A 114,167-nucleotide genomic window follows, 5' to 3' on the forward strand; every position below is an offset into this window, starting at 1 on the left:
CCATCGCCGAGGCGATGGTCGCCCTGGTGCTGATGGACCAGGCGCTGCGGCATCGCGCGCAATGCGGCGATGTGGGCGAGGTCGCGCCGCGCGTGCCCGGGCAGGTCGATGGCTGAGTCGCGGCCCCGCGTCTGGGTGAGCCAGCCGCTGTTCGACGACCTCGTCGACCAGCTGCGGGCGCATTGCGACGTGGAGACCACCCAGGCCGTGACGACCTACACCGCCGAGCAGCTGGCGCAGAAGCTGGCGCCGCTGGACGGTGCGCTGATCACGCTCAACGAGCGCATCGGCGCCACCGAGATCGCCCAGGCGCCGCGACTGCGCGCGCTGGCCAATGTCGCGGTCGGCTACAACAATCTGGACATCGCCGCGCTCAGCGCCGCCGGCGTCGCGGTCACCAACACGCCCGACGTGCTGACCGAGACCACGGCCGACCTGGGCTTCGCCCTGCTGATGGCCACCGCGCGCCGCATCACCGAGGCCGAGGCCTTCCTGCGCGAGGGCAGGTGGGGTAAGTGGTCCTTCACCACGCTGCTCGGCGCGGACCTGCACGGCAGCACGCTGGGCATCCTCGGCATGGGCCGCATCGGCCAGGCCATCGCCCGGCGTGCGCGCGGCTTCGGCATGCGCGTGCTGTACCACAATCGTTCGCGCCTGGCGGCCGAGGTCGAGACCGATGTCGGCGCGTCCTATGTGCCCTTCGACGACCTGCTGCGCAGCAGCGATCACCTGGTGCTGGTGCTGCCGTACACGCCGGCCTCGCACCACCTGATCGACGCCGCCGCGCTGGCGAAGATGAAATCGACCGCCACCCTGGTCAACATCGCCCGCGGCGGCATCGTCGACGAGCTCGCGCTGGCCGACGCGCTGGCCCACGGCCGCCTGGCCGGTGCCGGGCTGGACGTCTTCGAAGGCGAGCCGACCGTGCGCCCGGAACTGCTGGCGCTGAAGAACGTCGTGCTGACCCCGCATATCGGCAGCGCCAGCCTGGCCACGCGCCGGGCGATGGTGCAGCTGGCGGTGCACAACCTGCTCGCCGCGCTGGGCTTCGGGCCCGATGCCGGCAATCCGCCCAGCCTGATCAACGCCGACGCGCGCAAAGCCGCCAAAACCGGCGGCGCGACCGTGGGCGCGACCACCATCACCGCGACCAAACGATAGGGAACCTTCCGCGCATGCACCGCCGGTGAGGTTCCCCGAACCCAAGGCTCTTCGTCTGTCGCGTTCGTCCTTCCCCTATCCATCCTCTTCAAGAAGACACCCCATGAGCAATGCAACCCGCAGCTTCACCGTCGCCGTCGTGGGCGCCACCGGCGCCGTCGGCGAGACCATGCTGTCCATCCTGGCCGAGCGCGACTTCCCGGTCGGCAAGCTGATCGCGCTTGCCTCCGAGCGTTCGGCCGGCGGCCAGATCGACTATCGCGGCGGCAAGGTCACCGTGCAGGACCTGGCCACCTTCGACCCGACCGGCGTGGACATCGCGCTGTTCTCGGCCGGCGGCAGCATCTCCAAAGAATACGCGCCCAAGTTCGCCGCGGCCGGTGCGGTGGTGATCGACAACTCCTCGGCCTTCCGCTACGACGACGACGTGCCGCTGGTGGTGTCCGAGGTGAACCCGGAAGCCGCCAAGGACCGTCCGCGCGGCATCATCGCCAACCCCAACTGCTCGACCATGCAGCTGATGCCGGTGCTGGCGCCGATCCACAAGGAATACGGCATCGAGCGCGTCAACATCGCCACCTACCAGTCGGTGTCCGGCGGCGGCCGCTCGGCGCTGGAGGAACTGGGCAAGCAGACCGCGCAGCTGCTGGCGTTCCAGGAGATCGATCCGCAGCGCTTCCCGGTGCAGATCGCCTTCAACCTGATCCCGCACATCGACGACTTCCAGCCCAACGGCTACACCAAGGAAGAGATGAAGCTGGTCTGGGAGACGCAGAAGATCCTGGGTGACAAGTCCATCCAGGTGAACCCGACTGCGGTGCGCGTGCCGGTGTTCTACGGCCACTCCGAGGCGGTCAACATCGAGACCAGGAAGAAGATCACCCCGGAGGCCGCGCGCGAACTGCTGGCCAGCGCGCCGGGCGTGGAAGTGGTCGACAGGCACGAGGCCGGCGGCTATCCGACCCCGGTGACCCATGCCTCGGGCAAGGACCCGGTGTTCGTCGGCCGCATCCGCGAGGACTTCTCGCATCCGCGTGGCCTCAACCTGTGGGTCGTCGCCGACAACATCCGCAAGGGCGCGGCGCTGAACGCCGTGCAGCTGGCCGAGCTGGTCGCGGCCGGCGGCTGAGAGGCCGGCAGTGGGAGAGAAACGAGATGGCCCGTTGCGGGCCTTCTCGCTCTTGGTTGTCGCTTGCTCCTCTGCGCTTGGCCGACCCCGGCAGGGGCAAGCGCGGGCCAAACGCTCTATAGTCGCGGCGGTGTTCCACAGGGGATGTCCTTGAAACAGGCCTTCTTCAAACCCGCCGCACGCAGTGCGCTGGCGCTGGCCCTGCTGGCCGCCAGCCATGCGGCCTGCGCATTGGGCCTGGGCGAGATCCGGGTCATGTCGCAACCCGGCCAGCCGCTGCTGGCCGAGATTCCGGTCATTTCCAGCGAGCCCGGCGAGCTGGAGCAGCTGCGCGCGCGTCTGGCCTCGCCGGTCATCTTCGAACGCGTCGGGTTGGCGCGCCCGAGCGGGCTGGTCAGCCAGCTCGACTTCGCCGTGGCGATGTCCAGCGATGGCAAGCCGGTCATCCGCGTCACCAGCGCCGAGCCGGTCGACATGCCGGCGGTGAACTTCCTGATCGAGGTGGACTGGGGCCAGGGCCGCCTGGTGCGCGAGTACTCGGCGCTGGTCGGCGCCCCCGGCGCGGTCGCCGCCGCTGGACAGCCGCAGATCCAGGCGCCGGCCCCGGTGCCGTCGGACCGGATCGCGCCGCCCCCGTCGCGGGCCGAGCAGCTGCCGGCCGAGGTCGCCCAGGCCCCGGCCGTGCCCGAGCCGCAGGCCGAAGCCGCGCCATCGCCTGCCGTGGCCGCGACGCCCGCTCCGCCGCCGCCGGAGCCCGCGCCGCAGCCGGTCGCGGTGCCGCGCGCCGCGCCGATGATCGCCGCGCCGCAGGCCTCCGCGTCCGGCACGGTCACCGTCGCCCGCGGGCAGACCCTGTCGCAGATCGCGCGCGAGCTGCAGCAGTCCGGCACGCTGGACCAGACCATGATCGCGCTGCTGCAGGCCAATCCCGAGGCCTTCATCGGCAACAACATCAACCGCCTGCGCGCCGGCGCCACGCTGCGCATGCCCAGCGCCGAGGAGACCGCCGCGCTGGCCGCCGCGGAGGCCTCGGCGATGGTGCGCCGGCAGATCTCGGACTGGCGCCAGGTGCGCGCGCCGGTGCCGCAGCCGGCCGGCAACGCGCCCGCCGCGCCGCTGGCCGCCGGCGCCGCCAAGCCCGCTCGCGCGGCCGACGCACGACTGGAAATCGCCCCGCCCGTGGCCAACGCCACGCGGCGCGCGGGCACCACATCCGGCACCCAGGCCGGAGGCGAGGGAGACATGCTGGCAGAACAACAGCTTCGGCAGACCCGCGAGGACCTGGCCGCGCGCAGCGCCGAGGTCGATGAACTCAAGACCCGCGTGGCCGACCTGGAGAAGCTCAAGGACCAGCAGGCCAAGCTGATCGCGATGAAGGACAGCGATCTGGCCGCGACGCAGAAGCGCCTGGCCGACAGCCAGGGCGCGGCCGCCGCCGGCGCGCCGGCCTGGTGGTGGATCGGCCTGGCGCTGGTCGTGGGCGGGCTGCTGGCCTGGGTCGGCCTGCGCAGTCGCCGCGCGCCGCGTCCGGCGCTGGCCTACCGCGGTCCGCTCGACGCCCCGGCGCCGGATCCGGTGCCGGCCGAGCCGGCGGCTGAAGTAGACGTCGCACCGCAGGCGCCGCCGGTCCAGGCGCCGGCCCCCGAGCCCGAATCCGAACCCGCCGCGCCCCGCTACACGCCTGTCTATGTCGGTGGCGAATCCCGCCCTGGTCCCGTGGACACGCCCCAGGCGGCGCCGTCCTCGCCGGCCTGGCTGAGCGCCACCGCCAAGCCGACCTGGCACACCGTCGACGGCCCGCATCCGACCGCCACGCGCGTGCCGTCCACCGTGGTGCCGATCTCCACCGCCACCCAGCCGCGCCCGGTGGCCCGGCCGACGCCGGTGCCCGCACCGGCACCGGCGCCATCCGAGCCGGTCGTGCCGATCGCGCCGCCGGCCGCCAGCGGGCGCGAGCGCCTGGAGCTGGCCATCGCCTATCTGGACCTGGGCGACACCGAGGCGGCGCGTGCGCTGCTGCAGCAGGTCAGCGCCAGCGACGATCCGCACGCCCGCGAGGAAGCCGGCCGCCTGCTGCGCGCGCTGGGCTGATCGACGCGCAAGGCGGACTGCAGGCGATGCGCTACGCGCTTGGCGTCGAATACGACGGCGGCGACTTCCAGGGCTGGCAACGGCTGGAGAAGCCCGGCGCGCCCGTGCACACGCCCAGCGTGCAGTCCACCCTGGAGGCGGCGCTGGCGGCCGTGGCCAACGCGCCCATCGACACGGTCTGCGCCGGCCGTACCGACGCCGGCGTGCACGGCCAGTGCCAGGTGGTGCACTTCGACACCGAGGTGGTGCGCACGCCGCGCGGCTGGACGCTGGGCGCCACGGCCAACCTGCCGCCATCGATCTGCGTGCGCTGGTGCGTGCGGGTGGCCGAGGACTTCCACGCCCGCTTCTCGGCGCGCGCGCGCCGCTATCGCTATGTGCTGTTGAACCGCGCGGTGCGCCCGGCGCTGGGCCGCCAGCTGCTGTCCTGGGAGCGCCTGCCGCTGGACGCGGCGGCCATGCATCGCGCCGCGCAGGCGTTGCTGGGCGAGAACGACTTCTCCGCCTTCCGCACCGTGCACTGCCAGGCCCGCCATCCGATGCGCGAGCTGCAGTCCATCGCGGTCAACCGCCAGGGCGAGCAGGTGATCGTGGAGGTGCAGGCCAACGCGTTCCTGCATCACATGGTGCGCAATATCGTTGGCTCGCTGCTGCTGGTCGGCCGCGGCGAACAGCCCGAGGGCTGGATCGCCGAGCTGCTGGCCGGCCGCGACCGCACCCTGGCCGGCCCGACCGCGCCGCCGCAGGGCCTGGTGTTCGTCGGCCCGCTGTATCCGGCCGGCTGGGGCCTGCCGGATGAAGTGACCTTGCGCGAGGCGTGAGCAATGAGCGGCCGCCCCGGGCGTGCCGTATCCTGCCGAGCCACGCTCACTCCTCACTTCGCTCCGCTCACTCTTCGCCCATGCGTACCCGCATCAAGCTCTGCGGCATGACCCGCCCCCAGGACGTGCGCCTGGCGGTGGAGCTGGGCGTGGACTACATCGGCTTCATCTACGGCGGCGGTCCGCGCCAGCTGACGCTCGAACAAGGCGCCGCGCTGCGCGCGCTGGTGCCGGCCGAAGTGGCCGCGGTGGTCCTGGTGCGCGATGCGCCGCGCGCGCAGGTCGAGGCGATCATCGACGCGGTGGCGCCGGACGTGCTGCAGTTCCATGGCGGCGAGGACGACGCCTTCTGTGCGTCCTTCGGGCTTCCGTTTCTCAAGGCCGTGGCGATGACCGGCGTGACCGATGCCCGGCAGGCGCGCGCCGCGCTGCAGGCCTGGCCGTCCGCGGCGGGCTTCGTGCTCGACAGCCATGCGCCAGGGCAGGGCGGCGGCACCGGCAAGTCCTTCGACTGGACGCTGTGGCCGGGCGATGTGGGCACGCCGTGTCTGTTGGCCGGCGGCCTCAACGCCGACAACGTCGCCGAGGCGGTGCGTCGCGTGCGGCCCTGGGGCGTGGACGTGTCCAGCGGGATCGAGTCGGCGCCGGGCATCAAGGATGCCGAGGCGATGCGGCGTTTCGTCGCGCAAGTGCGCGGCGCCAGCGCAGCGGTGTAGCCAGGGCTTCGAACCGTTTGCCTCGCGCGCCTTGAGCGCGCGATCGCGACAGCATTGATGGACCCTGCACGCGGGCCGCCCCTACACTGGCCGTGAGACCGACAGGAGAACTGCGCATGTCGTTGTGGCGTGTCTATCTGCGCGTGCTGCAGTTGCTCGCGCCCGAGAAGCGGCTCGCCGTGACCCTGGTCCTGGCCAATCTGGCCCTGTCCGGCGTGGCCTTCCTGGAGCCGGTGCTGTTCGGCAAGGTCATCGATGCGCTGGCCGCGCAGGGCAAGGGGCGCAGCGCCTGGCACTACATCGCCATGTGGGCCGGCGTAGGCTTCGGCGGCATCGCCGCCGGCGTGTTCGTCTCGCTGTTCGCCGACCGCCTGGCGCACCGTCGTCGGCTGGCGGTGATCGCCCAGTACTTCGAGCACGCCATCGCGCTGCCGCTGTCGTATCACGGCCAGCACCACACCGGCCGGCTGCTGCGCATCATGCATACCGGCAGCAACAACCTGTTCGGCCTGTGGCTGGGGTTCTTCCGCGACCACCTGACCACGCTGCTGTCGATCCTGCTGATGATCCCCTGGTCGCTCTACGTCAACTGGAAGCTCGGCCTGCTGATGGTCGGGCTGATGGTGACCTTCGCCACCTTCAACGCCATCGCCATGCGTCGCACGCATCGCGCGCAGGGCCAGATCGAGCAGCTGCACAGCGCCATCTCCGAACGCGCCGGCGACGTGCTGGGCAACGTGCCGGTGGTGCAGGTCTATACGCGCCTGCAGGCCGAGGTCGAGGCCATCCGTGAAATGTCCCGGCGCGCGCTGGACGCGCAGTACCCGGTGCTGCGCGGCTGGGCCTGGCTGTCGGTGGCCAACCGCGCGGCCTCCACGCTGACCATCGTGGCGATCTTCGCGCTCGGCGCACAGCTCAACGCCAAGGGCGAGGTCACCGTCGGCGGCATCGTCACCTTCGTCAACTTCGCGCTGCTGCAGATCGGGCGGCTGGAGGCCTTCGCCGGCTTCATCTCCAACCTGTTCTTCCAGACGCCGTCGCTGAGCGACTTCTTCGCCGTGCTCGATACCGATGCCACGGTCAAGGAGGATCCCAAGGCGCCGCCGCTGCCGGACAAGGTGCGCGGCGAGGTGCGCTTCGAGGACGTGTCCTTCGGCTACGACGCCTCGCACCCGGCGCTGCGCGCGCTGAACTTCACCGCCGCCGCCGGCAGCACCGTGGCCCTGGTCGGGCCGACCGGGGCGGGCAAGTCGACCGCGCTGAGCCTGCTCTATCGCGCCTACGACCCGGACCGTGGGCGCATCACCATCGACGGCATCGACATCCGCACGGTCAAGCTGACCTCGCTGCGCGAGCACATCGCCGTGGTGTTCCAGGACCCGGGCCTGCTGTACCGCTCGGTGGCCGACAACCTGCGCGTGGGCAAGCCGGACGCCAGCGCGCTGGAGATGGAGGAAGCCGCGCGCGCGGCCGAGGCGCACAACTTCGTGGTGGTCAAACCGGAGGGCTATTCGACTCTGGTCGCCGAGCGCGGCGTGTCGCTGTCCGGTGGCGAGCGCCAGCGCCTGTCCATCGCCCGGGCGATGCTGAAGAACGCGCCGATCCTGATCCTGGACGAGGCCACCAGCGCGCTGGACAACGCCACCGAGGCGCGCATCCAGCGCGCCCTCAACCGCCTCACGCGCGATCGCACCACCTTCGTCATCGCCCACCGCCTGAGCACGGTGCGCAATGCCGACCTGATCCTGGTGATGAAGGACGGGGAGATCGTCGAGCAGGGCCGCTTCGACGCGCTGGTCGCCCAGGGCGGCCTGTTCGCCCAGTTGGAGGCGGGCGGGCAGTTCGTGGCCGATGCCGAAGAGGAAGTGGTGGCGGTGGCCGAGTAACGCCGGCGGCTCAGGCCGGCTCGGCAGCGCCGAGTTCCGCGCGCAGCCAGCCCGCCAGCCGCGTCAGGCGCGGATCGCTGCGGCCGCCCGCCGAGCACAGCGCCCAGCGCCCGGGCGTGGGCGCGAACCCCCACGGCGCCAGCAGCCGGCCGCTGGCCAGGTCCGCGTCCACCAGCGGCCGCGGCGCGATCGCCACGCCCAGCCCCGAGGCGGCCGCCTCGAGCAGGTAGTACAGATGCGGAAAGCCTTCGCCGTACTGCAGCGCCTGCGGATCCAGCCCGTGCGCGGCGGCCCACTGCGGCCAGGCCTGCGGGCGCGAGGCGGTGTGCAGCAGGCGCTCGCCCAGCAGCGCCGTCGGCGGCTGGGCCTGCAGCGCCGGCAGGCCGGGATAGCGCGCGCCCACGACCGGCCCGATCGTCTCGCCGGCCAGTTCGGCCACCTGCCAGCCGGCCGGCCAGGGTGCCTGGCCGAGCAGCAGCAGGGCGTCGACCTCGCCCAGGGCGCGATCCGGCGATTCCTGCGCGGAGAAGTGCAGCGACACGCCGGGCAGCGCCTGCTGCATGCGTTCCAGCCGGGGAATCACCCAGCGCGCCAGGACGCTGGCCGAACAGCCCAGCACCAGCGTGTCGCCCGCCGGCCCGCGCCGCAGTTCGCGCCAGGCCTGGCCCAGCTGGGTGAAGGCCTGGCCGCAGGCGTCGCGCAGCCGGCGGCCGGCGGGGGTCAGCACCAGGCCGCGCCCGACGCGGTCGAACAGCGGCTGGCCCAGCGCGTCCTCCAGCGCCCGGATCTGCCGGCTGACCGCACCGTGGGTCACATGCAGCTCGTCGGCGGCGCGGCTGACGCTTTCCAGCCGGGCCGCGGCCTCGAAGGCGCGAAGCGCGCCCAGCGGGGGCAGGGCAGGGGAGGTCATGTGTGAGATTTCCTGACAGGTCGTGGCGATCTTATCGCTATTGCCGCCCGCCGCGCTGGGCTAGGATGGCGGCCTTCGTTCAATGCCGGTGCCCCATGTCCGCTCCCGCCATCCGTGACTTCCACGCCTATCCCGACGCCGCCGGACACTTCGGCCGCCACGGCGGGCGCTTCGTCGCCGAGACCCTGATCGGGCCGCTGCAGGAACTGGCCGCCGCCTACGACACGGCCCGCGCCGATCCGGCCTTCACCGATGCGTTCTACGACGACCTCAAGCACTACGTGGGCCGCCCCAGCCCGATCTACCACGCCCGGCGCCTGAGCCGCGAGGTGGGCGGCGCGCAGATCCTGCTCAAGCGCGAGGACCTCAACCACACCGGCGCGCACAAGATCAACAACGCCATCGGCCAGGCCCTGCTGGCCAGCCGCATGGGCAAGACCCGGATCATCGCCGAGACCGGCGCCGGCCAGCACGGCGTGGCCAGCGCCACCGTGGCCGCGCGCCTGGGGCTGGAATGCGTGGTCTACATGGGCTCCACCGACATCGAGCGGCAGAAGGCCAACGTCTATCGCATGCGCCTGCTCGGCGCCACCGTGGTGCCGGTCACCAGCGGCTCGGCCACGCTCAAGGACGCGCTCAACGAGGCCATGCGCGACTGGGTGACCAACGTGGCCGACACCTTCTACATCATCGGCACCGTGGCCGGCCCCGACCCGTATCCGCGCATGGTGCGCGACTTCAACGCCATCGTAGGCCGCGAGGCGCGCGCGCAGATGCTCGAGCAGTTCGGCCGCCTGCCCGATGCGATCACCGCCTGCGTCGGCGGCGGCAGCAACGCCATCGGCATCTTCCACGCCTTCCTCAACGATGCGAACGTGCGCCTCTACGGCGCCGAGCCGGCCGGCGATGGCCTGGAGACCGGCCGCCACGCGGCCTCCATCGCCGGCGGGCGGGTCGGCGTGCTGCACGGCAACCGCACCTACGTGCTGTGCGACGACGATGGCCAGATCATCGAGACCCACTCGATCTCCGCCGGCCTGGACTACCCGGGCGTGGGCCCGGAGCACGCCTTCCTGGCCGACTCGGGCCGCGCCACGTACCTGGGCATCACCGACGAGGAGGCGCTGGCGGCGTTCCACACCCTGGCGCGCACCGAGGGCATCCTGGCGGCGCTGGAATCCAGCCACGCCGTGGCTCAGGCGATCAAGCTGGCGCGCGATCTGCCCTCCGACCAACTGGTGCTGTGCAACCTCTCCGGCCGCGGCGACAAGGATGTGCACACCATCGCCGCGCGCGAGAACATCCAGATCTGACGGCGCCCGCGCCGCGCTTTCCCTCTACGCAATCGCTAAGGAATCCTCATGGCCGACGACACCCAGGCGCCGCCGAGCATCGACGCTCCGCTGGACCCGCAGTTCTTCGATGTGGTCAACAAGTTCGTGCAGCTGGCCAACCGCCAGGGCGGCATCCACGGCAGCAAGCGCACCAGCTTCGCCGCGCTCTACGGCGTGGCCCGCTACAACGCGCACGTCTACCTGACGGTGGAGCCGAGCCCGGCCGAGTCGCGCGAGGGCTTCCTGGACTACATGACCGGCCTGTACCGGCGCATGCTCAACGAGCATTTGGACATCCTCGGCGCCGAGCGCGGCGTGGACGTGGGCGCCTCCGAGCTGGCCGCCGCCTACGCCGCCGCCCAGCAGGCCGAGCAGGCCTCGCGCGACAGCCAGCCCGAATGAACCGCCTGGACACCGCGCTGGCCGCGCGCAAGGCCGAGGGGCGCAAGGCGCTGGTCCCGTTCATCACCGCCGGCGATCCCTCGCTGGAGGCGACCGTGCCGGTCATGCACGCGCTGGTCGCCGCCGGCGCCGACGTGATCGAGCTGGGCGTACCGTTTTCCGATCCGATGGCCGATGGTCCGACCATCCAGCGCAGCTCCGAGCGCGCGCTGGGTCGCGGGGCCGGCCTGCGCTTCGTGCTCGAGGTGGTGCGCGCGTTCCGCCAGACCGATGCGACCACGCCGGTGGTGCTGATGGGCTACCTCAACCCGGTCGAGATCCACGGCGCCGAGCGCTTCGCGCGCGAGGCTACCGAGGCCGGCGTGGACGGCGCGCTGCTGGTCGACCTGCCGCCGGAAGAGGCGGCCCAGACCCGCGCCACCTTCAATGCCTACGGCCTGCAGTTGATCGCCCTGGCGGCGCCGACCACCAGCCCCGAGCGCATGGCGCTGCTGTGCGAGCAAGGCCAGGGCTATCTGTACTACGTCAGCTTCGCCGGCGTGACCGGCGCCTCGGACCGGCTGGACACCCAGGCCGCCGGCGAGCGCCTGCGCACCCTGCGTGCGGCCGCCAGCGTGCCGGTGGTGGTGGGTTTCGGCATCAAGGACGCGGCCAGCGCGGCGGCCATGGCGCCGGCGGCCGACGGGGTCGTGGTCGGCAGCGCCCTGGTCGAGGCCATTGCTGCGGCGCAAAACCCGGCGCAGGCAGCTGAACTGGCCGGAACCTTCCTGCGGCCGCTGCGTGAGGCGCTGGATCAGGCGCTGGGCTAAACTGCCGCGCTTGATCCCGCGCCCCCGGGGCGCGCCGTACCAGGTTTCCAAACACGCATGAGCTGGCTGAGCAAACTGATGCCCTCGGGCATCCGCACCGACGCGGCGACCCGCAAACCCAAGCGCAGCGTCCCCGAGGGGCTCTGGGAGAAGTGCGACAACTGCGGCGCGGTGCTGTACCGGCCCGAGCTCGAGGAGAACCTCGAGGTCTGTCCCAAGTGCGGCCACCACATGGCCATCCGCGCCCGCGCGCGGTTGGCGGCGCTGTTCGACGCCGGCAGCACCACCGAGCTGGGCGCCGCGCTGGGCCCGACCGACGTGCTCAAGTTCCGCGACCAGAAGAAGTACTCCGACCGGATCAAGGCCGCGCAGAAGGCCACCGGCGAGCGCGACGCGCTGATCACCCTGCAGGGCCAGGTCAAGGGCCGCGCGCTGGTCGCCAGCGCCTTCGATTTCGCCTACATGGGCGGTTCGATGGGTTCGGTGGTGGGCGAGCGCTTCACCCTGGGCGCGGAGAAGGCGCTGGAGCTGGGCTGCCCGTTCGTGTGCTTCTCGGCCTCGGGCGGCGCGCGCATGCAGGAGAGCCTGTTCTCGCTGCTGCAGATGGCCAAGACTTCGGCCGCGCTGGGGCGCCTGCGCGCGGCCGGCCTGCCGTACATCTCGGTGCTGACCCATCCCACCACCGGCGGCGTGTCGGCCAGCTTCGCCATGCTGGGCGACATCAACATCGCCGAGCCCAAGGCGCTGATCGGCTTCGCCGGCCCGCGCGTGATCGAGCAGACCGTGCGTGAGACGCTGCCGGAGGGCTTCCAGCGCTCCGAGTTCCTGCTCGACCACGGCGCCATCGACCAGATCTGCGACCGCCGCGAACTGCGCGACCGCCTGGCCGATCTGTGCGCGCTGATGATGAAGCAGACCCGGCCGGTCGAACCCGAGGTCGCCTGATGGTCGCCAGCCGGAAGTACTTCGGCACCGACGGGATCCGCGGGCGCGTCGGCCAGGGACCGATCTCGGCCGACTTCATGCTGCGCCTGGGCAATGCCTATGGCCACGCCCTGGCCGCGCGCGTGCGCCGCCGCGCCGGCGCGGGCAAGCCGGTGGTGATCATCGGCAAGGACACGCGCATCTCCAACTACATGTTCGAGGCCGCGCTCGAGGCCGGGCTGGTCGCCGCCGGCGTGGACGTGCAGCTGATGGGGCCGATGCCCACGCCGGCCGTCTCGCACCTGACCCGTGCGCTGCGCGCCTCCGGCGGCATCGTCATCTCCGCCTCGCACAACCCGCATTACGACAACGGCATCAAGTTCTTCTCTGCCGAGGGCGAGAAGCTCGACGACGCCACCGAGCTTGCGATCGAGGCCGCGCTGGACCAGCCGTTCCGCACCGTGGCCTCCGAGGCCCTGGGCAAGGCCGTGCGCACCCGCGACGCGGTCGGCCGCTACGTGGAAAGCTGCAAGAACTCGGTCCCGCGCGAGTTCGACCTGACCGGCATGAAGATCGTGGTCGACTGCGCCAACGGTGCCACCTACCAGGTCGCGCCGATCGTGCTGCGCGAACTCGGCGCGCGCGTGGAGGTCATCGGCGATGCGCCCAACGGCCTGAACATCAACGACGGCGTCGGCTCGACCCATCCCGAGGGCCTGGCCCGGCGCGTGGTGCTGTCTGGCGCCGACTTGGGCATCGCCTTCGACGGCGACGGCGATCGCGTGCTGTTCGTCGATGGCCATGGCCGCGTGATCGACGGCGACGGCCTGCTGTACGTGCTGGCCACCGACTGGAAGCGGTCCGGGCGCCTGCATGGCGCGGTGGTCGGCACGCTGATGACCAACTACGGGCTGGAGCAGGCGCTGGGCGAGCAGGGCATCGCCTTCACCCGCGCCAAGGTCGGCGACCGCTACGTGCACCAGGCCCTGGTCGATGGCGGCGGCGTGCTCGGCGGCGAGGCCTCCGGCCACATCCTGTGCCTGGACCGGGCCAACACCGGCGACGGCATCGTCAGCGCGCTGCAGGTGCTGGAAGTCCTGCACCGCACCGGCCGCCGCCTGGACCAGGCCCTGGCCGGCCTGACCATGCTGCCGCAGCGCACCACCAACGTGCGCCTGGACGGCGTGGCCGCCAGGGCCGTGGTCGAGGCGCAGACCGTCCAGACCGCGCTCCAGCAGGCCCAGGCCGCCGTGGCCGGGCGCGGGCGCGCGTTCCTGCGGCCGTCCGGCACCGAGCCGGTGGTGCGCGTGACGGTGGAAGCCGACGACGATGTGCTGATGCAGGCCACGCTGGACACCCTGGCCGGGGCGGTGCGTGCCGCGGCATGAGAAAGTGCTGATCGCCCTGGGCGTGGCCGTCGTCAAGGCGCTCACGCTCTGGGCCCTGTACCTGCTGCTGCGTTAGGCCCCGAGGCGATAAACTGGAAGGCCACGTTCCCCTTCCGGTTTGCCCATGAGCAGCGCCATTCCCACCCTCGACATCGCCCGCTTCATCTCGCCCGTCAGCGCCGCCGACCGCGAGGCGTTCGTGGCCGAACTGGGCGCCGCGTATTGCGAGTGGGGCTTCGCCGGCATCCGCAACCACGGCATCCCACAGGCCGATATCGACGCGGCCTACGAGGTGTTCAAGAACTTCTTCGCGCTGCCGGACGAGGCCAAGCTGAAGTACCGCGTGCCCGGCATCGGTGGCGCGCGCGGCTACACCGCCTTCGGCGTGGAGACGGCGAAGGATTCCAAGCACTTCGACCTGAAGGAGTTCTGGCACGTCGGCCGCGAACTCCCCGCCGACTCCAAGTACGCCGGCGTCATGCCCGCCAACCTGTGGCCGGACGAGGTGCCCAACTTCCGCGAGCACGCCTACGGCCTGTACCGGCAGCTCGATGCGCTGGGCAGCCACGTGCTGGCCGCGCTGGCGCTGCACATCGGCCTGCCGGAGGACTACTTCGCCGACAAGACCGATGCGGGCAACTCGATCCTGCGCCCGATCCACTATCCGCCGATCACCAGCGACGACATCCCGAACGTGCGCGCCGGCGCGCACGAGGACATCAACCTGATCACGCTGCTGGTCGGCGCCAGCGCCGCCGGCCTGGAAGTGAAGTCGCGCGAGGGCCAGTGGGTGCCCTTCACCAGCGACGCGGACACCATCGTGGTCAACATCGGCGACATGCTGCAGCGCCTGACCAACCATGTGTATCCCTCGACCACGCACCGGGTCACCAACCCGCCGGGCGAGGAGGCGCGCAAGCCGCGCTATTCGGTGCCGTTCTTCCTGCACCCCAATCCGGACTTCCTGATCGACGTGCTGCCTTCGACGATCACCCAGGACAACCCCAAGCGCTATCCCCAGGCCATCACCGCCCAGGACTACCTGGACGAGCGCCTGCGCGAGATCAAGCTGAAGTAAGCCGCGTCGCCGACGCGCGCGGCTTCTGGGCGCGTCAGCCCTAACCGGTTGACGCTCAGTTGGGACAGCGCGTCACGCTTCTGTGGGAGCGACTCTCTCCCCGCCACGTCGCGGCCTTTTTGTAGAGCGGAGCTTGTGGCAGTCCCCTTTTGGGGACTCCGCTGCGTTTGGGCCGGATCATGGGGAAAGCCCCAGCGGAGCAAGCTCCGCTCTACAGGTGGAGGCCTTCGGACGCTAAGCGCGAGGCAGCGGGCCGGCGGGCGGTGGTCGCGACGAGCGAGGCAGGAAGCCGAGCGCCTCAAGGCAGGGCAGGATGCCGTGACCGAGGGAAAAGCGGATACCGCCCGCCGGACCGCCGCCCCTCCGAAGCCGGAGCGCTCCCGCTCGAGCGCCGGAACGCATGAGCCGCTGTGAGAAGCGCTTGGAGTGAGGCCGGGTGTGCGAAGGTCTCAAACCTGCGCACGCACCTTGCGCGAGCTGCGCGCCATCAGCGCCAGCAGCCAGGATTGCGGCAGGTGGCGCACCACGTGGTACAGCAGCCGCCAGCGCCAGCCCGGGATCACCAGCACCTGGCCGCGCTCCACCCCCGCGATGCCCTCGCGCACGACCTCCTCGGCGCTCAGCCAGATCCACTTGGGCAGGCGCGACATCTGCTCGCGCGTGCCCGTGACATCGTGGAACTCCGACCAGGTAAAGCCCGGGCATAGCGCACAGACCCGCACGCCGCGGTCGGCATATTCCAGCGACAGCGACTGACTCATCGCCACCAGCCAGGCCTTGGCCGGCGCATACAAGGTCTGCCCGTCGGCCCCGGGCACCAGCGCGGCGAACGAGGCCACATTGATGATCCGCCCCGAGCCACTGGCGGCGATCTGCGGTAACAAACGCCAGGTCAGCTCGCACAGCGCGGTCACCATCAACTGGATGAAACGCGCATGCACGCTCCAGTCGCGCGTGAGGTAGCGGCCCGGCACCCCGTAGCCCGCGTTGTTGACCAGCACCCGGACCCGCAGCCCGCGCCGCGCGATCTCCTCGGCGATCCGGGCCGGCGCGGCCGGATCCTCCAGGTCGGCGGCGATCACCTGCACGTCCACCTGCGTCCCCAATTCGGCGGCCAACGCCTGCAGCCGTTCCGCGCGGCGCGCGGTCAGGATCAGCGGCACGCCGCGCGCGGCGTACTGACGGGCGAATTCGGCCCCGATGCCGGCCGAAGCGCCCGTGATCAGTGCATAGCCGGGGTGTTGCGCAGGGGCGGCGGTCGAGGACATGGCGGGCGCGAGACGGGATGAGGGCGCCAGTGTGCATCCCCGGGCAGCGCCCGCGCACAGGCGCCGCAAGGGCAGGGCGGCCGCCCGCGGGTGTGTGGGGCGGCTTCGTCAGCGAGCCACCACGGACGAGGCGGTATGCTGCCCCGCCTGATGTTCATAGGAGTTGTCATGCGCCGCAGGATCGTCGCCGGAAACTGGAAGCTGCACGGCAGCCGCGATTTCGCCACGGCTCTGGTCGGAGACCTGGCAGAAGCCCTGCCCGTGCCGGGTGTCGAAGTGGTGGTGCTGCCGCCGCTGCCTTACCTGGGCGATCTGATCGAGGACTTCGAGGGCCGGCCCATCGCCTTCGGCGCGCAGGACGTCAGCGCCAACGAGAAGGGCGCCTACACCGGCGAAGTCTCCGCCGCGATGCTGGTCGACGTCGGCGCCACCTACGGCCTGGTCGGGCATTCCGAGCGCCGCCAGTACCACCACGAGAGCAGCCAGCTGGTCGCGCGCAAGTTCATGGCCGCGCGCAATGCCGGCCTGGTGCCGGTGCTGTGCGTGGGCGAGACCCTGGAGCAGCGCGAGGCCGGCCAGACCGAGCAGGTCATCGCCGCCCAGCTCGAGCCCGTGCTGGCGCTGGCCGGCAGCGCCGGCTTCGACGGTGCGGTGGTGGCCTACGAGCCGGTCTGGGCGATCGGCACCGGCCGCACCGCGACCCCGCAGCAGGCCCAGGACGTCCACGCCTTCATCCGTGGCGTGGTGGCGCGCGTGGATGCTAGAATCGCCGATTCGTTGCCCCTGCTGTACGGCGGCAGCGTCAAGCCCGACAACGCCGCCGAGCTGTTCGCCCAGCCCGATGTCGACGGCGGGCTGGTCGGAGGCGCCTCGCTGGTGGCCGCCGACTTCCTGGCCATCGCCCGCGCGGCGGCCGGGTAGACACAGACTTCATGGCGCCGTCGCTGCCAAGCGGCGGGGTCTTTCAACGAGAAACACGATCCATGTCGATGTTGATGCTGATCCTCAATGTGGTCTACGTGCTGGTGGCGGTGGCCATCATCGGCCTGGTGCTGATGCAGCGCGGGACCGGCGCCCAGGCCGGGTCCGGCTTCGGTGCGGGCGCTTCGGGCACCGTGTTCGGTGCGCGCGGCGCGTCCAACTTCCTGTCCAAGAGCACCAAGTGGCTGGCCGTGGCGTTCTTCGCCATCAGCCTGTTCATGGCCTGGAGCGCCTCGCGCACCGCGCACACCGGCAGCGCGCAGCAGGATCTGGGCATCATGTCGCAGCAGCCGGTCGCCCCGGCGCCGGCCGACACGGTCGCGCCCGCCGCTTCCGCGCCGGCTGCCCAGCCCGCGCCTTCGGCCCCGGCGCAGCCCGAGGCCACCAAGCCGGCTCCCACTCCGGCCCAGTGACACGTACAATGCCGGCCCGCGTGATGCGAGCCGGCAGGCAAGCTTTGCCCAGGTGGCGGAATTGGTAGACGCACTACCTTGAGGTGGTAGCGGCGAAAGTCGTAGGGGTTCGAGTCCCCTCTTGGGCACCACACAACGCGGTAAACGAAAAGGGCCTTGTCGGGCCCTTTTTCGTTGGTTGCCTTGCGATCAAGAACGGCGTTGCTTTCGCGCTCTGGCTTCGACAGGGGCAGCAGTCCGGCGGGCAGTGGCCGCTTTTCCCTCGGTCGGGGCATCCTGCCCTGGTTCGGGCGCTCGGCATCCTGCCTTGCTAGGCGCGGCCACCGCCCGCCGGCCGCTGCTTCGCGCGTCAGGTCACAGGGCTTCGGTTTGCGAGGGTGCTCGAACCCCTGCCTCGCGCGCATCGCGATCAGTGGCAGGAAACTATCGACTTGAGGCCCCCTCCCTTTCGCCATAGGCGAAGGGGAGGGCTGGGGAGGGGTCGAGGCTTTACCGGGCAAGCCATCGAAGCACAGCAACAGTAGAAGCACCCCACCCCAGCCCTCCCCTGCGCTGCGCGCAAGGGAGGGGGCAGGGCGCTTGCTCGATGCCTTCGAGTTGGAAGACGTCCTGAGCTATTCGCCGCGGAGCCTCGACCCGGCAGGGGGCGCGGAGAGCGGGCCAGGGGTGGCCTGCGGTGGCGAGTTCGCCGTAGATGGCGGACCGAGCCGAGGAGTCGCGCCCGGCGGGGTCGAGGCTGGGCGGCGAAGTGCGCTTTTCGCCGTCGAAGCGCGCCATGAGCCGCTTCGCGTCCCCGTGCTCTGATGAAGAGCCCTTCCGTCGCCGTCGCCGCGGGAGCCCCGGCCAGGCGCTGCGGGCCTGTCGCGGCGCCGGCAAGGATGGCGAATTCGCGGCACGATCCAAAACCGCGAAATCGTTTACTCGGCAGTTCAGTGACCGCTACAATTGTCAGGTTCGCAGCAGTGTCCGGTACGAGAAGCGGAAGGACACGCGGCGAAGCGCCCGGCCATGCCGGGCCGGATCGGGATGGCAGGGCACTGCCGAGGTCCCGCGCCCGGCCCGTCAACACGGTGGATCCGCAAGGCTGGACCCGTCAGCGACCTCTGCACGCTTCTGCCGCACTGCGGCAGTAGACTGTGCCCCGGTCGCGGGAATTAAAAGAGAGAACTGCGAGTGCTGGCCAATTACCTGCCGAACCTGCTTTTCCTGATCGTCGCCACCGGCATCGGCATCGCGCTGATGATCATCGGTCGCCTCATCGGCCCGCGTCGCCCCGACGCCGAGAAACTCTCCCCCTACGAATGCGGCTTCGAGGCATTCGAGGACGCGCGCATGAAGTTCGATGTGCGCTACTACCTGATCGCCATCCAGTTCATCGTCTTCGACCTGGAAATCATCTTCATCGTGCCGTGGACCCAGGTGTTCATGGACATCGGTGCGCGCTCCCTGGTCACCATGGGCCTGTTCGTGGGCATGCTGTTCCTGGGCTTCATTTACGTCTGGAAGAAGGGAGCGCTCGAATGGGAGTGATCCAAACCATCGACAAGCTGATGACCAACCCGATCCCGGAAGGGCGGGTGGACGACATCCTGCGGCCGGAAGGCGACAACCCGCTGCTGGAAAAAGGCTATGTCACCACCAGCGTCGATGCGCTGATGAACTGGGCCCGCACCGGCTCGATGTGGCCGATGACCTTCGGCCTGGCCTGCTGCGCGGTGGAGATGATGCACGCCGGCGCCGCGCGCCTGGACCTGGACCGCTACGGGGTCGTGTTCCGCCCCAGCCCGCGCCAGTCCGACGTGATGATCGTGGCCGGCACCCTGGTCAACAAGATGGCCCCGGCGCTGCGCAAGGTCTACGACCAGATGCCGGACCCGAAGTGGGTCATCTCGATGGGCAGCTGCGCCAACGGCGGCGGCTACTACCACTATTCCTACTCGGTGGTGCGCGGCTGCGATCGCATCGTGCCGGTCGACGTCTATGTGCCGGGCTGCCCGCCCACGGCCGAGGCGCTGGTCTACGGCATCCTGCAGCTGCAGAAGAAGATCTGGCGCACCCAGACCATCGCCCGCTGATCCACTCCTTTCAGAGCACGCAAAGCCCCCATGGCAGAGCAAGCCCTTTATACCGACACGCTACGCGCCCGTTTCCCGGACGCGGCCGTGACCGTTTCGCCCTCGGGCGAGACCACCATCGAGGTTCCGCACGCGCTGTGGCACGAGCTGTGCCTGGCGCTGCGCGACGACTTCGGCTTCGAGCAGCTCACCGACCTGTGCGGCGTGGACTACCTCGGCTACGGCAGCGATGAGTGGGATACCTCGGACGTCTCCTCGCAGGGCTTCTCGCGCGGCGTGGAAGGCAAGGCCGTCGGCCGCTTCGCCTGGGGCGAGTTCCCCACCCGCGAGAACGGCAACGCCGGCGGCATCGGTGAGGTGCCGGTGCCGACCAACCGCTTCGCCGCGGTGGCGCACCTGATCTCCTACCAGCACAACCGCCGCGTGCGCCTGCGCTGCTTCGCGCCCAACGACGACGTGCCGGTGGTGGCCTCGGTCACCGACATCTGGCCGGGCGCCAACTGGTTCGAGCGCGAGGCCTTCGACCTGTTCGGCATCGTTTTCTCCGGCCATCCGGACCTGCGCCGCATCCTCACCGACTACGGCTTCGTGGGCCATCCGTTCCGCAAGGATTTCCCGCTGATCGGCAATGTCGAGGTGCGCTACGACGAAGAGCGCAAGCGCGTGGTCTACGAGCCGGTGACCTCGGTCGAGCCGCGCGTGGGCGTGCCGCGCGTGATCCGTGAGGACGCGCGCTACCAGACCGCCGCCGGCGAAGCCGCGGCGCGGGAGTCGAAGTCATGAGCGCACAGATCCAGCCATCGCACGTCAACCAGGCCCATGCGCCTTTCGCGAGCAATCCCGCCGAGGCCCGGCAGGAGATCCGCAACTACACGATGAACTTCGGCCCGCAGCACCCTGCGGCCCACGGCGTGCTGCGCCTGATCCTGGAAATGGACGGCGAGACGGTGGTGCGTGCCGATCCGCATATCGGCCTGCTGCACCGGGGCACCGAGAAGCTGGCCGAGTCCAAGCCGTTCAACCAGTCGATCGGCTACATGGATCGCCTGGACTACGTGTCGATGATGTGCAACGAGCACGCCTACGTGCGCGCCATCGAGACCCTGATGGGCATCGAGGCGCCGGTGCGTGCGCAGTACATCCGCACGATGTTCGACGAGATCACGCGCGTCCTGAACCACCTGATGTGGGTGGGTTCCAACGCGCTGGACCTCGGCGCGATGGCGGTGATGCTGTACGCCTTCCGCGAGCGCGAGGAGCTGATGGACTGCTACGAGGCGGTCTCCGGCGCGCGCATGCACGCGACCTACTACCGTCCGGGCGGCGTCTACCGCGACCTGCCGGGGCAGATGCCCAAGTACAAGGAGTCGCCCTGGCACAAGGGCCAGGCGCTCAAGCACCTCAACGCCGCGCGCGAGGGTTCGCTGCTGGACTTCCTGGAGGAGTTCACCAAGACCTTCCCCTCGCGCGTGGACGAATACGAGACCCTGCTGACCGACAACCGCATCTGGAAGCAGCGCACCGTCGGCATCGGCGTGATCTCGCCCGAGCAGGCGCGCGCCTGGGGCATGACCGGCGTGATGCTGCGCGGCTCGGGCATCGAGTGGGACCTGCGCAAGAAGCAGCCCTACGCCAAGTACGACGCGGTGGATTTCGATATCCCGATCGGCCTCAACGGCGACTGCTACGACCGTTACCTGGTGCGCATCGCCGAGATGCGCGAGTCCAACCGCATCATCGCCCAGTGCGTGAAGTGGCTGAAGGCCAACCCGGGCCCGGTGATGATCGAGAACTTCAAGGTCGCGCCGCCCAGCCGCGAGTCCATGAAGGACGACATGGAAGCGCTGATCCACCACTTCAAGCTGTTCTCCGAAGGCTATTGCGTGCCCGCCGGCGAGACCTACAGCGCGGTGGAAGCGCCCAAGGGCGAATTCGGCTGCTACCTGGTCTCCGACGGCGCCAACAAGCCCTTCCGCGTGCACCTGCGCGCGCCGGGCTTCGTGCACCTTTCTTCGATGGACGCGATCGTGGTCGGGCACATGCTGCCCGACGTGGTGGCGATGATCGGTACCTATGATCTTGTCTTTGGTGAGGTGGACCGATGAGGGCCACGGGTAATTTCGAGAACGCGCGCCACGTCGACCCGATGGTCGTGCTGAGCGACGCCACGCGCGCCCATATCGACCACTGGTTGACCAAGTTCCCGCCGGATCGCAAGCGCTCGGCCGTGCTGCAGGGCCTGCACGCCGCGCAGGAGCAGAACGGCGGCTGGCTGACCGACGAGCTGATCGCCGGCGTGGCCAAGTACCTGGAGCTGCCGCCGGTGTGGGCCTACGAGGTCGCCAGCTTCTATTCGATGTTCGAGCTGGAGAAGGTCGGCCGCCACAACGTCGCCTTCTGCACCAACATCAGCTGCTGGCTCAACGGGGGCGAGGAACTGGCGCAGTACGCCGAGAAGAAGCTCGGCTGCAAGCGTGGCCAGTCCACCGCCGACGGCCGCATCTTCCTCAAGCGCGAGGAGGAGTGCCTGGCCGCATGTTCGGCCGCGCCGATGATGGTGATCAACGGCCACTACCACGAGCACCTCACGCCCGAAAAGGTCGATGAGCTGCTGGACGGCCTGGAGTAAGCGCATGGCACATTCCCACCCAGCTTCCACTGGCCCGGTCGGTCCCGCCCCGCAGCCGCATCAGGTGTGCCTGACCACGCTGCACTACGACACCCCGTGGTCGTACGAGAACTACCTCAAGACCGGCGGCTACGCCGCGCTGCGCAAGATCCTCGAAGAGAAGATCAGCCCGGCCGACGTGGTCGAGATGGTCAAGGCCTCCAACCTGCGCGGCCGCGGCGGCGCCGGCTTCCCGACCGGCCTGAAGTGGTCCTTCATGCCCAAGGGCGACATGCAGAAGTACATCCTCTGCAACTCGGACGAGTCCGAGCCGGGCACCTGCAAGGATCGCGACATCCTGCGTTACAACCCGCACTCGGTGGTGGAGGGCATGGCCATCGCCTGCTACGCCACCGGTTCGACCGTGGGCTACAACTATCTGCGCGGCGAGTTCCACCACGAGCCCTTCGAGCATTTCGAGCAGGCCCTGGCCGATGCCTACAAGCACGGCTGGCTGGGCAAGAACGTGCTCGGCTCGGGCGTGGACATCGACATCTACGCCGCGCTGGGCGCCGGCGCCTACATCTGCGGTGAGGAAACCGCGCTGATGGAGTCGCTGGAAGGCAAGAAGGGCCAGCCGCGCTACAAGCCGCCGTTCCCGGCCAACTTCGGCCTGTACGGCAAGCCCTCGACGATCAACAACACCGAGACCTACGCCTCGGTGCCGGCGATCATCCGCAACGGTCCGGAATGGTTCCTGGGCCTGTCCAAGACCAAGAACGGCGGTCCGAAGATCTTCTCGGTGTCCGGCTGCGTGGCCAAGGGCGGCAACTTCGAGGTGCCGCTGGGCACCACGTTCGATGAGCTGCTGGAAATGGCCGGCGGTCTCAAGCCGGGCCGCAAGCTCAAGGCCGCCGTCCCCGGCGGCGTGTCGATGCCGGTGCTCAAGGCCGACCAGCTCAAGGGCCTGCAGATGGACTACGACACGCTGCGCGCGCTGGGCACCGGCCTGGGCTCGGGCGCCATCGTGGTGCTGGACGACAGCGTCTGCTGCGTGCGCTTCGCCTGCCGCATCAGCCAGTTCTTCCACAAGGAATCCTGCGGCCAGTGCACGCCGTGCCGCGAAGGCACCGGCTGGATGCACCGGGTGCTGGAGCGCATCGTCGCCGGCAAGGGCACGATGGAAGACCTGCACCAGCTCAAGGCCGTGGCCGGCCAGATCGAAGGCCACACCATCTGCGCGTTCGGCGAGGCGGCTGCGTGGCCCATCCAGGGCTTCCTGCGCCAGTTCTGGGACGAGTTCGAGTACTACATCGTCAACGGTCGCTCGATCGTCGACGTCCAGCTGGAGGCCGCCGCATGAGCGCCCAACCGGTCGATCCCAACGTCCCGCCCGATCACGTCACCATCGAGATCGATGGCCGCGTCCTGTACGCGCCCAAGGGCTCGATGATCATCCAGGCCGCCGACAAGGCCGGCATCCCGATCCCGCGCTTCTGCTATCACGACAAGCTGTCCATCGCGGCCAACTGCCGCATGTGCCTGGTCGATACCGAAGTCGGCGGCCGCCCCGCGCCCAAGCCTTCGCCGGCCTGCGCCACGCCGGTCGGCGACGGGCTCAAGGTGTTCACGCGCAACGAGAAGGCGCTCAAGTACCAGCGCAGCGTGATGGAGTTCCTGCTGATCAACCATCCGCTGGACTGCCCGATCTGCGATCAGGGCGGCGAGTGCGAACTGCAGGACGTCTCGCTGGGCTATGGCCGCTCGGTCAGCCGCTTCAACGAGCGCAAGCGCGTGGTGCCCGACGAGGACATCGGTCCGCTGGTCGCCACCGAGATGACCCGCTGCATCCAGTGCACGCGCTGCGTGCGCTTCACCGCGGAAGTGGCCGGCACCTACGAGCTGGGCGGCATGTACCGCGGCGAGAACCTGCAGATCGGCACCTATGACGGCAAGCCGCTGACCACCGAGCTGTCGGGCAACGTGGTCGACGTGTGCCCGGTCGGCGCGCTGACCAACAAGGTGTTCCAGTTCCGCGCCCGTCCATGGGAGCTGCAGGCGCGCGAGTCGCTGGGCTTCCACGACGCGATGGGCTCCAACCTGTACGTGCACGTGCGTCGCGGCGAAGTGCTGCGCACCGTGCCGCGCGACAACGAGGCGGTCAACGAGTGCTGGCTGTCCGACCGCGACCGCTACTCACACCAGGGCCTGTACGCCGCCGACCGCGCGGTCAAGCCGCTGCAGAAGGTCGATGGTGAGTGGAAGGAAGTGAGCTGGGCCGAGGGCCTGGCCGCCGCCGCCGAGATCCTCAAGGCCCACGCCGGCGATGAGCTCGGCGTGCTGGTCCACCCGGCCACCTCGAACGAGGAGGGCGGCCTGGTGGCGCGCCTGGCCGCGGGCCTGGGCAGTGGCAACCTCGACCATCGCATCTTGGCCAACGACCTGTCCGACGCCGCCGTTGCGCAGCCGTTCGGGCTGCCGCTGGCGCAGATCGAGAAGGCCGGGGCGATCGTGGTGTTCGGCAGCAACGTGCGCCACGAACTGCCGCTGCTGCACCAGCGCATCCGCAAGGCGGTGCGCAACGGCGCCAAGGTGCACCTGGTCAATCCGGTGGACTTCGACTTCACCTTCAGCGCGGCCAGCAAGACCATCGTGCCGCCGTCGCAGCTGGCCGATGCGCTGGGCGCTTCGGCGCTGCGCGAGGCGGTGCAGGGCGCCAGCTCGGCGGTGGTGATCGTCGGTGCGCTGGCCGAGAACCATCCGCAGGCCGCCGCGCTGCGCAAGGCCGCCGCCGACTTCGCCGCGGCGACCGGCGCGGCGCTGTGCCGCATCCCGCAGGGCGCCAACGCCGTGGGCCTGGCCCGCGCCGGCGTGCTGCCGAGCACGCGCGACGCGGCCGACATGGTCGCCCAGCCGCGCGCCGCCTATGTGATCTACGGCATCGAGCCGGGCCTGGACTTCGCCCATGGCTTCGCCACGCAGAAGGCGCTGACCGCGGCCAAGGTCGTGGCGTTCAGCCACTTCGCCTGCGCCTCCACCCGGCGCATGGCCGATGTGATCCTCCCCATCGGCGCGCTGCCGGAAATCGAGGCGACGCTGACCAATCTCGATGGCGTCGAGCAGCGCACCCAGGCCGGCGGCAAGCTGCCGGGCGAGGCGCGCGAGGGCTGGAAGGTGCTGCGCGCCCTGGGCGGCGTGCTGGGTCTGCCGGGCTTCGACTTCACCGATCTGGCCGGCGCGCGCGCCAGCCTGGCCAACCCGGCCGCGGTGACGCCCAAGGCCTCGGCCGCGCCGTCGCTGGCCGGCGAGGGGCTGGAAGTGGTCGCCACCTGCGGCATCTACCGCGCCGATGGCTTCGTGCGCCGCGCGCAAGCGCTGCAGGCCCATCCGCTCAACACCGCGCCCGGCATCAGCCTGCATCCGCAGGACGCGCAGGCGCTGGGTCTGGGCGAAGGGCAGGTGGCCAAGGTGCAGGCCGCCGATGGAACGGCCACCTTGCCGGTGGCGATCAATGACCGTGTCGCGCCGGGGTCGGCGTGGATCGAGTCGGGCCACGGCGCCACCGCGCCGATCGGCGCCGGCCGGGTGAAGGTGGTGGCTGCATGAACGAGCTGTTGATCAATGGCGTCAGCCCCCTGCGCGACTGGCTGCTCAGCCTGGGCGCGGGCGGCCTGATCGTGTGGATCGTGCTGAAGATCCTGGTGATCACCATGCCGGTGATCATCACGGTGGCCTTCTACGTGGTCTGGGAGCGCAAGCTGATCGGCTGGATGCACGTGCGCCACGGGCCGATGTACGTGGGCATGGGCATCCTCCAGGCCTTCGCCGACGTGTTCAAGCTGCTGTTCAAGGAGATCATCCAGCCGGCCAGCGCGCAGAAGACGATCTACGTCCTGGCGCCGCTGATCACGCTGGCGCCGGCCTTCGCGGCCTGGGCGGTGATCCCCTTCGACGCGCAGCTGGTGCTGTCCAACGCCAACGCCGGCCTGCTGTACCTGCTGGCGATGACCTCGCTAGGTGTGTACGGCATCATCCTGGCCGGCTGGGCGTCCAACTCCAAGTACGCCTTCCTGGGCGCGCTGCGTTCGGCCGCGCAGGTGGTCAGCTACGAGATCGCGATGGGCTTCGCCCTGGTCGGCGTGATGATCGCCGCCGGCAGTCTCAACCTGTCCAGCATCGTCGAGGCCCAGCGCGGTAACGCCGGCTTGTTCGAGTGGTACTGGCTGCCGCTGTTCCCGCTGTTCATCGTGTACTGGGTGTCCGGCGTGGCCGAGACCAACCGCGCGCCGTTCGACGTGGTGGAAGGCGAATCGGAAATCGTCGCCGGCCACATGGTGGAGTACTCCGGCTCGGCGTTCGCGCTGTTCTTCCTGGCCGAATACGCCAACATGATCCTGGTCAGCTTCCTGGTCTCGATCTTCTTCATGGGCGGCTGGCTGAGCCCGATCCAGGGCTGGGTCACCGCTGATGTCTCGCCGTGGATCGACTGGGTCTGGAAGGGCGGCTGGCCGTGGCTGTTCGCCAAGGTCGTGTTCTTCATGAGCGCCTACATCTGGTTCCGCGCCAGCTTCCCGCGCTACCGCTATGACCAGATCATGCGGCTGGGCTGGAAGATCTTCATTCCCCTGACCATCGTGTGGATCGCCGTGACCGCGCTGATGGTGTTCTACGGCGTCATCCAGCGAGGCGCCTGACCGACATGAACAAGATCACCCATTACTTCAAGAGCCTGCTGCTGCTCGAACTGCTGCAGGGCCTGTGGCTGACGTTCAAGTACACGTTCAAGCCCAAGTACACGATGATGTACCCGATGGAGAAGTTCCCGCAGTCGCCGCGGTTCCGCGGGCTGCACGCGCTGCGCCGCTATCCCAACGGGGAAGAGCGCTGCATCGCCTGCAAGTTGTGCGAGGCGGTCTGCCCGGCGCTGGCCATCACCATCGACTCGACCAAGCGCGAGGACGGCACTCGCCGCACCACGCGCTACGACATCGACCTGTTCAAGTGCATCTACTGCGGCTTCTGCGAGGAAAGCTGCCCGGTGGACTCCATCGTGGAAACCCACGTGCTGGAGTACCACTTCGAGAACCGTGGCGAGAACGTCGTCACCAAGCCGCAGCTGCTGGCCATCGGCGACCGACTCGAGTCGGAAATCGCCGAACGCCGCGCCGCCGACGCCGCTTTCCGCTGAGGACGAGATGGACTGGATCAACATCAGCTTCTGGATCTTTGCCGCCGTCGCCGCTGTCTCGGGTGCCGCGGTGATCAGCGTGCGCAACCCCGTGCACGCGGTCCTGTTCCTCATCCTGACCTTCTTCAGCGTCGCCTGCGTCTGGCTGCTGGTCGGCGCCGAGTTCCTCGGCGTGGCCCTGATCCTGGTGTACGTCGGTGCGGTGATGGTGCTGTTCCTGTTCGTGGTGATGATGCTGGACATCGACGTGGCCCAGCTGCGCCAGGGCTGGGTCAGGTTCCTGCCGGTCGGCCTGCTGGTGGCCGTGGTCATGCTGGTGCAGATGCTGGTGCTGATCGGGGTCAAGGCCAAGGCCGGCGCCGCGCTGCCGGACAACGCCGCCGCCGCGGCCGCCGAGACCTCCAACATCACCTGGCTGGCGCGTTCGCTGTTCACCGAATTCCTGCTGCCGTTCGAGTTCGCCGCGGTGATCCTGACCGTGGCGGTGATCGCCGCGGTGATGCTGACCCTGCGCAAGCGCGAGGGCGTCAAGACCCAGGACCCGTCCGAACAGACCCGGGTCAAGGCGCGCGACCGCTTCCGCATGGTGCGCATGGAACCCGTGCGCCCGGCGGCGCCGGTCGTCGAAACCCCGGCCCAAGACGGTGCCCAGGAGGCCAAGTCGTGATCACCCTCGGACACTTGCTTGCGCTCGGCGCGGTGCTGTTCTGCATCTCGCTGGCCGGCATCTTCCTCAACCGCAAGAACGTGATCGTGCTGCTGATGTCGATCGAGCTGATGCTGCTGTCGGTCAACATCAACTTCGTGGCCTTCTCGCGCCAGCTGGGCGACACGGCCGGCCAGCTGTTCGTGTTCTTCATCCTCACCGTGGCCGCGGCCGAGGCCGCGATCGGCCTGGCGATCCTGGTCGCGCTGTTCCGCAGCCGGCGCACGATCAACGTGGCCGAAGTCGACTCCCTCAAGGGCTGATGTACTGATGACGGGCCAACTTCTCCTTTCCAAGTCCGTGCTGCTGGCCGTGGTGCTCGCGCCATTGCTGGGCAGCATCATCGCCGGCCTGTTCGGGCGGCAGGTCGGCCGTGCCGGCGCGCATACCGTCACCATCCTGGGCGTGGCCGTCAGCTGCGCGCTGTCGTGCTGGACGCTGTACCAGCTGGTGTGGGGCGGGGCGTCGCCGTTCAACGAGAACCTGTACACCTTCTTCGACGTCGGCAGCTTCCAGGGCCATGTCGGCTTCATGGTCGACCGCCTGACCGCGATGATGATGGTGGTGGTGACCTTCGTCTCGCTGCTGGTGCACGTCTACACCATCGGCTACATGGCCGACGATCCGGGCTACCAGCGCTTCTTCAGCTACATCTCGCTGTTCACCTTCTCGATGTTGATGCTCGTGATGAGCAACAACTTCCTGCAGCTGTTCTTCGGCTGGGAAGCGGTGGGCCTGGTGTCCTACCTGCTGATCGGCTTCTGGTTCAAGCGCCCGACGGCCGTGTTCGCCAACCTCAAGGCCTTCCTGGTCAACCGCGTGGGCGACTTCGGCTTCCTGCTCGGCATCGCCGCGGTGCTGATGGCCTTCCGCACGCTGGACTACGCGACCGTGTTCTCCTACGCGCCGCTGGCCGCCAACGCCAAGCTGGCCCAGGTCTGGCCGCAGGTCGAAGGCCTGCAGCAGGCGTTCGAGTGGATCGGCGGCTGGTCGCTGATGACGGTGATCTGCATCGGGCTGTTCATCGGCGCGATGGGCAAGTCGGCCCAGGTGCCGCTGCACGTGTGGCTGCCCGACTCGATGGAAGGCCCGACCCCGATCTCGGCGCTGATCCACGCCGCCACGATGGTCACCGCGGGCATCTTCATGGTGGCGCGCATGTCGCCGCTGTTCGAGCTGTCGCAGACCGCGCTGAACTTCATCCTGTTCATCGGTGCGACCACGGCCTTCTTCACCGGTCTGATCGGCATCGTGCAGAACGACATCAAGCGCGTGGTCGCGTATTCCACGCTGTCCCAGCTGGGTTACATGACGGTGGCCCTGGGCGTGTCGGCCTACAGCGCCGGCGTGTTCCACCTGATGACCCACGCCTTCTTCAAGGCGCTGCTGTTCCTGGGCGCCGGCTCGGTCATCATCGGCATGCACCACGAGCAGGACATGCGCAAGATGGGCGGCCTGCGCAAGTACATGCCGATCACCTACGTGACCATGATCATCGGCACGCTGGCCCTGGTCGGGACGCCGTTCTTCTCCGGCTTCTATTCCAAGGACACCATCATCGAGGCCGCCGCGCACCACGCGCACGTCTCGCACAACTGGATCGCCACCTACGGCTACTGGGCGGTGCTGGGCGGCGTGCTGATCACCAGCTTCTACAGCTTCCGTCTGCTGTTCCTGACCTTCCACGGCGCCGAGCGCTTCCGCGATGTGGCGCACGGCGATCACGGCCATGGCCATGACCACGCGCATCACGACGCGCACGGCGATGCCGAGCACACCGATGCCGAGGCCCAGGTCCATGGTCATGACGATCACGGCCACCACGGTCCGCACATCCCGCACGAGTCGCCCTGGGTGGTGACCCTGCCGCTGATCCTGCTGGCCATCCCCTCGGTGCTGATCGGCTTCTTCACCATCGGTCCGATGCTGTTCGGCACCGACTGGGCCGGCCACCACGCCGAAGGCGGCGTGCCGGGCCAGGCCGTGAAGTTCTTCACCGGCATCATCGATTTCTACGATCCCGCGCGCGACACCGTCGGCGCGCTGGCCGAGGAGTTCCATGGTCCGGTGGCCTTCGCGCTGCACGGCTTCCTGGGCGTGCCGTTCTGGCTGACCCTGGCCGGCTTCGCCCTGGCCGCGGTGCTGTACCTGGTGCTCTCGCCGGAATGGCCGGCCAAGCTGCGCCAGCGCTTCTCCGGTCTGGTCAAGATCCTGGAGGCCAAGTACGGCTTTGACATCCTGTGGATCGACGGCTTCGCCGGCGGCGGTCTGCAGCTGGGCAGGATCTCGCGCTGGATCGACACCCGCATCATCGATGGCGTCTTCGTCAACGGCAGCGCTCGCGTGGTCGAGCTGGCCTCGCAGCTGCTGCGCCGCACCCAATCCGGTTTCCTCTACCACTATGCGTTCGCCATGATCATCGGCCTGGTTGCACTGCTGGCCGTCGTGTCTTGGGCCTGGCGCTGATCTGTACGGATACGAACACGTGTCGAACTTGCTGAGCATTCTGATCTGGCTGCCGATCCTCGGCGGTGCCCTGGCACTGGCGATGGGCACCGGCCGCGCCCAGGCCGCCCGCTGGCTGGCGCTGGTCGTGGCCCTGCTGACCTTCCTGGCGAGCCTGCCGCTGCTGATCCACTTCCAGTGGGGCAGTGCGGACATGCAGTTCGTCGAGAAGCACGCCTGGGTGCCGGCCTTCGACATCTGGTACGCCCTGGGCGCCGACGGCATCTCGGTCTCGCTGATCGTGCTGACCACGCTGACCACGGTGCTGGCGCTGATCGGCGCCTGGACGGCGGTGGACAAGCGCGTCAACCAGTACGTGGCCGCCTTCCTGATGCTCGAGGGCATGATGGTCGGCGTGTTCTGCGCCACCGACGCGATGCTGTTCTACGTGTTCTTCGAGGCGATGCTGATCCCGATGTTCCTGATCATCGGTGTCTGGGGCGGCCCGCGCCGCATCTACGCCTCGGTCAAGTTCTTCCTGTACACCTTCCTCGGCTCGGTGCTGATGCTGGTCGGCCTGGTCTACCTGTACATCAAGGGTGGCCAGCTGGGTCATGCCAGCTTCCAGTTCGCCGACCTGTACGTGCTGCCGCTGACCGCCAAGGAGCAGACCTGGCTGTTCTTCGCCTTCCTGATCGCCTTCGCGGTCAAGGTGCCGATGTTCCCGGTCCACACCTGGCTGCCGGACGCGCACGTGGAGGCGCCGACCGCCGGTTCGGTGATCCTGGCGGCGATCATGCTGAAGATCGGTGGCTACGGCTTCCTGCGCTTCTCGCTGCCCATCACGCCCGATGCGGCGCACGAGTGGGGCACGCTGGTCATCGTGCTGTCGCTGATCGGCGTGGTCTACGTCGGCCTGGTGGCGCTGGTCCAGGAGGACATGAAGAAGCTGATCGCCTATTCGTCGGTCTCGCACATGGGCTTCGTGACCCTGGGCACCTTCATCGCCTCGGGCCTGCTGCGCGACTACGACAACGTCGATGCGGCGCGCCTGGGCCTGCAGGGCGCGATGGTGCAGATGATCTCGCACGGCTTCGTCTCCGGCGCGATGTTCTCCTGCGTAGGCGTGGTCTACGACCGCATGCACACGCGCATGATCAAGGACTACGGCGGCGTGGCCAATGTGATGCCGTGGTTCGCGGTGTTCTTCGTGTTCTTCGGCATGGCCAACTCCGGCCTGCCGGGCACCAGCGGCTTCGTCGGCGAGTTCATGGTCATCCTGGCCAGCTTCCAGAAGCATCCCTACATCGCCTTCATCGCCGCGCTGACCCTGATCATCGGCGCCGGCTACACGCTGTGGCTGGTCAAGCGCGTGCTGTACGGCGAGGTCGCCAACAGCCACGTGGCCGAGCTGACCGACATCAACTGGCGCGAGGCGCTGGTGCTGGGGGTGTTCGCGGCCGGCACGCTGGCGCTGGGTGTCTATCCCAAGCCGCTGACCGACCTGCTGGAACCTTCGATCGCGCAACTGGCGATGCAGCTCGCCACCAGCAAGCTGTAAGGACTTCACGCCATGGCCGCTCCAATGCTTCCTTCCGCCCCCGTCACCGACCTGTTGCCGATCATCCCGGAACTGGTCGTCGTCGCCGGCGCCTTCGCGCTGCTGATCCTGGACGTGTTCCTGGACGCGCGCCGCCGCGCCATCACCCATGGCCTGACCCTGCTGGTGCTGGCGGTGACCTTCGTCCTGCTGGTCAGCCACAGCGGTGTGGACCTCTCGCAGGGCCCGGCCCACGTCTTCCACGGCATGTTCGTGCGCGATGCCCTGGCCGATGTGACCAAGGCCGCGATCGTGCTGGTCTCGGGCCTGTCGCTGATCTACGGCTGGCCTTACCTGCGCGAGCGCAATCTCTATCCGGGCGAGCTGCCGGTGCTGGTGCTGTTCGCCACCGCCGGCATGATGATGCTGGTCTCGGCCGGCAGCCTGGTCATGGTCTACCTGGGCCTGGAGCTGCTGTCGCTGTGCTCGTACGCGATGGTCGGCATGAACCGCGACAACGGCCTGTCCACCGAAGCGGCGATGAAGTACATCGTGCTCGGCTCGATCGCCTCGGGTCTGCTGCTGTACGGCATGTCGTTGGTGTACGGCGCCACCGGTTCGCTGGACCTGGCCCAGATCAACGGCGCGATCGCCGGCATCACCGATCGCCCGATGCTGCTGACCGGCATGGTGTTCATGGTCTGCGGCATCGCCTTCAAGCTGGGCGCCGCGCCGTTCCACATGTGGCTGCCTGACGTCTACCAGGGCGCGCCGACTCCGATCACGCTATTCATCAGCTCCGGCCCCAAGCTGGCGGCCTTCGCCATGGCCTATCGCGTGCTGGAGCAGGGCGTGGGCCCGACCCAGCCGCAGTGGCATCTGCTGATGGCCGCCCTGGCGACGCTGTCGCTGGTGATCGGCAACGTGGTGGCCATCGCCCAGACCAACCTCAAGCGCATGCTGGCGTATTCGACCGTGTCGCACGTGGGCTTCCTGATCCTAGGCCTGGCCGGCGGCGGCGCGGAAGGCTATGCGGCGGCACTGTTCTACGGCATCGCTTATGCGCTGATGTCGGCGGCCTCGTTCGGCGCGATCCTGGTGCTCTCGCGCGCCGGCTTCGAGGCCGACACGATCGATGACTTCAAGGGCCTGAGCGCGCGCAGTCCGTGGATGGCCGGCATGGTGCTGTGCGTGATGGCCTCGCTGGCCGGCGTGCCGCCGTTCCTGGGCTTCTGGGCCAAGCTAGTGGTGCTGCGCGCCGCGGTCAACGGCGACCTGATGTGGCTGGCGCTGGTAGGCGTGGTGTGCGCGGTGATCGGCGCGTTCTACTACCTGCGCGTGATCAAGGTGATGTATTTCGATGAGCCGGTGGGTTCCCTTCCGATGCCGCGTTCAGGTAAACTGGTCCCCGTGGTGTTTGGTGTCAATGCACTGGGTCTGCTGGTGCTGGGAATCGCCTGGAATCCGGTGATGACCTGGTGCAAAGCCGCTTTCGGCATTTGATACAAAAGAAGTTTCAGGGCTTGCATAAATCCCGCTGATTCTTCATAATTCCGCTTCTGCTGCGGGGTGGAGCAGTCTGGCAGCTCGTCGGGCTCATAACCCGAAGGTCGCAGGTTCAAATCCTGCCCCCGCTACCAAGTTTCCGGCATCGAAGTCCGCTTCGATCGCCAGGAGCCTGGGCTCGTAGAAACGCTTGTTCCCGTTTCTACATCCAGCGTCATCGGAAAAGGGCCCATTGGGCCCTTTTCCGTTTCTGAAAAACGCATTACGACGAGACTTCCGCCACGTGAGCGACAAGGCCACCGAGATCGCACAGCTGCTGCAGCCCACCGTTCAGGCCTTGGGCCTCGAGCTGCTGGGCGTGGAATACCTGCCGGCCACCGGCAACGCCACGCTGCGCCTGTACATCGACGTGCTCGAGGCCGAGCGCGAGACGCGCGTGGTCAACATCGACGACTGCGAGGCGGTCAGCCGCGAGGTCTCGGCCCAGTTGGACGTGGAGGACCCGATCAGCGGCAACTACACGCTCGAAGTGTCCTCGCCCGGCGTGGACCGTCCGCTGTTCACCGCGGCGCAGTTCGCGCGCTTCATCGGCGAGGAGGCCAAGGTCGTGCTGAAGCTGCCGCAGGACGGACGCCGCCGGCTGCAGGGCCGCATCGTGGCGGTCGAGGGCGAGGCGATCACGCTGGCCTTCGACAACCAGCAGATGACCATCGCCGGCGACAACCTGGACAAGGCCCGGCTGATGCCCGACTGGGTCGCGCTGGGCCTGGCGCCGCAGCCGAAGAAGAAAGACGTGGGTGCCGGCAAGGGCAAGAAGAAGCCTGCCGCGCCCAAGCAAGTGCATTGATACCAACCCAACCCAACGACGGCCCGCGTGGTCGCGCTCGGAGTGATAGATGAGTAAGGAATTGTTGCTGGTGGTGGATGCGGTCGCCAACGAAAAAGGCGTGCCGCGTGAGGTGATCTTCGAGGCCATTGAGGCCGCGTTGGCGTCCGCCGCCAAGAAGCGCTATCCCGACCAGGACGTGCTGGTACGCGTGTCCATCGACCAGAAGGACGGCACCTACGAGACCTTCCGCCGCTGGGAAGTGGTGGCCGACGATGTGGTCATGGAGTCGCCCGATCGCCAGATCCGCCTGATGGACGCGGTCGACGAGGCCGAAGGCGTCGAGGTGGGCGACTACATCGAGGAGCAGATCGAGAACCCCGATTTCGGCCGCATCGCCGCCCAGGCCGCCAAGCAGGTCATCGTGCAGCGCGTGCGCGAGGCCGAGCGCGCGCAGGTGGTCGATGCGTGGAAGGATCGCGTCGGCGAGCTGGTCACCGGCATCGTCAAGCGCGCCGAGCGCGGCAACATCTACGTGGACCTGGGCGGCAACGCCGAGGCCTTCATCGCCAAGGACAAGGGCATCCCGCGCGACGTGCTGCGCGCCGGCGACCGTGTGCGCGGCTACCTGTTCGACGTGCGTTCCGAGCCGCGTGGCCCGCAGCTGTTCATCAGCCGCGCCGCGCCGGAATTCATGATGGAGCTGTTCAAGCTGGAAGTGCCGGAAGTGGGCCAGGGCCTGGTCGAGATCAAGGCCTGCGCGCGCGATCCGGGCGACCGCGCCAAGATCGCCGTGCTGGCCCACGACACCCGCACCGATCCGATCGGCGCGTGCATCGGCATGCGCGGTTCGCGCGTGCAGGCGGTGAGCAACGAGCTCAACGGCGAGCGCGTGGACATCGTGCTGTGGAACGACAACCCGGCCAACTTCGTCATCAACGCGATGGCGCCGGCCGAGGTCCAGTCGATCATCGTCGACGAGGACCGCCATTCGATGGATCTGGCCGTGGCCGAGGACCGCCTGGCCCAGGCCATCGGCAAGGGCGGCCAGAACGTGCGCCTGGCCAGCCGCCTGACCGGCTGGCAGCTCAACGTGATGACCCAGGACCAGGTCGCGGCCAAGTCCGAGGCCGAGCAGGGCGTGGCCCGCCAGCTGTTCATGGACAAGCTGGAAGTGGACGAGGAGATCGCGCAGATCCTGGTCGCCGAAGGGTTCAGCACGGTCGAGGAAATCGCCTACGTGCCGGTCGGCGAGCTGCTGGCGGTGGAGGGCTTCGACGAGGACATCGTCGAGGAACTGCGCGCCCGCGCCCGCGACGCGCTGCTCAACGAGGCGCTGGCCGCCGAGGAGAGCGCCGAGGGCGACGGCCCGTCGGCCGACCTGCTGGCCCTGGACGGCATGGACGAGGCCACCGCCTACGCCCTGGCCTCGCACGGAGTGCGGACCAGCGAGGACCTGTCGGACCTGGCGGCCGATGAGGTGATGGAGTTCGGCATCGAGGGCATGGACGAGGCCCACGCCGCCGCGCTGATCCTGGCCGCCCGCGCCGAGGAGATCGCCCGCCTGGAGCGTGGCGAATGAGCCGGCCATGAACATCGCCCTGAATCCTTCAGGGTTTAGAATTCGCGTTTCCCTTGCTCTGGGCGAGGGGGCGCCAACCAGATCATAGGATCCGAATGTCGCAGCAAACCACCATCCGCAAGCTCGCCGAACTGGTCAACACGCCGGTCGAAAAACTGATCGAACAGCTGGCCGAGGCCGGCATGAAGTTCAGTGGCCCCGACCAGGAAGTGTCCAGCACCGAAAAGATGAAGCTGCTCGGCTTCCTGCGTCGCACCCACGGCAAGGCCGACGGTGAGACCGAGGAGGCCGCGGCCTCGCGGAAGATCACCCTGGCACGCCGCAAGGTGCAGGAAGTGACGGTCAAGTCCGGCCGCAGCAACTCCACCGTGGCCGTGGAGGTGCGCCAGAAGCGCACCTACGTCAAGCCGACCGAGGCCCAGGCCAGCGAGGCGCGCCGCGCCGGCAGCGCCGCGGCCGCCAACGGCGGCGACGAGCGCGCCGAGATCCTGCGCAAGCTGGAAGAATCGCGCCAGCGCAACCTGGCCGAACAGCAGCGTCTGGCCGAGGTCGACCGCGCGCGCGCCGAGGAAATCGAGCGCAAGCGCCAGGAAGAGCTCGCCGCGCGCGCCGCCGCAGAGGCCGAGGCCCGCGCCGAGGCGCAGTCCGAGGACGAGGAGGCGGTCGCCGAGGAACCGGCGGCGCCGTCGGCCCCGCCGGCGCGCACGCCTATCGACGAGCGTAACGGCCCGATCGCCGGCATGTCCTCGATCCGCGTCCCGGCCAAGCCTGCCGCCCCGCGCAGCACGCCGGCCCCGGCGCGCAAGGAGCCCGAGCGTGGCGCCGGCGCGGCCGCGGCCAAGCACAAGACCCGCGGCTCGCACGCGATGGTCGCCGGCGTTGAGGACGACGACAGCACCCAGCGCTTCGCCGGGCAGCTGCACCTGTCGGCCGCCGACCGCGCCCGTCGTGGCGCCGCGCGCGGCAAGCCCAAGGCGCGTCGCCAGCTCGAGCAGAGCCGCGGCGGTTCGGGCAGCCACCAGTTCGAGCGTCCGACCGCGCCGGTCGTGCGCGAAGTGGCCATCGGCGATGCGATCAGCGTCGGCGACCTGGCTTCGAGGCTCGCGCTCAAGGGCGGCGATGTGGTCAAGGCGCTGTTCAAGATGGGCGTGATGGCCACCATCACCCAGACCATCGACCACGACACCGCCGCGCTGGTCACCGAGGAACTGGGCCACAAGGTGGTCAAGGCCAATACCGATTCGGCCGAGGACGCGCTGCTGGCCCACACCGAGGAAGTGCAGGGCGATCAGGCCCCGCGTCCGCCGGTGGTCACCATCATGGGCCACGTCGACCACGGCAAGACCTCGCTGCTGGACTACATCCGCCGCACCAAGGTCGCCACCGGCGAGGCCGGCGGCATCACCCAGCATATCGGCGCCTACCACGTCGAGACCGCCAACGGCGTCATCAGCTTCCTGGATACCCCGGGCCATGCGGCGTTCACCGCCATGCGTGCGCGCGGCGCCAAGCTGACCGACATCGTGGTCCTGGTCGTGGCCGCCGACGATGGCGTGATGCCGCAGACGATCGAGTCGGTGCAGCAGGCCAAGGCGGCCGGCGTGCCGCTGATCGTGGCGATCAACAAGATGGACAAGTCCGACGCCGACCCGCTGCGCGTGAAGAACGAGCTGCTGGCCCACGACGTGGTCGCCGAGGAATTCGGCGGCGACACCCAGTTCATCGAGCTGTCGGCCAAGACCGGCCAGGGCGTGGATGCGCTGCTGGATGCGATCAGCCTGCAGGCCGAGGTGCTGGAACTGCGCGCCGTGCCCGAGGGCCGCGCCACCGGTACGGTCATCGAGTCCTCGCTGGACAAGGGCCGTGGCCCGGTCGCCACCGTGCTGGTCCAGCAGGGCCTGCTCAAGAAGGGCGACTACCTGGTCTGCGGCATCCAGTACGGCCGCGTGCGCGCGCTGTTCGACGAGACCGGCGGCCAGCCGGCCTCGGCCGGCCCGTCGATCCCGGTGCAGGTCCTGGGCCTGTCCGGCGTGCCCGATGCGGGCGACGACTTCGTGGTCGTCGACGACGAGCGCCTGGCCAAGGACGTGGCCCAGCAGCGCGATGCCAAGCGCCGCGAGTCGCGCCTGGTGGCCTCGGCCGGCAGCCGCATGGAAGACATCATGGCCCAGCTGGGCAAGGGCGAGGGCCAGCTGAGCCTCAACCTGATCGTCAAGGCCGACGTGCAGGGTTCGGTGGAAGCGCTGCGCCATTCGCTGGTGGCGCTGTCCAACGAAGACATCCGCATCAACATCATCAGCTCCGGCGTGGGCGGCATCACCGAGTCGGACGCCAACTCGGCGGTCGCCTCCAAGGCCACGATCATCGGCTTCAACGTGCGTGCCGACGCCTCGGCCCGCCGCATCGTCGAAGCCAATGGCGTGGACATGCGCTACTTCTCGATCATCTATGACGTGATCGACCAGGTGAAGCAGGTGGCGTCCGGTCTGCTGGGCGTGGAGATCCGCGAGGAGATCATCGGTATCGCCCAAGTGCGCGACGTGTTCCGCAGCTCCAAGTTCGGCGCGGTGGCCGGCTGTATGGTCATCGAGGGCGTGGTCAAGCGCTCCAAGCCGATCCGCGTGCTGCGCGACAACACGGTCATCTTCGAGGGCGAGCTGGAATCGCTGCGCCGCTTCAAGGAGAACGTGGACGAAGTGCGCAACGGCACCGAGTGCGGCATCGGCGTGAAGGCCTACAACGACGTCAAGGCCGGCGACCAGATCGAGTGCTTCGAGCGCATCGAGGTGCAGCGCACGCTGTGATCGCGCCCGTCTGCGCCGCGGCGGTTCCTTCCAGGAATCGCCGCCGGCGCAGGCGCCGTGATCGCCGCATCGCTCGATTGCCATGCCGACCAAATCCTTCCATCGCACCGACCGCGTCTCCGCCCAGCTCCGCCGCGAGCTGGGCACGCTGGTGCACGAAGCCGTGCGCGAGCACGGCCTGCCGTCGGTCAGCGTGTCCGACGTCGAAGTCACCCGCGACCTGGCTCACGCCAAGGTGTTCGTCACCGCCCTGATGCCCGAGCGCTCCACCGAGGCGGTCAAGGGCCTGAAGGAACTGGCGCCGCAGATCCGCTACGCCCTGGCGCGTGCGGTGAAGATGCGCCACGTGCCTGAACTGCATTTCCACTACGACGATTCGGTCGACCGCGGCGAGCGCATCGAGACGCTGCTGCGCGAGAATCCGCTGCCGCCCGAATCCGGATCCGACCAGGACTGATGACCGCCACCGACGCCGCCGCGATGCCGGACGCCGACGGTGCCGGACGCGGCGGTTCGGCGCGCGCCGACCAGCCGCGCGGCAAGCGCCCGCAGCGCCCGCGCACCAAGTTCCGCCGCGTCGACGGCATCCTGCTGCTGGACAAGCCCGGCGGCATGAGCTCCAACCAGGCCCTGCAGCGGGCCCGGCACCTGTTCGGCGCGGAGAAGGGCGGCCATACCGGCGCGCTCGATCCGCTGGCCACCGGCCTGATGCCGCTGTGCTTCGGCGAGGCGACCAAGATCGCCGGCAGCCTGCTGGGTTCCGCCAAGGCCTACGACACCGTGGCCCGGCTGGGCCAGGTCACCGACACCGACGATGCCGAAGGCCAGGTGCTGCGCGAGCGGCCGGTCCAGGCCTATCCGATCGACCGCCTCGATGCGGCCCTGCGCGCGCTGACCGGGCACCTGCAGCAGCGCCCGCCGATCTATTCGGCGCTCAAGCGCGGCGGTGAGCCGCTGTACGCCAAGGCCCGGCGCGGCGAGGTGGTGGAGGTCGAGACTCGCCCGGTCTACGTGCGCGCCTTCGAACTGCAGTCGGCCGCCGACCTGCTCGACGCCGGCCAGCCGCTGCTGCGGCTGCATGTCGAATGCGGCTCGGGCACCTATGTGCGCAGCCTGGTGCGCGACCTCGGCGAGGCGCTGGGCTGCGGCGCGCACGTGGCCCAGCTGCGCCGGCTGTGGGTCGACCCGTTCCGCGAGCCGCGCATGTGGACCCTGGAGCAGCTCGAGGCCCTGGCCGAGCGCGATCCGCGCAGCCTGCAGGCCTGCCTGCTGCCCGTCGAGGCCGGCATGGTCGGCCTGCCGCGCATCGACCTGACCGACGAGGCCGCCGCGCGCCTGCGGCAGGGCCAGCGCCTGACCGGCGTGCCCGGCCCGGCCGGGACCGTGGCCGTGTTCGCCGAGTCCGGCCAGGTGCTGGGAATGGGACAGCTGTCCAAGGATGGGCTGCTTTCGCCCCAGCGACTGTTCAACTGGCCGACCGACGGCGCGGTGTCACCGGCCTGAAACCTTGTGCCACCGGGTGCTGGCCCCTACAATACCGCGGCCTTTTCAGGCCCTTGGCCGATCCCGGCCTTCACTCACCATTGCAAGCGGCGGACCAGGCGGTGCGCGCGGAGGACAGCCCGCGTTCCTGCAGGTCGCGCATCAACCAAGAGAAATCGACATGTCCATCGACACCCAGAAAGTCATTGAAGACAACAAGCGCGGCGCCAACGACACCGGCTCGCCGGAAGTCCAGGTCGCCCTGCTGACCGCCCGCATCGAGATGCTGACCGAGCACTTCAAGACCCACAAGAAGGATCACCACAGCCGTCGCGGCCTGCTGCAACTGGTCAACCGCCGCCGCAGCCTGCTCGACTACCTGCACCGCAAGGATGCCCCGCGTTACAAGGCCCTGATCGAGAAGCTGGGCCTGCGTCGCTAAAACCAGATGACCGACCGCGGCGCAGTGATGCGCCGCGGTTCGTTTTTTCCGGCGTCGGAAAAAGATGCACTGCAACATGGCCGCATACGGTGGCCGCCCGGGCACGGCAGGGGCCGTCGACCGGGACAACCAGATTCGAGACTCTTAGGAAACCCACGTGGCAAAAATCACCAAGACCTTCCAGTACGGCAAACACACCGTCACCCTCGAGACCGGCGAGATCGCCCGTCAGGCCAGCGGTGCCGTCATCGTCAAGATGGACGACACCGTACTGCTGGTCAGCGCCGTCGCCGCCAAGAGCGCGCGCGAGGGCCAGGACTTCTTCCCGCTGACGGTGGACTACCAGGAGAAGTTCTACGCCGGCGGCCGCATCCCCGGTGGCTTCTTCAAGCGCGAAGGCCGCGCCACGGAGAAGGAGACGCTGATCTCGCGCCTGATCGACCGGCCGATCCGTCCGCTGTTCCCCGAGGACTACAAGAACGAAGTCCAGATCATCGCCACGGTGATGTCGCTGAACCCGGAGATCGACGGCGACATCGCCGCCCTGATCGGCGCCTCGGCCGCGCTGTCGCTGGCCGGCACCCCGTTCAAGGGTCCGATCGGCGCCGCCAAGGTCGGCTACAAGAATGGTGAGTACATCCTCAACCCGACCGTATCGGAGCTGAAGGACTCGCAGCTGGAGCTGGTCGTGGCCGGTACCGCCAACGCGGTGCTGATGGTCGAGTCCGAGGCCGCGCTGCTGTCCGAGGAAGTGATGCTGGGCGCGGTGACCTTCGGCCATCGCGAGATGCAGAAGGTGATCAACGCGATCAACGAGCTGACCGTCGAAGCCGGCACCAAGCCTTCCAGCTGGGTCGCCCCGGCCAAGAACGAGGCGCTGATCTCGGCGCTGAAGGAAGCCGTGGGCAGCAAGCTGGCCGAGGCCTTCCAGGTGCGCGACAAGCTGCAGCGCCGCGACGCCATCGCCGCGATCAAGAAGGACGTCATCGAAGCCCTGGCCGGCCGTGTCGAGGCCGAAGGCTGGGACAAGGCCGAGCTGTCCAAGGAGTTCGGCGAGCTCGAGTACCGCACCATGCGCGACTCGGTGCTGGACACCAAGATCCGCATCGACGGCCGCGCGCTGGATACGGTGCGCCCGATCTCCGTGCAGGCCGGCGTGCTGCCGCGCACCCACGGCTCGGCGCTGTTCACCCGCGGCGAGACCCAGGCGATCGTGGTCACCACGCTGGGCACCGCCCGCGATGGCCAGGTGATCGACGCGGTCAGCGGCGAGTACAAGGACAACTTCCTGTTCCATTACAACTTCCCGCCGTACTCGGTGGGCGAGTGCGGCCGCTTCGGCGCGCCGAAGCGTCGCGAGATCGGCCACGGCCGTCTGGCCAAGCGCGGCGTGCTGGCCGTGATGCCGACCCTGGAAGAGTTCCCGTACACCATCCGCGTGGTCTCGGAGATCACCGAGTCCAACGGCTCCTCGTCGATGGCCTCGGTGTGCGGCTCGTCGCTGGCGCTGATGGACGCCGGCGTGCCGGTCAAGGCGCCGGTGGCCGGTATCGCGATGGGCCTGGTGAAGGAGGACGACCGCTTCGTGGTGCTGTCCGACATCCTGGGCGACGAGGATCACCTGGGCGACATGGACTTCAAGGTCGCCGGTACCTCCGAGGGCGTGTCCGCGCTGCAGATGGACATCAAGATCGAGGGCATCACCGAAGAGATCATGAAGCAGGCGCTGGAGCAGGCCAAGGCCGGCCGTCTGCACATCCTCGGCGAGATGTCCAAGGCCCTGACCAGCCCGCGCGCCGAGCTGTCGGACTACGCGCCGCGCCTGATCACCATCAAGATCCACCCCGACAAGATCCGCGAAGTGATCGGCAAGGGCGGTTCGGTCATCCAGGCGATCACCAAGGAGACCGGCACGCAGATCGACATCCAGGACGACGGCACGATCACCATCGCCTCGGTCAACGGCGCTGCCGGCCAGGCCGCCAAGTCGCGCATCGAGCAGATCACCTCGGACATCGAGCCGGGCCGCATCTACGAGGGCAAGGTCGCCAAGCTGATGGACTTCGGCGCGTTCGTGACCATCGCCCCGGGCAAGGATGGTCTGGTGCACGTCTCGCAGATTTCCTCCGAGCGCGTGGAGAAGGTCTCCGACAAGCTCAAGGAAGGCGACGTGGTCAAGGTCAAGGTGCTGGAAGTGGACAAGCAGGGCCGCATCCGCCTGTCCATGAAGGCCGTGGAAGAAGGCGAGGGCGTGACCGAGTAATCGGTTGGCTAATCGCTTGACTAGAGAAAGGCGGGCTTTGGCCCGCCTTTTTCTTTGGAGGTGTTTCCCGCTTGATCGAGGGATTGTGGCGCGTGGGCCGTCGTGGGCTTCGGAGGGGCAGCGTTCCGGCGGGCTGGGGCCGCTTTTCCCTCAATCAGGGCATCCTGCCCTGATTTAAGGCGCTCGGCTTCCTGCCTCGCGAGGCGCGGCCCCCGCCCGCCGGAACGCTGCCTCACGCGTCAGGTCACAGGACTTCGGTTTGAGCCCCCTCCCTTGCGCGCAGCGCAGGGGAGGGATGGGGAGGGGTGCTCTTGCTTCGGTGACTTGACCGGGAAAGCCCCGACCCCACCCCGGCCCTCCCCTTCGCCTGCGGCGAAAGGGAGGGGGAAGGGCGCTTGCTCGCCGCTTTCGAGTTGGAAGAAGTCCTGATCTATTCGCCGCAGCGCCTAGATCTGGGCGGGCGTGCGGAGAGCGGGCCAGGGATGGCCCGCGGCGGCGAGTCCGCCGTAGATGGCGGACCGAGCCGAGGAGCCACGCCTGGCCGGGTCGAGGCTGGTTGGCGAAGTCAGCGCACCGCCGCCGCACGCATGTCTCAACTGGTTCACGCCCCCCACACCCACACCCAAGCGAAGCGCTTTTTTGTGTGCGCAGGACGCCCTGCTAGAGTGCGGCGACATTCGCGCAGGGAAGGAAGGAGCGTCGTGGGCACATCGACCGATCTGGATCGCTTCGTGCGCGATGCGCTACTGGCGGGGCAATCGCGGCAGGCCATCCGCGCGGTGCTGCTGCAGGCGGGCTGGTCGCCCGAGCAACTGGCCAATGTGCTGGACGACTATGCCGAGGTCGATTTCCCCGTGCCGGTGCCGCGCCCGCGGGCGTCGCTGTCGGCGCGCGACGCCTTCATGTATCTGGTGCTGTTCTCGCTGCTGTATTTCCTCTGCTATCACCTGGGCAGCCTGCTGTTCGACATGATCAATGCCGCGTTGCCGGATCCGGCCGACAACGGGGCGCGCCTGGATTTCTTCGCGTGCACGCGCTTTTCGACCGCTGCGCTGCTGATCGCCTTCCCGGCCTTCGCCTGGCTGGCCGGGCGGCTGCACCGCGAGATCCGCCAGGCGCCGATCAAGCGGCTCTCGCCGGTGCGGCGCTGGCTGACCTATCTGACCTTGTTCGTCAGCACGCTGACCCTGATCGGCGACATGACGGCCCTGGTCTACAACCTGCTGTCGGGCGAGATCACCTGGCGCTTCCTGCTGAAGGTGCTGGTGGTGGCGGCGATCGCGGGAAGCGTGTTCGGCTACTACCTGCGCGATCTGCGCAGCGACGAGGCCAGCGCCGCATCGGCGCTGCCGCTGGGGCGTCGCCTGCTGCTGATCGGCGGCCTGCTGGCGATCGGCGCGGTGGTCGGGGGCTTCGTCCTGACCGGCGGTCCGGTGCATCAGCGCGCTCTACGCATGGATCAGCGCCGGGTGAGCGATCTGCAGGACATCGTCACCGCCGTCCAGGCCTATGCGACGGAACACCGCCGCCTGCCGGCCAGCCTGGCTGAGATGGCGGCGCAGCCTGGCGTTGGGCTCGCCACGCAGGATCCAGTGAGTGCCGCGCCCTACAGCTATACCGCGCTGGGGCCGAAGCGCGTGCGCCTCTGCGCGGCGTTCGAGACCGATACCACCGACAAGCGCCCGCGTCGGCCCTGGATGATCGAGGCGCAGTGGGCGCACGGCGTGGGCCGCACCTGCTTCGAGCGCGACATCGAACTGCCCAAGCCCGAGGACGCGCAAGGCCAGACCACGGCGCAGCCGTAGCGCCCGATGGTGGCGACGGACGCGACGTCGTGTCCGGGCCTCAGCGCAGCGGCAGGCTGAGCGTGGCGCGCAATCCGTGCGGCGTGCGGTTGGCCAGGAGCAACCGGCCGCCGTGGGCTTCGGCGATGCGCTCGGCGATCGCCAGGCCCAGGCCGGCGCCGCCGGTCGCGCGGCTGCGCGAGCTTTCCAGGCGCTTGAACGGGGTGGTGATGCCGGCCAGCTGGTCTTCCGGGATGCCGGGGCCTGCGTCGTCGATGTGCAGGTCGATCCGATCCGCGTGGGCTTCGATGCCCAGGCGCGCGCTGCCGGCGAAGCGCAGCGCATTGTCGAGCAGGTTGTCGATGGCGCGGTGCAGTGTGGTGGGGTCGGCCTGGAGGCGCGTATCCCGGTTCGCCGGGACGAGGGCGACGTCCTGACCCAGCGAGACCCGGTCCGCCGCGATGCCCGCGACCAGGGCGTCGAGATCGACCGGCTGCAGCCGCGCCGGCTGTGCCTGGGCATGCGCGTAGGCGAGCATCTGCTCGATCATGGCGGCCATGCGGTCCAGGTCGCCGATCATGCGCTGGCGGTCGGCGCCGGGGACGAGCTCGGCGCGGATGCGCAGGCCGGTCAGCGGCGTGCGCAGGTCGTGGGCGATGGCGGCGAAGGCCTGCAGGCGTTCGCCGGCATGCCGGGCCAGGCGGGCGTGCATGGCGTTCATGGCCTCGCCGACCGCGCGCAGCTCCGGGGGGCCGTCGAGTGGGAAGCCCGCTCCACTCTCCAGGTCGCTGATCGCCGCCGCCCGCGCCAGGCGCTGGATCGGCCGGGAGAGCCGCCTCGCGGCAAACCACACCGGCAGCGCCAGCAGCGCCATCGCCACGCCGAACGCCGCCGTCATCCGCAGCCGCCAGCCCGCCAGCCGCTGGTCGATCGGCGTCAGCGTGCGCCAGCGTCCGTCGTTGCCCTGGATCGCCGCGGTGAAGGCGGGCAGCGAGGTGTCCATGCCGACCCGCGCGTCGGCGTCGTAGCGCATCTGGAAGCCGCGCGCGTCGCTGTCCACCAGCAGGGTGCGGTCGCCGACCAGGACCACGCTCTGCCCGTTGCCGCTGGCCTTGCCCGCGCCCGCCGCGTCCAGCCAGCACGCCCGTACGCGCCCCGGCTGGGTGCCCGTGGCCTGCGCCAGCGTCGCCTCCACCGGCGCGACGCGGGGACAGCCGGGCGGCGCAGCACGCGGCTCGATTCTGAAGCGGCCGCCGTGCTGCCCGTCGAGGGCGGCCGCGGCCTCGCGCACGCTCATGCGGATGGGTGCGGGCGTGGGCGTGGCCAGGACGATGCCGAAGCACAGGGCGAAGGCCAGCAGCAGGGTGACCAGCGCCAGCGCCGCCACCTGCACCAGGATGGGCGGCGGCCTCATCCCCGCGTCACCGGCGCGCGGAAGCGATAGCCGAGGCTGCGCACGGTCTCGATCAGCGCAGCGCCCCCGGCCGCGGCCAGGCGCCGGCGCAGGCGGCTGACGGCTAGGTCGATCGCGCGTTCGAACGGCCCTTCCGCCGCCTCGTGGGTCAGGTCCAGCAGCCGGTCGCGGCTGAGCACGCGGCTGGGATGACGGACGAAGGCCAGCAGCATCCGGGATTCCCCGGCGGTCAGTGCGAGCGTCGCGCCGTCGGGCGTGGTCAGGCGATGGGCATCGGCCTCGAACACCCATCCGGAGAACAGATAGGGACTGGTCGGCGGAGCGGCGCGCGGCGCCTGCCGGCGCAGGATGGCGCGCACCCGGGCCAGCAGTTCGCGCGGGTCGAAGGGCTTGCCGAGGTAGTCGAACGCGCCGACCTCCAGGCCGACGACGCGGTCGGTCACCTCGACCAGCGCGCTGAGCAGCAGGACCGGCGGGCCGTCCTGGCTCAGGCGCCGGCAGATCGACAGCCCGTCCTCGCCCGGCAGCATGATGTCCAGGATCACCAGGTCGGCCGGCTGGCGCTGGAGCAGCGCGTCCAGGCCGGCGGCATCGTCGGTGCCGCGCACCTCGAAGCCGTGCCGGCCCAGGTAGGCGACGATGGCCTCGCGCACGCTGTCGTCGTCCTCGACCACAACGATCCGGTTGTCCTTGCCTGCCATGCGCCTTTCATAAAGCGGAGACGTATCGGGATTGTGTCGCCATCGGCGCTGGCGATACAGGCCGGGCATCGAGGCGATACGGCGCGGCGCTGGGATGGCGGCCTCGTCCACTTCCCTGGAGTCACCGATGCATCTGCGTGCGATGTTCCGTTCCCTTTGCTGGCTGGGCGTTGGCGGCGTTGGCGCCATCTATCTTCCCCGTACAGGCGTTGCCGATCGCCGCTGACGGTCATGACGACCCGGCAGCGACCGCCGCGGCGGCCATCGCCGAATACCGGGTGCTGTGCCAGCGCGACCATGCGCGTCTGTGGGGCCAGAGCCTGTGCGGCCCGATCATGCTGGTCGAGCGCGACACGCGCACGCTATTCGTGGACCGCGACGTGCCCGGGCAGGGCCTGCAGCGACGGCGCGGCGTGTTCGTGGGCCAGTTGCCGGCGGACATCGGCATCGCCAACACCGCGACCGAATGGGCCGGGCAGCGCTGGACGATGCTGCAGCTGCCGCTCCCGCAGGGCCGGCAGGCCCGCGCCGAACTGCTGATGCACGAGGCGTTCCATCGCATCCAGCCCGCGCGCCTGCCACCGCCCGTCGCGCCGCTGCCCGAGCATTTGGACCAGTTCGACGGGCGCGTCGGCCTGCGGCTGGAATGGCGCGCGCTGGCGCAAGCGCTGCGCAGCAGCGGCGCGCAGCGGCAGGCGGCCATCGCCGATGCGCTGGCGTTCCGCGCCGGGCGGCGGCAGCGTTTCGAGGACGCGGCCGTGCGCGAGAACGCGCTGGAGATCAACGAGGGGCTGGCCGAATACACCGGCCGCCGCCTCGGCGACGCGGGCGATCCCGCCGTGTCGGCCATCGCCACGCTGGAGGACTACGACCACAGGCGCGGCTATGTGCGCAGCTTCGCCTATGCGTCCGGGCCGGCCTATGGCCTGCTGCTGGACGCGCTGGCGCCGGGCTGGCGCCAGGGCCTGCGGCCCGACAGCGACCTGGGAACCCTGCTGCAGCACGCCGCCGGCGACCCGCCGCTGCCCGATCCCGCCGTGGCCGGCCAGCGCTACGGCGAGGAGGCGATCCGCCGCGAGGAAACCACGATCCGCGAGGCGCACGACCAGCAGGCCGCGCAGTGGCGCGCGCAGCTGGTGGACGGCCCGCTGCTGCGGCTGCCGCTGGTGCACATGAGCATCGAGTTCGACCCGCGCACCGTGTTCCCCCTGCCGCCGCAGGGCACGGTCTATCCGCACGCGATCATCCGCGACGACTGGGGCACGCTGACGGTCGAGCGCGGCGTGCTGCTCGCCGGCGACTGGAAGTCCGCGACGGTGGCCGGACCGGCCAGCGCGGTGGACGGCCGCAACCAGGGGCCGGGCTGGACGCTGGAGCTGGCGGCGGACTGGGTGCTGACCGACGGCGCGGTGCGTCGTCGATCCGAGGCGCAGCCGCCGGCGCCGGCTACACCCAGCCGGTGAGGTAATACGCGGCGATCACCACGAACACCGCCAGCGTCTTGACCAGGGTGATGGCGAACACGTCCTTGTAGGACTGGCGGTGGCTCAGGCCGGTGACCGCCAGCAGGGTGATCACCGCGCCGTTGTGCGGCAGGGTGTCCATGCCGCCGGAGGCCATCGCGGCCACGCGGTGCAGCACCTCCATCGGGATGCCGGCCGCCTGCGCGTTGGCGATGAAGCTGTCGGCCATTGCCGCCAGGGCGATGCTCATGCCGCCGCTGGCCGAGCCGGTGATGCCGGCCAGCGCGGTGACCGAGACGGCCTCGTTGACCAGCGGGTTGGGGATCGCGCCCAGCCCGTGGGCCACCACCAGGAAGCCCGGCAGCGCCGCGATCACCGCGCCGAAGCCGTATTCGGATGCGGTGTTCATCGAGGCCAGCAGCGCGCCGCCGATCGCCGAGCGGGTGCCCTCGGCGAAGCTGGCCAGCACCGGCCTCCAGGCGAAGGCGATCACGCAGGCGATGCCGCACAGCAGCGCGGCCTGCACGGCCCAGATCGCGGCGACCTTGGAGACCTCCTGCACCACCGGCGCCGGGTTGCCGATCACCGCCGGCACGAACGAGGCGCTGCTGCCGTACCACTGCGGGATCCAGCGGGTGAAGGCGAAGTTGGCCACGCCCACCACCAGCAGCGGCAGGATCGCCAGCAGGGGGTGGGCTAGGCGATCGCCCCTGAAGGGTTCTGGTTCGTTGCGCAGCTCGCCGCCGTAACCCTCGCCGGCGCGTGCGGCGGCGCGGCGGCGCCATTCCAGATAGCTCATGCCCAGCACCAGGATGAACACCGCGCCGAGGGTGCCCAGCACCGGCGCGGCCCAGGCCGTGGTGCCGAAGAACGCGGTGGGGATGATGTTCTGGATCTGCGGCGTGCCGGGCAGCGCGTCCATGGTGAAGGTGAAGGCGCCCAGCGCGATGGTGCCGGGGATCAGCCGCTTGGGGATGTCGCTCTGGCGGAACAGCTCGGCGGCGAAGGGATACACGGCGAACACCACCACGAACAGCGACACCCCGCCGTAGGTCAGCAGCGCGCACACCAGCACGATCGACAGCATCGCCCGCTGCGCGCCGACCACGCGGATGGTGGCCGCCACGATCGACTTGGAGAAGCCCGAGATCTCGATCAGCTTGCCGAACACCGCGCCCAGCAGGAACACCGGAAAGTACAGCTTGAGGAAACCGACCATCTTCTCCATGAACAGGCCGGTGAACATCGGCGCCACCAACGAGGCGTCGGTGAGCAGCACCGCGCCGAGCGCGGCCACCGGTGCGAACAGGATGACGCTGTAGCCGCGGTAGGCCACGAACATCAGGAAGCACAGCGCGGCCAGCACGATCAGGAACGACATGGCACCACTCTCCAGCCGCCAGGACACGGCTTGCGCGGGGCGAGTATCGGCAGCGGCCGCATGGACGCGCTCCTGTACCAAGGTACAAGTGATGGCCCTGCGGCCGGTGCCTAGAGTTGCGCCCAACTTGCGGCGATCCCGCCGCGAGGTCGTACCCGGGGAGGGGGGGAATGACCATGAAGCGCAAGCACCTGTGCCTGGCGATCGCCGGCTTGTTGATGACGCCGGCCAGCGGCGCCTGGGCCCAGCAAACCGAACCTGGCCAGGCGAGCGAGGGCGCCAAGGCCACCACGCTCGACGCGGTCACCGTCACCGCGCGCAAGCGCGAGGAGACCCTGCAGGAAGTGCCGGTGGCGGTGACCGCCTTCACCCCGCAGGCGCTGGACAAGCTCAACATCCAGGACATCGGCGATCTCGATGCGCAGGTGCCCAACCTGACCATCTATGCCGCGCGCGGTTCCACCAGCACCGCGACCGTGTACATCCGCGGCGTGGGTCAGGCCGATCCGCTGTGGGGCGTGGATCCGGGCGTGGGCATCTACCTGGACGATGTCTACATCGCCCGACCGCAGGGCGCGCTGCTGGACGTGTTCGACGTCGGCCGCATCGAGGTGCTGCGCGGCCCGCAGGGCACGCTGTACGGCAAGAACACCATCGGCGGCGCCATCAAGTACATCAGCCGCGAGCTGCCCAAGCAGCTGGACGGCTACGCCCAGCTGACCGTGGGCAACTACGACCAGCTCGACTTCAAGGGCGGCATCGGCGGCCCGATCGGCGGCAGCGAGGCGCTGCGCGCGCGGCTGTCGGTGGCCAGCATGAACCGCGACGGCTTCGGCAAGAACCTGGTCAACGATCAGGAGGTCAGCGACAAGGAGATCAACGCCGCGCGCTTCCAGCTGGGCGCCTTCGCCAACGAGCAGTTCGATGCGCAGTTCGCGGTGGACTGGCTGGACGACCAGTCCGGCGTGCGCGGCGCCAAGCTGCTCAAGGCCAATCCGCTGGCACCGGCCTATCCGCCGCTGTCCAGCCGCTACGACATCCGCAGCGGCATGCCCAACGTCAACGACACCACGGTCAAGGGCGCCTCGGCCACGCTCAACTGGCGGCCCAGCGCCGACTGGGCGGTCAAGTACGTGATCGCCAAGCGCGAGTCGGATACCGATACCAATATCGACTTCGACGAGACCCCGCTGAAGCTGGTCGACGTGCATGCCGACTATTACGACCAGCAGGTCAGCCACGAGCTGCAGGCCAACTATGATGGCGGCGGCCGCGCGCGTGGGGTCATGGGCCTGTACTACTTCGACGGCGAGGCCGGTGGCCAGGTCCGCAACTACTTCTCCAATCCCTACCTGCCCAGGTCGCTGACCAATCCGCTGTTCGGCGACACCCAGGGCAAGGTGCTGACCAAGAGCGTGGCGCTGTATGCGGACTGGACCTTCGATCTGACCGACAAGCTCAAGCTGGACGTCGGCGCGCGCTACACCGACGAGGACAAGCACGCCATCGCCCTCAACCGCTTCTACACCAGCGACAGCTACACCACCTCCTGGGGCACGGCGGCCAACTTCGACAAGACGGTCAACTTCAAGAACGTCTCGCCCAAGCTGTCGGTCGATTACCAGTTCACGCCCGACCTGATGGCCTACGTGTCGGCCTCGCGCGGCTTCAAGTCCGGCGGCTACAACATCCGCGCCAACACCACCGCGGTGCCGCGCTCGGGCCAGCCCTTCGACGACGAGCAGGTGGACAGCTACGAGATCGGCAGCAAGATGGGGCTGCTGGACGGCCGCGCCTTCCTCAACCTGGCCTACTTCTACAACAAGTACAAGGATATCCAGCTCTCGGTCTTCACCCAGTACCAGTTGCCCAACGGCAGCTATAGCTTCTTCGGCGACTTCACCAACGCCGGCAAGGGCACGGTGCAGGGCGTGGAGGTGGAGTACCAGTTCCTGCCGAGCCGGCACTGGCTGATCAGCGGCAACCTGGCCTGGCTGGATGCCAAGTACGACGAGTTCATGAGCGGCGGCGTCAACATCGCCAAGACCCAGTACTTCACCAACGCGCCCAAGTACTCCGGCGCGCTGAACGTGGAGTGGCGCACCGATCTGGCCGGCGGCGGCAACCTGTCCGCACGCGCCACCTACAGCTACCAGAGCGAGGTCTGGCCCACCACCGACCTGTCCAAGGAGATCCGCCAGGATGGTTACGGCCTGCTGTCGGCCGGCGTGATCTGGAAGCTCGACGACGCCTGGAGCCTGTCGCTGCAGGGCACCAACCTGACCGACAAGGCCTACCGCACCACCGGCTACAACATCGCCGCCTACGGCGTGCTGACCGGCTTCTACGGCGCGCCCCGTCAGGTGCAGGCCAGCGTGCGCTACGACTTCTGACCGCTGCGTGGTCAGGGTCGAACGACCGGCCCGGCGCAAGCCGGGCCTCGTCCATCCGGGGCAGGGCGCTGGCGGTATGCTCGGCCAATGCGGAGGCAGGACACATCGCGGGCGCGCGCCGCAAGGCGCTGGTGCGGGCAGGGCACGTCGGCTGAGCGGTGCCCATGCGCCTGGGTGAGGCGCCCATGCTGAGCATGTGGATGGTCGCGCTGGCCGGGCTGGCGTGGCTGGCGCTGATGTTCGGCACCGCCCTCTATGGAGAGCGCCATCCGGCGGTGCTGGCGCGGCGCTGGCGCCACGTCTACGCGCTGTCGCTGGCGGTGCATTGCACCTCGTGGACGTTCTACGGCACGGTGACCCAGGCCGCACGATACGGTTGGCCGCTGCCGCCGACCTTCCTCGGGGCGATCCTGCTGTACGCGCTGGCGGTGGCCTTCATGGTGCGCCTGGTGCGGCTGGCGCGCGAGACCAATGCCACCTCGCTGGCCGATCTGATCGCCACCCGCCTGGGCAAGGATGCGTGGCTGGCGGCGATCGTGACCGGCGTGGCCGTGCTCGGGCTGGTGCCCTACGTGGCCCTGCAGCTGCGCGCGGTGACGATGAGCGTGTCCACGCTCACCGGCAATGTGGCCCATGCCGACCAGGTGCCCGCGCCGCTGCGCGACGGCGCCCTGTACGTGGCGCTGGCGATGGCGGTGTTCGCGATGCTGTTCGGCACGCGCCGGGCGAATGCGGCCGAGCACAACCGCGGGCTGGTGCTGGCGATGGCGTTCGAGTCGCTGTTCAAACTGGCGGCGATGCTGGCCCTGGGCGCGTTCGTCTGGCTGGGGCTGGACGTGGACTGGACGCGCGCGGCCAGCGCCGCACCTGTGCCGGCTGCCGATGGCTTCGTGCCGCTGGTGCTGCTGGGCGCGCTGGCCATGTTCATCCTGCCGCACCAGTTCCATGTGGCGGTGGTCGAATGCCGCGACGAGCGTGACGTGGCCACCGCGCGCTGGCTGTTCCCGCTGTACCTGCTGCTGATCGCGCTGCCGGCGCTGCCGCTGGCGCGCGCCGGCAGCTTGCTGCTGGGCGGGCATGTGCCCTCTGACATGTACGCGCTGGCGCTGCCGTTCGCGGCCGGGCACGCGGGCCTGGGGCTGTTCGCCTTCCTGGGCGGGCTGAGCGCGGCGACCGGCATGGTGGTGATCAGCACGCTGACCTTGAGTCTGATGATCGGCAACCACTGGTTCGCGCCCGGCCTGCTGCGCGGAGCCTGGCTGCGCGGGCAGGGCGAGGATCGCCGCGGCGAACTGCTGACCCTGCGCCGGGTGGGCATCGTGGCGATCATGCTGCTGGCCTGGGCCTACAACCGGCTGATCGGCGGCAACGACGCGCTGGCCGACGTGGGCGCGGTGTCCTTCTCCGCGCTGGCCACCCTGGTGCCGGCGCTGTGCTTCGCGGTGTGGCGCCCGCAGACGCCGCCGCGCGCGGCGCTGCTGGGCCTGCTGGCGGCGTTCGCCACCTGGGCTTGGGTGATGCTGGTGCCGATGCTGTGGCCGGTGGACGCGTCGCTCTGGCGGCATGTGCCGCGCGTGCTCACTCCGGCCGGGCTGTTCGGCCTGACCGGCTGGAGCGCGCTGGGCCGCGCGGTCGGCGCCAGCCTGTTCCTGGGCGCGCTGGTCACGCTGGCGGCGACCGGCTGGCGCCAGGCGCCGCGCGGCAGCGCGCGCCGGCTGGACCGCGCCGCGCTGCGCGAGGCCGGGCGGCGCTTCCTGGGGCACGAGCGCATCGAACACCTGCTCGCCGGCGCGCCCGACGCCGGGCCGGTGCCGCTGGCCACCGAGCAGCGCATCGAACGCGAGCTCTCCGCGGTGCTGGGCTCGGCCTCCACGCGCCTGCTGCTCAATGCCGCGCGCAGCCAGGCCGGCGAGCTGGACACCGTGGCGGCCATCGTCGGCGAGGCCTCGGCCGACCTGCGCTTCAACCAGCAGGTGCTGGAGGCGGCGCTGCGCAACATGAGCCAGGGCATCAGCGTGGTCGATCGCGAACAGCGGCTGGTGGCCTGGAACCCGCGCTATGCGCAGCTGTTCGGCTTCCCGCCGGAGCTGCTCCAGGTCGGCCGGCCGATCGCCGATCTCACCGCCTGGGCCTTGCAGCGCATGCCCCACCGCAACAGCGCCGAGCATGCGCTGGACCGGCGTCTGGCGTTCATGCGCGCCGGCACCGCGCACCTGACCGAGCGCGTGTTCCCCGACGGCACCATCGTCGAGATCCGCGGCAACCCGATGCCGGGCGGCGGCTTCGTGGCCACCTACACCGATGTGACCGACTCGCGCCGCGCCGAGGCCGGGCTCAAGCGCGCCAACGAGACCCTGGAGCAGCGCGTGGCCGAGCGCACCGCGCTGCTGGAGCGCGCCAAGGCCGAGGCCGAGCATGCCAACGATGCCAAGAGCCGCTTCCTGGCCGCCATCGGCCACGACCTGATGCAGCCGCTGCACGCCGCGCAGCTGTTCACCGACGCACTGGCCCAGCGCACGCCCGCGCAGGACCACGACACGCTGCGCCAGTTGGCCGGCTCGCTGGAGTCCACCCACGACCTGCTCAGTGGCCTGCTGGACATGTCGCGGCTGGAGGCCGGCGGCCTGGTGCCGGCGCCGCGCGACTTCCCACTGTCCGAACTGCTCGATCCCCTGGCCGCGCAGGTGCGCGCGATGGCGGCCGAGAAGGGCCTGCGCTTCGGCTATGTGCCCAGCCGCGCCTGGGTGCGCAGCGACCCGCAGCTGCTGCGTCGGATCGTGCAGAACTTCCTGGTCAACGCGGTGCGCTACACCGCGCGCGGCGGGGTGCTGCTGGGAACGCGGCGCGTCGGCGCGCGGCTGCGCATCGTGGTGTACGACAGCGGGCCGGGCATCGCGCCGGAGCAGCAGCGGCTGATCTTCGAGGAGTTCCGTCGTGGCCAGGACGCCGGCGGCCAGGGCCTGGGGCTGGGCCTGGCCATCGCCGAACGCATCGCCGGGCTGCTCGACACGCCGCTCTCGCTGCGCAGCGCGCCGGGCCGCGGCACCGCCTTCGGCGTCGAACTTGCGCGTCTGCCGGCGCCGCGCGCCGCACGCGCCGCGGTGCGCGGACAGGGCGCCCTGCCGCTGGCCGGCCTGCGCGTGCTGGCGGTGGACAACGACGAGGCCGCGCTGGCCGCCCTGGCGGCGTTGCTGCAGGGCTGGGGCTGCGAGGTGGCCACCGCCGCCGACGAGGCGCAGGCGCGTGCGGCGCTAGCGCATGCGTCGGCCGCGCTGTGGCTGTTCGACTATCACCTGGATCGCGGCGACACCGGTGTAGCCCTGCATGCGTGCCTGTCCGATGCATTCGGCGCGCGCCCATGCGTGCTGCTCTCGGCCGACGCCTCCGGCGCGGTGCGCGACGCCGCGCGCGCGGCCGACCTGCCGCTGCTGGCCAAGCCACTGCGGCCGCTGGCGCTGAAGTCCGTACTCGACCGGCTGCTGGCCGCGCGCGCGGGTTGAACACCGCGGCGCCGGTGGGGGGCGACTACAATGGGCGTTTGACCGCCACGCCCTCGCCATGCCCTATACCCCGATCACCGGCACGCTCGGCTACGTGCTTTCGCCCGACGGCACGCAGGTACTGATGATCCACCGCAACGCGCGGCCCGAGGACGAACACCTGGGCAAGTACAACGGGCTGGGCGGCAAGCTGGAGAACGACGAGGACATCGCCGCCGGCATGGTGCGCGAGATCGCCGAGGAGGCCGGCATCGAATGCACGGCGATGGAGCTGCGCGGCACCATCAGCTGGCCCGGCTTCGGCCGCAATGGCGAGGACTGGCTGTGCTTCATCTTCCTCATCACCGCCTGGACCGGTACACCGCTGACCTCCAACCCGGAGGGCACGCTGGAGTGGGCGCCGATCGAGCGCCTGGGCGAGCTGCCCATGTGGGAGGGCGACCGCCACTTCCTGCCGCTGGTGTTCGATGGCGATCCGAGGCCGTTCCACGGTGTGATGCCGTATCGCAACGGGCGCATGGTGTCGTGGAGCTTTAGCCGCTTCTGAAGCGGGTGGTGCGCCCGGCGGCGAAGGTGGTTGAGCGTCGTGCTAGCGGCTGAGGGGGGCTCTTTGTGGGGAAGTCACAAGCAAAGGCACCCCCTCCCAGCCTCACCCTTCGCAGCGCGAAAGGGGAGGGGCCGTATTCCGCCTTCGTGGAGGCGGCGGTGTGATCAGCTCGGTCGGCGGCGCTTGGCTGGCGCCGCTCAGCCTTCGAGCTGGCGCGCGGGGTCGGTGAGTTCCAGCTCGCGCAGGATCACTCCGGCCTGGGTGCGGTTGCGCACGCCCAGGCGCTCGAAGATCGAGGACACGTGCGCCTTGACCGTGCGCTCCTGCACGTCCAGGCGGTCGGCGATCTGCTTGTTGAGCAGCCCCTGGGCGACATAGCCCAGCACGCGGAACTGCTGCGGCGACAGGCTGGCCAGGCGCGCGGCCAGCGCCGTGTCGTGCGCGGAGGATTGCGCCCGCGTCACCGCCGTGCGCAGCGAAGCCGGCAGCCACTGTTCGCAGGCCAGCACGCAGCGGATGGCCTCGCGCAGTTCCTCCAGCCCGGCGCTCTTGGGCAGGTAGCCGGCCGCGCCGTGGTCCAGCGCGCGCCGCACGACGCGCGGGTCGTCGTTGGCCGAGACCACGACCACCGCCACCGCCGGGAACTGCGCGCGGATCGCGGCCAGCCCGGCCAGGCCGTGGTTGCCGGGCATGTGCAGGTCCAGCAGCACCAGATCGATCTCCGGATGCGCCTCCAGCGCCTGCAGCACCGCGTCGAGCGAATCGGCTTCCAGCATCTCCAGGGCGGCCACCGCATCGGCCGCCGCGCCGCGCAACGCGGCGCGGAACAGGGGATGGTCGTCGGCGATCAGCAGGGTGGGCATGGCGGCGGCGGTCGGTGGGTGGCGAGGGCTAACGTTAGCAAGCCGCGTCCGCCGGCGGCTGGTACCAAAGTACGATGCGGCCGGCCTGCAGCCGCAGGTAGCGTGGCGCCATGCATGGAACCCGATCCGCCAGCCGCCTGTCGGCATTGCTCTTATCCGGCGCGCTTGCCGCGTGCGCTACGCCGCAGGCCCGCCCGCACGCGGAGGCCGGCGTGACCGGCGCCCCGCAGGTCACGGTGCACCGCGACGGCGATGATCTGCTGACCGCCGGCCTCGGGCTGGCCGGGCTGCAGGCTCCGACGCCGCCGGCCTTCGCCAGGCCCGACGCGCCCACGCCGGCCGAACTGCGCAGGCGTGCGATCTGGTCCAACTGGCGCGGCATCGCCGATCTCTCGCCCACCGGCGGCTACGGCACGCTCTACGGCAGCGTGGCGCGCGTGCCGGGCCGCGAGTACGCCGCGCTGGCCACGGTGCCCGGCGCGCGCCAACCGCATCGCGTGCTGGTCCAGGTACCCGACGCTTTCGATCAGCGGCGGCGCTGCGTGGTGGTGGCGCCGTCGTCGGGCTCGCGCGGGGTATATGGCGCCATCGCCGTGGGCGGCGCCTGGGCACTGCCGCGCGGCTGCGCGGTGGCCTATACGGACAAGGGCACCGGTACCGACTATTTCGACCTGGATGCGGGCCGCGGCTTTGCGCTGGACGGCAGCTCGGCCGCGCCGGGCGAACAGGCGTTGGCCTTCGCTCCCCAGCCCGCGGCCGGGGCGGGCGGCGTGGCGTTCAAGCACGCGCATTCGCAGGACAACCCGGAAGCCGACTGGGGCCGGCACGTGCAGCAGGCCGCGCGCTTCGCGCTGCAGGCGCTGGATGCGGCCTTCCCGCAGGCCGCGCCGTTCACTGCGGACAATACGCGTGTGATCGCGGTCGGCATCTCCAACGGCGGCGGCGCGGTGCTGCGCGCGGCCGAGCTGGACGACGCGCTCATCGATGCCGTCGTCGCCGGCGAACCCAACGTCTACGTCGAAGGCGCACCCGGCGCGCGTGCGCTGTACGACTTCGCCAGCGAGGCGGCGCTGCTGATGCCTTGCGCCTTGCTCGACCTGCCGCCGGCGGCGCTGCCGCAGCCGCCGCTGCGCGCCCAGGTCGAACCGCTGTGGACCGCGCGCTGCGCCGCGCTCCAGGCGCAGGGGCTGGTCGAGGGCGCGACGCCTGCGGCGCAGGCCGCCTCGGCGCACGCGCAGCTGCGGGCCAGTGGCTGGAGCGAAGCGGCGTTGGCCTCCGGCGCGGCCAGCGTGGGTTTCGACCTGTGGCGCGCGATCCTGGCGACCTACGCCTCGGCCTACGGCCGCTATGCGCCGGGCGAGCACCCGTGCGGCTATCGCTGGTCGGCGCAGAACGCGGACCTCTCCCCGCGCGCGGCCACGGCCGTCGAACGCGCGGCGTGGTGGTCCGACGCCAGCGGCATCCCGCCCGGCAACGGCGTGGGCCTGATCGATGCCAGGCTGGCCGCGCCCGACCCGACGCTGCCGGGGCTGCTCTGCCTGCGCGCGCTGTGGGACGGGCACGGCCGGGACGCCCAACGCGTGCGCGCGGGCATCGCGGGCACCCATGCCGGACTGCCGCGGGCCGGGCTGCCGGTGCTGGTGGTGCACGGCACCGACGACGGCCTGATCCCGCCGGCGTTCACCAGCGCGCCCTATGTCGCCGCCGCACGCGCGGCCGGCCGGCCGGTGCGCTACTGGCAGGTGCGCAACGGCGAGCACTTCGACGCCTTCCTCGCCCTGCCGGCGTACGGCGCGCGCTACACGCCGATGCTGCCGCACGTCTATGCCGCACTGGATCGCGTGGCCGATGTGCTCGACGGCAAGGCCGCGCCGCCGGCCGATGCGACGATCGAGGCGCGCGGCCGCGGCACCGGTGCGGTGGAGGCCGCGCAGTTCGGCGTGGCGGTGAAGTAAGGAGGCTGGCACCAGGCGCCATCCACGCGAAAGCGGGGTCAGCGCCTTGGCCATTCAAGAACGAAGGTCAACGGGCCTGGCCTTCGCGGGGCGACGGCGCTGGTGCGGCAAGAGGGGCTTCAACCAGGTTGCGTGACGCGCATCGCCCGCCCGGATTGCTGGAGGCGACACGCTGTCGCCGTAGAGCCAAGCGGAGTGCCGTGGAACCGTGCCGTTGGCGGCCGATGCGACCTGCGCGGTTCTCCACAGCCGGTGTGGATGAGTGCTGGGGCAAGCATGTGGATAAGCCGCGCGCGCCCAGTCGTGGCAAGGCGGCGCGCGAAGATGGCGAAAAAATGACCAGCGCGCGGCAGTTCATCCACAGGGCCTGTGGATGGAAGCTGGACAAGGATGTGGATAAGCGCGTGAGCGCGTTGCGGGGCGGGCGTGTCAAGTGGATTGGCACAAAAATGACCAGGCCGCATCGCGCCGCATGACGCGCTGCGTGGAACCTTGCGAGGCTTCAATCCGCCGCGCGCAGCGCGATCACCGCATTGAGTCCGCCGAAGGCGAAGGAGTTGCTCAGCACCGCGCGCACCGGGCGGGCACGCGCCTGGTTGGGCACGTAGTCCAGGTCGCATTCCGGATCGGGATCGAGGAAGTTGGCGGTCGGCGGCACCACCTGCTCGCGCAGCGCGCCGATCGCGGCCACCAGTTCCAGCGCACCGGCCGCGCCGAGCGCGTGGCCGTGCACGGCCTTGGTCGAGCTCACCGCCAGCGCCTCGGCGTGCGCGCCGAACACCTGCCGCAGCGCGCGGGTCTCGCAGCGGTCGTTGGCCTGGGTGCCGGTGCCGTGGGCGTTGACGTAGTCGATCCGTTCCGGCGAAAGGCCGGCGTCCTGCAGCGCCAGGCGCATGGCCGCGGCCGCACCGTCGATGCTGGGCGCGACGATGTCGCCGGCGTCGGCGCTCATGCCGAATCCGGCCAGCTCGGCCAGCGGTCGCGCGCCGCGGGCGGCGGCGTGTTCGGCGCTTTCCAGCACGAACAGCCCGGCGCCTTCGCCCAGCACCAGGCCGCTGCGCTGCGCGCAGAACGGCCGGCAGGTGTCGTCGCTGACCACGCGCATCGCCTCCCAGGCGCGGATCAGGGCCAGGCTCAGGCAGGCCTCGCTGCCGCCGGCGATGGCCACCTCGGCCAGGCCGTGGCGCACCATCAGCGCGGCCTGGGCCAGCGCGTGATTGGCCGAGGCGCAGGCGCTGGAGACGGCGAAGGCCGGCCCGCGCAGGCCGAAGGCGATGCTGATCTGGCTGGCCGCGGCGTTGTTCATGCTGCGCACGATGGTCAGCGGGTGCAGGCGCTCGGCCTGATCGCGGTAGAGCCGGCGCGACTGCTCGTCGCGGCTGAGCTCGGCGCCCACGCCGGTGCCGACCACCACCGCGCAGCGCGCGCCGAGCGCGGACTCTGCACTCAGGCCGGCCTGGGTCATCGCCTCCTGGGCGGCGACCAGCGCCATCTGGGTCATGCGGTCGAGCTGGCCGGGGGCGATGCCGCCGGTCTGCGTCGCGTCCGGGGCGAACCCGGGCAAGGTCGCCGCCATCCGCATCTTCAGCGTGCTGTGCGGATCGGGCGAGGCCAGGGGCGCGATGCCGCTGCGACCGTCGCGCATCGCGCTCCACAGCGCCGGCGCGCCCAGGCCGAGCGCGCTGACCGCGCCCATGCCGGTGATCACCACGCGCCGCGCCCGCACGGAGGCGTCCATGGCGCGTCAGTGCGCCGGCTGCGCTGCGGTGGCCGCCTTGGTCGCCAGCGCGTCCTCGACGGCCAGGACCAGCTTGCCGAGCGAGCCGTCGTCCAGCTTCGGATCGCGCTGCGGGAAGGTGATGTCGAAGTGCTCTTCGATGTCGAACAGGATCTCGATGGCCTCGAGCGAATCCACGCCCAGCTCCTGCAGCTTGGTGTCCGCGGTCAAGGTGGCGGGGTCGATCTCGGCGTGCTGGGCGACGATGGTCTGGATCTGCGATTCGATGGACGGGGTCATGGCAGTGCTCCGCGAATGAGAGGCCACCGCACGGCACCGGCCGCCGGTGGAGCGCACGCTGCGGCCTCGGCCGCAGCAGCCAGGCGCCACGCTAGACCGCCAATCTTCCAGAGGCCTTTCGTCAAGCCGGTCCAGGCGCGAACCTTCAGCGGCGGTCCAGCGCCCGCTGAGCGCGGGTGTCCCGTCCCGTCTGTTGGCGCCGAGCCGGGCCCGGTTGGCTGCCGTGGAACCGCGCCCGCCGGTGAGTCGTGCCGCCGCCGCAGTTCTCCACAGCCGGTGTGGATGAGTGCTGGGGCAAGCATGTGGATAAGCCGTGCGCGCCCAGCAACGGCGCGGCCTGCGCCGAAGATGGCGAAAAAGTGACCGGCGCGCGGCCGTTCATCCACAGGGGCTGTGGATGGCGCGCCGACAAAGGTGTGGATAAGCGCGTGAGCGCGTTGCAGGGCAGGCGTGTCAAGCGAATTGGCACAAAAATGACCAGGCGGAATCGCGGCGCGTCGGGCCTGCGCGTGGAACATCGCGGCCCGCTACGCGGCTGGCCGCGCAGCGCTGGCAGGTGACATCTTTTCGAGCGCTCGCGCCCGGCCTTGATTGCCGCGCGACGCCGCCCTTGGCAGGCTGGCGGCCCGTTCTTCCGTCGCGAGCGCGCGCACCATGTCACGACCCCGCCATTTCTCGATGCTGCGCGACTTCCAGCTGGCCGACTGGTTCACCCTGGGCAACGCCTTCTGCGGCAGCGGCGCGGTATTCGCCGCGCTGCACTACATGCAGCAGGGCCGGGTGGGGGTGCTGCTGGCCGGCATGGCGCTGATCCCGCTGGCCTTCATCTTCGACGCGCTGGACGGCCGGGTGGCGCGCTGGCGCAAGTCGGCCTCCACCCTGGGGCGCGAGCTGGATTCGCTGGCCGACGTGATCTCCTTCGGCGTGGCGCCGGCGGCGCTGGCCTACGCCTGCGGCCTGCAGGGCGGCTGGGACTGGCTGATCCTGAGCTACTTCGTGTGCTGCGGCGTCAGCCGACTGGCGCGCTACAACGTCACCGCCGAGGCGCTCTCGGGCGATGAGGGCAAGGTGACCTACTTCGAGGGCACGCCCATCCCGACCAGCCTGGCGCTGGTGGTGCTGCTGGCGGTGGCGGCGGTGCAGGGCCGCCTCGGCGCGCAGGTGTGGTGGGGCCAGTGGCAGCTGGGGCCGTGGCAGCTGCATCCGCTGGTGCTGCTGTTCGCGCTGTCCGGCTCACTGATGATCAGCAAGACACTGCATATTCCCAAGCCGTAGGGCAGCTGCCGGCAGGTTGCTATCATCCAGACGCAAGTCGGGAGCGCGTAATGTCGGGTGCACAAGGCGGGTGGGGCGAAGGGGCGGACGCGATGGCGCGCCAGGTCTGGGAGACCTGGGGCGAGGCGCTGCGCAAGTTCGCCTCGGTGCCGCTGGAGACCGCCGCGCCGGCCTGGCAGCAGGTGCCTGGCGGCTGGCCGGGCTGGACGCCGCCCAAGGGCGGGGCGCCGGGCGATGTGATGGAGCGCTTCGACGGGCTGGCCCGGCACTGGTTCGGGCGCATGCAGCACGTGGCCGCCCAGTTCGCCGACCGCGACAACACCCCGGCCGACATCGTCGCCGCCTGGCGCCAGGCGCTGGGCGCGACCGAGGCCAATCCATATCCGGAGCTGTTCGGCAGCCTGTTCGGTCAGGCCACCGGGCTGGACGATCTGGGCGAGCAGTGGCTGCCCTGGCTGGAATCGCTGCGCGGGCCGCTGGAGGAATGGTCCAGGACGCCGGCCTTCGGCCCGGCGCGCGAGCACCAGCAGCGCTGGAAGGGCCTGTTGCAGGCCCAGCATGCGCTACGCGAGGCCGCCGAGGCCTACCGCACCCTGCTGGAGGATGCCTCGCGCCAGGCCTATGCGCTGTTCGAGGAGAAGTTGAACCAGCGGGCGGGCGAGGGCAGTGCGCTGGACAGCGCGCGGGCCCTGTTCGACGAGTGGATCGACGCGGCCGAGGATGCCTACGCGCGCATGGCGCTGTCCGAGGAGTTCAGCGAGGTCTACGGCGCGCTGGCCAACGCGCAGATGCGCATGCGCGCCGGCGTGCAGCGCGAGGTCGAGCAGCTCGGCAGCCTGCTGGGTCTGCCCACGCGCACCGAGGTCGACGCCGCGCACCGCAAGATCGCCGAACTCGAGCGCATCCTGCGCCGCATGATGCGCGGCCAGGCCGCCGAGCGGCCCGCGCCGCGTCCCGCAGCCGCGCCTGAAACGCCTCGCCAGGCTCCGTCGCCAGCGCGACAGGCGAAGGCGTGGAAGAAGACCGCCACCTCGAAGCCTTCCGCGGCGTCGAAGTCGTCGACGAAGAAGTCGGCCAAGACCGCAGCGAAGAAGATCGGCGAGAAGCCGACGGCGAAGAAGGCAGCAGCGAAGAAAGCCACAGCGAAGAAGGCCGGCCGCACCAACGCGCCCAGCAAGCCCGTCTCGAAGACCTCCGCCAAGCGCACCACGCGTGGCAAGGCGCCGGCATGAGCAGCAGCCCGTTCCGCGCCACCGCCGATGCGCTGGCCGCCGAAGCGATCGCCCTGCAGGAGAAGCTGGGCGCCGGCCTGCGCACGCTGCCCGAGGTCGGCGATGTGCATTACGGCGTGACCCCGCGCGAGGAAGTCTGGCGCGATGGCAAGGTGGTGCTGTATCGCTTCATCGGCTACACCGCGCCCACCGCCAAGGTGCCGCTGCTCATCACCTATGCGCTGGTCAACCGGCCCTACATGGTCGACCTGCAGGAGGACCGTTCGCTGGTCCGTGGCCTGCTGGCGCAGGGCCAGGACGTCTACCTGATCGACTGGGGTTATCCGGATCGCTCGGACCGTTTCGCGCTGCTGGACGATTACGTCAACCGCTACATCGACGGCGCCGTCGACCATCTGCGCCAGACCAGCGGCGAGGACGCGATCAACGTGCTCGGCATCTGCCAGGGCGGCGCGCTCTCGCTGTGCCATGCCGCGCTGCATCCGGCCAAGCTGCGCAACCTGATCACGATGGTCACCCCGGTGGACTTCCACACGCCGGACAACATGCTGTCCAACTGGATCCGCATGGTCGATGTGGATCTGCTGGTGGACACGCTGGGAAACGTGCCGGCCGACCTGATGAATCTGAGCTACCTGATGCTCAAGCCGTTCCGCCTGAACGTGCAGAAGTATGTCGGCCTGCTCGACATCCTCGACGACCGGCGCGCGGTGCAGGACTTCCTGCGCATGGAGAAGTGGATCTTCGACTCGCCCGACCAGGTGGGCGAGGCCTTCCGCCAGTTCGCCAAGCAGTTCTACCAGGCCAACGGCTTCGTCGAAGGCGGCATCGCCCTGGACGGCGAAGCGGTGGACCTGTCGCACCTGCAGATGCCGATCCTCAACATCTACGCCGAGCAGGATCATCTGGTGCCCCCGGATGCCTCCAAGGCGCTGCGCGGGCTGGTCGGCAGCCAGGACTATTCCGAACTGAGCTTCCGCGGCGGCCATATCGGCATCTACGTCTCCAGCCGCGCCCAGCGCGAAGTCCCCAGCGCCATCGCAGGCTGGCTGTCGGCGCGCTGATCGGTCTGCCAGACCCGCTGTTTGGCGACTCGGTCCAAGCGCCACCAACCGCCCCGCCAAACTGACCGTTTCCCCATGATCCGCCCCCTGCCTTGCGCGCAGCGCAGGGGAGGGCCGGGGAGGGGTGCTCTTCGCGGCGAACTAAAGACAAGCGAATGCCAACGGCAACAGCGAGCCCTAGCAGCAAGGGCGGCAGCAACAGCTGACAGCGACAGCAAGAGCTAACAGCAACAGCAAAAGCCGACCCCTCCCCCTCAGTCGCTAGCCGCGACTTCGAGCTCCCCTGCGCTGCGCGCAAGGGAGGGGGCAGATCACTTGGGCTGACGCTTCCTGCGATCCCGAATCCCGAATCCCGAATCCCAATCCCCAATCCCCAATCCCCAATCCCCAATCCCCAATCCCCAATCCCCAATCCCCAATCCCCAATCCCCAATCCCCAACCCGCCCTTGACCCACACACCGCTAGACTCCCCACCATCCACCGCCGCTCGCAGAGTGCCGCCATGAACACGCCCACCGCTCCCCGTCCGCTGGCCCGTTCGCTGGACGACCGCATGATCGCCGGCGTCATGGGCGGCATCGCCCGTCGCTTCGGCTGGAACGCCACGCTGGTGCGGGTGGTGTTCGTCATCGTCTCGCTGGCGTCGGCGGCCTTTCCCGGCATCCTGGTCTACCTGCTGCTGTGGCTGCTGATGCCCAACGAGGCGTGAGCGATCGCGCCCGCGTGCGCGTGCGCGCGCCGCGTCCGTTGCTGCTGGCGCTGGGGGTGCTCTGGACCTCGCCCAATACCCTGATTGGCCTGCTGCTCGGCGCGGCAGGACTGCTGCGCGGCGCCCGCGTGCACCTGAGCGCGCGCGAGCACGCGCTGGTGTTCGCGCGCTGGCCCTGGGGGCCGGGCGGGGCGATCACCTTCGGCAACACCATCCTGCACACCGGGCCCGACCTGGACGTCGCCTGCCACACCTATGGCCATCGGGCAGGGCACTGCATCGACGCGCCGATCCGCCTGGGCGATCACGAACGCGCGCACGTGCTGCAGTACATGGCGCTGGGGCCGCTGTTCCTGCCGCTCTATCTGCTGTGTGGCGGGATCAGCGTGCGCAACCGCTTCGAGCGCGCCGCCGATCGCTATGCCTTGACCGGCGCGGGCTGGTGGCCGTTCGCCAGCCCGCGTTCGCTGCGATGAAGCGGCTTCAGCGCGGCAGCGCGCCGTGCAGGAACTGCTCGACCGAGGCGTCCACGTAGGCCGCCAGCTCCTCCGGATCGGAGTTGGCCATGTAGCCGCAGGCGGTGCGGATGGTCAGCTCGCCGAACAGCATCATGAAGAACTGGCCCGCCGCCTGGTAGGGCGTGGTATGCAGCACCAGCCTGCCGGCGGCGACCTGCTGTTCGAAGTAATGACCCAGGCAGCCGCGCGTGTCGGCGATGGCGTTGTCGAAGAAGAAGTCGCGCAGCTGCGGGAAGGCGCGGCCTTCGCCGATCACGATGCGGTTGACCAGCAGCGCATCGGGCGTGGTCAGGCTGGCGGCGATCTCACGGCCGGCCTTGCGCAGCGCCTCCTGCGGCGACAAGCCGTCCAGTTCCATCGCGCGCAGCCGGTCGGCCATGTCCTGCAGGCGGCGCTCGATGATGGCGAAGGCCAGGCCTTCCTTGTCGCCGAAGGCCCGGTACAACGTGGCCAGCGAGCCGCCGGCGCGCGCCACGATCTCGCTCAGGCGGGCCTGCTGGTAGCCCTTCTCGGCGAACACCTCGGCGGCCGCGTCGAGGAACTTCTCCACGCGCAGCTCGCCGCGGCGGCACAGTTCGACCTGGGGCATCGGCCGCACACCCGGAAGGCGCGGTCTGGAAGCGAGCATGGGCATGGGGGATCGGAGCTGGCCTGTTTCCGCCAATCTAGCAAGGAATATCGCCAAACGAGTGATGCACCGCGGGAGAGCGCGATGCGCGCAACGCCGCGCGCCGCAGGCTTACCGGCACCGCCCCGGGCCGCTATACTGCGCGACCGCGCCGAAGTGGCGGAATGGTAGACGCAGCGGACTCAAAATCCGCCGCCCTTAAAAGCGTGTGGGTTCGAGTCCCACCTTCGGCACCAACAGTGACAAGGGTTTCGCGGGATCTGGCGCCGACCGGTCATTTCCGCAATCCCAGCCCGTGTTCCGCAATTCAGCGAGTCGGGGTCACCTTGGACCCCCTGCGCTTGCGCACGTAGGTCTCGGTCATCACGACCGATGAGTGCCCCAGCTGCTCCTGCGCCTTCCGGATATCGCCGGCCGACTCGGTCTTGTCCGTGCCCGCCTTGGCGCGCAAATCCCGGAACTGAATTCCCTCGACCTTTGCCAGCGCGCAGGCCTTTGCCCAGCGCCTGGACATCGCGTTGACGCCCACGGTCCGCCCCTTCTCGTTCACGATGAGGCGGGTGCTGTAGACCGTGAAGGCCTTCTTCCGCGCCCTGATCCTCTCCAGGAGCGCCTCCAGGCTTCCCGACAGCTCCACCCGCAGCTTATTGCCGGTCTTGCGCTGCATGAAGTGGATCGCCCCGTCTCGGATGTCGGTTTCTGATACCCCGAGCACGTCAGCCGGCCGCTGACCGGTCAGGTAGGCCAGGTCCATCGCGTCGCGCAGGCAGTCGTCGGCCGCCGCCCAGATGGCTTCGTATTGGCTGTCCTCGATGTAGGCGTCCCGACCGGTCTCCCGGAACCCCTTGATGCCCGCGCACGGATTGGGCAGCGCGGTGTAGCCGCGGTCGCGCGCGAAATTCCAGATGTGCGACAGCAGGGCCTTCTCGCGGTTGGCGCGGACGAATGCCTTACCGCCGGCGGTGCGCCAGGTGAGGTAGCCGCGCACGTTCACAGGCTGGATCGCATCCAGTGGGGCGGGCGGGTCGTTGAAGTACTCCTTGAGCTTCAGCACCTCCTTGCGGTTGTCCTCGAACGTGCGCGCGGCCTTCGTGGGGGCTACCGAGCTCATGTATTGGTCGCAGACCCAGGAGAACATGATCTGCGCGGACGCCGGCGATCGTGCGTCCCGCTGGAGCACAGCCCACTTCTGGATGGCTAGGCCGTAATCGGAGCCGAGCGGCTCTTCTCGCCGCGGCGTGCCGCCGTGGTCGTAGAAGTAGTAGATCTTCTTCCCGCGCAGCCGGGCCCTGAAGTGCGGGATCGCGCCGGGTTTGGAGGGCTTGCGTCCCATCAGGCGGCCTTGTTGGACTTCCAGGTGCCAGGAGCGACCGCCTCGGGCGCCGGCGTTCCCTCGATGGTGGCGCGGGTGACGACGGGCCGGCCGTGCAGGTCGATGTAGTGGCGGATGCCGTTCTTCAGCAGGCGCGTGGCCGCGCCGGATCGCCCGAGAGCGCTCCTGCACCTGGCCGACGATCTCGTTCCCCTCGCGGCCCAGGCGCTGCGCAGCGCGGATCTCTCGCAGCGCCTGGGCGTCACTGAAACCTGCGGAGCGCGCCGCCGCACGGGCGCTCTGGAAAGGACGCAGGGTGAGGATCTGGGCGCTCATGGCGCACCGCCTACACGGGCCAGGGCGGCATAGAGCCGGCGCACCGTTTCCTGCTCGGTCGGACCCGCTTTGGACTGGAGAATGGCAGCAGCATCCCGAGAGGCGGCAACCAGGACCTGCAGGTCGGCGCAAGCGTCGGCAACAGCCAAAGCGCGCTCATCGTCCCCCCGGCATTCGCTGCTCCGGTATCCGTCACCCTCGGCCGCAGTGGCCGGGGGTGAGCGACAGAGCGCATTGACCGCAGCTGCGCGTGGCCACGGAATCGTTCGCGATAGGAATGGCCGGCGCACGCTGATGGGGCAAGCGGCGGGACTCACGGACGGCAAGGGAAATGTGCTGCCTGTGCCGGTATGGGCCGCCGAGCATGTGCGCGGAGCCGAGACGCGCTCGTCGGGCGGCGAGATCTACGTTCCGCAGGACGCCCAGCGCGTTGAGCGCGCCGTGCTGGACCTCCAAAAGGTCTTTCCAGCCTTGGGAATGGCGGTCCGGCTTCACTACTGTGCCGCTGGCCATCCTGCCGATAAGGCCGAACGCATGATGATCGGGCGGGGCAAGTTCCGCGAGATGGTGGCCGAGGGAAGGGGGTGGGTGCGCTGCAGGCTCGGTGCTTGACGTGTCCGACACGAAGTCCTAAATTGCGCGCATCGTCCAAGACTCCCCCTGAAACCCGGCCAGCAGCCGGGTTTTTCGCGTCTGGGGGACGCAAATGCCGACCGTCGCCGCCGTGCAGGACCCCGCCGAGAAGCGGGGTGTGCGCGCCGGGAACCGCGCACGGGTCCGCTTAGGCGGGTTACCCGATCCGGCGGCGCCGGCCGGTGCCTTCTCGGCCCACCGTCAGTGAGCCATCCCAGCTGTCCCGCTCTCTCCGGGCGGCTGGGAACTATCCACGCCCGCATCGCACACCGGACCAAGCAGCCCAGCCTGCCGGATCGCTGATCGGGCACCCATCGGAGCGCCGCCGTGCCGATCAGAGCCCGCAACCTGCTGAGGCCGGATGCGGCCTGCGCGTCGGCTGATGTGCTGACGCCGGTCGAGCGGCATGTCGCGCGCGCGCAGCGCCGGTCGCCGCGGCAGGTCGCACCGACGCCCGCCGTCGGCATGCCGCGCGCCTCCCGCCTGCGCTGGGGAGACGTCCCCGCCCTCCGGCAGGTGCTGCTGGCGCTGCTGTAACCCAATTCGGCCCGCCGTGAGGCGCCCCGTGCATTTTCGAGGAAGCCCTGGTGAGCATCGAGACAGTCGCGGCCGCCATGGGCGCCGGCAAGTACGCCAAGCCGCTGGAGGACGCCTGCATCCGGTTCGGGATCACCACGCCGCTGCAGCACGCCCACTTCCTGGCCCAGGTGGCCCACGAGTCGGACGGCTTCGCGACGGCGACCGAGTACGCGAGCGGCCGCGCCTACGAGGGCAGGGCCGATCTGGGCAACACCAAGCCCGGCGACGGGGTCCGGTTCAAGGGCAGGGGGCTGATCCAGCTCACCGGCCGCGCGAACTACCAGGCCTACTCGCTGGACCTCTACGGGGACGACCGCTGCGTCCAGAACCCGGCGATGGTCGCCCAGCTGCCGGACGCCGCGCTCGCCGCGGGCTGGTTCTGGAAGACCCACCGGCTCAACGAGCTGGCGGACCAGGACAGCGTCGTGAAGGTCACCCGGCGGATCAACGGGGGCACGAACGGTCTCGACGATCGGACCAAGCGCCTGGCGCAGGCGAAGAAGCTGATTGCGGCCCTGGGGGATCGATGAGCATTGGAAATGCGGCCTGGAAACTGCTGGCAGCAGCGACCGTTAGCGCGACGGCGACGGCAGTGGACGGCCCGGAGATCGTCACCGCGCCGCAGGCGCTCGAGTACCTGAGCATCAGCCACATGGCGGAGAACTTCGGGTTCTCGCTGCCGGTGCTCCTCATGGTCGTCGCCGGCGCGCTGGTCGGCGCCTGGAACAGCTACCACGACAAGCGCAGCAATCTGGCGATCACGTTCGCCGCTGGCCAGCTCGGCCCGGACGTTGGACACGAACCCAGCCTGCTGGGAGGTCAGCCCGACGATGCCGCCGGAGCGCCGGCCGGTCTCGGCGGTGCGCCCGACGATGTCCAGCGCGGTCTGGCGCGGGTTTCAGGGCGCCAGTAGTGGCCGGATTGCGGAACACCGATCGCGCCGAAACCCTTGCTGCGCAAGGACTCCGGCTCGGACTCAAAATCCGCCGCCCTTAAAAGCGTGTGGGTTCGAGTCCCACCTTCGGCATGATGGGAAGGCAAAGGCCGGCATTGCCGGCCTTTGTGCCGTCTGGGGAATGACAAGCCCGCCAGATTGATGCGGCGCAGAATGCCAAGGCGGGGTCGGGCTTCGTATGGTGACAGCGCTGTCACCGGACGGGGTCGTGGGTGGTGGCGCTTCCTTGCCTTGCTGCCCGCCTTGTCTCCCTTATGCGCCTGCCTGACCTGCGTTTCGTCCATGTACTGCGGGGCCGCCCTGGCGCGGCGCGCATGCGTGCGTCAGGTCGAGGGGGCCGCGGTCGATTCGCGCAGCTGCAGGGCGTAGGGCATCTGCACCATCGCGCCGCTGTCGGGCGTGTGGATGGTCTTGATCAGTTCGAGTGTCGCGGTGCGGCCCATGTCGCGCGTGGGCTGCCGCACGGTGGTGAGCGAGGGGAAGATGTGGCGCGAGATCGGCGTGTCGTCGAAGCCGCAGACCGAGAGCTGCTGCGGAATGCGCAGGCCGCGCTCGCCGGCTACGCGGATCACGCCGGCGGCCATGTCGTCGTTGCCGGCGAAGATGGCGGTGGGCGGCTCGGGCAGGTCGAGCAGCTGGTTGGCCGCGGCCACGCCCGATTCGAAGGTGAACTCGCCCTTGGCCACCAGCGCCGGGTCGTAGGCGATGCCGGCCTCGCGCAGGGTCTCGCGGTAGCCGGCGTGTCGCCACTCGGCCGCGCCGTGGGTCGGCGGCCCCTTGATGTGGCCGATGCGGCGATGGCCGAGCGCGAGCAGGTGGTGCATCAGCTCGCACACCGCGGCGTGTTCGTCCACGGTCACGCCGATGCGGCCACGATGCGTGCGTGGGGCGATGCTGGCGAAGGGCAGGGCCGCATCGTCCAGGAAGCCGAGCAGCTCCATGTCGTCGGTCAGCGGCGGGGTGAGCACGAAACCGTCGACGCCGTGCTGGTTGGCCAGTTCGCGCAGTTCGGCGATCGCGCGGCCCTCGCCATAGGTCACCGGCGCCAGCACCAGGGTGTAGTGCCGCTCGCGGCAGGCCTCGAGCACGCCGCCCTGGATCTGCATCAGGTAGTTGCGCGAGGGGTTGTCGTAGGCCAGCGCGACCACGAAGGTGCGCCGGCTGGCCAGGCTGCGCGCGGAGAGGTTGGGCTTGTAGTGCAGCCGATCGACCACTTCCTGCACCCGGCGGCGGGTCTGTTCGCTCACGCGCGGCTCCTGGTTGAGCACGCGCGAGACCGTCTTCATCGATACGCCGGCCGCCTCGGCCACGTCCTCCAGTCTCACCCGCATCGTCTGCCATCCCCTGTCGCCGTCGCCGCATCTTGCCAAAACGCGCGGCCGACGCCTGCTGCGACCGCAGCACGCCCGGCACGTGCATCCCTTTCCCAGGAGTCCTCTGCATGAAGCAACGTCCCTTCCGCGCCGCCCGTGGCCCCCTTTTCCTCGCGCTGTTGGCGACGCTGTCGGCCGGCCTGCTGAGCGGCGGCGCGGCCATCGCGCTCGACCAACAGGCGGGCACCGCGCATCCGGCGCTGTGGCCACAGCTGCGCTCGCCGCTCAAGCCCGATCCCAAGCTGGAGGCGCGCATCGATGCGCTGCTGGCCAGGATGTCGCCGGAAGAGAAGGTCGGTCAGGTGGTCCAGGCCGACATCGCCAGCGTCACCCCGGACGATCTGAAGACCTACCGCCTGGGCTCGATCCTGGCCGGCGGCAGCTCCGACCCGGGCGGCCAGTACAACGCGCCGGCCAGCGCCTGGCTGGCGTTGGCCGATGACTTCTACGCCGCCTCGATGGACACCAGCGGCGGCAAGTACAACGCCATCCCGGTGATCTTCGGCGTCGATGCGGTGCACGGCCACAACAACGTGGTGGGCGCGACGCTGTTCCCGCACAACATCGGCCTGGGCGCGACCCACGACCCGGCGCTGATGGGCCAGATCGCGCAGGCCACCGCCGCGGAGATGCGTGCCACCGGCATCGACTGGACCTTCGCCCCGACCCTGGCGGTGCCGCAGGACGATCGCTGGGGCCGCACCTACGAGGGCTATTCGGAGAATCCGGACGTGGTGCGCGCCTATGCCGGTCCGCTGATCCAGGGCCTGCAGGGCAAGCCGGGCAGCAAGGACTTCCTCAAGGGCGCGCACGTGGTGGCCACCGCCAAGCACTTCCTGGCCGATGGCGGCACCTTCGAGGGCCGCGACCAGGGCGATGCGCGCATCGACGAGGCCACGCTGCGCGACGTGCACGGCGCGGGCTATCCGCCGGCGCTGAAGGCCGGGGTGCAGGCGGTGATGGTGTCGTTCTCCAGCTGGAACGGGGTCAAGATGAGCGGCAACGCCTCGCTGCTGGATGCGGTGCTGAAGCAGCGCATGGGCTTCGACGGCTTCGTGGTCAGCGACTGGAACGGCCATGCCGGCGTGCCCGGCGGCAGTCGCGAGAACTGCGTGCCGGCCTTCGTCGCCGGCGTGGACATGATCATGGCGCCGGACACCTGGAAGGGCTGCTACGAGCATCTGCTGGCGGCCGAGAAGGGCCATGCGCTGCCGGCCGGACGCCTGGACGAGGCGGTGCGCCGCATCCTGCGGGTCAAGTTCCGCGCCGGCATGTTCGAGGCCGGCAAGCCCTCCACGCGCGGGGTGGCGGGCCGGTTCGACCTGCTGGGCAGCGCCGAGCATCGCGCCATCGCGCGCCGCGCGGTGCGCGAGTCGCTGGTGCTGCTGAAGAACAACGGCGGCGTGCTGCCGCTGGATCCGCGCGCGAAGCTGCTGGTGGCCGGCGACGGCGCCGACGACATGATGATGCAGTCCGGCGGCTGGACCCTGAGCTGGCAGGGCACCGGCCTGAAGCCGGAGGACTTCCCGCATGCGCAGACCATCGCCGCGGCCCTACGCGAGCAGGTGGCGCGCGCCGGCGGCCAGGTCGAGCTGGCCGCCGACGGCCACTACACGCACAAGCCCGACGCGGCGGTGGTGGTGTTCGGAGAAACGCCGTACGCCGAGTTCCAGGGCGACCTGAAGGTGCTGGCCTATCGCCCGGGCGACGACCGCGACCTAAAGCTGCTGCGCAAGCTCAAGGCGGAAGGCATCCCGGTGGTGGCGGTGTTCCTGTCCGGCCGTCCGCTGTGGATGAACCGCGAGATCAACGCCGCCGACGCCTTTGTGGCCGCCTGGCTGCCGGGTTCGGAAGGCGGCGGCGTGGCCGACGTGCTGCTGCGCGACGCCACGGGCAAGGTGCAGCACGACTTCCGCGGCACGCTGTCCTATTCGTGGCCGCGCACCGCGGTGCAGACGCCCTTGAACGTCGGCCAGTCCGGTTACGACCCGCAGTTCGCCTACGGCTACGGCCTGACCTACGCCAAGCCGGCGTCCGTGCCGGCGCTGTCCGAGGATGCGGGCATGGACCTGGCCTCGCTGGGCGCGCAGACCTTCTTCGAGCGCGGAACGCCGGCCACCGGCTGGACGCTGCGCGTGCAGTCGGTGGTGGGCAAGCCGCGCACGCTGTCCCAGCCTTCCGGCCAGCGCGACGCGCCGGACGTGGCGATCGCGCCGGTGGACTACAAGGCGCAGGAAGACGCGTGGAAGATCACCTGGAAGCAGGCCGGCGAGATCGCGCTGCTCGCACCGCGCCCGCTGGACCTGGTGCGCGAGACCAACGGCAACGTGATGCTGCGCGTCACCCTGCGCGTGGACGCCGCGCCGTCGCAGCCGGGCGCCGAACTGTTCCTGGAATGCGGCCCGGGCTGCAGCGCGTCCCTGCCGATCGACACCGCGCTGGCCCAGGCGCCGCGCGGCACCTGGGGCACGCTGGGCATCCCGTTGAAATGCTTCGCCGCGCGCAACGCGCAGATGGGCCAGGTCACCGCGCCGCTGGGCTGGCGCATGCCGGCCGGCACGGTGCTGTCGGTCCACGAAGTCGGTCTGGGCACCGAGGCGCAGCACGTGCTCGATTGCGCGGCGAAATGAGGGCGGGCGGGCCCTGCCTCGGTCAAGAGGACAGCGCCCCGCCTTGACACCTTGGGCGGACACGAGGCCGGCGGTGGTGACATCGCCGGCCTCGCTTTTGTGCATCTGACGCGCTCGGCCTGGTTGCTTGGATGGATATGGCGCGTTGGTCGCTTTGAGCGCGGTCGAGGCGTCGGCAGACTGCGGCAGAGAACGTCCTCCGTGCCCTCAGTGGACTTCAAGAGGAGAGGGTTAATAAGGGGAACGGTCGGTGTCGAATGGGGCAGATGCCGTCATCCAGGACAAATGAAACCATGTCGATTGCATGACGCGACTTGGCGGACAAATTCCTGAAAAACACTGTCAAATGTAGCTAAAACAGGCACAAAAAAAAGATGACCGATTTGTAATTTTTTGTGAGTTTCTCGTTACTCTCGCGTTGCGGCGGTTGCTCCAAGACCCACGCAATCCCGGCTGGGGAGCAGTACGAAAGACAGCCGGATGGCCTTGCTCCTACCTGTCAACCAGAGAGATCTTTCGATGAAATTCGCCAAGACCATGAAGCGCACGGCGTTGAGTGCGGCGCTGGGGATGTGCTTTGCCGGCGTCGTCCACGCGCAGAGCACCAGCGGCAGCATCCGCGGCACCGTCCAGCCGGGTTCCACCGTGACCATCAGCAACAACAGCGGCTTCAGTCGCACGGTCACGGCCGATGCCGATGGCCGTTACAGCCTGAGCTCGCTACCGGTGGGGTCCTACACCGTGACCTCGCAGGAGGGCGGCAGCAAGTCGGTGATCGTCACGGTCGGCAGTGCGGTCGACGCGTCCTTCGGCGGCAACGCCGCGACGCTGGAAACGGTCCGGGTCACCGGTGCGTCCGCGCCGAAGATCGACGTGACCGCCACCGATACCCATACGGTGATCACCGCCGAGCAGCTCAAGCGCCTGCCGATCCCGCGTTCGGCCGAGGCCATCGCGCTGCTGGCGCCGGGGACCGCGTCGGGCAACGGCTACTACTTCGGCAACAGCGTGTCCTTTGGCGGCGCGTCGGTGGCGGAGAACGCCTACTACATCAACGGCTTCTTCACCGGCAACCCGATGACCAATGTCGGTGGCTATACGCTGCCCTATGGGTCGATCGCGCAGCAGGAGACCTACACCGGTGGCTACAGCGCCAAGTACGGTCGTTCCGACGGCGGCGTGATCAACGGCATCGGCATGAGCGGCAGCAACGATCTGCATTTCGGCGGCCAGATCACGTTCTCGCCCAAGGGCCTGCGCTCCAACAATCCGGATCGCTACTACCCGAACATGGATTTCAGCGCGGCCAATGCCAATCCGAACATCCCGGTCAATCCCGACACCGGCAAGCCCTATCAGTACGGTTACGAATCGCCCCAGCTGGCGGGCACGATCTACGACAAGGGCAATCAGCACGAGCGCTGGGAGAGCACCTACAGCGGCTATGTCAGCGGTCCGCTGATCCGCGACACCTTGTTCGGCTTCATCTCCGCCGAAACCGACAAGGTCGACACCGCGACCGGGTCGCCCAGCCAGGCCGCGCCGGCGACCTACGAGCGCTACAGCAGCACCAATCCCAAGCTGTACGCCAAGTTGAACTGGAACATCAATGACAGCAACCTGCTCGAATACACCTATCTGCACGAGAAGACCAACGAGCGCGGCACCGATTACGGCTACGACTTCGATACCCAGGCCATCGGCAACGTGCTCAATTCGATCACGCCGACCTATCTGACCAACGACCTGTCGGTGCTCAAGTACACCGGCTATCTCACCGACAGCCTGACCTTCGACGCCACCTACGGCCGCACGCGCCAGGCCTACAAGGCGATCAATCCGCAGGTGTCGGCCGGCATCGACATGGTCACCGCCTCGCAGGCCACGGTGAATCCGGCCGTGGGCGACATCAGCGGCGTCACCATTCCCAACACGCTCACCGCCGGCGGTACCAACGCCATCGATCGCAGCCACGGCCTGCGCGCCGACCTGCAGTGGGTGGTGGGCGACCACACCCTGACCCTGGGCGTGGACAACATGAAGTTCTCGTCGGACAACGAGGGCATCACCCAGTACGTCAACAACTGGCGTTACTCCCACACCAACAACATGGGCGCGCTGGCCGCCTACGGTATTCCCAGCCTGGCCGCGTCCAATGGCTACTACGTCAGCAACACGTTCTACACCGACGCCAGCAGCATGTCCCTCAAGCAGGATGCCTATTACCTGGAAGACAAGTGGCAGGTCGTGGACAACCTGCTGCTGACCGTGGGTCTGCGCAACGACAAGTTCACCAACTACAACAACGTCGGCAAGCCCTACGTGGACAGCGGTAACCAGTGGGCGCCGCGGATCGGCGCGGCATGGGATGTGTTCGGGGATTCCTCGTTCAAGCTGTTCGCCAACGCGGGGCGCTACTTCCTGGCGCTGCCCAATGCGGTGGCGCTGCGTGGCGCTTCGCCCTCCACCTTCACCCGCCAGTACTTCACCTACACCGGCATCAATCCCAACACCGGCGCCCCGGTGACCGATCAGGCCAGTACGGTGCTGGTGCTCAACGGCGAGGACGGCAAGCCCGTCGATCCCAATACGATCGCGCCCACCAACCTCAAGAGCGAGTACCAGGACGAATACATCCTGGGCTTCGAGAAGACGCTCGGTGCGTCCTGGGCCTTCGGCGCCAAGTTCACCTATCGCGACCTGAAGTCGGCGGTGGACGACATCTGCGATCCGGGCACGATGTACAACAAGCTCGCCGCGACCCAGGGCCAGAGCGTGGCCGATGGCGTCGACATCCCGGGCTGCTTCCTGGGCAATCCCAGCGCCAGCAACACCTTCAACCTGCAGAACATCGACGCCAACGGCAATCCCACCGGCACCTACACCAAGCTGACCATGAACCCCAGCGACTGGGGCTGGCCGTCGCCGATGAAGCGCACCTACAAGGCCATCGATCTGTTCCTGGAGCATCCGTTCGATGGCAAGTGGGAGTTCCGCGTGGACTACACCTACTCCAAGCTGCAGGGCAACACCGAGGGTCCGGCCAATTCGGATACCGGGCAGGGCAGCGACAGCCACGACAATGGTGTGTCCACGTCGGAGAACTGGGATATCGCGGCGATCATGAAGTACGCCGATGGCTATCTGGCCAACGACCATCGCCATCAGATCAAGCTGCATGGCAGCTACGCCTTCAACGACGACTGGTCGGTGGGCGTCAGTGCGCGCCTGATGGCGGGTGCGCCGGCCAACTGCTTCGGCTACTACAACCCGGATGGCAGCATCGACGAGAACGACAATGCCGACGGCGGTCCGGCCGACCCGGCGGGCAACTATGGCGCGGCCTACCATACCTGCTTCGGCAAGTCGGCTTCTCCCGGCACCAAGTTCCTGCCGTGGACGCACGATTGGGACCTTGGCGTGGTGTATGCGCCGGGCTACTTCGATCACAAGCTGCGCCTGGGTCTGAACGCGTTCAACGTGTTCAACTCCCACGGCATCACCTCGCAGGGCTGGACCTCGGAAACGGCGGCCTACACCGTTTCCAACACCTACGGCCTGCCGTACGCGTTCCAGTCCCCGCGCTACGTGCAGTTCTCGGCGGCCTACGATTGGTAAGCCGGCGCGACTGCGGCAGCTGCAACAAGAGCCGGCTCCGTGAGGAGCCGGTTTTCTTTTTGGCTCTTCACAGGCGTGCGGATTCGGTGAGCGGACTTCGCCAACCAGCCTCGACCTGGCCGGACGCGGCGCTTCGTGTCCGTCCTCCCTGTAGAGCGGAGCTTGCTCCGCTGGGGCCTTTCCCGCGAACCGAACGCAGAGCAGCGGAGCAAGCTCCGCTCTACAAGGAGGTCGCGACGTGAGCGGAAGAAACCGCTCCTCCCATCGGGATCATCCGCAAGGGCTGATTGCAACTGCCGCCGCAGCGGGCCGTCCTTTCCTCGAGCGTGCGTTTCCCGTCCGGCTCAAAGCCCCGCCAGAAACCCCCGCACCGCCGGGTCGAAGCGGGCGAAGTCGACCAGGAAGGCGTCGTGGCCCTGCGGCGAGGGCAGGGGGACGAAGCTGCTGTCGGCGCCGCCGGCGCGCAGGCCTGAGGCGATCTGCTCCTGCTGCTGCAGCGGGAACAGGATGTCGGTGGTGGCGCCGATGGCCATCGCCTTGTCCAGCTCGATGGTGGCCAGCGCCTGCAGGACGTCGCCGCCCGCGGCGTATTCGGCCAGGTCGAACCAGTCCATCGAGCGGCTCAGATACAGATAGCAGTTGGGGTCGAAGCGGCGCACGAAGCGGCGCGCGTGGCCTTCCAGATAGCTTTCCACCTGGAACTCCAGGCCGAACGGCTCCTCGTCCGGGCGGTCGGATTCCAGGCGCACGCGGCCGAAGCGACCGTCCCATTCCAGCGCCGAGCGGTAGGTGATCACGCCCAGCTTGCGCGCCATGCGCATGCCGCTTTCCGGATAGGCGTGCTCGCTGTAGTCGCCGCCGTTCCACAGCGGGTCCAGGCGGATGGCCTCGCGCTGCAGCGAGCGGATGGCGATGGAGAAGGGCAGGGCCTGCGCGCTGCCGGAAATGTTGATATGGCTGCGCGCGATGCCAGGGTTGGCATGCAGCAGGGCCAGGGCGGTCATGCCGCCCATCGAGTTGCCGACCACGCAGGCCAGCCGCTCGATCCCGAGCGCCCGCACCACTTCCACGGCAGCGGCGGCGCCGTCCTCGATCGACAGGTCGGGGAAGGTGAGGCGGTACGGCTGGCCGGTGGCCGGGTCGATCGACGCAGGTCCGGTCGAGCCCTTGCAACTGCCCAGCGAGTTGACACACACCACGAACCAGCGCGTGGTGTCGATCGCCTTGCCCGGGCCGAGCATCGCCTCCCACCAGCCCGGCGTGTCGTCCAACGCGCTGGAGGCCGCATGCGCATCGGGCGAGAGGCCGGTGACGATCAGGATGGCGTTGTCGCGCGCCGGCGACAGCGTGCCCCAGGTCTCGTAGGCGACGTGCGCGCCGTGCAGGGCGCCGCCGCGCTTCATCGGGAAGGGCGAGGACAGCGCGTGCCAGCGCGTGCCGGGGGGGATGAATTCGGTCATCGCGTCAGTGTAGCCGGTGGGCAAATCGCGACGCGTCGCGCCGGTTGCGTCTATCTGGCAACGCAGCGTGCCGATGATCCAGGGCGCCTTCAGCGCGCGCCGCTGCCGATCACCAGCGTCACCGGCGCCTGGGCCGGCAGGCGCACGCGCACCGGCGCCGATTGCAGATCGCCGGCGCTGCGCTGGGCATTGCCGCTGGCCGAGACGCGGGCGATGAGTTCGACCTCGCGCAGTGCGGAAAGCTTCTGCGTGGGCATCGGGCTGTCCGCATCGCTCAGGCGGAGCTCCAGCGGCAGCTGGCCGAGCGTGTGCTTCTGCACGGCCACCGGCATCGGCGGGCCATCCGGGATGCGCGCGATCACGAACACCGTGGCGTCGGCCGGCGGGCGTGCGGCGGCCGGAAGCGCGGGGTCCAGCGTCACCCGCACGCGCACCGCGTTGGCCTCTTCCGCGGCGGCAGGTGCGCTCGTCGGGGCGGTCAGCGGCGGCTGGCCGGCCTCGGCGCGGGCCGCGTTGATCTGCTCGCGCAGGCTGTTGGCCGTGGCGGTGTCGACCTGGGCCAGCAGCGGTTCCCAGGTGGCGGCGGCCTGCGCGGCGGCGCCGCGCTGGCGCTGGGCCACGCCGAGGAACCAGCGCGCGCGCTGCTGCGTCGGGTCGATGCGCAGCGCATGTTCGAGCATCGCCACGGCCTGATCGTCCAGGCGCCGCTGCGGATCGGCCAGGCTGCGCGACTGCGCCGCCTCGACCAGCGCGTTGGCATCCTCGGGCAGCAGCGCCGCGGCGCGGGCGAAGGCCTCGCGCGCTTCGACGGCCTTGCCCTGCGCGGCCAGCGTGCGGCCCAGCAGCTGCCAGCCTTCGGCGGCCTGCGGGTCGCGCCGCAGTTGCTCCTTGAGCAGGACGATGGCGTCTTCCATCGTCGTGGGCGCCTGGCTGGCCTGCGGCGCCAGGGCGGCCGGCGTGCCGAGCAGCCGGTACAGCGCGAACGCGCATACGCCCAGGGCGACCATCAGGCCGGTGGCCAGCTTCGGCGCGCCGCGCCACAGCGGCCACAGCGCGCCGCCCAGCACCAGCAGGGTCAGCACGGCGGCGGCGATCACGAAACCGGTCATCACCACTCCTGCCCGTCGTCGGTCGGCGGCGGGCCGCTCGCGCTGCGCCGGCGCACTACGCGCACGACGATCAGCATGCCGACCACCAGCAGCAGCAAGGGCCCGAACCACAGCGGCCATGTGCTGCGTTCGACCTGCGGCCGATACAGCACGAACTCGCCATAGCGCGAGACCAGATAGGTCTTGATCTGCGCATCGCTCTGGCCGGCGTTCATCAGCTGCAGCACTTCGCGGCGCAGGTCGTGGGCGATCTGCGCATTGGAATCGGCCAGCGACTGGTTCTGGCACATCACGCAGCGCAGCTCGTGGGTGAGCGCGTTGAAGCGCGCCTCCTGCGCCGGATCGCGGAACTGCAGCGGCGTGGGATCGCTGACCTGGGCCCAGGCCAGCAGCGGCGCGGCCAGGACGATCAGCAGCAGGGCGCGCAGCAGCGCCTTCATCGCGCCCGCTCCGCGGCGGCCAGCGCCGGCAGCAGTTCGGTCTCGACGATGGCCTGGTCGAGCGGGCCGACATGCTTCCAGCGCACGATGCCGCCGGCGTCGACCAGGAAGGTCTCCGGCGCGCCGTAGATGCCCCAGTTCACCGAGGCCTTGCCTTCCACGTCGCTGACCACGGCCTCGTACGGGTTGCCGAACTGCTGCAGCCAGCGCAGCGAATCGGCCGGGTCATCCTTCAACGCATAGCCGATCACGCGCACCTGGCCCGAGCGTGCCAGCGCGCTGACGGTGGGGTGTTCGACCCGGCATTCCGGGCACCAGCTGCCCCAGACGTTGAGCACGTAGGGCCGGCCGCGCAGCGTGGCCAGATCCAGCGTGGCCTCCGGCGCATGCAGCAGCGGCAGCACCGTGGCCGGCGCCGGCCGGCCGATCAGCACCGATGGCAGGGCCTGGCGGTCGGGCCGGTCGGAGCGTTGCACGGCCACCAGCAGCAGCGCGAACAGCGCGGCCAGGCACAGCGCGCCGATGATCAGCGCCCCGCGCGAGATGCCGCGACGCTCGGCCGATGCGCTCATGGCGTGGCCTCCGGGCGGCGGCGGAAGCGACGATCGGCGGCGCTGACCAGCCCGCCCAAGGCCATCAGCACCGCGCCGGCCCAGATCCAGCGCACCATCGGCTTGATCTGGATGCGCACGGCCCAGGCGCCGTCCCCCAGCGATTCGCCCAGCGCCACGTACACATCGCCCAGCACGCCCGGGCGCACGGCCGATTCGGTCATGACCTGACCGCCGCTGGCGTAGGCGCGCTTCTCCGGATGCAGGGTCTGCAGCGGCGTATCGCGCCGGGTCAGCTGCAGCGTGCCGCGGTCGGCAACGTAGTTGGGGCCGCGGCTTTCCTGCACGCCTTCGAAGGTGAAGCCGTAGTGGCCGACCTCGACCGTCTGGCCGGGCCGCAGCGCCACTTCGCGCTGCACGTTGAGCGCCTCGACCAGCAGCGCGCCGACCAGGAAGACCGCGATGCCCAGATGCGCCAGGCTCATGCCGAGCATCTCGGCGGTCAGTCGTCCCTGCGCGCGCAGCCGCTGCCAGACGAAGCGCAGCGTGCCGGCGGCCACCCACAGCGCCCCGGCGATGCCGGCGGCGGTCTTCCACTGGCCCTGCGGCGCGATGAAGTACGCGATGCCGCCGCCGATCAACGCCAGCACCGCCCACGGCGCCAGCAGCGCGGCCACGCGCGAGGCCTGCTCACGCTGCCATTTGAACAGCGGCCCGAACGGCAGCAGCAGCACCAGCGGCGCCATCAGCAGCACGAACAGCAGGCTGAAGTAGGGCGGGCCGACCGAGATCTTGCCCAGGTCCAGCGCATCGGCCAGCAGCGGATACAGCGTGCCCAGCGCCACCATCGCGCAGGCGCAGGCCAGCAGCACGTTGTTGGCCAGCAGCAGGGTCTCGCGCGAGCTGGCCGCGAACGGCTTGCCGTCGCCCATCTGCGGCGCGCGCAGCGCATACAGCAGCAGCGAGCCGCCGACCACCAGCCCCAGGAATACCAGCACGAACAGCCCGCGCGTGGGATCGGCCGCGAACGCATGCACGCTGGTCAGCACGCCCGAGCGCACCAGGAAGGTGCCCAGCAGCGACAGCGAGAACGCGGCGATGGCCAGCAGCAGCGTCCAGCCGCGGAAGGACCCGCGCTTCTCGGTCACCGCCTGCGAATGGATCAGCGCCGCACCGGCCAGCCAGGGCATGAAGCTGGCGTTCTCCACCGGGTCCCAGAACCACCAGCCGCCCCAGCCCAGCTCCGAATACGCCCACCAGCTGCCCAGCGCGATGCCGCCGGTCAAAAACGCCCAGGCCACATTGGTCCACGGCCGCGTCCAGCGCAGCCAGCGCGCATCCAGCGTGCCGTCCAGCAGCGCGGCCACGGCGAAGGCGAAGGGCACCGCGAAGCCCACATAGCCCATGTAGAGCATCGGCGGATGGATGATCATCCCCGGGTCCTGCAGCAGCGGATTGAGATCGCGCCCCTCGCCGGGCGAGGGCAGCAGCCGCACGAAGGGATCGGAGGTGAACAGCAGGAAGGACAAAAAGCCCACCGCCACCACGCCCATCACCGCCAGCACGCGCGCCACCACCACCTGCGGCAGATGCGTGGAGAAGCAGGCCACCGCCGCGCTCCAGCCGGCCAGCACGAGCGCCCACAGCAGCAGCGAGCCCTCGTGCGAGCCCCACACGGCGGTGTAGCGATAGACCAGCGGCAGCAGCGAATTGGAGTTCTCGGCCACGTAGCGCACCGAGAAGTCCTGCTGCACGAACGCGGCGGTCAGCGCCGCGAACGCGACGAACACCGCGGCCAGCTGCGCGATCGCCGCCGGCCGCGCGATCGCCATCCACGCCACGCGTCCGCGCTGCGCCCCCAGCGCCGGCAGGACCGTCTGAACGAGGGCCACCAGCAGCGCGAGGATGAGGGCGAACTGGCCGAGCTCAGGAAGCATGGTGGAGCCGGGACCGGGGACCGGGGACCGTGGACCCGGAAAAAGAGAGGGGCGAAAGCTCGGTGCAGCCTGGACGCGACGAGGCGCGCAACGATGATCGGTGAGGGCGCGCGGCCGCTTCAGACCTTGGGGTGCCGCCTTCCCGGATCCCCGGTCCCGGGTCCCCGGTCCCGCCCCTGCCAGACCTCACTGCTTCACCTGATGCTTCTGATGCGCCTTGCCCATCTTGTCGGCGACTTCCTTGGGCATGTAGGTCTCATCGTGCTTGGCCAGCACCTCGGTGGCCACGAACCGGCCGCCCTGCATCGAGCCGGTGGCGACCACGGCCTGATCCTCGCGGAACAGGTCCGGCAGGATGCCGGTATAGACCACCGGCAGCTGCGCATCGCCGTCGGTGACGCGGAAATGCGCCTCCATCGAGCCTTGCGCGCGCTGGAACGAGCCACGCTCGACCATCCCGCCCAGGCGGAAGCGCGCGTGGTCACCGGCCTGGCCGGCAAGCACCTCGCCGGGGGTGAACAGATAGTTGGCATTGCGCGACAGCGCCGCGGCGACCAGGGCGGTGGCCAGGCCCGCGGCCACCAGCAGGGCGCAGACCAGCAGCAGACGACGACGGCGGACCGGATTCATCGCGGCAGCTCGGTCTGCGCGGGCGCGGCCACGCGTCGGGCCTGGGCGCGGGCCTGGCGCTGGCGCGCGTTGCGCAGTAGCTGGCGCAGCTGCAGGCGCGGCAGCAGGAAATCCCAGGTCAGCACGATCACGAACACCGCATAGGCGCCGACGACATAGGCCAGATAGCTCACGGGCGTGCCTCTGCCAGCCGCAGCACCCAGTCCTTGCCGGCTTCGCGGCGCAGGTTGTCCAGCCGCGCGCGCTGCAGCAGCGAACCGGCGAACCAGGCCTTGGTCGCCAGCACCATGATCCACAGCGGAGCGATCATGCTGGCGTCCATGTGCGAGGGGCCCATCAGGCTGATGGTCTGGCCCTGGTGCAGCGAGTTCCACCACACCACCGAATAGCGGATCACCGGCAGCAGCGCCACCCCGACGATGGCCAGCAGCCCGGCGGCGCGGGCGGCCGCGCGGCGGTCCTCGATGGCGCCGTACAGGCCCATCACGCCCAGATAGAGGAACAGCAGGATCAGCTCGGTGGTCAGGCGCGGATCCCAGTCCCACCACGTGCCCCACATCGGCTTGCCCCAGATCGAACCGGTGGCCAGGGTGATGAGGGTGAAGGCCGCGCCGATCGGCGCGCAGGCCATGGCCAGGATCTCGCACAGCTTGATGCGCCAGACCAGGGCGATGACCGCGTACAGCGCCATCAGCCCGAACACGAACAGGCTCATCCACGCGGCGGGCACGTGGATGTAGAGGATCCGGAAGCTGTCGCCCTGCTGATAATCGGCCGGCACCACGAACAGCGCCTGCCACAGCCCGAACGCCATCGCCAGCAGGCCCACGCCAAAGCACCACGGCGCCCAGCGCGCGGCGAAGCGATCGAACACCGGCGGCGAGCCGAGCCGATGGAACCACAGCACTAGCGCATTGTTCTGGGACATCTGAACTCGTGGGCTTGCGGGAAGACGCCAGCTGGCACCGGTCAGGCGCAGGCAGGGCCTGCGCCACGCGGATCGATCCACCGCGCGGCGCCAGGATTGTCCAACAAAAGCAGGTGCGATCGCCACGCGGCATCGCACGCTGCCACGGGCCCCCGGCCTGGATGCCAGAGGCCGCGCCAGGACTTACTTGATCGTCAGGGTGCCCTTCATCAGCGCCGAATGGCCGGGGAAGCTGCAGAAGAACGCATACGGGCCGCCGCTGGTGATCTTGGCGACCGGGAAGCTGACCGAGCTGCTCTCGCCGCCGCCCACCAGCTTGCTGTGGGCCACCACGCGCGCGTCGTCGGCCTTGACGTAGTCGGCGGCCGCGCCGGCCTTCATGCCGTCGCTGTCGATGCCGGCCATGTCCGCGGTCTTGGCGATGACCACGTTATGGCCCATCACGGTCTTGGCCAGCTTGCCGGTGTGCTTGAGATTGATGGTGAAGCTGGCGCAGCTCTTGGGCACGTCGATGTTGGCCAGGTTGTACTTCATCGCGTCGTTGCCTTCCAGGTCGGCCGAGCACTTGTCCGCGGCGCGCGCGCCGAACGAGACGAACGAGGCGGACGCTGCGAGCGCGGCGATGGCAATCAGGTGGAAACGCATGCTTGAACTCCGATGGTGGTTGGGGGTGTGAAAAAAGGCGTTGGCTAGAAAGCCTGTTGGCGGTGCGATGCGCTGCCGAGTCTGAACGCGGTGGCGCGGAAGTCCCGCATTCGTGTGGAGCGTGCGATGGTCCGATGATGGGCGCGCGAAAGGAAGATGCGCTAGGGGTGGGGTGCGGAGAGCCAGGTGGACAAGGCCAGGATCGCGTCGTCGTCCAGAGGCTTGGCGACCCCGCTCATTACCATATCCGTGGTGGATGCGTGTAGCTGTCCCTGCCTGAACGCAGTCAGCCTGCTCTGAAGATAGGGTTGCTGTTGCCCCATCAGGGCCGGGTAGAGCGTCCACGCGGTCGACCCACCCTGCGCCTTGCCGGCCAGCGGATAGCCGCGCCCGTCGGCGCCGTGGCAGCCTTGACAGGGCGCGATCCCCTTGGCCGGATCGCCGTGGTGATAGAGACGGTTGCCGGTCTCCATCAGCGTCGGATCGGCGGCGGCAGGCGCATCGGCACTGGCCTGCTCGCCGCTGGGGGCAGGGCCGGGAGGCGGCACCGCCGGCATGCTGGAGAAGTAGGCGGCCAGGTCGCGCATGTCCTGCTCGCTCAGGGGGGCTGCCATTGCCGTCATCGGCGATTCGGGCAGCATGCCGCGCTTGTAGCCGACCAGTTCCCAGTAGAGGTAGTCGGCGTGCTGACCGGCGAGGTTGGGAAAGATCGGCGCGGCCGCGATGCCGTTGGCGCCATGACAGGCCACGCAGACCTCGGCCTTGGCCTTGCCAGCGCTGGCATCGCCGTGGATGGGCGCGACGCGGCGCAGATCCAGGCGGGCAGGCGATGCAGCCGGTGCGGCGTCGGGCGCTTGCGCGGTCGCCTCGTTCGATGCCTGAGCAGGCGCATCGCCCACGGCGGCGCCACCGCTTGCCGGGGCTGGGGAAGCTGCCGCCGGTGCGGCGGCCGCCCGGCTGGGCGACGTCCCGCTGGCAGAAGCCGGCAGCGTCGCGTGCGGTGCATCGGAGGGGGGCGATGGCGTGGTCTGCGGTCCGGCCCGCGAGACCGCGCTACCCAGCGACAGTATCCCCAGGCCCACCATCAGCCAGCGTGCCGGGCGGTTCACAGCGCCACCTCCACCAGCACACCGACGGTATTGACGCGATAGCCCTGCGGGCCCTGGTCCAGATAGACGCGTTGGTCCATGACCAGCCCTTCGTCGAAGCCCAGATAGTGCCAATCGGAGATATAGCCACGTTCGTAGGTGTCGAACAGGCGCATGGCGATGTTGCGGGCCACCGGGAAGGCCAGCGAGAGCGAGAGCGAATTGGACTTGTACACCATGTCCGGATACTTGCCCGACGTGCTGCCGTCGCTCAGCGCGGGCGAGGTGAGCGCGCCGGTGGTGAGGTAGCGGTAGGAGGTGGTCCCGCGCGAGTAGGTCCAGTTCCACGCCAGATCCAGCGTGGCCGGTCCCAGCTTGCGCGTCAGGTTGGCGCCGGCGTAGCGGTTGCGCTGCAGGTCGCTGACCCACCAGCGATTGGCCAGCGGGTAGACCGATCCGCCCAGGGTGGGGTCCTGCCCCGTATTGGCGTCGTTGACGTTGGCAAGATCCAGATCCGAGTGGTCGACCCCGAACCATGCGCTGGCCGTGGTCGTCTCGGCGGGTGCCCACTCCCACTGCAGACTGCCGGCCCGGGTGTTGTAGCCGCGCCGGCCGAGCACGGCATCGTAATCGTTGTAATCGGTACGCGCCGAGGCATAGAGCGTCATGTCAGAGGGCAGCACGAAGGTCGCCATGACATCGAGCTTGTTCTCGGTCCGGCTCGACAGGTCGTACTTGCGCAGCGCCGAGACCGTATGGGCGGTCACGCCTTCGTCGGATTCGACGAAGTTGGGCAGGGACGAGGAGAAGGTGAATTCATAGGGGTCGTAGTAGTAGTCGCTGCCGGTGCGCTTGAGCCAGGTGTAGTTGACCCGCAGGGTGAGCCAGTCGCTGGCGCGATTGGTCCAGGTCGCCTTGGCCTGGTTGTCGTGGGTGGTGGCGACCTCGCGGTGCGCGCGCTGGGTATCGGTGCGCGAGAGGGTGAGGCCCAGCGTCTGCTTGGGCGCCAGGCTCCAGTCCGCGCCGAGGGAGAACTCATGCGTTTCCCTGTCCAACGGCAGGTTGCGGATGCGCGTGACCGTCCCCGGCGACAGGACCGGGTCCCACACGCCCATTTCGCCGGGCACCACGCTGCCCTGCGCGCCGTTCTCGGCGATGTATCCATACTGATCGGTCAGCGGGTTGTAGGCCCAATAGGTCCCCTTGTAATCCTGGCGGTCGTACTTGGCGCTCGCCCGCACGGTCACGTCCTCGATCGCCTGGGCGACCCAGCGCACGTCCAGCATCTGGGTATCGATGGCCATGTCCGCGCGGGTGCGCGAGAGCGCGGCAGTGGTGTTCCAGTCGGCGCAGTTGAACAGGCCACCGGGAATCGGAAGGCCGAATTGCCCCTGGCAATCCATCGGCGGCAGCAGGCGATCGTTCTGGCGCATGCGGCCCAGCGCGGTGGTGATCGAAAAGTCGCCCTGCCACGGCGTCTTGCGGGTGAACGAAGCGCGCAGGTTGTGCGCATCGTTGTCGGGTTCGTAGGCGAATTGTCCGCTTGTCAGCGTCGGACCCGATACGCCGAGCAGGCTGGCCAGCGGAAACGGCACCTGATAGTCGAAGCTGGCGCCGCTATTGCGGAAAAACGAGCCGGTATAGGCGAACTCCATGCGCCAGACATTGCCGGTGAAGCGCCCGCCGCCGCTGACGTTGAAGGTGCTGTCGTTGATCGGCCGCGGAATCTCGTAGATGCCGCCGGTCGAGAACGGCAGGGCATAGTCGAAGAAGAACGCCCCGCCAAACGGGCGCGCACCCTTGCGCCGTTCGTCGCTGGCGTTGAAGAACACCGTCCAGCGCGGATTGACGAAATAGCTCAGGCCCACCCCGGCCTTGTCGCGTACCACACGCAGCACGCGCCCGCTCTCGGCCGCGGACACCGCCGCGACCTGCGCGGTGGTCGAGGCGCCAGGAATCAGGCCATCCTTCAGGGTCAGGTGATGGCTGCCGACGCCGTCCCAGATGGAATGCGCATCGCCGCTGGTGACGTTGGCCTGGCTGCGATAGAAGGCCTGCAGCCGATACTTGCCGGCGCGGCCGTACACCAGCCGGTAGAACTGGTCGCTGTCGCCAAGACGGCTGAAGCGCAGGTTGGCATAGCGTCCATCGCCGGGATGGACGAACCACAGGTCGGCCGTGGCGATCAGGCCGTTGCCCAGATCGTTGTACCGACGCCACAGCATCGCATCGCGATCGCCGGAGATGTTCAGCGCGCCCAGCGCGACCGTGCCCAGCGATCGCCAGCCATCGCCCTCCGGCACGGCGCCCAGGTCCGGCGCGCAGCGGTACAGGAAGCCGCTGGGCGTGCGCTTGCGTTCGCCGCTGATCCAGGACATCCCGTCGGGATCGCAGTCGATCGAGCGCATGCCACCGCTGGTGTCCAGCACGTTGCCGAACTGCAGGTCCACGCCATGGCCACTGTCCTGGGCGGCGGCGCCGCCACTGCCGAGCAGCAGCGTCAGGGCCAGCAGCGAGGGGCGCGGCGGGAGGCAACGGACGGGCTTGCGCATGACCTTCTCCCCTTACTCGTGCAGTCGCGGGCCGGAGGGGTGGTTGGAACCATGGATCTGCGCGTGGCAGGTCAGGCAGCCGCGCGCCATGAGGCGTTCGTCCGGTGCGGCGCCATTGGCCAGCTGTCCGGGCAGGAACAGATCGTTGGGATGGCGGGTGTGCGAGTGGCACTGCTGGCACAGCATCGGCACCGGCGCCACCAGCAGCGCGTGTTGGTTGGAGCCGTGCGGCGTGTGGCAGTTCAGGCAGCTCTCGCGCACCGGCGCGTGTTCGAACAGGAACGGCCCGCGCTTCTCGGCATGACACTGGTAGCAGGTCTCGTTGACCGTGTCGGTCTTGAGCAGCGAGGCGGTGATGGTGCCGTGCGGGTTATGGCAGTCCGCGCAGCTGAGCTGGCCCTCGGGCAGCGGCATGTGCGAGCGACGGTTGAACTGCTGGCGGACGTCCTTGTGGCAGGTCGCGCAGGTCTCGCTGATCGACTGCTGCGCCGTCAGGCCTTCGCTGGAGAAGCGCGCCATCGGGTTGTGGCAGTCGCTGCAGGAGACCTCGTTGCGCTGATGGACCGAACCGGTCCAGTGGTCGCGCGGGCCGCCGGCGTGACAGCCCAGGCACGCGCCGGCCTGCGTCTTCACCGGCGTGCCGCCGCCATGAGTGAAGGCGATGATCAGGCCCTTGGTGCTGGGGCTGGCCGCATGCGCCGAGCCCGGACCGTGGCAGGCCTCGCAGGTGGCGGTGGACGGATTGGCGGCCAGGGCGGTGTTCATGCCCAGCGCATGCACCGTGTGGGCGAAGTTGTCGGTTTCCCTGCCGTGGCAGGCGGTGCAGGTGGCCTGGCCGACCGGCCTGGCGCCGGGTGCGAGCGGGTTGGTGGCGGGGCTTGCCTGGTCGAAGGCCGTCGCGCCCAGCGTGCCGTGCGGGTTCGCCACCGGATGTTCGGCGCCGAACTGGGTGGACGGCAGCTTGACCGCGTTCGAAGTCTGCGGTGCCGACCAGGCCAGGCCGGCGAGCACGCATGTGGCCGTCAGGAACAGCAGGACAAACAGCGCGCTCCTCGCCATATGCCACGATCCTTGCGTCTGCCTGGCTCCCACGGGACGTGGTCGCTCGGTGGCGTAATCGCCATTGCGTTTACGGTACGCATGGGTTCAGGAAGGGTTCAAGTCGCGGTGCAGCAATACGCCCACGCATGGCGCAATCTGGTCAAGCGCAGGCGATTCTGGCAACGAACCCAGACGCTATTCAGCGGCGATGCGCAGTGCCGCGGCGGTGGCCAGCGGCGCCAGGACGATGGCCAGCGCCAGGCCGGCGGCGAGCATCAGCAGGGCGAAGCCCGGGTCCAGTCCTTCGCTGGCGCGCGCCACCGCGCCGGCGCCGAACACCAGGACCGGCACGTACAGCGGCAGCGCCAGCAGGGCCAGCAGCACCCCGGCCCGGCGCATGCCCACGGTCAGTGCCGCCACCACCGCGCCGAGCAGGCTCAGCAGCGGCGTGCCCAGGGCCAGCGAGGCCATCAGCACCGGCAGCAGCGGGCGCGGCAGATACAGCAGCTCGGCCAGCAGCGGCGTGGCGATCAACACCGGGCCGGCGGTCGCCAGCCAGTGCGCGAACACCCGCACGGCCACCAGCCAGGCCAGCGGCACGGGGGCCAGGATCCATTGCTCCAGCGAGCCGTCCTCGGCATCGCCACGGAACAGGCTGTCCAGGGTCAGCAGCCCGGCCAGCAGCGCGGCCAGCCACAGCACCGCCGGCGCCACCCGTCCCAGCAGCTGCGGGTTGGCGCCCAGCGCCAGGGCGAACAGCACCACCACCAGCAGCGCGAACAGCGCCGGCTGCAGCGCATCGCCGCGCCGGCGCCAGAGCAGGCGCAGGTCGCGGCGCAGCAGCGCGGCGGCGGTGCCGGGCAGGCTGGGCGAACTCACGCGGCGGCCTGTTCGCGGCCGGCGAGCAGCAGTTGCCGGGTGCGCACCGGCGGGGCGGCGTAGGCGCCGTGGGTCGTGATCAGGGCTGCGCCGCCTTGCGCCAGATGCGCCGAGATCATCCGGTTGACCAGGGCGATGCCGTCCAGGTCGAGGTTGGCGTAGGGCTCGTCGAGCAGCCACAGCGGCGCCGGGGAGAGCCACAGCCGCGCCAGCGACAGGCGCTTCTTCTGCCCGGCCGACAGCTGCCGGGCCAGGGTGTCCTCGTAGCCGGCCAGGCCGGTGGCGGCCATCGCCTCGGCCGGCGTGAGCGTGGCGCGGCGGCCGTGCAGGCCGCACAGGAACGCCAGATTCTCCAGCGCGCCCAGATCGCCCTTCAGCGCCGGCAGATGCCCCAGATAGGCCATCGCCAGCGAACGCGCATGCGCATCGGCGCTGCGCCCCTCCAGCGCGATCGTCCCGGCGTCGGCGCGCAGCAGGCCCGCCAGCACGCGCAGCAGGGTGGTCTTGCCGGCGCCGTTGCCGCCCTGGACCAGCAGCGCCTCGCCGGCGTCGAGCTGGAAGGCCAGCGGCCCGAATACCGGCTCCTCGTTGCGGCTGAAGGCCAGCGCCTGGACGGACAGCAGCGGCGGGCGCGGGGCATCGGAGGTCATTGACCGCATTCTAGGGGAGGTCACCGATCGCGGCTGGTCCGGAAACGGAAGATCTGGTGGGCGCGCGCCGCTCAGCCCGTCCAGTCGGTGAACATGTCGTCGGGCGCATCGTGCGGGCGCGGGGCCTGCATGCGCAGGCGCACCGGTTCGCCGGTCAGCCAGTACAGCGTGCCGGCCTGGCCGAAGTCGCGCGCCAGCGCATCGGCCTGATCCCAGCCCACATCCAGCACCAGCCAGCCGTGCTCCACCGCGCCGCCCTGCGCATCGCAGCCCAGGGCGCGGTGGATGCTCAGGTGGGCCTCGCGCAGGCGCTGTTCCAGGACCTGGGCGGCCTCCAGGTTGCGCGCCTCGCCGGCCGGACAGGAGCGCGGATTCCAGGCGGTGACGAACTGGTAACTGCCCGCGCCGAGCTGGCGCTCCACGTCCGCGGCCGACTGGCCGACCTGGAACAGCCATTCCTTGCGCCCGACCACCACGAAGTAGTGCGCGGCGGCATACAGGCGGGCCAGGTCGCCCAGCGCCGGTGGTGTCTGTTCCAGTTCCCCGTTCATGTCGCCGATCATGGGCATGGCGCGGCCCCGGCGCCAGTCAGACCAAGGTCGTGGGGCGCCCGTGCCGAGTCACCGGCGTGCTCGATTTCATTGCGTACACTTGCGGCCCCCACCGCCCGCCCCCCTTCGGACCGATGCAGCCGCAGACCAAGTTGCCCCGCGTGGGCACCACCATCTTCACCGTGATGTCGCAGCTGGCCGCCGAGCACGGCGCGGTCAACCTCGGGCAGGGCTTTCCGGATTTCCCGGTGCCGCAGCGCCTGGTCGACGAACTGGACCGCGCCATGCGCGCCGGTCACAACCAGTACCCGCCGATGACCGGGGTGGCGCCGCTGCGCCAGGCCATCGCCGCCAAGGTGCAGCGCTGCTACGGCGCGCGGGTGGATGCGGACACCGAGATCACCGTGACCAGCGGCGCGACCGAAGCGCTGTTCAACGCCATCCACGCCGTGGTGCGCCCGGGCGAGGAGGTGATCGTGCTCGACCCGGCCTACGACAGCTACGAACCGGCGATCGAACTGGCCGGCGCGCGCGCCGTGCACGTGGCGCTGGATCCGCAGACCTTCGCGGTGGACTGGGACAAGGTGCGCGCGGCGATCACGCCGGCCACGCGCCTGATCATGGTCAACAGCCCGCACAATCCGTCCGGCGCCATGTTCGGCAAGGCCGACCTGCAGGCCCTGAGCGACCTGCTGGAAGGCACCGACATCTTCCTGGTGTCCGACGAGGTCTACGAGCACATCGTCTTCGATGGCCGCGTGCACGAGTCCGTGCTGCGCTGGCCGCAGCTGGCCCGGCGCGCCTTCGTGGTGTCCAGCTTCGGCAAGACCTATCACTGCACCGGCTGGAAGATCGGCTACGCCATCGCCTCGCCGGCGCTGACCGCCGAGTTCCGCAAGGTCCACCAGTACAACACCTTCACCAGCTTCGCCCCGGCCCAGCACGCCTTCGCCGCGATGCTGCAGGCCGAGCCGGAGTACGACGAGCAGCTCGGCGCGTTCTACCAGGCCAAGCGCGACCGCTTCCGCGAGCAGCTGCTGGGCACCCGGCTCAAGCCGCTGCCGGTGCCGGGCGGGTATTTCCAGCTGGTGGACTATTCGGCGGTCAGCGACCTGCCGGACATCGAGTTCGTGAAATGGCTGACGATCGAGCACGGCGTCACCGCGATCCCGCTGTCGCCGTTCTACGAGACCCCGCCCGCCGGCCAGCGCCTGGCGCGGCTGTGCTTCGCCAAGAACGCCGCCACGCTGGATGCGGCGATCGAGCGGCTGGTGAAGCTCTGAGGGCAGGGACGGCGCACTCGTCTCAGGCGGTAGGGTAGGGCGCCTCCCATTTCGCGCAGCGAAGGGGGAGGTTGGGAGGGGGTGCTTTTGCTTTGGCTTTCCCCGAGAAGAGCGCCCCCTCCCCAGCCCTCCCCTTGGCCTTCGGCCAAAGGGAGGGGGCAAAGGCGGGCGCCGCCTCGGGAACGCCTCAACCGTCGTTCCCCAGCAGGTGGAAACCCAGGGGCTTTCGCGGCAAGCGTGCAAGGCGCTGGATTCCCGCGCTCGCGGGAATGACGGGGAGGCGGTTCTTGAACGGCGAGGCATCGAAGCGGTCGACGCGTGATCGCGTCGTCCGGGTTGAGCGTAATCTTCAGGTCCAGACTCCCAAGCCCCCGTTCCGAAGAGCACGCCCATGCAAGACCTCCGCATTGCCCTGGTCCAGGGCGCGACCCGCTGGCACGACCCGGCCGGCAACCGCAGCTACTACGGCGAGCTGATCGCGCCGGCAGCCGGCAAGGCCGACCTGGTGATCCTGCCGGAGACCTTCACCAGCGGCTTCTCCAACGACGCCATCGATCGCGCCGAGGGCATGGACGGGCCGACCGTGGCCTGGATCGTCGAGCAGGCGCGGCAGCTGGACGCGGCGGTCACCGGCAGCGTGCAGCTGCGCACCGAGGAGGGCGTGTTCAACCGCCTGCTGTGGGCCACGCCCGATGGCGGGCTGTCCTGGTACGACAAGCGCCACCTGTTCCGCTATGCCGGCGAGCATCAGCGCTATGCGCCGGGCCGCGATCGCCTGAGCGTGGAATGGAAGGGCTGGCGGATCAATCCGCAGGTCTGCTACGACCTGCGCTTCCCGGTGTTCTGCCGCAACCGCTTCGATGTCGAGCGCCCGGGGCAGCTGGACTTCGACCTGCAGCTGTTCGTCGCCAACTGGCCCTCGCCGCGCCGCTACGCCTGGCAGACGCTGCTGCGCGCGCGGGCGATCGAGAACCTGTGCGTGGTGGCCGCGGTCAACCGCGTCGGCACCGACGGCAACAACCTCAGCTACGCCGGCGACAGCGTGGTGCTCGACGCCCTGGGCCAGCCGCTGGCCGAGGCCGATGCCGCCGAGGGGCTGACCTACGCCGCGGTCTCGGCGCAGGCGCTGCTGGCGCACCGCGCGCATTTCCCGGCGATGCTGGATGCGGACCGCTTCGAGCTGGCTTGAGGTGGGGGACGTCCCTCGCTTCTGGGCAGTTCGCTAGATTGAAGCGCAACCCCGTGCGCGTTGCCTTTTCCGCAGGCGCAGTTCGATTTCATCGCCCGTCTGCGGAAGGAAATTCAATTTCGCGCTTCCTCGCCCTCAGTTCGGGTAGGAACGGCGACCTGCCAAGACTGAAACGCAACCCCGCACCGGGTTGATCCAAGTCAAGGCGGCCCGCGCGCCGCGCCGCGACCATGGGCGCATGTATCCCGCCCTTCCCGAATCCGGCGACTGGTCCTTCGACGCCGACCTGCTGCGGCGCTACGGCGTCAATGGCCCGCGCTACACCTCCTATCCCAGTGCGCTGCAGTTCGATGCGGCGTTCGGTCCGGCGCAGTTCGCCGAGCAGGCGCGGCAGAGCAACGTGGGCCACTACTCGCGGCAGCTGTCGCTGTACGTGCACGTGCCGTTCTGCGCCAGTCCGTGCTTCTACTGCGGCTGCAACCGGGTGATCACGCGCAGCCCGCTGGCGGGCGATCGCTATGTGCGCCACCTGGAGCGCGAGATCGCGCAGGTGGCGGCGCTGTTCGAGCCCGACCGCGAAGTGGTGCAGCTGCACTTCGGCGGCGGCACGCCCAACTTCCTCGACGCGGCGCAGCTCACGCGCGTGGTGGACGGCCTGCGCCGCCACTTCCGCTTCAGCCAGGCGGCCGACCGCGACATCTCCATCGAGCTGGACCCGCGCACCACCACGCCGGCGCATCTGGCCGCGCTGGGCGCCTGCGGCTTCACCCGCGCCAGCCTCGGCGTGCAGGACTTCTCGCCCGGCGTGCAGCACGCGATCAACCGCGTGCAGAGCTTCGAGCAGACCTATGCGGTGGTCGCCGGCTGCCGCGCCCATGGCATCGGGTCGATCAATCTGGACCTGGTCTACGGCCTGCCGCACCAGACGCTGGAGGGCTTCGCCCGCACGCTGGACCAGACCCTGGAACTGCGTCCGGACCGGCTGGCCGTGTACGGCTATGCGCACATGCCCGCCCTGTTCCGCGCGCAGCGCCAGATCGACGAGGACGCGCTGCCCGATGCCGAAGGCCGCCTGGCGCTGCTGGAACTGGCGGTGCGCAGGCTGCGCGCGGCCGGCTACGAATACATCGGCCTGGACCATTTCGCCCTGCCCAGCGACGCGCTGTCGGTCGCGCTGCGCCGCGGCAGCCTGCACCGCAACTTCATGGGCTATACCACCCATGCGCAGACCGATCTGCTGGGCTTCGGCGTCAGCGCCATCAGCCATGTCGGCGACAGCTACAGCCAGAATCCGCGCGAGCTGCCCGCCTGGGAGGCGGCGCTGGACGCCGGCCGGCTGCCGACGATGCGCGGTGTGCTGCTGGACGAGGACGACGCCATCCGCGCCGATGTGATCCAGCGGCTGATGTGCGGCGGGCGGGTGGAGGCCGAACAGGTCGAGCGCGCCTGGAGCATCCGCTTCGACGACTATTTCCGCGACGAGATCGATGCGCTGGCCCCGCTGGTGCGCGACGGCCTGGTGCAGGTCGCACCCGAGGCCATCCAGGTCACCGCGCGCGGGCGCGGCCTGCTGCGCCTGGTGGCGATGCGCTTCGACCGCTACCTGGCCCAGGGCGGCCTGGAGGGGAGGCACTCGCGCGCGGTGTGAGGCCGGGCAGGGCAGTCTTCAACCCCGCCTGCACTGTTGCCCAGCGGCAACATGCGCGCGCCGCAGTTCAGATAGCTTTGGACGGCGCGCGCGTCACCACGAAGCACTTCTGCACGATGCCCGCCGGTTCCCGGTAGGTGCGGAACCCCATGGCCTCGTAGTAGCGCAGGCCTGCGGGATTGTCGGCACCGATGTAGGCATCGATCTTCTCCAGCCCTGCCGCGATGGCCGCCGCCCGGCTGACCGAGAACAGCGCCTTGCCGATCCCGAGCCGATGCGCCTGGGGGCTGATATGCGTGCCGATGATGCCCCAGCCCTCCGGGACGTCGTAAGGATTGCCCGCCGTGGCCCGGATCAGCGACTGGAAGCCGAGCACGCGCCCCCGCGCGTCCTGCGCGAGACTGCACTGGAGGCGCGCCGGGTGCTGGATGTAGCGGGCCAGCACCGTCTCCCGGTCGCTCGGACGCTCGCGGCCGGTGACGGCGATGATCTGCCGCAGCACCGCGCTCATGGCCTCGGCGTCCTCGACGCGCGCAGGCCGGATGCGCACCGGATCGGTCACGGCGTGAAGCTGAGCTCGAAGGACACAAAGAACGGCGCGCGCGGCGGGGCCAGCAGCACGCGGCCGCGCAGGAAGCGGTCCAGACAGATCGCCAGCGGCGTATCGCCCTTGCGCCAGGTGCGGGCGATGCCGCCGCGCGCATCCAGCCGGGCGACGATCACGAACGGGGTGGTGTCGGCCTTCGGCGAGGCGCAGGCGGCGACGCCGCGTTCGAGCGTGTCCTGCTGCGCCGCGCGCATGGCCTGGCCCAGAGCGGGCGGCAGCGAGGCCTCGTCGCGATCGGCCTGGGCCTTGGCCTGGGCGATGTCGGCCGGATTCCAGCCCTCGCTGCCCGGCGCCGGGGCCTGCGCCAGGGCGGGCAGGCACAGCAGGCAGGCCAGCAGGGCGGCGGTGCGGACGATGGTGGGTTGCATGGGAACTCCTCGAGCCAGGCGATCAACGATAGCCGGCGGCCTGCAGCTCGAACAGCTCCGCATAGCGACCGCCCTCGGCCAGCAGGCTCTCGTGGGTGCCGACCGCCTCGATCCGGCCCAGGTGCAGCACCAGGATGCGGTCGGCCATGCGCACCGAGGAGAAGCGATGCGAGATCAGCACCGCGGTGCGCTGCTCGGACAGTTCGCGGAAGCGCTGGAATACCTCGAACTCGCTGCGCGCATCCAGCGCGGCGGTGGGCTCGTCCAGGATCATCACCTGCGCCTGGCGCATATAGGCCCGGGCGATGGCGATCTTCTGCCACTGGCCGCCGGACAGGTCCACGCCGGTCTTGAAGCGCCGGCCGATCAGCTGTTCGTAGCCGCCCGGCAGGCCTTCGATCACCTGGTCGGCCAGCGCGCTGTGCGCGGCGGCGCGGATGCGCGGGGCATCGTCCATCGCCTCGATCCGGCCCACGCCGATGTTCTCGCTGGCGGTGAGGTAGTAGCGCACGAAGTCCTGGAAGATCACCCCGACATTGGCGCGCAGTTCGTCCAGGTCGTACTCGCGCAGGTCGCGCCCGTCCAGCAGGATGCGGCCTTCGTCCGGGTCGTACAGCCGCGCCAGCAGCTTGACCAGGGTGGTCTTGCCCGCGCCGTTCTCACCGACCAGGGCCAGCACCTCGCCGACCTTCAGCTCGAAATCCAGATGCCGCACCGCCCAGTGCTGCGCATCCGGATAGCGGAAGCCGACGTTCTCGAACACGAAGTCCTGCCGGATCGGCTGCGGGAAGGGCACCGGCTCGGCCGGCGAGGTGATCTCCGGCTGGATGGCGAAGAAGGAGAACAGATCGTCCAGGTACAGCGCCTGGCCTGCGACCTGCGAGAAGCCCACCAGCAGGCCCTCCAGCAGCTGGCGCAGGCGCAGGAAGCTACCGGCCAGGAAGGTCAGGTCGCCGATCGAGAAATCGCCCTTGACCGTGCGCCAGGCGATGTAGGCGTAGGCCACGTAGTAGCCCAGCGACCCAAGCGCTGCCAGCGCCGTGCCCCATAGCGCGCGCCGCCGCGCCAGCGCGCGGTTGGCGGCGAACAAGCTCTGCGCCAGGCTGCGGTAGCGCTCGATCAGGAAGCGGTGGAGGTTGAAGATCTTCACCTCCTTGGCGGTCTCGACGCTGGCGCCGGTCTGGCGCACGTATTCGAGCTGACGGCGCTCGGGCGTCCACTGGAAGTTGAGCGAATAGCCCACCGCGTTGAAGTGCGACTCGCCGACGAAGGCCGGCACCAGCGCCACCACCAGCAGCGCGATCAGCCACGGCGCATAGGCCAGCAGGCCGATGGCGAAGCTGATCACGGTGACGGTGTCCTGGACCTGGCCGAACAGCTGGCTGAGCAGGTTCATGCGGCCCATGGTCTGGCGCCGCGCGCGATCCAGCTTGTCCTGCAGCTCGGGGTCTTCGAAGTCCTCCAGATCCAGCGTGGCGGCGTGCTCCATCAGCCGGATGCTGGTGGCGTTGGTGAACAGCTCGGAGAGCAGCGTGTCGGCGTAGCTGATCGCCCGGCCCAGCAGGTCCGAGCCGATCGCCAGGATGAATTCCAGCGCCAGCAGTTCCATCAGCCGGGTGAGCCGGCCGCTGGACAGCGCATCGGCCAGCGAATCCAGCGGAATACCCGCGCCGACCAGGCGCACGGCCTCGTCGATGATCAGCTTGCCCACGTACAGCGCGGCGATCGGCAGCAGCGCCTTGACCAGGCGCAGGCCCAGGCTGCCCACGGTCAGCCACGGACTGGTCGCCCAGACCATGCGCAGGAAGGGCGGCACGTTGCGCATCGCGGCGAAGCGCTCGCGCAGGCTGGGGCGGGGGCTGGGCGAGACGGAGGCGGCAGGCGGCATGGCGCCATTGTGGCGCCGTGGCGATCACGACGACGAGAACCCCGCAAACGCCGACACCCCGGCGCGAGGGCCGGGGTGTCGGGATGCAGCGCGCCGCGATGGCGGATGGATCAGTGGTGCGCGCCGCCCGGGCCGTGCACGTGGCCGTGGCTGAGTTCCTCGGCCGTGGGCTCGCGCACATCGGTCACCTCGACCGCGAAATGCAGGGTCTTGCCGGCCAGCGGGTGGTTGCCGTCGACGGTGACCTCGTCCGGGCCGACCTGGACCACGGTCACCACCAGCGGGCCATGCTCGCCATGGGCCTCGAACTGCATGCCCGGGATGATGTTGGCGCCGGTCGGGAACGCGCCCAGCGGCACCACCTGCTGCAGCTGCTCGTGGCGCGGGCCGTAGCCCAGCTCGGGCGGCACGTCGACCTGGACCTTGTCGCCGACCTGCTTGCCGGTGAGCGCGCTCTCCAGGCCCGGCACGATGTTGCTGGCGCCATGCAGATAGCTCAGCGGCGTATCCGGCGCGGACTGGTCGATGACGCTGCCGTCGTCGCCGGTGAGGGTGTAGTGGATCGTGGCCACGCGGCCATCCTGGATTTCCATGAAAAACATCCGTGAACGGTTGAGGGGAGCACGTCGGTGGCTTCACGACGCGAAGGAGAAGGACACGCCACTACCCTAGGCAAAAGCCGGCGCCGACACAACCGCAGCCCGTTCATTTATGCGCGTCGACCGGATAGACCGTGGCGATGCCGCAGCCGCCCGCGCGCAGCGGCTGCGCGAAGCCTTGCGGGCGCGCATCGCCCAGCACCACATCGCCGGGATTGCCGCAGATCATGCCCAGGTCCAGGCCCGAGCGGAACGCGAGCGCCGGGCTGCGCTGCAGCATCGGACAGCTGCCGGTGAGCTCGACCCGATACCAGCGATGCCCACCCGGATGGCGGCGCGAGACCTCCACCAGCAGCCCGTCCGGATCGCTCGACCAGGACCGCAGGTAGCGCGGTGCGAAGCAATAGCTCGGTGAGCCCCGGAAGCCGGCGCCGCGCTGCGGGCCGATCACCTTGACCGGATCGAGCGTGGCCATGGCGTCCCGATCGGCCTGCTGCATCAGCCGCGCATGGGCCTTGGCGTCCAGCGGCTCGACGGCGGCGACCGCGCAGCGTCGCCCGTCGACCTGCACATAGGCCGGTGCGCCGTTGCAGATCCAACCCTGTGCGCCGAACAGGCGCGCGTCGGCCGCGGCGTCCGCGCCGGGGCAGTCGGACTGCAGCCCGAGCCGGTAGGGCTGGCCGTCGTGCGCGACGATGGCCAGCGTGCGTGCATCGACCTGGCGGACCTCGGTCATCCGGCGCGCATCCAGGCAGCCAGGCGCCGGTGGCGTGCGTGCGACCTCGGCCGCGCGCGCGGCGCAGAAGGGCAGGCTCAGCAGCCACGCCAGCAGGATCGGGCGCATTGCATCGGTCCTTGATGGAAGCGTAAGAGGCGGGCGCCGCCGTTTTACCTCATTGCGCGGCAGGGGCCAATGCGGCGCGGCGCGCGCGGTAGACCGCCTCGGTCTGCGGCTTGATGAACAGCGCCACCAGCTCCGGATAGCGCGCCTTGACCGCCGCCTCGATGCGGGTCACGCAGGCCTCGATCTGCTCGGTCGTGCGCGTGTCCTCGAACTCGGCGCTGAGCGTGGCCAGCACCTGGTTGGGCCCCATCTGGATGGTGGTCACGCCGTTGGCGTTGCCCACCTCGGGGTCGGCGTTGGCGATCTCCAGGATGCTCTTGCCGATGCCGGGCTGAGCCGGCTCGCCGATCAGCAGGCCCTTGGTCTCGCGCGCCAGCATGAAGGCGGCCACCGCCAGCACCGCGGCGATGCACAGCGAGGCCACCCCGTCGAGCACGGGCATGTCCAGCACCTGCGCGGCGACCAGGCCCACCAGCGCGAAGCCCAGACCCAGCAGCGCGGCGCTGTCTTCCAGCAGCACGGTGAAGGTGGACGGATCCTTGCTGCGGCGGAAGGCTTCGAAATAGCCCAGCTCGCCCTTGGTCGCGCGGAACTCGCGCAGCGCCACCCACCACGAGCCGCCCTCGAACAGCATCGACACGCCCAGCACGATGTAGCTCACCAGATGGTTGCTGGCCGGCTCGGGCTGACGGATATGCGCGATGCCTTCGTAGGCCGACACGCCGGCGCCGGCGGCGAACACCAGCAGCGCCACGATGAAGCTCCAGAAGTACAGCTCGCGCCCGTAGCCGAACGGGTGGGTGGGATCGGCCTGCTTCTCCGCGCGGTGCAGGCCGTAGAGCAACAGCACCTCGTTGATGGTGTCCACCAGCGAGTGCACGCCCTCGCTGAGCATGGCCGAGCTGCCCGACAGCCACGCCGCGATGAACTTGGCCACGGCGATGGCCAGATTACCGGCCAGCGCGGCATAGACGACAAGACGGGAGCCGGAGGGCTTGGCCATGGGCGGCGGTGCGATGCGGGTGGGGCTTGCATGTTGGTCATCTCCGCGTCCCCTGCGCGTGAGCGCACGCGCGCAGGGCGACGTCCGGGAGGGGGGGCGGGTGCGGGGGGAGTGCGGCCCAGGTCGTACAATGGCGCTTTCTCCTTCTTCGCTGGTTCTGCGCCTCATGCCCACCGCCCCCGCCTGTCCGCAATGCACCCTGGACAACACCTACGTCGATGGTGCGCAGTGGATCTGTGCCGACTGCGGCTACGAGTGGTCGGCCGAGGCCGCCACCGCCGATCAGGCCTTGGTGGTACGCGATGTCAACGGCAACGTGCTGGCCGCCGGCGACACGGTCACGGTGATCAAGGACCTCAAGGTCAAGGGTTCCAGCATCCCGCTCAAGCAGGGCACGGTGATCCGCAACATCCGCCTGGTCGAGGACGACGCCGAACACATCGAAGGGCACTCGGACAAGATCAAGGGCCTGGTGCTGAAGACCTGCTTCCTGCGCAAGGCCTGAGCGCGCGTTCGCACATTGCGTGCGTGGCGCGCTCGGTAAGGCACCGCTGCGGAAATCCCTCCACCGTCGTTACCGCGAAAGCGGGAACCCAGCGACTTTCGCGCGAAAGCCTCGAAGGCGCTGCATTCCCGCGTTGGCGGAAAAGACGGAGTTCTTCGGGGAACGATGGATCCATCGATCTCTCGAGGCGCGATGCGCGAGGCGCAACCCACCGGCGCATTTGCCCGTCTCGCGCCGCAGCGACGCGAAGCACTCTTTCCCGGTTTCCAGCATCACAAAAAACAACAGGCCGCTCGCGCGGCCTGTCGGATCATCCGGGATGCTGCCCATCAGGTGCCGTCTTCGGGCACTTCCACCTTGGTCAGCACGCGGGTGTTGCCGAGTTTCTCGATGCGGCCGCCGGCCTTGCGGAAGGCGGCCAGGTCGGCCTGGATGCGCTCGTGGGTCAGCGGCGCGCTCTTGTCGGAGGCGCGGGGCTTGCTGGCGGCGATCTTGGAACTGGTGCGGGGCATGAAGCTCTCCTTCGTCGTGGAGCGGCGGGGGCGCTGCGACCCGCCCTCGTGGCGAGAGGATCGGCCGCAGTGCGCGGGTGCAGGTGTCGAATCCGATATGCGGCCAGTCGCCGGTCAAGGCAAGGTGAGCCGCAGGGGGACAGGCCGAAGCCGGACAGGGACTGCGTCGGGAGGGCCGGGAGCGGGGCGGACCCGGCCGGTCGCAGGCGCCGGTGGGCGGGGAAGCACAGTCCGGTGCGTGCGATTCGTGGAACAAGATTAGTGTATCACACTTTGTGTTCCACGGCTCTGGCGCCGCCTGAAGGCCCGCGGCGGCTTGGCAGCGCGGTGATGGCCGGGTAGCGTGGCGCGCCCCCTCTGCGATGAGCATTCACGATGATCCAGCGTTTCGATACCGGTCCGCGCATGTCCGAGATGACCGTGCACAACGGCGTGGCCTACCTGGCCGGGCAGATCGCAGAAGGCGGCGGCGACATCGCCGCGCAGACCGGCGAAGTGCTGGCCGCCATCGACGCGCTGCTGGCGCGCGCCGGCACCGACAAGTCCAGGATCCTGCGCGCCGAGATCTTCATGGCCGACCTGGCCGAGTTCGCCGGCATGAACGCGGTCTGGGAAACCTGGGTGGTGCCCGGCCATACGCCGGCCCGCGCCACCGTGCAGGCGCGGCTGGCCGATCCGGCGTGGAAGGTCGAGATCGTCGTCACCGCCGCGGTCTGAGGCCTGCGCGGCCTCGCGCCGACAGCCGATCCTAAGACCTTGCCACGATGCAGGACGACCTTTTCGCCCGACCGGCCGCGCCGCCGCCGAGCCTGTTCTTCGCGCTGCTGCCCGCGGCCGGCGACCAGGCGCCGCTGGAGGCGGCGCTGCAGGCGCATGCGCCGCGCTTCGAGGGCTTCAAGCCGATGCGCGCGGCCAAGCGCCACGTGACCCTGCTGTACCTGGGCGAACCGTTCGACGAGCAGATCCCCGGCCTGGTCGAGGGCGCACAGCGCGCGGTGGCCGGCGTGCAGGGGCAGGCCTTTGTGCTGAGCCTGGACCGGCTGGCGGTGTTCGGCCGCAACGCGGTGGTGCTGGCCGCCTCGCAGACGCCGCCGGCGCTGGCCGCGCTGGAATCGGCGCTGCGCGCGGCCGCCACGCGCCAGCGCATCGTGCTGGCCAAGTCGCCGCCGCTGCATCCGCATCTGACCCTGGGCCACAACGACGGCAAGCGCCTCGCGCCGGAAGCCTGCGCGCCGGTGCGTCTGGCCTTCGATGCCTTCGTGCTGCTGCGCGGCGGCCAGCGCGAGGCCTACGTCGAACTCGGCCGCTGGGCGCTGGGCTGATCAGCCCGTCGGCGCGCGCTGGCGCCGGGCCACCGCGATCCCGGTCAGCGCGGCCGCAGCCAGCACGCCGGCGGCGATCAGGAACGGTGTGCCGATGAAGGGCAGGGCCGCCTCGGGCCCCACCGACCGGGAATACACCCAGCCGAAGAACACTGGCGAGACCACGCCCGCGATCGCGCCGACGCTGTTGTTGGCGCCCTGCAGCTGGCCCTGTTCGGACTCGGACACGCGCTGGGTCATCAGCGACTGGATGGTCGGCATCGCCAGCCCCCACAGCGCGTTGGGCAGCATCGCGGCGACGAACAGCCAGCCGGTCGGCGCCAGCCCCATGCAGGCGATGCCCAGCGCGCCGAAGCACAGGCCGATGATCATCGTGCGGCGATCGCCGAAGCGGCGCACCGCCGGGCCGGTCAGCGTGCCCTGCACCAGCATGTCCAGCGCCCCGACCATGGCCAGCAGCAGACCCACCTGCCAGGCGCCCCAGCCGTAGCGGTCGGCCGCGTACAGCACGAACACCGCCGAGAACACGTGGTGGGCGAAGTACAGCAGGAAGTTCACCACCGCCAGGCCGGTCAGCTCCTGGTGCGAGCGCAGCAGGCGCAGCGCGCCCAGCGGATTGGCGCGCGACCAGGAGAAGGCCATGCGCTTGTCCGGCGCCAGCGATTCGGGCAGCACGAACGCGCCGTAGGCGAAGGCCAGCGTGCTCATCGCCGCCGCCGCCCAGAACGGCGCGCGCGGCGACCATTCGCCCAGCACGCCGCCCAGCAGCGGGCCGGCGACGAAGCCGGCGCTGAAGGCCGCGCCGATCAAGCCGTAGCCGCGCGCGCGGTTCTCCGGCGTGGTGATGTCGGCCATGTAGGCATAGACGGTGGTGAAGCTGGCCGTGGTGATGCCCGAGACGATGCGCCCGGCCGCCAGCCACCACAGGTTGGGCGCCAGGGCCATCAGCAGGTAGTCGATCGCCAGGCCCGCGGTGGACAGCAGGATCACCGGACGGCGGCCGTAGCGGTCCGACAGCGAACCCACGATCGGCGAGACCAGGAACTGCATCAGCGCCCACAGCGCCACGAACACGCCATTGATCAGCCCGGCGCGCGCATTGGAGCCGGAGAACTGCTCGATCAGGTGCGGCAGCACCGGGATGATGATGCCCATGGCCACGATGTCGAGCATCGCGGTGACCAGGATGAAGGCGACGGCGGCCTTGCCGGCACGGAAGGCGGGAAGCGGCATCGGGAAGGCTCGCGTGGTGCGCCGCGGGGTGGAAGGACGGGCGGCGGGCGGCGCGATGGTAACCCGCCTAGATGGCCGCGGTGCCACGCGGGCGCTGGGATTTTTCCCACGCCCGGGCACGGCGCGCGGCGATGGCGCGCCGCGCCCACTGGACGCACGCTGGCGCCAAGGACTCAGGCAGGACGCCAGCCGATGCAATGGACGCAGGCCACCACCAACGTGCGCCCAGGATGGAGCCGCTGCGCGGCCGCACCCGGCCGCATGCCCGTGCCGGCCTTCGACGGCGGCGTGGCGATCTGCATGCTGCTGGGCGTCTGTGCCTGCCTGCTGCTGCCGGTCCTGCCGGCGCGCGGCGGGCTGCTCGCGGCCCTGGCGCTCGGTGTGGCGTGCTGGGCGCGGGGTGGGGCGGGACGGCTGGCGGGTGCACTGCTGCTCGGCGTCGGCTGGGCCGGTCTGCAGGCCGGCTGGGCGCTGTCGGCGCAGCTGCCGGCGCGGGCCCAGGCGCGCGACTGGCGGGTCGAAGGCCGCGTGATCGGCCTGCCGCAGGTCGAGGCCCGGCGCACGCGCTTCGACTTCCTGGCCGACGGGTGCCCGGCCGGTCCCGAGGTGCCGTGTGGCCGGCGCCTGCAGCTGGCCTGGTACGACGAGACCGACGCCATCGCGCCGGGCCCGCGCGCCCGGCTGCAGGCCGGGCAGCGCTGGCAGCTGCTGGTGCGGTTGCGCGCGCCGCGCGGGCTGGTCAATCCGGGCGGGTTCGACGGCGAACGCTATGCGCTGGCGCGGCGCGTGGCGGCCACCGGCTACGTGCGTGCCGCACCGCTGGCGCTTGCGCTGGGGCCGCCGATCGGGATCGACGCGTGGCGCGCGCGGATGTCGGCGCGCATCGCCGCGCACGCGCCGGCTGGGGCGCAGCGCTTCGTGCGCGCCCTGGCGCTGGGCGATACCGGCGGCCTGGACGATGCCGACTGGGCCACGCTACGCGCGGCCGGGCTGACCCATCTGATCGCGATCTCCGGTTTCCACGTCGGGCTGGTCGCCGGCTTCGGCGCGCTGCTCGCGTCAGGCCTGTGGCGCCTGCTGCCGCGCCTGGGCCGGTGGCTGCCGCGGCAGGTGGCGGCCGGCGTGGCGGCCACGCTGTTCGCCTGCGGCTACGCGCTGCTGTCCGGCGGCGCGCTGCCGACGGTGCGCACGGTGCTGATGATCGCCGTGGTGGCGCTGGCGCGCTGCGGTCGACGGCCCGCAGGCGCGGTGGCCGCGCTGGCGCTGGCGACGCTGGCGGTGCTGCTGGTTGATCCGCTGGCGCCGCTGGTGGCGGGCTTCTGGCTGAGCTTCGCCGGCGTGGCCTGGCTGGTGTGGTGCCTGCCCACGCATGGCCTACCGGCGTGGCGGGCGTTCCTCTCGGCGCAGGGCGTGGCCACGCTGGGGCTGCTGCCGCTGACCGTGGCGCTGTTCGGCCAGGCCTCGCTGGTCGGGCCGCTGGCCAACCTGCTGGCGATCCCGTGGTGGAGCCTGGTGGTGGTGCCGGCCTGCCTGCTCGGTGTGGCCGCCGAGACCCTGCACACCGGCTGGGGCACCCCGGCCTGGTGGCTGGCCGGTCAGGCGTTCGAACCGAGCTGGCGGCTGTTCGCCTGGCTGGCGCAGGGCCGCTTCGCGCTGTGGTGGCTGCCGGAAGGCGCGTGGTTCGCGCTGCCCCTGGCGGTGCTGGGCGCGTTCTGGCTGCTGCTGCCGCGCGGCGTGCCTGGCAAGCCGCTGGCCGCGCTGCTGTGGCTGCCGCTGCTGCTGCCTGACCTGGACCTGCCGCGCGAGGGCGAGGCCACCGTGACCACGCTCGATGTCGGCCAGGGCCTGTCGGTGCTGGTGCGCACGCGCGGCCATGCGCTGCTGTTCGATACCGGGCCGGCGGTGGCCGATGGCTTCGATGCCGGCGAGCGCGTGGTGGTGCCTGCGCTGCACGCGCTGGGCGTGCGCCGACTGGACCGGATCATGGTCAGCCACGGCGACGCCGACCACGCCGGTGGCCTGGACGCGGTACGACGCCAGATGCCAGCGCTGGAAGTGCTGGGGCCGGCCGGCGCGCCGATCCCGCTGCAGACCGCCTGCCGCGCGGGACAGGCCTGGGCCTGGGACGGGGTGCGGTTCGAGGTGCTGCATCCCGCGCGCGGCTTTCCCTACCTGCGCAACGAATCCAGCTGCGTGCTGCGTGTGGATACCGCGCATGGCGCGGTCCTGCTCACCGGCGACATCGGCCAGGTGATCGAACGCGGGCTGCTGCGCACGCGGCCGTCATCGCTGAAGGCGCAGGTGGTCCTGGTCGCCCATCACGGCAGCAGCGAGTCGTCGGACCCGGGCTTCGTCCGGGCCACGGGCGCGCGCCTGGCGCTGGTCTCGGCCGGTGCGGACAACCGCTTCGGCCATCCGCAGCGGCAGGTGGTGCGGCGCTGGCAGGCGGAGGGTGCGGAAGTGCTGAACACCGCCGACAGCGGCGCGCTGAGCGTCTGGCTGCGCGCCGAAGGCCTGTCGGTGCGCGAGCGTCGGCGCTGGCGCGCGCGCCTGTGGGACGCGGTCCAGGCGCGCGAGGCGTCTGGGCTATCCTATCGGTCTGTTCTCACACGGCCGGCTGCGCCGTAAGGATTCAACGTGCTGGAACTGGTCAAGGCGGGCGGCTGGCCCATGATCCCGCTGCTGCTGCTCGCCGTGCTGGCCCTGGCCATCGTGGTGGAACGCTTCTGGAGCCTGCGCCGCAAGGAGATCCTGCCGCCGGGCCTGGGCGAGGAGGTGCGCCGCTGGGCGACCTCCTCGCACCTGGAGGCCTCGCACATCGAATCGCTGCGCCGCACCTCGCCGCTGGGCGCGCTGCTGGCCGCCGCGCTCGACGTGCGCCACCGCTCGCGCGATGTGATCCGCGAGCGCATCGAGGACACCGGCCGCCACCTGGTCCACCGCATGGAGCGCTACCTCAACACGCTGGGCACCATCGCCGCGGCCGGCCCGCTGCTGGGCCTGCTGGGCACGGTGGTGGGCATGATCCAGATGTTCCTGGGCATCCTCGACCACGGCCTGGGCGATGTGAACCAGCTGGCCGGCGGCATCGGCAAGGCGCTGGTGTGCACCGCCACCGGCATGCTGGTGGCGATCCCGGCGCTGATTTTCCATCGCTATTTCCGCGGCCGCATCGCCGGCTACGTGATCGAGATGGAGCAGCAGGCCATGGCCCTGTCCGATGCGCTGGAAGCGCCGCACGCCGCCGCGCGCGTCGACTGAAGGCCGCGCCCGATGCGTATCCGCGACGACCGCGCGCACGACGAGCCGGAGATCAACCTGGTCCCGCTGATCGACGTGATCCTGGTGCTGATCATCTTCTTCGTGATCACCACGACCTTCGATGCGCGCTCGACCCTGCAGCTGCAGCTGCCGTCGGCCTCGCAGCAGCCGGCCGACGCGCCGGCCAAGGCGCTGAACATCCTCATCAACGCCGAGGGCCGCTACTTCGTCGGCGACAGCGAGGTGCTGCGCACCGACGCCGACGCGCTCAAGCAGGCCATCGCCCAGTCCGCCGGCAAGGACCACACCCGCCCGGTGCTGCTGCGCGCCGACGCGCGCACGCCGCACCAGGCGGTGGTGACCGCGCTGGACGCGCTGGCCCAGCTGGGCTTCAAGCGCATCTCGATCGCCACCGCCCCCGAACAGGAGCCGCGCCGTTGAGCGCGGCCGTCCCCGGATCGGCCTGGCAGACTTACCGCCGGCTGCTGACCTTCGCCAGGCCGTATCGCGGCCTGCTGCTGCTGGCATTCGTGGCCGCGCTGGTGGAGGCCGCTGGCAGCAGCGCCTTCCTGATGTTGATGAAGCCCATCACCAACGAGACCTTCGTGTCCAGGAACATGCAGGTCGCCGCCTGGCTGCCTGCGGCGATCATCGGCCTGTTCCTGGTGCGCGGCATCGCCGGCTATCTCACCGACATGTCGATGGGCCGCGCGGCGCGCAGCATCGCCCGCGACCTGCGGGTCAAGGTGCTGGGCAAGTATCTGCGTCTGCCGGGCTCGCGCTTCGATGCCGAGCCGGTGCCGTCGATGCTGGTGCGGCTGGGTTCGGATTCCGACCAGGTCTCGCAGGCGGCGGTCGATGCGCTCAAGACCATGATCCAGCAGTCCCTGCAGGCCGTCGGCGCGCTGCTGGTCATGTTGGCGACCAGCTGGCAGGTGACCATCTCGGTGCTGCTGCTGGCGCCACCGCTGGCGTTCGTGATGAACAAGGTCGCCAGACGCTATCGGCGGGTCAGCCATCGCATCCAGGAAAGCGGCGCGCAGCTGCTGCAATCGGCCGACCAGACCCTGTCCAATCAGCAGGAGGTCAAGGTCTACGGCGCGCAGGAAGAGGAAATGCGCCGTTACCGCGAGCTGGCCGACAACAACCTGCGCCTGGCGATGAAGGTCGAGTCCACCCGCGGCCTGTCCTCGGCGACGGTGCAGATGATGGGGGCCATCGGCCTGGCCGGTCTGCTGCTGCTGGCCGGGCACGAGGCGTCGCTGGGCCGCCTGACGGCCGGTGATTTCGTGCGCCTCATGGTGTCGATGATCGGCATCATCCCGGCCCTGAAGAACCTCACCAGCGTGCAGAACGTCCTGCAGCGCGGCGTGGCCTCGGCTGAGCGCCTGTTCTCGGTGCTCGATGCACCGGACGAGGTCGACGCCGGCACCCGTCCGCTGGTGCGCGCGCAGGGCACGATCGAGTTCCGCGACGTCACCGCCCGCTATCCGGGCCAGCTGCGGCCGGCGTTGGAGCACATCAGCTTCATCGCGCGCCCCGGCACGGTCACGGCCATCGTCGGCCGCTCGGGCAGCGGCAAGTCCAGCCTGATCAAGCTGATCCCGCGCTTCTACGACGTCGAGTCCGGCCAGATCCTGATCGATGGCGCGCCGGTGCAGGACTACCGCCTGGCCGACCTGCGCCGCCAGATCGCCCTGGTCGGCCAGCAGGTGATGCTGTTCGACGGCACCGTCGAGGCCAACGTGGCCTATGGCGAGATGCGCTCGGCCGATCCGCAGGCGCTGGACAAGGCGCTGCGTGATGCGCACGCGATGGAGTTCGTCGAACAGCTCGAGCACGGCAAGGACACCGCGATCGGGGTCAAGGGCGGCAAGCTCTCCGGCGGCCAGCGCCAGCGCCTGGCGATCGCCCGGGCGATGCTGAAGGACGCGCCGATCCTGATCCTGGACGAGGCCACCGCCGCGCTGGACAACGAGTCCGAGCGCCTGGTGCAGGACGCGCTGACCCAGCTGATGCCCCACCGTACCACGCTGGTTATTGCCCATCGCCTGTCCACCATCGAGCACGCCGACCAGGTGCTGGTGCTCGACCATGGCCGTCTGGTGGAGCAGGGCACCCACGCCGAACTGCTGGCGCGCGGTGGCCTGTACGCGCAACTGCACGGCGCCCAGTTCCGCGAGGCCGAATGAGCGCCTCGCGCGGCGCGCCCAAGTACTGGTTCGACGGCGCGCCGGTGCCGCTGCTGCCGCGCCTGCTCGAACCGGTCTTCCGCGGCGCGCTGCGCCTGCGCGCCACCCTTTACCGCATCGGTCTGCTGCGCCGCCGGCGCGTGCCGGTGCCGGTGGTGGTGGTGGGCAACCTGACCGTCGGCGGCACCGGCAAGACGCCGCTGACCATCGCCCTGGTCCAGCGCCTGCGCGAGGCGGGCTGGACGCCGGGCGTGGCCAGCCGCGGCTACGGCCGCCAGGACCCGGGCAAGCCGCGCTGGGTCGAGGCGGACACCACGCCGGCCGAAGGCGGCGACGAGCCGGTGTTGATCGCGCGCCGCACCGGCGCCAAGGTGCGCGTGGACCGCGACCGCGTCGCCGCCGCGCGCGCGCTGGCGGCGGCCGGCTGCGACATCGTGGTCTGCGACGACGGCCTGCAGCACATCCGCCTGCGCCGCGATGTGGAGATCGAGGTCATCGACGGCCGCCGCCGCTACGGCAACGGCCGCGTGCTGCCGGCCGGGCCGCTGCGCGAGCCGGCCGAACGCAGCGCCCAGGTCGATTTCCGCGTGGTCAACGGCGGCAATGCCGGCTTCGGCGAATGGGCGATGACGCTGCGCTCGGGCCTGGCCCTGCCGCTGGCCGGCGGCAAGCCGACCACGCTGGCGGCCTTCGGCGGCCACCGCGTGCACGCCGTGGCGGGCATCGGCCATCCCGGCCGCTTCTTCGACCTGCTGCGCGGCTACGGCATCGGCGTGGTCCCGCACGCCTTCGACGACCACCACGCCTATACCGCGGACGATCTGCGTTTCGGCAGCGAGCTGCCGCTGCTGATGACCGAGAAGGACGCGGTCAAGTGCGCCGCCTTCGCCGGGCCGTGGGCCTACAGCGTGCCGGTCGAGGCCGAGCTGCCCGAGGCGTTCTGGGTGGCGGTGCTGGGCCGCGTCGCGGCGCTGCGGACGCTGTCGCCGCTCGGCCACAAGGGCTGAACGCCGGTGACCGCGCGGCCCTCGGGTCAGCCGGGTCGGCGCGGGGCAGCGGCTAGAATGGCCTCATCTCCCCACCCCCGCGCCCGGCAGGGTGCGCCCCTGACCGGGCGCGCTCGAAAGACCTTCGCATGACCGACCTGCAAGAGCCCTTCGTCGTCGCCATTCCCGCCCGCCATGACGCCACGCGTCTGCCCGGCAAGCCGCTGCGCCTGCTCGGCGGCCAGCCGCTGGTGCTGCACGTGGCGCAGCGCGCGCTGGCCGCCGGCGCGCGCGAGGTGTGGGTGGCCACCGACGACGATCGCGTGGCGCGCGCGCTGGACGGCAGCGGCGTGCAGGTGGCGATGACCGCCGCCAGCCACGCCTCGGGCAGCGACCGCCTGGCCGAATGCGCCGGTATCGCTGGCTGGGACGATCGGACCCTGGTGGTCAACCTTCAGGGCGATGAACCCTTCGCCCCGCCGTCCGGCATCCGCGCGGTGGCCGCCGCGCTGTCGGCCAGCGGCCATCCGATGGCGACCCTGGCCACGCCGATCGACGAGGCCGAGCAGGTGTTCGACCCCAATGCGGTCAAGGTGGTGCTGGCCGACAACGGCGATGCGCTGTACTTCAGCCGCGCGCCGCTGCCCTGGCACCGCGATGGCTTCGCCCACAGCCGCCAGGTGCTGGCCGAGGCGCCGGCGCCGTTCCTGCGCCATATCGGCATCTACGCCTACCGCGCCGGCTTCCTGCGCACCTTCGCCGCGCTGCCGCCGGGCCGGCTGGAGCGCACCGAGTCGCTGGAGCAGCTGCGCGCGCTGGAGGCGGGCTTCCGCATCGCCGTGGCGCTGACGCCCGAGGCCTTCCCGCCGGGCGTGGACACCCCCGAAGACCTGGCGCGCGCCCAGCGCCATCTGGACGGCATGCGATGAGGCCTGGCCGCGCGCCGCCGCTCCCGCGCGTGAAGCGCGCCGGCGCGCACGGCTTGAAGCAGGCCGCCTGCGGCATCATTCAGTATTCATGAATCCGGTCCACGCTCCCGACTTCCCGCACGGCCTGCTGTGGCTCAACGCCGCGCCGACCGCGCTGCAGTCGCTGCGTGGCAGCGTGGTGGCGCTGGCCTTCGTCGACCCGGCCTCGAGCTGGTGCCTGCAGCGGCTGGCCGACCTGGCGCTGCTGCAGCGTCGCTTCGGCGCGCGCCTGCAGGTGCGGGTGATCGCCGTGCCGCGTTTCGACGTGCACCGCGATCCGCAGGCCGCGCTCAAGCGCCTGCGCCGCTTCGGGGTCAGTTTCCCGATCGCGCACGATCTGGACTGGCACGCCTGGCAGCGCTTCGGCATCGAGGCCTGGCCGACCGTCGTGCTGATCGACGCGCAGGGCATGGTGGTCGACCACATCGTCGGCACGCCCGGTGTCGGCGCGCTGGAAAACCAGCTCGCCGCGCTGTGCGAGCCGCTGGACGAGCCCCTGGTCGATACGCGCCCGGTCGAGACCCATCCCGAGCCGCGCCTGCCGCTGCGTTTCCCCACCGGCCTGGCGGTCAACGCCGAGCGCCTGTACGTGGCCGACACCGGCCATCATCAGATCGTCGAGTGCACCCATGCCGGCCGCGTGATGCGGCGCTTCGGCAACGGCAACGCCGACGCGCTGGACGGCGACATGGAGATCGCCAGCTTCCGCAGCCCCACCCACGTGGCGCTGCTGCGCAACGAGCTCTACGTGGCCGACACCGGCAACCACCTGATCCGTCGCATCCATCTGGGCACCGGTGCGGTGCAGACCCTGCTGGGTACCGGCAAGGCCGGGGTGCCGGCCGAGGGCCCGATCCGCGCGCCCGGCGATGTCGCGCTGGCTTCGCCGGCCGGGCTGGTGGTGACCAACAGCCATCTGCACTTCGCCCTGTCCGGCGACAACCGGGTGTGGAGCTGGGATCTGGGCAACCGCATGCTCGAATGCCGCGCCGGCTCGGGCCAGCTGGGTCAGCGCGACGGTGCCGGCATCCTGGCCAGCTTCGCCCAGCCGACCGGCCTGGCGCTGGTGCAGCAGGCGCTGTACGTGTGCGACACGCTGGGCGCCTCGCTGCGCGCGGTGCAGCTGGGCGGCGATTTCGCCAAGACGCTGGTGGGCGGGCAGGGGCCGTGGGAATTCGGCGATGCTGACGGCCAGCGCCAGCAGGCGCGCCTGCAGGCGCCGGAGGACGTGACGCTGGATCCCGACGCGCCGGTGCTGTGGATCGCCGACACCGGCAACGGCCGCATCCGCAGCCTGCGCCTGGGCGGCGGCGCGGTGACCTCGCTGGACCTGGGCCGGCGCCTGGCGCAGCCGGCCGGCCTGGCCGCCTTTGGCGGCAAGCTGTGGATCGCCGAGACCGACGCGCACGCGGTGCTGTGCGTGGACCTGGCCAGCGGCGCCGTCTCGCAGGTGCCGATCGAAGCATGAGCCGTCGCAGTCCCCCGGGCCAGCCGTTCGACGGCAAGGCCTTCGCCGCTTCGTTGAGCACCGCGCCGGGCGTGTACCGCATGTACGCGGCCGACGACACGCTGCTGTACGTGGGCAAGGCGCGCGCGCTGCGCAACCGCGTGGGCAGCTATTTCAACAATGCGCCGCGCA

Annotated in this window: 101 protein-coding genes, 4 tRNA genes and 1 pseudogene (2 of these 106 running past the window's edge); 71 read left to right on the forward strand and 35 right to left on the reverse strand. The window is 69.9% G+C overall.

All coding sequences use genetic code 11. The features are described from left to right. From aroC to EAT51_RS06810, 7 genes are all read left to right on the forward strand, one after another. Positions 1–116: the end of a chorismate synthase gene (gene aroC, locus EAT51_RS06780; RefSeq protein ID WP_130518860.1), read on the forward strand. 982 nt of this gene lie to the left of the window's left edge; only the last 116 of its 1,098 coding nucleotides appear in the window; the start codon falls outside the window, past its left edge; the stop codon is at positions 114–116. Further along, positions 109–1,161: a 2-hydroxyacid dehydrogenase gene (locus tag EAT51_RS06785; RefSeq protein ID WP_130518858.1), complete on the forward strand. Its 1,053-nt coding sequence runs from the start codon at positions 109–111 to the stop codon at positions 1,159–1,161. The genes aroC and EAT51_RS06785 overlap by 8 nt, the downstream gene beginning before the upstream one ends. Positions 1,162–1,264: 103 nt before the next feature. Continuing rightward, entirely contained in the window at positions 1,265–2,290 is a 1,026-nt protein-coding gene (locus tag EAT51_RS06790) for an aspartate-semialdehyde dehydrogenase (protein WP_130529623.1), read from the forward strand. A 150-nt stretch (positions 2,291–2,440) separates the two neighbouring features. Then, positions 2,441–4,381, forward strand: a complete 1,941-nt coding sequence (locus EAT51_RS06795) for a motility hub landmark protein FimV (RefSeq protein WP_323052887.1) — start codon at positions 2,441–2,443, stop codon at positions 4,379–4,381. A gap of 26 nt (positions 4,382–4,407) precedes the next feature. Then, a complete protein-coding gene (gene truA, locus EAT51_RS06800) occupies positions 4,408–5,202 on the forward strand; it encodes a tRNA pseudouridine(38-40) synthase TruA (RefSeq protein ID WP_130518853.1) in 795 nt (264 codons plus the stop codon). An 80-nt stretch (positions 5,203–5,282) separates the two neighbouring features. Beyond that, positions 5,283–5,918: a phosphoribosylanthranilate isomerase gene (locus EAT51_RS06805; protein ID WP_130518851.1), complete on the forward strand. Its 636-nt coding sequence runs from the start codon at positions 5,283–5,285 to the stop codon at positions 5,916–5,918. 116 nt (positions 5,919–6,034) lie between these two features. Beyond that, positions 6,035–7,804 (forward strand): glucan ABC transporter ATP-binding protein/ permease, encoded by a 1,770-nt coding sequence (locus EAT51_RS06810; RefSeq protein ID WP_130518849.1) that lies wholly within the window; start codon positions 6,035–6,037, stop codon positions 7,802–7,804. 10 nt (positions 7,805–7,814) lie between these two features. On the opposite strand, the gene EAT51_RS06815 is transcribed toward EAT51_RS06810, so the two are convergent. Further along, positions 7,815–8,714 carry a LysR family transcriptional regulator gene (locus EAT51_RS06815; protein WP_130518847.1) on the reverse strand — a complete coding sequence of 300 codons (900 nt, stop codon included), beginning with the start codon at positions 8,712–8,714 and terminating at the stop codon, positions 7,815–7,817. A gap of 95 nt (positions 8,715–8,809) precedes the next feature. Here EAT51_RS06815 and trpB point away from each other — a divergent pair, with 95 nt between their 5' ends. From trpB to EAT51_RS06845, 6 genes are all read left to right on the forward strand, one after another. Beyond that, positions 8,810–10,027 carry a tryptophan synthase subunit beta gene (gene trpB, locus EAT51_RS06820; protein ID WP_130518845.1) on the forward strand — a complete coding sequence of 406 codons (1,218 nt, stop codon included), beginning with the start codon at positions 8,810–8,812 and terminating at the stop codon, positions 10,025–10,027. Between the two features lie 48 nt (positions 10,028–10,075). Further along, a complete protein-coding gene (locus EAT51_RS06825; protein WP_130518843.1) occupies positions 10,076–10,450 on the forward strand; it encodes a DUF3144 domain-containing protein in 375 nt (124 codons plus the stop codon). Then, the gene (trpA, locus tag EAT51_RS06830) at positions 10,447–11,259 is read left to right on the forward strand and encodes a tryptophan synthase subunit alpha (RefSeq protein ID WP_130518841.1); all 813 of its coding nucleotides are present in this window, start codon (positions 10,447–10,449) and stop codon (positions 11,257–11,259) included. The genes EAT51_RS06825 and trpA overlap by 4 nt, the downstream gene beginning before the upstream one ends. 57 nt (positions 11,260–11,316) lie before the next feature. After that, positions 11,317–12,204, forward strand: coding sequence for an acetyl-CoA carboxylase, carboxyltransferase subunit beta (gene accD, locus EAT51_RS06835; protein WP_130518839.1), 888 nt, complete (start codon positions 11,317–11,319; stop codon positions 12,202–12,204). Then, positions 12,204–13,571, forward strand: coding sequence for a phosphoglucosamine mutase (gene glmM / locus EAT51_RS06840; RefSeq protein WP_130561441.1), 1,368 nt, complete (start codon positions 12,204–12,206; stop codon positions 13,569–13,571). Before accD ends, glmM begins: the two co-directional genes overlap by 1 nt. Before the next feature lie 124 nt (positions 13,572–13,695). Beyond that, entirely contained in the window at positions 13,696–14,649 is a 954-nt protein-coding gene (locus tag EAT51_RS06845; RefSeq protein WP_130518834.1) for an isopenicillin N synthase family dioxygenase, read from the forward strand. Between the two features lie 449 nt (positions 14,650–15,098). On the opposite strand, the gene EAT51_RS06850 is transcribed toward EAT51_RS06845, so the two are convergent. Beyond that, entirely contained in the window at positions 15,099–15,917 is an 819-nt protein-coding gene (locus EAT51_RS06850) for an SDR family NAD(P)-dependent oxidoreductase (RefSeq protein WP_130518832.1), read from the reverse strand. A gap of 168 nt (positions 15,918–16,085) precedes the next feature. Here EAT51_RS06850 and tpiA point away from each other — a divergent pair, with 168 nt between their 5' ends. The 26 genes from tpiA (at position 16,086) to EAT51_RS20410 (ending at position 44,583) form a co-directional block, all read left to right on the forward strand. Continuing rightward, a complete protein-coding gene (gene tpiA / locus EAT51_RS06855) occupies positions 16,086–16,838 on the forward strand; it encodes a triose-phosphate isomerase (RefSeq protein ID WP_130518830.1) in 753 nt (250 codons plus the stop codon). A gap of 68 nt (positions 16,839–16,906) precedes the next feature. After that, positions 16,907–17,311, forward strand: coding sequence for a preprotein translocase subunit SecG (gene secG / locus EAT51_RS06860; RefSeq protein ID WP_130519306.1), 405 nt, complete (start codon positions 16,907–16,909; stop codon positions 17,309–17,311). Positions 17,312–17,357: 46 nt separating this feature from the next. Beyond that, a tRNA-Leu gene (locus EAT51_RS06865) sits at positions 17,358–17,442 on the forward strand. A gap of 1,042 nt (positions 17,443–18,484) precedes the next feature. Further along, a complete protein-coding gene (locus tag EAT51_RS06870; RefSeq protein WP_130521787.1) occupies positions 18,485–18,841 on the forward strand; it encodes an NADH-quinone oxidoreductase subunit A in 357 nt (118 codons plus the stop codon). Then, complete coding sequence (locus EAT51_RS06875; protein ID WP_130521786.1) at positions 18,832–19,386, forward strand: NuoB/complex I 20 kDa subunit family protein; 555 nt, start codon at positions 18,832–18,834, stop codon at positions 19,384–19,386. Before EAT51_RS06870 ends, EAT51_RS06875 begins: the two co-directional genes overlap by 10 nt. A 30-nt stretch (positions 19,387–19,416) precedes the next feature. Continuing rightward, positions 19,417–20,169, forward strand: coding sequence for an NADH-quinone oxidoreductase subunit C (locus tag EAT51_RS06880; RefSeq protein WP_130521785.1), 753 nt, complete (start codon positions 19,417–19,419; stop codon positions 20,167–20,169). Beyond that, entirely contained in the window at positions 20,166–21,491 is a 1,326-nt protein-coding gene (locus EAT51_RS06885) for an NADH-quinone oxidoreductase subunit D (RefSeq protein WP_130521784.1), read from the forward strand. The genes EAT51_RS06880 and EAT51_RS06885 overlap by 4 nt, the downstream gene beginning before the upstream one ends. Further along, entirely contained in the window at positions 21,488–22,015 is a 528-nt protein-coding gene (gene nuoE / locus EAT51_RS06890; RefSeq protein WP_130521783.1) for an NADH-quinone oxidoreductase subunit NuoE, read from the forward strand. Before EAT51_RS06885 ends, nuoE begins: the two co-directional genes overlap by 4 nt. Positions 22,016–22,019: 4 nt before the next feature. Further along, entirely contained in the window at positions 22,020–23,357 is a 1,338-nt protein-coding gene (nuoF, locus tag EAT51_RS06895; RefSeq protein WP_130521782.1) for an NADH-quinone oxidoreductase subunit NuoF, read from the forward strand. Then, positions 23,354–25,600: an NADH-quinone oxidoreductase subunit NuoG gene (gene nuoG, locus EAT51_RS06900; protein ID WP_130521781.1), complete on the forward strand. Its 2,247-nt coding sequence runs from the start codon at positions 23,354–23,356 to the stop codon at positions 25,598–25,600. Before nuoF ends, nuoG begins: the two co-directional genes overlap by 4 nt. After that, positions 25,597–26,688, forward strand: coding sequence for an NADH-quinone oxidoreductase subunit NuoH (nuoH, locus tag EAT51_RS06905; RefSeq protein ID WP_130521780.1), 1,092 nt, complete (start codon positions 25,597–25,599; stop codon positions 26,686–26,688). Before nuoG ends, nuoH begins: the two co-directional genes overlap by 4 nt. Before the next feature lie 5 nt (positions 26,689–26,693). After that, positions 26,694–27,182 carry an NADH-quinone oxidoreductase subunit NuoI gene (gene nuoI / locus EAT51_RS06910; protein WP_130521779.1) on the forward strand — a complete coding sequence of 163 codons (489 nt, stop codon included), beginning with the start codon at positions 26,694–26,696 and terminating at the stop codon, positions 27,180–27,182. 7 nt (positions 27,183–27,189) lie between these two features. Further along, the gene (locus EAT51_RS06915) at positions 27,190–27,849 is read left to right on the forward strand and encodes an NADH-quinone oxidoreductase subunit J (RefSeq protein WP_130521778.1); all 660 of its coding nucleotides are present in this window, start codon (positions 27,190–27,192) and stop codon (positions 27,847–27,849) included. Further along, positions 27,846–28,151 (forward strand): NADH-quinone oxidoreductase subunit NuoK, encoded by a 306-nt coding sequence (nuoK, locus tag EAT51_RS06920; RefSeq protein ID WP_130521777.1) that lies wholly within the window; start codon positions 27,846–27,848, stop codon positions 28,149–28,151. The genes EAT51_RS06915 and nuoK overlap by 4 nt, the downstream gene beginning before the upstream one ends. A gap of 7 nt (positions 28,152–28,158) precedes the next feature. Beyond that, complete coding sequence (nuoL, locus tag EAT51_RS06925) at positions 28,159–30,354, forward strand: NADH-quinone oxidoreductase subunit L (protein WP_130521776.1); 2,196 nt, start codon at positions 28,159–28,161, stop codon at positions 30,352–30,354. Positions 30,355–30,373: 19 nt separating this feature from the next. Next, positions 30,374–31,894, forward strand: a complete 1,521-nt coding sequence (locus tag EAT51_RS06930; protein ID WP_130521775.1) for an NADH-quinone oxidoreductase subunit M — start codon at positions 30,374–30,376, stop codon at positions 31,892–31,894. Between the two features lie 12 nt (positions 31,895–31,906). Beyond that, positions 31,907–33,376: an NADH-quinone oxidoreductase subunit NuoN gene (gene nuoN / locus EAT51_RS06935; RefSeq protein ID WP_130521774.1), complete on the forward strand. Its 1,470-nt coding sequence runs from the start codon at positions 31,907–31,909 to the stop codon at positions 33,374–33,376. 60 nt (positions 33,377–33,436) lie between these two features. Then, positions 33,437–33,513, forward strand: a tRNA-Met gene (locus EAT51_RS06940). Between the two features lie 149 nt (positions 33,514–33,662). Beyond that, positions 33,663–34,226, forward strand: coding sequence for a ribosome maturation factor RimP (gene rimP, locus EAT51_RS06945; protein ID WP_130519440.1), 564 nt, complete (start codon positions 33,663–33,665; stop codon positions 34,224–34,226). Positions 34,227–34,275: 49 nt separating this feature from the next. Beyond that, entirely contained in the window at positions 34,276–35,787 is a 1,512-nt protein-coding gene (gene nusA / locus EAT51_RS06950; protein WP_130519442.1) for a transcription termination factor NusA, read from the forward strand. Positions 35,788–35,882: 95 nt separating this feature from the next. Beyond that, complete coding sequence (gene infB / locus EAT51_RS06955) at positions 35,883–38,591, forward strand: translation initiation factor IF-2 (protein WP_165422021.1); 2,709 nt, start codon at positions 35,883–35,885, stop codon at positions 38,589–38,591. Positions 38,592–38,673: 82 nt separating this feature from the next. Further along, positions 38,674–39,048: a 30S ribosome-binding factor RbfA gene (gene rbfA, locus EAT51_RS06960; RefSeq protein ID WP_165402894.1), complete on the forward strand. Its 375-nt coding sequence runs from the start codon at positions 38,674–38,676 to the stop codon at positions 39,046–39,048. Further along, positions 39,048–40,094: a tRNA pseudouridine(55) synthase TruB gene (gene truB, locus EAT51_RS06965; RefSeq protein WP_130519448.1), complete on the forward strand. Its 1,047-nt coding sequence runs from the start codon at positions 39,048–39,050 to the stop codon at positions 40,092–40,094. The genes rbfA and truB overlap by 1 nt, the downstream gene beginning before the upstream one ends. Before the next feature lie 160 nt (positions 40,095–40,254). Next, the gene (gene rpsO / locus EAT51_RS06970) at positions 40,255–40,515 is read left to right on the forward strand and encodes a 30S ribosomal protein S15 (RefSeq protein ID WP_130519451.1); all 261 of its coding nucleotides are present in this window, start codon (positions 40,255–40,257) and stop codon (positions 40,513–40,515) included. A gap of 157 nt (positions 40,516–40,672) precedes the next feature. After that, the gene (pnp, locus tag EAT51_RS06975) at positions 40,673–42,778 is read left to right on the forward strand and encodes a polyribonucleotide nucleotidyltransferase (RefSeq protein WP_130519453.1); all 2,106 of its coding nucleotides are present in this window, start codon (positions 40,673–40,675) and stop codon (positions 42,776–42,778) included. Between the two features lie 701 nt (positions 42,779–43,479). Further along, positions 43,480–44,583: a DUF5671 domain-containing protein gene (locus EAT51_RS20410; RefSeq protein ID WP_205953577.1), complete on the forward strand. Its 1,104-nt coding sequence runs from the start codon at positions 43,480–43,482 to the stop codon at positions 44,581–44,583. A 40-nt stretch (positions 44,584–44,623) separates the two neighbouring features. On the opposite strand, the gene EAT51_RS06985 is transcribed toward EAT51_RS20410, so the two are convergent. Together EAT51_RS06985 and EAT51_RS06990 are read right to left on the reverse strand one after the other, a co-directional pair. Next, positions 44,624–45,976, reverse strand: coding sequence for a sensor histidine kinase (locus EAT51_RS06985; protein WP_130519455.1), 1,353 nt, complete (start codon positions 45,974–45,976; stop codon positions 44,624–44,626). Then, positions 45,973–46,677, reverse strand: a complete 705-nt coding sequence (locus tag EAT51_RS06990) for a response regulator (RefSeq protein ID WP_130519457.1) — start codon at positions 46,675–46,677, stop codon at positions 45,973–45,975. Before EAT51_RS06990 ends, EAT51_RS06985 begins: the two co-directional genes overlap by 4 nt. 209 nt (positions 46,678–46,886) lie before the next feature. On the opposite strand from EAT51_RS06990, the gene EAT51_RS06995 reads away from it, so the two are divergent. Beyond that, positions 46,887–48,140, forward strand: coding sequence for a hypothetical protein (locus tag EAT51_RS06995; RefSeq protein WP_205953578.1), 1,254 nt, complete (start codon positions 46,887–46,889; stop codon positions 48,138–48,140). On the opposite strand, the gene EAT51_RS07000 is transcribed toward EAT51_RS06995, so the two are convergent. Further along, positions 48,124–49,521: a GntP family permease gene (locus EAT51_RS07000; protein ID WP_130519459.1), complete on the reverse strand. Its 1,398-nt coding sequence runs from the start codon at positions 49,519–49,521 to the stop codon at positions 48,124–48,126. The two genes, EAT51_RS06995 and EAT51_RS07000, sit on opposite strands and share 17 nt — an antisense overlap. Positions 49,522–49,697: 176 nt before the next feature. On the opposite strand from EAT51_RS07000, the gene EAT51_RS07005 reads away from it, so the two are divergent. The 3 genes from EAT51_RS07005 (at position 49,698) to EAT51_RS07015 (ending at position 55,961) form a co-directional block, all read left to right on the forward strand. Next, positions 49,698–51,914 (forward strand): TonB-dependent receptor, encoded by a 2,217-nt coding sequence (locus EAT51_RS07005; protein WP_130519461.1) that lies wholly within the window; start codon positions 49,698–49,700, stop codon positions 51,912–51,914. A 164-nt stretch (positions 51,915–52,078) separates the two neighbouring features. Then, positions 52,079–55,414 (forward strand): PAS-domain containing protein, encoded by a 3,336-nt coding sequence (locus EAT51_RS07010; RefSeq protein ID WP_425478260.1) that lies wholly within the window; start codon positions 52,079–52,081, stop codon positions 55,412–55,414. 58 nt (positions 55,415–55,472) lie between these two features. After that, positions 55,473–55,961, forward strand: coding sequence for an NUDIX hydrolase (locus tag EAT51_RS07015; protein ID WP_130519463.1), 489 nt, complete (start codon positions 55,473–55,475; stop codon positions 55,959–55,961). A 197-nt stretch (positions 55,962–56,158) separates the two neighbouring features. Here the strand turns inward: EAT51_RS07015 and EAT51_RS07020 are convergent, their stop codons facing one another. Beyond that, positions 56,159–56,824, reverse strand: coding sequence for a response regulator (locus EAT51_RS07020; protein ID WP_130519465.1), 666 nt, complete (start codon positions 56,822–56,824; stop codon positions 56,159–56,161). 212 nt (positions 56,825–57,036) lie between these two features. On the opposite strand from EAT51_RS07020, the gene EAT51_RS07025 reads away from it, so the two are divergent. Then, the gene (locus tag EAT51_RS07025) at positions 57,037–58,779 is read left to right on the forward strand and encodes a D-(-)-3-hydroxybutyrate oligomer hydrolase (RefSeq protein ID WP_228257842.1); all 1,743 of its coding nucleotides are present in this window, start codon (positions 57,037–57,039) and stop codon (positions 58,777–58,779) included. Positions 58,780–59,281: 502 nt separating this feature from the next. Here EAT51_RS07025 and EAT51_RS07030 read toward each other — a convergent pair. Together EAT51_RS07030 and EAT51_RS07035 are read right to left on the reverse strand one after the other, a co-directional pair. Continuing rightward, the gene (locus tag EAT51_RS07030) at positions 59,282–60,517 is read right to left on the reverse strand and encodes a beta-ketoacyl-[acyl-carrier-protein] synthase family protein (RefSeq protein WP_130519469.1); all 1,236 of its coding nucleotides are present in this window, start codon (positions 60,515–60,517) and stop codon (positions 59,282–59,284) included. Between the two features lie 6 nt (positions 60,518–60,523). Further along, positions 60,524–60,796: an acyl carrier protein gene (locus EAT51_RS07035; protein WP_130519471.1), complete on the reverse strand. Its 273-nt coding sequence runs from the start codon at positions 60,794–60,796 to the stop codon at positions 60,524–60,526. A 654-nt stretch (positions 60,797–61,450) separates the two neighbouring features. Between EAT51_RS07035 and pssA the strand changes: the two genes are divergently transcribed. The 5 genes from pssA (at position 61,451) to EAT51_RS07060 (ending at position 65,553) form a co-directional block, all read left to right on the forward strand. Next, positions 61,451–62,071 carry a CDP-diacylglycerol--serine O-phosphatidyltransferase gene (gene pssA / locus EAT51_RS07040; protein ID WP_130519473.1) on the forward strand — a complete coding sequence of 207 codons (621 nt, stop codon included), beginning with the start codon at positions 61,451–61,453 and terminating at the stop codon, positions 62,069–62,071. A 92-nt stretch (positions 62,072–62,163) separates the two neighbouring features. Then, a complete protein-coding gene (locus EAT51_RS07045) occupies positions 62,164–63,303 on the forward strand; it encodes a poly(R)-hydroxyalkanoic acid synthase subunit PhaE (RefSeq protein WP_165422691.1) in 1,140 nt (379 codons plus the stop codon). Further along, positions 63,300–64,367, forward strand: coding sequence for a class III poly(R)-hydroxyalkanoic acid synthase subunit PhaC (locus EAT51_RS07050; RefSeq protein ID WP_130519477.1), 1,068 nt, complete (start codon positions 63,300–63,302; stop codon positions 64,365–64,367). Before EAT51_RS07045 ends, EAT51_RS07050 begins: the two co-directional genes overlap by 4 nt. Positions 64,368–64,870: 503 nt before the next feature. Then, positions 64,871–65,077 carry a PspC domain-containing protein gene (locus EAT51_RS07055; protein WP_130519479.1) on the forward strand — a complete coding sequence of 69 codons (207 nt, stop codon included), beginning with the start codon at positions 64,871–64,873 and terminating at the stop codon, positions 65,075–65,077. Next, entirely contained in the window at positions 65,074–65,553 is a 480-nt protein-coding gene (locus EAT51_RS07060) for a hypothetical protein (protein WP_425478259.1), read from the forward strand. The genes EAT51_RS07055 and EAT51_RS07060 overlap by 4 nt, the downstream gene beginning before the upstream one ends. 7 nt (positions 65,554–65,560) lie before the next feature. On the opposite strand, the gene EAT51_RS07065 is transcribed toward EAT51_RS07060, so the two are convergent. After that, positions 65,561–66,184: a TetR/AcrR family transcriptional regulator gene (locus EAT51_RS07065; protein WP_130519481.1), complete on the reverse strand. Its 624-nt coding sequence runs from the start codon at positions 66,182–66,184 to the stop codon at positions 65,561–65,563. Positions 66,185–66,373: 189 nt separating this feature from the next. On the opposite strand from EAT51_RS07065, the gene EAT51_RS07070 reads away from it, so the two are divergent. Continuing rightward, positions 66,374–66,459: transfer RNA gene (locus tag EAT51_RS07070), tRNA-Leu, on the forward strand. A gap of 71 nt (positions 66,460–66,530) precedes the next feature. Here the strand turns inward: EAT51_RS07070 and EAT51_RS07075 are convergent. Then, the gene (locus EAT51_RS07075) at positions 66,531–67,556 is read right to left on the reverse strand and encodes a tyrosine-type recombinase/integrase (RefSeq protein ID WP_130519483.1); all 1,026 of its coding nucleotides are present in this window, start codon (positions 67,554–67,556) and stop codon (positions 66,531–66,533) included. A gap of 549 nt (positions 67,557–68,105) precedes the next feature. Between EAT51_RS07075 and EAT51_RS07085 the strand changes: the two genes are divergently transcribed. The 5 genes from EAT51_RS07085 to EAT51_RS20255 all read left to right on the forward strand — a co-directional run bounded on the left by EAT51_RS07085 (position 68,106) and on the right by EAT51_RS20255 (position 70,110). Next, the gene (locus EAT51_RS07085) at positions 68,106–68,483 is read left to right on the forward strand and encodes a hypothetical protein (protein ID WP_130519485.1); all 378 of its coding nucleotides are present in this window, start codon (positions 68,106–68,108) and stop codon (positions 68,481–68,483) included. A gap of 348 nt (positions 68,484–68,831) precedes the next feature. After that, complete coding sequence (locus EAT51_RS07090) at positions 68,832–69,041, forward strand: hypothetical protein (protein WP_130519487.1); 210 nt, start codon at positions 68,832–68,834, stop codon at positions 69,039–69,041. Between the two features lie 50 nt (positions 69,042–69,091). Then, the gene (locus EAT51_RS07095; protein ID WP_228257843.1) at positions 69,092–69,613 is read left to right on the forward strand and encodes a glycoside hydrolase family 19 protein; all 522 of its coding nucleotides are present in this window, start codon (positions 69,092–69,094) and stop codon (positions 69,611–69,613) included. Beyond that, entirely contained in the window at positions 69,610–69,996 is a 387-nt protein-coding gene (locus EAT51_RS07100; protein WP_130519489.1) for a hypothetical protein, read from the forward strand. Before EAT51_RS07095 ends, EAT51_RS07100 begins: the two co-directional genes overlap by 4 nt. Positions 69,997–70,022: 26 nt before the next feature. After that, positions 70,023–70,110, forward strand: a tRNA-Leu gene (locus EAT51_RS20255). 251 nt (positions 70,111–70,361) lie between these two features. On the opposite strand, the gene EAT51_RS07105 is transcribed toward EAT51_RS20255, so the two are convergent. Beyond that, the gene (locus EAT51_RS07105; protein ID WP_130519491.1) at positions 70,362–71,369 is read right to left on the reverse strand and encodes a LacI family DNA-binding transcriptional regulator; all 1,008 of its coding nucleotides are present in this window, start codon (positions 71,367–71,369) and stop codon (positions 70,362–70,364) included. A gap of 110 nt (positions 71,370–71,479) precedes the next feature. Here EAT51_RS07105 and EAT51_RS07110 point away from each other — a divergent pair, with 110 nt between their 5' ends. After that, complete coding sequence (locus EAT51_RS07110; RefSeq protein ID WP_130561442.1) at positions 71,480–74,041, forward strand: glycoside hydrolase family 3 protein; 2,562 nt, start codon at positions 71,480–71,482, stop codon at positions 74,039–74,041. Between the two features lie 519 nt (positions 74,042–74,560). Next, entirely contained in the window at positions 74,561–77,659 is a 3,099-nt protein-coding gene (locus EAT51_RS07115) for a TonB-dependent receptor (protein WP_165422019.1), read from the forward strand. A 344-nt stretch (positions 77,660–78,003) separates the two neighbouring features. Here the strand turns inward: EAT51_RS07115 and metX are convergent, their stop codons facing one another. The 15 genes from metX to EAT51_RS07190 form a co-directional block, all read right to left on the reverse strand. Then, positions 78,004–79,119: a homoserine O-acetyltransferase MetX gene (gene metX / locus EAT51_RS07120; RefSeq protein ID WP_130519496.1), complete on the reverse strand. Its 1,116-nt coding sequence runs from the start codon at positions 79,117–79,119 to the stop codon at positions 78,004–78,006. A gap of 89 nt (positions 79,120–79,208) precedes the next feature. Beyond that, a complete protein-coding gene (locus EAT51_RS07125; RefSeq protein WP_130519497.1) occupies positions 79,209–80,228 on the reverse strand; it encodes a tetratricopeptide repeat protein in 1,020 nt (339 codons plus the stop codon). After that, positions 80,228–80,659: a cytochrome c-type biogenesis protein gene (locus tag EAT51_RS07130; protein WP_205953583.1), complete on the reverse strand. Its 432-nt coding sequence runs from the start codon at positions 80,657–80,659 to the stop codon at positions 80,228–80,230. Before EAT51_RS07130 ends, EAT51_RS07125 begins: the two co-directional genes overlap by 1 nt. A gap of 5 nt (positions 80,660–80,664) precedes the next feature. After that, positions 80,665–81,240 carry a DsbE family thiol:disulfide interchange protein gene (locus EAT51_RS07135; protein ID WP_130519501.1) on the reverse strand — a complete coding sequence of 192 codons (576 nt, stop codon included), beginning with the start codon at positions 81,238–81,240 and terminating at the stop codon, positions 80,665–80,667. Then, entirely contained in the window at positions 81,237–83,156 is a 1,920-nt protein-coding gene (locus tag EAT51_RS07140) for a heme lyase CcmF/NrfE family subunit (protein ID WP_130519503.1), read from the reverse strand. The genes EAT51_RS07135 and EAT51_RS07140 overlap by 4 nt, the downstream gene beginning before the upstream one ends. A 186-nt stretch (positions 83,157–83,342) precedes the next feature. Next, positions 83,343–83,786, reverse strand: coding sequence for a cytochrome c maturation protein CcmE (gene ccmE, locus EAT51_RS07145; RefSeq protein ID WP_130519505.1), 444 nt, complete (start codon positions 83,784–83,786; stop codon positions 83,343–83,345). Then, positions 83,783–83,959 (reverse strand): heme exporter protein CcmD, encoded by a 177-nt coding sequence (ccmD, locus tag EAT51_RS20855; protein WP_130519507.1) that lies wholly within the window; start codon positions 83,957–83,959, stop codon positions 83,783–83,785. Before ccmD ends, ccmE begins: the two co-directional genes overlap by 4 nt. Next, a complete protein-coding gene (ccmC, locus tag EAT51_RS07155) occupies positions 83,956–84,714 on the reverse strand; it encodes a heme ABC transporter permease CcmC (protein WP_130519509.1) in 759 nt (252 codons plus the stop codon). Before ccmC ends, ccmD begins: the two co-directional genes overlap by 4 nt. Positions 84,715–84,897: 183 nt before the next feature. Then, entirely contained in the window at positions 84,898–85,359 is a 462-nt protein-coding gene (azu, locus tag EAT51_RS07160) for an azurin (protein WP_130519511.1), read from the reverse strand. A 161-nt stretch (positions 85,360–85,520) separates the two neighbouring features. Next, entirely contained in the window at positions 85,521–86,258 is a 738-nt protein-coding gene (locus EAT51_RS07165; RefSeq protein WP_228257844.1) for a c-type cytochrome, read from the reverse strand. A 206-nt stretch (positions 86,259–86,464) separates the two neighbouring features. Next, positions 86,465–88,999: an MtrB/PioB family outer membrane beta-barrel protein gene (locus EAT51_RS07170; protein WP_130519513.1), complete on the reverse strand. Its 2,535-nt coding sequence runs from the start codon at positions 88,997–88,999 to the stop codon at positions 86,465–86,467. 12 nt (positions 89,000–89,011) lie between these two features. Beyond that, positions 89,012–90,058, reverse strand: coding sequence for a DmsE family decaheme c-type cytochrome (locus EAT51_RS07175; RefSeq protein ID WP_130519516.1), 1,047 nt, complete (start codon positions 90,056–90,058; stop codon positions 89,012–89,014). A gap of 177 nt (positions 90,059–90,235) precedes the next feature. Beyond that, on the reverse strand, positions 90,236–90,919 hold the full coding sequence (gene ccmB / locus EAT51_RS07180) for a heme exporter protein CcmB (protein WP_228257845.1): 684 nt from the start codon (positions 90,917–90,919) through the stop codon (positions 90,236–90,238). Next, the gene (gene ccmA / locus EAT51_RS07185; protein ID WP_425479891.1) at positions 90,916–91,578 is read right to left on the reverse strand and encodes a heme ABC exporter ATP-binding protein CcmA; all 663 of its coding nucleotides are present in this window, start codon (positions 91,576–91,578) and stop codon (positions 90,916–90,918) included. Before ccmA ends, ccmB begins: the two co-directional genes overlap by 4 nt. A gap of 62 nt (positions 91,579–91,640) precedes the next feature. Further along, the gene (locus EAT51_RS07190; protein ID WP_165422018.1) at positions 91,641–92,120 is read right to left on the reverse strand and encodes a DUF3293 domain-containing protein; all 480 of its coding nucleotides are present in this window, start codon (positions 92,118–92,120) and stop codon (positions 91,641–91,643) included. A 134-nt stretch (positions 92,121–92,254) separates the two neighbouring features. On the opposite strand from EAT51_RS07190, the gene EAT51_RS07195 reads away from it, so the two are divergent. From EAT51_RS07195 to hemN, 3 genes are all read left to right on the forward strand, one after another. Then, positions 92,255–93,403 (forward strand): pyridoxal phosphate-dependent aminotransferase, encoded by a 1,149-nt coding sequence (locus EAT51_RS07195; RefSeq protein WP_130561443.1) that lies wholly within the window; start codon positions 92,255–92,257, stop codon positions 93,401–93,403. Between the two features lie 391 nt (positions 93,404–93,794). Then, positions 93,795–94,592, forward strand: coding sequence for an amidohydrolase (locus EAT51_RS07200; RefSeq protein ID WP_130519524.1), 798 nt, complete (start codon positions 93,795–93,797; stop codon positions 94,590–94,592). A 238-nt stretch (positions 94,593–94,830) separates the two neighbouring features. After that, positions 94,831–96,240: an oxygen-independent coproporphyrinogen III oxidase gene (gene hemN, locus EAT51_RS07205; protein WP_130561444.1), complete on the forward strand. Its 1,410-nt coding sequence runs from the start codon at positions 94,831–94,833 to the stop codon at positions 96,238–96,240. A 67-nt stretch (positions 96,241–96,307) separates the two neighbouring features. Here hemN and EAT51_RS07210 read toward each other — a convergent pair whose 3' ends face one another. From EAT51_RS07210 to EAT51_RS07235, 6 genes are all read right to left on the reverse strand, one after another. Then, positions 96,308–96,802 carry a GNAT family N-acetyltransferase gene (locus EAT51_RS07210; RefSeq protein ID WP_228257846.1) on the reverse strand — a complete coding sequence of 165 codons (495 nt, stop codon included), beginning with the start codon at positions 96,800–96,802 and terminating at the stop codon, positions 96,308–96,310. Further along, positions 96,799–97,215 carry a hypothetical protein gene (locus tag EAT51_RS07215; protein WP_228257847.1) on the reverse strand — a complete coding sequence of 139 codons (417 nt, stop codon included), beginning with the start codon at positions 97,213–97,215 and terminating at the stop codon, positions 96,799–96,801. The genes EAT51_RS07210 and EAT51_RS07215 overlap by 4 nt, the downstream gene beginning before the upstream one ends. Before the next feature lie 22 nt (positions 97,216–97,237). Then, on the reverse strand, positions 97,238–99,103 hold the full coding sequence (locus tag EAT51_RS07220) for an ABC transporter ATP-binding protein (RefSeq protein WP_130519528.1): 1,866 nt from the start codon (positions 99,101–99,103) through the stop codon (positions 97,238–97,240). A gap of 110 nt (positions 99,104–99,213) precedes the next feature. Further along, positions 99,214–99,696, reverse strand: a complete 483-nt coding sequence (locus EAT51_RS07225) for an FKBP-type peptidyl-prolyl cis-trans isomerase (protein ID WP_130519530.1) — start codon at positions 99,694–99,696, stop codon at positions 99,214–99,216. A 112-nt stretch (positions 99,697–99,808) separates the two neighbouring features. Further along, entirely contained in the window at positions 99,809–100,546 is a 738-nt protein-coding gene (locus EAT51_RS07230; RefSeq protein ID WP_130519532.1) for a hypothetical protein, read from the reverse strand. Between the two features lie 49 nt (positions 100,547–100,595). Beyond that, the gene (locus tag EAT51_RS07235; protein ID WP_425478257.1) at positions 100,596–101,717 is read right to left on the reverse strand and encodes a cation diffusion facilitator family transporter; all 1,122 of its coding nucleotides are present in this window, start codon (positions 101,715–101,717) and stop codon (positions 100,596–100,598) included. Between EAT51_RS07235 and EAT51_RS07240 the strand changes: the two genes are divergently transcribed. Further along, complete coding sequence (locus EAT51_RS07240; RefSeq protein WP_130519536.1) at positions 101,716–102,054, forward strand: zinc ribbon domain-containing protein YjdM; 339 nt, start codon at positions 101,716–101,718, stop codon at positions 102,052–102,054. The two genes, EAT51_RS07235 and EAT51_RS07240, sit on opposite strands and share 2 nt — an antisense overlap. A gap of 69 nt (positions 102,055–102,123) precedes the next feature. On the opposite strand, the gene EAT51_RS07245 is transcribed toward EAT51_RS07240, so the two are convergent. Together EAT51_RS07245 and EAT51_RS07250 are read right to left on the reverse strand one after the other, a co-directional pair. Further along, positions 102,124–102,384 carry a hypothetical protein gene (locus EAT51_RS07245; protein ID WP_130519538.1) on the reverse strand — a complete coding sequence of 87 codons (261 nt, stop codon included), beginning with the start codon at positions 102,382–102,384 and terminating at the stop codon, positions 102,124–102,126. Then, positions 102,384–102,566, reverse strand: a complete 183-nt coding sequence (locus tag EAT51_RS07250) for a hypothetical protein (protein ID WP_130519540.1) — start codon at positions 102,564–102,566, stop codon at positions 102,384–102,386. The genes EAT51_RS07245 and EAT51_RS07250 overlap by 1 nt, the downstream gene beginning before the upstream one ends. A 375-nt stretch (positions 102,567–102,941) precedes the next feature. On the opposite strand from EAT51_RS07250, the gene EAT51_RS07255 reads away from it, so the two are divergent. Then, positions 102,942–103,283 carry a RidA family protein gene (locus EAT51_RS07255; RefSeq protein ID WP_130519542.1) on the forward strand — a complete coding sequence of 114 codons (342 nt, stop codon included), beginning with the start codon at positions 102,942–102,944 and terminating at the stop codon, positions 103,281–103,283. Between the two features lie 47 nt (positions 103,284–103,330). After that, positions 103,331–103,888, forward strand: a complete 558-nt coding sequence (locus EAT51_RS07260) for a 2'-5' RNA ligase family protein (protein WP_130519544.1) — start codon at positions 103,331–103,333, stop codon at positions 103,886–103,888. Here EAT51_RS07260 and EAT51_RS07265 read toward each other — a convergent pair whose 3' ends face one another. Continuing rightward, positions 103,889–105,121: a TCR/Tet family MFS transporter gene (locus EAT51_RS07265; RefSeq protein ID WP_130519546.1), complete on the reverse strand. Its 1,233-nt coding sequence runs from the start codon at positions 105,119–105,121 to the stop codon at positions 103,889–103,891. Positions 105,122–105,382: 261 nt separating this feature from the next. Here EAT51_RS07265 and EAT51_RS07270 point away from each other — a divergent pair. The 8 genes and pseudogenes from EAT51_RS07270 to uvrC all read left to right on the forward strand — a co-directional run. Beyond that, a pseudogene (locus EAT51_RS07270) lies at positions 105,383–107,865 on the forward strand (DNA internalization-related competence protein ComEC/Rec2); the annotation flags it as partial. Then, positions 107,759–108,382, forward strand: coding sequence for a MotA/TolQ/ExbB proton channel family protein (locus tag EAT51_RS07275; protein ID WP_130519548.1), 624 nt, complete (start codon positions 107,759–107,761; stop codon positions 108,380–108,382). The pseudogene EAT51_RS07270 and the gene EAT51_RS07275, both read left to right, overlap by 107 nt. A 12-nt stretch (positions 108,383–108,394) precedes the next feature. Further along, a complete protein-coding gene (locus EAT51_RS07280) occupies positions 108,395–108,823 on the forward strand; it encodes an ExbD/TolR family protein (protein WP_130519550.1) in 429 nt (142 codons plus the stop codon). Continuing rightward, entirely contained in the window at positions 108,820–110,574 is a 1,755-nt protein-coding gene (msbA, locus tag EAT51_RS07285) for a lipid A export permease/ATP-binding protein MsbA (RefSeq protein WP_205953579.1), read from the forward strand. The genes EAT51_RS07280 and msbA overlap by 4 nt, the downstream gene beginning before the upstream one ends. Beyond that, complete coding sequence (gene lpxK, locus EAT51_RS07290) at positions 110,571–111,581, forward strand: tetraacyldisaccharide 4'-kinase (protein WP_130519552.1); 1,011 nt, start codon at positions 110,571–110,573, stop codon at positions 111,579–111,581. Before msbA ends, lpxK begins: the two co-directional genes overlap by 4 nt. Positions 111,582–111,709: 128 nt before the next feature. Then, positions 111,710–112,489, forward strand: a complete 780-nt coding sequence (gene kdsB / locus EAT51_RS07295; protein ID WP_130519554.1) for a 3-deoxy-manno-octulosonate cytidylyltransferase — start codon at positions 111,710–111,712, stop codon at positions 112,487–112,489. Positions 112,490–112,577: 88 nt separating this feature from the next. Continuing rightward, on the forward strand, positions 112,578–113,996 hold the full coding sequence (locus EAT51_RS07300) for a redoxin domain-containing protein (protein WP_130519556.1): 1,419 nt from the start codon (positions 112,578–112,580) through the stop codon (positions 113,994–113,996). After that, positions 113,993–114,167, forward strand: partial view of an excinuclease ABC subunit UvrC gene (gene uvrC, locus EAT51_RS07305; RefSeq protein WP_130519558.1) — the beginning only. It continues 1,697 nt past the right edge of the window; the window shows 175 of its 1,872 coding nt (coding positions 1–175); the start codon lies at positions 113,993–113,995; its stop codon lies off the right edge, out of view. Before EAT51_RS07300 ends, uvrC begins: the two co-directional genes overlap by 4 nt.

This window comes from Pseudoxanthomonas winnipegensis, from assembly GCF_004283755.1.
GTDB classification, from domain to species: Bacteria; Pseudomonadota; Gammaproteobacteria; order Xanthomonadales; family Xanthomonadaceae; genus Pseudoxanthomonas_A; species Pseudoxanthomonas_A winnipegensis.

Bases quoted from the DNA above. Each gene is read 5' to 3' on its own strand.
- nuoL (WP_130521776.1), top strand. From the start codon at position 28,159: ATGACGGGCCAACTTCTCCTTTCCAAGTCCGTGCTGCTGGCCGTGGTG.
- EAT51_RS07190 (WP_165422018.1), bottom strand. From the start codon at position 92,120: ATGAACGGGGAACTGGAACAGACACCACCGGCGCTGGGCGACCTGGCC.
- infB (WP_165422021.1), top strand. From the start codon at position 35,883: ATGTCGCAGCAAACCACCATCCGCAAGCTCGCCGAACTGGTCAACACG.
- EAT51_RS06990 (WP_130519457.1), bottom strand. From the start codon at position 46,677: ATGGCAGGCAAGGACAACCGGATCGTTGTGGTCGAGGACGACGACAGC.
- EAT51_RS07230 (WP_130519532.1), bottom strand. From the start codon at position 100,546: ATGCGCCCGATCCTGCTGGCGTGGCTGCTGAGCCTGCCCTTCTGCGCC.
- EAT51_RS07005 (WP_130519461.1), top strand. From the start codon at position 49,698: ATGAAGCGCAAGCACCTGTGCCTGGCGATCGCCGGCTTGTTGATGACG.
- EAT51_RS06875 (WP_130521786.1), top strand. From the start codon at position 18,832: ATGGGAGTGATCCAAACCATCGACAAGCTGATGACCAACCCGATCCCG.
- EAT51_RS07220 (WP_130519528.1), bottom strand. From the start codon at position 99,103: ATGCCGCCTGCCGCCTCCGTCTCGCCCAGCCCCCGCCCCAGCCTGCGC.
- EAT51_RS07035 (WP_130519471.1), bottom strand. From the start codon at position 60,796: ATGACCCCGTCCATCGAATCGCAGATCCAGACCATCGTCGCCCAGCAC.
- EAT51_RS07175 (WP_130519516.1), bottom strand. From the start codon at position 90,058: ATGGCGAGGAGCGCGCTGTTTGTCCTGCTGTTCCTGACGGCCACATGC.
- EAT51_RS06845 (WP_130518834.1), top strand. From the start codon at position 13,696: ATGAGCAGCGCCATTCCCACCCTCGACATCGCCCGCTTCATCTCGCCC.
- EAT51_RS07140 (WP_130519503.1), bottom strand. From the start codon at position 83,156: ATGCTTCCTGAGCTCGGCCAGTTCGCCCTCATCCTCGCGCTGCTGGTG.
- nuoF (WP_130521782.1), top strand. From the start codon at position 22,020: ATGGCACATTCCCACCCAGCTTCCACTGGCCCGGTCGGTCCCGCCCCG.
- truA (WP_130518853.1), top strand. From the start codon at position 4,408: ATGCGCTACGCGCTTGGCGTCGAATACGACGGCGGCGACTTCCAGGGC.
- hemN (WP_130561444.1), top strand. From the start codon at position 94,831: ATGTATCCCGCCCTTCCCGAATCCGGCGACTGGTCCTTCGACGCCGAC.
- EAT51_RS07255 (WP_130519542.1), top strand. From the start codon at position 102,942: ATGATCCAGCGTTTCGATACCGGTCCGCGCATGTCCGAGATGACCGTG.
- EAT51_RS07045 (WP_165422691.1), top strand. From the start codon at position 62,164: ATGGCGCGCCAGGTCTGGGAGACCTGGGGCGAGGCGCTGCGCAAGTTC.
- EAT51_RS07015 (WP_130519463.1), top strand. From the start codon at position 55,473: ATGCCCTATACCCCGATCACCGGCACGCTCGGCTACGTGCTTTCGCCC.
- EAT51_RS07300 (WP_130519556.1), top strand. From the start codon at position 112,578: ATGAATCCGGTCCACGCTCCCGACTTCCCGCACGGCCTGCTGTGGCTC.
- EAT51_RS06825 (WP_130518843.1), top strand. From the start codon at position 10,076: ATGGCCGACGACACCCAGGCGCCGCCGAGCATCGACGCTCCGCTGGAC.
- EAT51_RS07215 (WP_228257847.1), bottom strand. From the start codon at position 97,215: ATGCAACCCACCATCGTCCGCACCGCCGCCCTGCTGGCCTGCCTGCTG.
- EAT51_RS07020 (WP_130519465.1), bottom strand. From the start codon at position 56,824: ATGCCCACCCTGCTGATCGCCGACGACCATCCCCTGTTCCGCGCCGCG.
- rpsO (WP_130519451.1), top strand. From the start codon at position 40,255: ATGTCCATCGACACCCAGAAAGTCATTGAAGACAACAAGCGCGGCGCC.
- nuoH (WP_130521780.1), top strand. From the start codon at position 25,597: ATGAACGAGCTGTTGATCAATGGCGTCAGCCCCCTGCGCGACTGGCTG.
- EAT51_RS06985 (WP_130519455.1), bottom strand. From the start codon at position 45,976: ATGAGGCCGCCGCCCATCCTGGTGCAGGTGGCGGCGCTGGCGCTGGTC.
- EAT51_RS07240 (WP_130519536.1), top strand. From the start codon at position 101,716: ATGCCCACCGCCCCCGCCTGTCCGCAATGCACCCTGGACAACACCTAC.
- accD (WP_130518839.1), top strand. From the start codon at position 11,317: ATGAGCTGGCTGAGCAAACTGATGCCCTCGGGCATCCGCACCGACGCG.
- EAT51_RS06880 (WP_130521785.1), top strand. From the start codon at position 19,417: ATGGCAGAGCAAGCCCTTTATACCGACACGCTACGCGCCCGTTTCCCG.
- EAT51_RS06810 (WP_130518849.1), top strand. From the start codon at position 6,035: ATGTCGTTGTGGCGTGTCTATCTGCGCGTGCTGCAGTTGCTCGCGCCC.
- EAT51_RS07115 (WP_165422019.1), top strand. From the start codon at position 74,561: ATGAAATTCGCCAAGACCATGAAGCGCACGGCGTTGAGTGCGGCGCTG.
- glmM (WP_130561441.1), top strand. From the start codon at position 12,204: ATGGTCGCCAGCCGGAAGTACTTCGGCACCGACGGGATCCGCGGGCGC.
- lpxK (WP_130519552.1), top strand. From the start codon at position 110,571: ATGAGCGCCTCGCGCGGCGCGCCCAAGTACTGGTTCGACGGCGCGCCG.
- EAT51_RS07075 (WP_130519483.1), bottom strand. From the start codon at position 67,556: ATGGGACGCAAGCCCTCCAAACCCGGCGCGATCCCGCACTTCAGGGCC.
- pssA (WP_130519473.1), top strand. From the start codon at position 61,451: ATGTCACGACCCCGCCATTTCTCGATGCTGCGCGACTTCCAGCTGGCC.
- EAT51_RS07195 (WP_130561443.1), top strand. From the start codon at position 92,255: ATGCAGCCGCAGACCAAGTTGCCCCGCGTGGGCACCACCATCTTCACC.
- EAT51_RS07030 (WP_130519469.1), bottom strand. From the start codon at position 60,517: ATGGACGCCTCCGTGCGGGCGCGGCGCGTGGTGATCACCGGCATGGGC.
- EAT51_RS06815 (WP_130518847.1), bottom strand. From the start codon at position 8,714: ATGACCTCCCCTGCCCTGCCCCCGCTGGGCGCGCTTCGCGCCTTCGAG.
- EAT51_RS07100 (WP_130519489.1), top strand. From the start codon at position 69,610: ATGAGCATTGGAAATGCGGCCTGGAAACTGCTGGCAGCAGCGACCGTT.
- EAT51_RS07265 (WP_130519546.1), bottom strand. From the start codon at position 105,121: ATGCCGCTTCCCGCCTTCCGTGCCGGCAAGGCCGCCGTCGCCTTCATC.
- ccmE (WP_130519505.1), bottom strand. From the start codon at position 83,786: ATGAATCCGGTCCGCCGTCGTCGTCTGCTGCTGGTCTGCGCCCTGCTG.
- metX (WP_130519496.1), bottom strand. From the start codon at position 79,119: ATGACCGAATTCATCCCCCCCGGCACGCGCTGGCACGCGCTGTCCTCG.
- ccmA (WP_425479891.1), bottom strand. From the start codon at position 91,578: ATGCGGTCAATGACCTCCGATGCCCCGCGCCCGCCGCTGCTGTCCGTC.
- EAT51_RS07245 (WP_130519538.1), bottom strand. From the start codon at position 102,384: ATGGGCAGCATCCCGGATGATCCGACAGGCCGCGCGAGCGGCCTGTTG.
- ccmC (WP_130519509.1), bottom strand. From the start codon at position 84,714: ATGTCCCAGAACAATGCGCTAGTGCTGTGGTTCCATCGGCTCGGCTCG.
- EAT51_RS07125 (WP_130519497.1), bottom strand. From the start codon at position 80,228: ATGACCGGTTTCGTGATCGCCGCCGCCGTGCTGACCCTGCTGGTGCTG.
- nuoI (WP_130521779.1), top strand. From the start codon at position 26,694: ATGAACAAGATCACCCATTACTTCAAGAGCCTGCTGCTGCTCGAACTG.
- truB (WP_130519448.1), top strand. From the start codon at position 39,048: ATGACCGCCACCGACGCCGCCGCGATGCCGGACGCCGACGGTGCCGGA.
- EAT51_RS07260 (WP_130519544.1), top strand. From the start codon at position 103,331: ATGCAGGACGACCTTTTCGCCCGACCGGCCGCGCCGCCGCCGAGCCTG.
- azu (WP_130519511.1), bottom strand. From the start codon at position 85,359: ATGCGTTTCCACCTGATTGCCATCGCCGCGCTCGCAGCGTCCGCCTCG.
- nuoG (WP_130521781.1), top strand. From the start codon at position 23,354: ATGAGCGCCCAACCGGTCGATCCCAACGTCCCGCCCGATCACGTCACC.
- EAT51_RS07200 (WP_130519524.1), top strand. From the start codon at position 93,795: ATGCAAGACCTCCGCATTGCCCTGGTCCAGGGCGCGACCCGCTGGCAC.
- nuoN (WP_130521774.1), top strand. From the start codon at position 31,907: ATGGCCGCTCCAATGCTTCCTTCCGCCCCCGTCACCGACCTGTTGCCG.
- EAT51_RS06885 (WP_130521784.1), top strand. From the start codon at position 20,166: ATGAGCGCACAGATCCAGCCATCGCACGTCAACCAGGCCCATGCGCCT.
- EAT51_RS07135 (WP_130519501.1), bottom strand. From the start codon at position 81,240: ATGAGCGCATCGGCCGAGCGTCGCGGCATCTCGCGCGGGGCGCTGATC.
- EAT51_RS07110 (WP_130561442.1), top strand. From the start codon at position 71,480: ATGAAGCAACGTCCCTTCCGCGCCGCCCGTGGCCCCCTTTTCCTCGCG.
- EAT51_RS07000 (WP_130519459.1), bottom strand. From the start codon at position 49,521: ATGTCGTTCCTGATCGTGCTGGCCGCGCTGTGCTTCCTGATGTTCGTG.
- kdsB (WP_130519554.1), top strand. From the start codon at position 111,710: ATGACCGACCTGCAAGAGCCCTTCGTCGTCGCCATTCCCGCCCGCCAT.
- EAT51_RS07050 (WP_130519477.1), top strand. From the start codon at position 63,300: ATGAGCAGCAGCCCGTTCCGCGCCACCGCCGATGCGCTGGCCGCCGAA.
- EAT51_RS07225 (WP_130519530.1), bottom strand. From the start codon at position 99,696: ATGGAAATCCAGGATGGCCGCGTGGCCACGATCCACTACACCCTCACC.
- EAT51_RS07250 (WP_130519540.1), bottom strand. From the start codon at position 102,566: ATGCCCCGCACCAGTTCCAAGATCGCCGCCAGCAAGCCCCGCGCCTCC.
- trpB (WP_130518845.1), top strand. From the start codon at position 8,810: ATGTCCGCTCCCGCCATCCGTGACTTCCACGCCTATCCCGACGCCGCC.
- EAT51_RS07065 (WP_130519481.1), bottom strand. From the start codon at position 66,184: ATGCCCCAGGTCGAACTGTGCCGCCGCGGCGAGCTGCGCGTGGAGAAG.
- tpiA (WP_130518830.1), top strand. From the start codon at position 16,086: ATGCGCCGCAGGATCGTCGCCGGAAACTGGAAGCTGCACGGCAGCCGC.
- EAT51_RS06850 (WP_130518832.1), bottom strand. From the start codon at position 15,917: ATGTCCTCGACCGCCGCCCCTGCGCAACACCCCGGCTATGCACTGATC.
- EAT51_RS07055 (WP_130519479.1), top strand. From the start codon at position 64,871: ATGAACACGCCCACCGCTCCCCGTCCGCTGGCCCGTTCGCTGGACGAC.
- rbfA (WP_165402894.1), top strand. From the start codon at position 38,674: ATGCCGACCAAATCCTTCCATCGCACCGACCGCGTCTCCGCCCAGCTC.
- EAT51_RS07170 (WP_130519513.1), bottom strand. From the start codon at position 88,999: ATGCGCAAGCCCGTCCGTTGCCTCCCGCCGCGCCCCTCGCTGCTGGCC.
- EAT51_RS07105 (WP_130519491.1), bottom strand. From the start codon at position 71,369: ATGCGGGTGAGACTGGAGGACGTGGCCGAGGCGGCCGGCGTATCGATG.
- nusA (WP_130519442.1), top strand. From the start codon at position 34,276: ATGAGTAAGGAATTGTTGCTGGTGGTGGATGCGGTCGCCAACGAAAAA.
- EAT51_RS06805 (WP_130518851.1), top strand. From the start codon at position 5,283: ATGCGTACCCGCATCAAGCTCTGCGGCATGACCCGCCCCCAGGACGTG.
- nuoE (WP_130521783.1), top strand. From the start codon at position 21,488: ATGAGGGCCACGGGTAATTTCGAGAACGCGCGCCACGTCGACCCGATG.
- EAT51_RS07235 (WP_425478257.1), bottom strand. From the start codon at position 101,717: ATGAGGCGCAGAACCAGCGAAGAAGGAGAAAGCGCCATTGTACGACCT.
- EAT51_RS06785 (WP_130518858.1), top strand. From the start codon at position 109: ATGGCTGAGTCGCGGCCCCGCGTCTGGGTGAGCCAGCCGCTGTTCGAC.
- EAT51_RS06915 (WP_130521778.1), top strand. From the start codon at position 27,190: ATGGACTGGATCAACATCAGCTTCTGGATCTTTGCCGCCGTCGCCGCT.
- EAT51_RS07280 (WP_130519550.1), top strand. From the start codon at position 108,395: ATGCGTATCCGCGACGACCGCGCGCACGACGAGCCGGAGATCAACCTG.
- trpA (WP_130518841.1), top strand. From the start codon at position 10,447: ATGAACCGCCTGGACACCGCGCTGGCCGCGCGCAAGGCCGAGGGGCGC.
- EAT51_RS06790 (WP_130529623.1), top strand. From the start codon at position 1,265: ATGAGCAATGCAACCCGCAGCTTCACCGTCGCCGTCGTGGGCGCCACC.
- secG (WP_130519306.1), top strand. From the start codon at position 16,907: ATGTTGATGCTGATCCTCAATGTGGTCTACGTGCTGGTGGCGGTGGCC.
- EAT51_RS07010 (WP_425478260.1), top strand. From the start codon at position 52,079: ATGCGCCTGGGTGAGGCGCCCATGCTGAGCATGTGGATGGTCGCGCTG.